This window comes from Pseudoalteromonas sp. CnMc7-15, from assembly GCF_022347925.1.
GTDB lineage: Bacteria > Pseudomonadota > Gammaproteobacteria > Enterobacterales > Alteromonadaceae > Pseudoalteromonas > Pseudoalteromonas ruthenica.
The window spans coordinates 461372-576714 of the sequence record NZ_JAKRFT010000001.1; the positions used below are offsets into that span (position 1 = coordinate 461372).

Annotated in this window: 101 protein-coding genes, 1 tRNA gene and 1 riboswitch (2 of these 103 running past the window's edge); of the genes, 42 read left to right on the plus strand and 60 right to left on the minus strand. The window is 47.5% G+C overall.

The window, feature by feature from the left end:
- Window positions 1-32 carry the 3' end of a 4'-phosphopantetheinyl transferase superfamily protein gene (locus MHM95_RS02090; protein ID WP_239384072.1) on the plus strand. The gene continues 682 nt to the left of window position 1, outside the view, so 32 of the gene's 714 nt are visible here — the last part of the coding sequence; its start codon lies beyond the left edge, outside the window; the stop codon is at window positions 30-32.
- Here the strand turns inward: MHM95_RS02090 and lysC are convergent.
- From lysC to nhaD, 7 genes are all read right to left on the minus strand, one after another.
- Entirely contained in the window at window positions 4-1353 is a 1350-nt protein-coding gene (lysC, locus tag MHM95_RS02095; protein ID WP_239384073.1) for a lysine-sensitive aspartokinase 3, read from the minus strand. The genes MHM95_RS02090 and lysC overlap by 29 nt on opposite strands.
- An 80-nt stretch (window positions 1354-1433) precedes the next feature.
- Window positions 1434-1606: riboswitch (Lysine riboswitch) on the minus strand.
- Between the two features lie 155 nt (window positions 1607-1761).
- A complete protein-coding gene (locus tag MHM95_RS02100) occupies window positions 1762-2235 on the minus strand; it encodes a hypothetical protein (protein WP_239384074.1) in 474 nt (157 codons plus the stop codon).
- Window positions 2236-2534: 299 nt separating this feature from the next.
- Entirely contained in the window at window positions 2535-2990 is a 456-nt protein-coding gene (locus MHM95_RS02105; protein WP_239384075.1) for a hypothetical protein, read from the minus strand.
- A gap of 31 nt (window positions 2991-3021) precedes the next feature.
- Window positions 3022-3366, minus strand: coding sequence for a hypothetical protein (locus tag MHM95_RS02110; protein ID WP_239384076.1), 345 nt, complete (start codon window positions 3364-3366; stop codon window positions 3022-3024).
- Between the two features lie 11 nt (window positions 3367-3377).
- Window positions 3378-3869 carry a M23 family metallopeptidase gene (locus tag MHM95_RS02115; protein ID WP_239384077.1) on the minus strand — a complete coding sequence of 164 codons (492 nt, stop codon included), beginning with the start codon at window positions 3867-3869 and terminating at the stop codon, window positions 3378-3380.
- Window positions 3870-3906: 37 nt separating this feature from the next.
- Window positions 3907-4326 (minus strand): GNAT family N-acetyltransferase, encoded by a 420-nt coding sequence (locus MHM95_RS02120; RefSeq protein WP_138547428.1) that lies wholly within the window; start codon window positions 4324-4326, stop codon window positions 3907-3909.
- A 247-nt stretch (window positions 4327-4573) separates the two neighbouring features.
- The gene (nhaD, locus tag MHM95_RS02125; protein ID WP_239384078.1) at window positions 4574-5821 is read right to left on the minus strand and encodes a sodium:proton antiporter NhaD; all 1248 of its coding nucleotides are present in this window, start codon (window positions 5819-5821) and stop codon (window positions 4574-4576) included.
- 314 nt (window positions 5822-6135) lie between these two features.
- Here nhaD and MHM95_RS02130 point away from each other — a divergent pair, with 314 nt between their 5' ends.
- The 5 genes from MHM95_RS02130 to MHM95_RS02150 all read left to right on the plus strand — a co-directional run bounded on the left by MHM95_RS02130 (window position 6136) and on the right by MHM95_RS02150 (window position 11939).
- Complete coding sequence (locus MHM95_RS02130) at window positions 6136-7410, plus strand: hypothetical protein (RefSeq protein WP_239384079.1); 1275 nt, start codon at window positions 6136-6138, stop codon at window positions 7408-7410.
- A complete protein-coding gene (locus tag MHM95_RS02135; RefSeq protein ID WP_022945119.1) occupies window positions 7407-7955 on the plus strand; it encodes a hypothetical protein in 549 nt (182 codons plus the stop codon). Before MHM95_RS02130 ends, MHM95_RS02135 begins: the two co-directional genes overlap by 4 nt.
- Complete coding sequence (locus tag MHM95_RS02140) at window positions 7956-10742, plus strand: ATPase (RefSeq protein ID WP_239384080.1); 2787 nt, start codon at window positions 7956-7958, stop codon at window positions 10740-10742. It abuts the gene before it with no gap.
- A 68-nt stretch (window positions 10743-10810) separates the two neighbouring features.
- Window positions 10811-11284, plus strand: coding sequence for a hypothetical protein (locus MHM95_RS02145; protein WP_239384081.1), 474 nt, complete (start codon window positions 10811-10813; stop codon window positions 11282-11284).
- A gap of 58 nt (window positions 11285-11342) precedes the next feature.
- Window positions 11343-11939 (plus strand): DUF998 domain-containing protein, encoded by a 597-nt coding sequence (locus MHM95_RS02150; RefSeq protein WP_239384082.1) that lies wholly within the window; start codon window positions 11343-11345, stop codon window positions 11937-11939.
- A 17-nt stretch (window positions 11940-11956) separates the two neighbouring features.
- Here MHM95_RS02150 and MHM95_RS02155 read toward each other — a convergent pair whose 3' ends face one another.
- The 11 genes from MHM95_RS02155 to glk all read right to left on the minus strand — a co-directional run bounded on the left by MHM95_RS02155 (window position 11957) and on the right by glk (window position 24006).
- A complete protein-coding gene (locus tag MHM95_RS02155; protein WP_239384083.1) occupies window positions 11957-12649 on the minus strand; it encodes an aspartate/glutamate racemase family protein in 693 nt (230 codons plus the stop codon).
- 3 nt (window positions 12650-12652) lie between these two features.
- Complete coding sequence (gene lepB / locus MHM95_RS02160) at window positions 12653-13339, minus strand: signal peptidase I (RefSeq protein ID WP_239384084.1); 687 nt, start codon at window positions 13337-13339, stop codon at window positions 12653-12655.
- Between the two features lie 160 nt (window positions 13340-13499).
- Complete coding sequence (gene arsJ, locus MHM95_RS02165) at window positions 13500-14693, minus strand: organoarsenical effux MFS transporter ArsJ (RefSeq protein WP_239384085.1); 1194 nt, start codon at window positions 14691-14693, stop codon at window positions 13500-13502.
- 9 nt (window positions 14694-14702) lie between these two features.
- Window positions 14703-15707: an ArsJ-associated glyceraldehyde-3-phosphate dehydrogenase gene (locus MHM95_RS02170; protein ID WP_239384086.1), complete on the minus strand. Its 1005-nt coding sequence runs from the start codon at window positions 15705-15707 to the stop codon at window positions 14703-14705.
- An 11-nt stretch (window positions 15708-15718) separates the two neighbouring features.
- Window positions 15719-16051: a metalloregulator ArsR/SmtB family transcription factor gene (locus MHM95_RS02175; RefSeq protein WP_045978378.1), complete on the minus strand. Its 333-nt coding sequence runs from the start codon at window positions 16049-16051 to the stop codon at window positions 15719-15721.
- A gap of 89 nt (window positions 16052-16140) precedes the next feature.
- Window positions 16141-17934, minus strand: a complete 1794-nt coding sequence (locus tag MHM95_RS02180) for a HAMP domain-containing sensor histidine kinase (RefSeq protein ID WP_239384087.1) — start codon at window positions 17932-17934, stop codon at window positions 16141-16143.
- 113 nt (window positions 17935-18047) lie between these two features.
- Window positions 18048-19052 (minus strand): type I glyceraldehyde-3-phosphate dehydrogenase, encoded by a 1005-nt coding sequence (gene gap, locus MHM95_RS02185; RefSeq protein WP_239384088.1) that lies wholly within the window; start codon window positions 19050-19052, stop codon window positions 18048-18050.
- A 16-nt stretch (window positions 19053-19068) separates the two neighbouring features.
- Window positions 19069-19689: a bifunctional 4-hydroxy-2-oxoglutarate aldolase/2-dehydro-3-deoxy-phosphogluconate aldolase gene (locus tag MHM95_RS02190; protein WP_022945107.1), complete on the minus strand. Its 621-nt coding sequence runs from the start codon at window positions 19687-19689 to the stop codon at window positions 19069-19071.
- A gap of 24 nt (window positions 19690-19713) precedes the next feature.
- A complete protein-coding gene (gene edd / locus MHM95_RS02195) occupies window positions 19714-21576 on the minus strand; it encodes a phosphogluconate dehydratase (RefSeq protein WP_239384089.1) in 1863 nt (620 codons plus the stop codon).
- 360 nt (window positions 21577-21936) lie between these two features.
- The gene (locus MHM95_RS02200; RefSeq protein WP_138547440.1) at window positions 21937-22977 is read right to left on the minus strand and encodes a LacI family DNA-binding transcriptional regulator; all 1041 of its coding nucleotides are present in this window, start codon (window positions 22975-22977) and stop codon (window positions 21937-21939) included.
- 12 nt (window positions 22978-22989) lie between these two features.
- The gene (gene glk / locus MHM95_RS02205) at window positions 22990-24006 is read right to left on the minus strand and encodes a glucokinase (RefSeq protein WP_239384090.1); all 1017 of its coding nucleotides are present in this window, start codon (window positions 24004-24006) and stop codon (window positions 22990-22992) included.
- A gap of 347 nt (window positions 24007-24353) precedes the next feature.
- Between glk and MHM95_RS02210 the strand changes: the two genes are divergently transcribed.
- Window positions 24354-25379 (plus strand): LacI family DNA-binding transcriptional regulator, encoded by a 1026-nt coding sequence (locus MHM95_RS02210; RefSeq protein ID WP_239384091.1) that lies wholly within the window; start codon window positions 24354-24356, stop codon window positions 25377-25379.
- Window positions 25380-25465: 86 nt separating this feature from the next.
- Here MHM95_RS02210 and MHM95_RS02215 read toward each other — a convergent pair whose 3' ends face one another.
- The 6 genes from MHM95_RS02215 to MHM95_RS02240 all read right to left on the minus strand — a co-directional run bounded on the left by MHM95_RS02215 (window position 25466) and on the right by MHM95_RS02240 (window position 37466).
- Window positions 25466-27820: a glycoside hydrolase family 15 protein gene (locus MHM95_RS02215; protein ID WP_239384279.1), complete on the minus strand. Its 2355-nt coding sequence runs from the start codon at window positions 27818-27820 to the stop codon at window positions 25466-25468.
- A 45-nt stretch (window positions 27821-27865) separates the two neighbouring features.
- The gene (locus MHM95_RS02220; RefSeq protein ID WP_239384092.1) at window positions 27866-29353 is read right to left on the minus strand and encodes an MFS transporter; all 1488 of its coding nucleotides are present in this window, start codon (window positions 29351-29353) and stop codon (window positions 27866-27868) included.
- Entirely contained in the window at window positions 29353-31185 is a 1833-nt protein-coding gene (locus MHM95_RS02225) for an alpha-amylase family glycosyl hydrolase (RefSeq protein WP_239384093.1), read from the minus strand. Before MHM95_RS02225 ends, MHM95_RS02220 begins: the two co-directional genes overlap by 1 nt.
- Window positions 31186-31267: 82 nt before the next feature.
- Complete coding sequence (locus MHM95_RS02230) at window positions 31268-33082, minus strand: glycoside hydrolase family 13 protein (RefSeq protein ID WP_239384094.1); 1815 nt, start codon at window positions 33080-33082, stop codon at window positions 31268-31270.
- Complete coding sequence (locus MHM95_RS02235; RefSeq protein WP_239384095.1) at window positions 33082-34575, minus strand: tryptophan halogenase family protein; 1494 nt, start codon at window positions 34573-34575, stop codon at window positions 33082-33084. Before MHM95_RS02235 ends, MHM95_RS02230 begins: the two co-directional genes overlap by 1 nt.
- An 86-nt stretch (window positions 34576-34661) precedes the next feature.
- Entirely contained in the window at window positions 34662-37466 is a 2805-nt protein-coding gene (locus MHM95_RS02240; RefSeq protein ID WP_239384096.1) for a TonB-dependent receptor, read from the minus strand.
- A 652-nt stretch (window positions 37467-38118) separates the two neighbouring features.
- Between MHM95_RS02240 and MHM95_RS02245 the strand changes: the two genes are divergently transcribed.
- Together MHM95_RS02245 and MHM95_RS02250 are read left to right on the plus strand one after the other, a co-directional pair.
- Window positions 38119-39738 carry an alpha-glucosidase family protein gene (locus MHM95_RS02245; RefSeq protein ID WP_138547446.1) on the plus strand — a complete coding sequence of 540 codons (1620 nt, stop codon included), beginning with the start codon at window positions 38119-38121 and terminating at the stop codon, window positions 39736-39738.
- A 187-nt stretch (window positions 39739-39925) separates the two neighbouring features.
- Window positions 39926-40162, plus strand: coding sequence for a hypothetical protein (locus tag MHM95_RS02250; protein ID WP_022945095.1), 237 nt, complete (start codon window positions 39926-39928; stop codon window positions 40160-40162).
- A gap of 77 nt (window positions 40163-40239) precedes the next feature.
- Here the strand turns inward: MHM95_RS02250 and topA are convergent, their stop codons facing one another.
- The gene (topA, locus tag MHM95_RS02255) at window positions 40240-42885 is read right to left on the minus strand and encodes a type I DNA topoisomerase (protein WP_138507853.1); all 2646 of its coding nucleotides are present in this window, start codon (window positions 42883-42885) and stop codon (window positions 40240-40242) included.
- Window positions 42886-43151: 266 nt separating this feature from the next.
- Window positions 43152-46043, minus strand: coding sequence for an Ig-like domain-containing protein (locus MHM95_RS02260; protein ID WP_239384097.1), 2892 nt, complete (start codon window positions 46041-46043; stop codon window positions 43152-43154).
- A gap of 165 nt (window positions 46044-46208) precedes the next feature.
- Here MHM95_RS02260 and MHM95_RS02265 point away from each other — a divergent pair, with 165 nt between their 5' ends.
- Window positions 46209-47543 carry a dicarboxylate/amino acid:cation symporter gene (locus tag MHM95_RS02265; protein WP_045978389.1) on the plus strand — a complete coding sequence of 445 codons (1335 nt, stop codon included), beginning with the start codon at window positions 46209-46211 and terminating at the stop codon, window positions 47541-47543.
- 54 nt (window positions 47544-47597) lie between these two features.
- Here the strand turns inward: MHM95_RS02265 and sohB are convergent, their stop codons facing one another.
- A complete protein-coding gene (gene sohB, locus MHM95_RS02270; protein WP_022943557.1) occupies window positions 47598-48614 on the minus strand; it encodes a protease SohB in 1017 nt (338 codons plus the stop codon).
- Between the two features lie 100 nt (window positions 48615-48714).
- Window positions 48715-51120 (minus strand): VolA/Pla-1 family phospholipase, encoded by a 2406-nt coding sequence (locus tag MHM95_RS02275; protein WP_239384098.1) that lies wholly within the window; start codon window positions 51118-51120, stop codon window positions 48715-48717.
- 198 nt (window positions 51121-51318) lie between these two features.
- Between MHM95_RS02275 and MHM95_RS02280 the strand changes: the two genes are divergently transcribed.
- Window positions 51319-52068: a YciK family oxidoreductase gene (locus tag MHM95_RS02280; RefSeq protein WP_022943559.1), complete on the plus strand. Its 750-nt coding sequence runs from the start codon at window positions 51319-51321 to the stop codon at window positions 52066-52068.
- Window positions 52069-52126: 58 nt separating this feature from the next.
- On the opposite strand, the gene rluB is transcribed toward MHM95_RS02280, so the two are convergent.
- Genes rluB through MHM95_RS02305 form a run of 5 tightly spaced genes read right to left on the minus strand, consistent with a single transcriptional unit; the run spans window position 52127 to window position 55933 of the window.
- Entirely contained in the window at window positions 52127-52990 is an 864-nt protein-coding gene (rluB, locus tag MHM95_RS02285) for a 23S rRNA pseudouridine(2605) synthase RluB (protein ID WP_239384099.1), read from the minus strand.
- The gene (gene scpB, locus MHM95_RS02290) at window positions 52987-53577 is read right to left on the minus strand and encodes an SMC-Scp complex subunit ScpB (protein WP_239384100.1); all 591 of its coding nucleotides are present in this window, start codon (window positions 53575-53577) and stop codon (window positions 52987-52989) included. The genes rluB and scpB overlap by 4 nt, the downstream gene beginning before the upstream one ends.
- A gap of 58 nt (window positions 53578-53635) precedes the next feature.
- Window positions 53636-54454 carry a ScpA family protein gene (locus MHM95_RS02295; protein WP_022943562.1) on the minus strand — a complete coding sequence of 273 codons (819 nt, stop codon included), beginning with the start codon at window positions 54452-54454 and terminating at the stop codon, window positions 53636-53638.
- Window positions 54454-55074 carry an L-threonylcarbamoyladenylate synthase gene (locus MHM95_RS02300; protein ID WP_022943563.1) on the minus strand — a complete coding sequence of 207 codons (621 nt, stop codon included), beginning with the start codon at window positions 55072-55074 and terminating at the stop codon, window positions 54454-54456. Before MHM95_RS02300 ends, MHM95_RS02295 begins: the two co-directional genes overlap by 1 nt.
- Window positions 55075-55099: 25 nt before the next feature.
- Complete coding sequence (locus MHM95_RS02305; protein ID WP_022943564.1) at window positions 55100-55933, minus strand: PHP domain-containing protein; 834 nt, start codon at window positions 55931-55933, stop codon at window positions 55100-55102.
- A gap of 483 nt (window positions 55934-56416) precedes the next feature.
- Between MHM95_RS02305 and MHM95_RS02310 the strand changes: the two genes are divergently transcribed.
- The 6 genes from MHM95_RS02310 to trpA are packed head-to-tail and all read left to right on the plus strand — an operon-like array spanning window position 56417 to window position 62944.
- The gene (locus MHM95_RS02310; protein ID WP_239384101.1) at window positions 56417-57994 is read left to right on the plus strand and encodes an anthranilate synthase component 1; all 1578 of its coding nucleotides are present in this window, start codon (window positions 56417-56419) and stop codon (window positions 57992-57994) included.
- Window positions 57991-58581, plus strand: a complete 591-nt coding sequence (locus MHM95_RS02315) for an aminodeoxychorismate/anthranilate synthase component II (RefSeq protein ID WP_045978396.1) — start codon at window positions 57991-57993, stop codon at window positions 58579-58581. The genes MHM95_RS02310 and MHM95_RS02315 overlap by 4 nt, the downstream gene beginning before the upstream one ends.
- Before the next feature lie 3 nt (window positions 58582-58584).
- The gene (trpD, locus tag MHM95_RS02320) at window positions 58585-59589 is read left to right on the plus strand and encodes an anthranilate phosphoribosyltransferase (RefSeq protein ID WP_239384102.1); all 1005 of its coding nucleotides are present in this window, start codon (window positions 58585-58587) and stop codon (window positions 59587-59589) included.
- Complete coding sequence (trpCF, locus tag MHM95_RS02325; protein WP_239384103.1) at window positions 59582-60946, plus strand: bifunctional indole-3-glycerol-phosphate synthase TrpC/phosphoribosylanthranilate isomerase TrpF; 1365 nt, start codon at window positions 59582-59584, stop codon at window positions 60944-60946. Before trpD ends, trpCF begins: the two co-directional genes overlap by 8 nt.
- Before the next feature lie 7 nt (window positions 60947-60953).
- The gene (gene trpB, locus MHM95_RS02330) at window positions 60954-62141 is read left to right on the plus strand and encodes a tryptophan synthase subunit beta (RefSeq protein ID WP_239384104.1); all 1188 of its coding nucleotides are present in this window, start codon (window positions 60954-60956) and stop codon (window positions 62139-62141) included.
- Window positions 62138-62944 (plus strand): tryptophan synthase subunit alpha, encoded by an 807-nt coding sequence (trpA, locus tag MHM95_RS02335; RefSeq protein WP_045978399.1) that lies wholly within the window; start codon window positions 62138-62140, stop codon window positions 62942-62944. The genes trpB and trpA overlap by 4 nt, the downstream gene beginning before the upstream one ends.
- Here trpA and MHM95_RS02340 read toward each other — a convergent pair.
- On the minus strand, window positions 62941-63219 hold the full coding sequence (locus MHM95_RS02340; RefSeq protein WP_022943797.1) for an HU family DNA-binding protein: 279 nt from the start codon (window positions 63217-63219) through the stop codon (window positions 62941-62943). The two genes, trpA and MHM95_RS02340, sit on opposite strands and share 4 nt — an antisense overlap.
- 133 nt (window positions 63220-63352) lie before the next feature.
- On the opposite strand from MHM95_RS02340, the gene MHM95_RS02345 reads away from it, so the two are divergent.
- Together MHM95_RS02345 and MHM95_RS02350 are read left to right on the plus strand one after the other, a co-directional pair.
- Entirely contained in the window at window positions 63353-63934 is a 582-nt protein-coding gene (locus tag MHM95_RS02345; RefSeq protein WP_239384105.1) for an inner membrane-spanning protein YciB, read from the plus strand.
- A gap of 59 nt (window positions 63935-63993) precedes the next feature.
- Window positions 63994-64632, plus strand: a complete 639-nt coding sequence (locus MHM95_RS02350) for a CPBP family intramembrane glutamic endopeptidase (protein WP_022943799.1) — start codon at window positions 63994-63996, stop codon at window positions 64630-64632.
- A gap of 20 nt (window positions 64633-64652) precedes the next feature.
- Here MHM95_RS02350 and MHM95_RS02355 read toward each other — a convergent pair whose 3' ends face one another.
- Entirely contained in the window at window positions 64653-66077 is a 1425-nt protein-coding gene (locus MHM95_RS02355; protein ID WP_239384106.1) for a sodium-dependent transporter, read from the minus strand.
- Window positions 66078-66248: 171 nt separating this feature from the next.
- On the opposite strand from MHM95_RS02355, the gene MHM95_RS02360 reads away from it, so the two are divergent.
- The 5 genes from MHM95_RS02360 (at window position 66249) to MHM95_RS02380 (ending at window position 69329) form a co-directional block, all read left to right on the plus strand.
- Window positions 66249-66551: a YciI family protein gene (locus tag MHM95_RS02360; protein WP_239384107.1), complete on the plus strand. Its 303-nt coding sequence runs from the start codon at window positions 66249-66251 to the stop codon at window positions 66549-66551.
- A 100-nt stretch (window positions 66552-66651) separates the two neighbouring features.
- Window positions 66652-66906 carry a PepSY domain-containing protein gene (locus tag MHM95_RS02365; RefSeq protein WP_022943802.1) on the plus strand — a complete coding sequence of 85 codons (255 nt, stop codon included), beginning with the start codon at window positions 66652-66654 and terminating at the stop codon, window positions 66904-66906.
- Window positions 66906-67580, plus strand: coding sequence for a response regulator transcription factor (locus MHM95_RS02370; protein WP_022943803.1), 675 nt, complete (start codon window positions 66906-66908; stop codon window positions 67578-67580). Before MHM95_RS02365 ends, MHM95_RS02370 begins: the two co-directional genes overlap by 1 nt.
- A complete protein-coding gene (locus MHM95_RS02375) occupies window positions 67574-68911 on the plus strand; it encodes an ATP-binding protein (protein ID WP_026110951.1) in 1338 nt (445 codons plus the stop codon). The genes MHM95_RS02370 and MHM95_RS02375 overlap by 7 nt, the downstream gene beginning before the upstream one ends.
- A gap of 7 nt (window positions 68912-68918) precedes the next feature.
- The gene (locus MHM95_RS02380) at window positions 68919-69329 is read left to right on the plus strand and encodes a lysozyme inhibitor LprI family protein (RefSeq protein WP_022943805.1); all 411 of its coding nucleotides are present in this window, start codon (window positions 68919-68921) and stop codon (window positions 69327-69329) included.
- On the opposite strand, the gene MHM95_RS02385 is transcribed toward MHM95_RS02380, so the two are convergent.
- Window positions 69326-70372, minus strand: a complete 1047-nt coding sequence (locus tag MHM95_RS02385; protein WP_045978403.1) for an AI-2E family transporter — start codon at window positions 70370-70372, stop codon at window positions 69326-69328. The two genes, MHM95_RS02380 and MHM95_RS02385, sit on opposite strands and share 4 nt — an antisense overlap.
- A gap of 157 nt (window positions 70373-70529) precedes the next feature.
- On the opposite strand from MHM95_RS02385, the gene MHM95_RS02390 reads away from it, so the two are divergent.
- Window positions 70530-71420: a TIGR01777 family oxidoreductase gene (locus MHM95_RS02390; protein WP_152441483.1), complete on the plus strand. Its 891-nt coding sequence runs from the start codon at window positions 70530-70532 to the stop codon at window positions 71418-71420.
- 30 nt (window positions 71421-71450) lie between these two features.
- On the opposite strand, the gene MHM95_RS02395 is transcribed toward MHM95_RS02390, so the two are convergent.
- Together MHM95_RS02395 and MHM95_RS02400 are read right to left on the minus strand one after the other, a co-directional pair.
- On the minus strand, window positions 71451-73952 hold the full coding sequence (locus MHM95_RS02395; protein WP_239384108.1) for an FtsX-like permease family protein: 2502 nt from the start codon (window positions 73950-73952) through the stop codon (window positions 71451-71453).
- Window positions 73942-74658, minus strand: coding sequence for an ABC transporter ATP-binding protein (locus MHM95_RS02400; protein WP_022943809.1), 717 nt, complete (start codon window positions 74656-74658; stop codon window positions 73942-73944). The genes MHM95_RS02395 and MHM95_RS02400 overlap by 11 nt, the downstream gene beginning before the upstream one ends.
- Between MHM95_RS02400 and MHM95_RS02405 the strand changes: the two genes are divergently transcribed.
- On the plus strand, window positions 74659-75279 hold the full coding sequence (locus tag MHM95_RS02405) for an arylesterase (protein WP_239384109.1): 621 nt from the start codon (window positions 74659-74661) through the stop codon (window positions 75277-75279). It begins immediately after the preceding gene.
- A gap of 153 nt (window positions 75280-75432) precedes the next feature.
- Window positions 75433-75509, plus strand: a tRNA-Pro gene (locus MHM95_RS02410).
- A 165-nt stretch (window positions 75510-75674) separates the two neighbouring features.
- Here MHM95_RS02410 and MHM95_RS02415 read toward each other — a convergent pair.
- Together MHM95_RS02415 and MHM95_RS02420 are read right to left on the minus strand one after the other, a co-directional pair.
- Complete coding sequence (locus tag MHM95_RS02415) at window positions 75675-76811, minus strand: replication initiation protein (RefSeq protein WP_239384110.1); 1137 nt, start codon at window positions 76809-76811, stop codon at window positions 75675-75677.
- Window positions 76812-76855: 44 nt separating this feature from the next.
- Entirely contained in the window at window positions 76856-77074 is a 219-nt protein-coding gene (locus MHM95_RS02420; RefSeq protein WP_105174280.1) for a helix-turn-helix domain-containing protein, read from the minus strand.
- Between the two features lie 205 nt (window positions 77075-77279).
- Here MHM95_RS02420 and MHM95_RS02425 point away from each other — a divergent pair, with 205 nt between their 5' ends.
- Entirely contained in the window at window positions 77280-78125 is an 846-nt protein-coding gene (locus MHM95_RS02425) for a TIGR02391 family protein (protein WP_239384111.1), read from the plus strand.
- 180 nt (window positions 78126-78305) lie between these two features.
- Here the strand turns inward: MHM95_RS02425 and MHM95_RS02430 are convergent, their stop codons facing one another.
- On the minus strand, window positions 78306-81917 hold the full coding sequence (locus tag MHM95_RS02430) for a P-loop NTPase fold protein (RefSeq protein ID WP_239384112.1): 3612 nt from the start codon (window positions 81915-81917) through the stop codon (window positions 78306-78308).
- Between the two features lie 719 nt (window positions 81918-82636).
- Here MHM95_RS02430 and MHM95_RS02435 point away from each other — a divergent pair.
- From MHM95_RS02435 to MHM95_RS02450, 4 genes are all read left to right on the plus strand, one after another.
- Window positions 82637-82903 (plus strand): helix-turn-helix transcriptional regulator, encoded by a 267-nt coding sequence (locus MHM95_RS02435; RefSeq protein WP_239384113.1) that lies wholly within the window; start codon window positions 82637-82639, stop codon window positions 82901-82903.
- A gap of 93 nt (window positions 82904-82996) precedes the next feature.
- On the plus strand, window positions 82997-83602 hold the full coding sequence (locus MHM95_RS02440; RefSeq protein ID WP_239384114.1) for a hypothetical protein: 606 nt from the start codon (window positions 82997-82999) through the stop codon (window positions 83600-83602).
- 649 nt (window positions 83603-84251) lie between these two features.
- Window positions 84252-84473, plus strand: a complete 222-nt coding sequence (locus MHM95_RS02445) for a hypothetical protein (RefSeq protein ID WP_239384115.1) — start codon at window positions 84252-84254, stop codon at window positions 84471-84473.
- A complete protein-coding gene (locus MHM95_RS02450; RefSeq protein ID WP_239384116.1) occupies window positions 84466-85347 on the plus strand; it encodes a site-specific integrase in 882 nt (293 codons plus the stop codon). The genes MHM95_RS02445 and MHM95_RS02450 overlap by 8 nt, the downstream gene beginning before the upstream one ends.
- 182 nt (window positions 85348-85529) lie before the next feature.
- Here MHM95_RS02450 and MHM95_RS02455 read toward each other — a convergent pair whose 3' ends face one another.
- Window positions 85530-86564, minus strand: a complete 1035-nt coding sequence (locus MHM95_RS02455; RefSeq protein ID WP_239384117.1) for a hypothetical protein — start codon at window positions 86562-86564, stop codon at window positions 85530-85532.
- 19 nt (window positions 86565-86583) lie between these two features.
- Window positions 86584-86985 carry a tyrosine-type recombinase/integrase gene (locus MHM95_RS02460; RefSeq protein WP_343224290.1) on the minus strand — a complete coding sequence of 134 codons (402 nt, stop codon included), beginning with the start codon at window positions 86983-86985 and terminating at the stop codon, window positions 86584-86586.
- A 336-nt stretch (window positions 86986-87321) separates the two neighbouring features.
- On the opposite strand from MHM95_RS02460, the gene MHM95_RS02465 reads away from it, so the two are divergent.
- Window positions 87322-87777, plus strand: coding sequence for an MBOAT family O-acyltransferase (locus MHM95_RS02465; protein WP_152441484.1), 456 nt, complete (start codon window positions 87322-87324; stop codon window positions 87775-87777).
- A 29-nt stretch (window positions 87778-87806) separates the two neighbouring features.
- Here the strand turns inward: MHM95_RS02465 and MHM95_RS02470 are convergent, their stop codons facing one another.
- Window positions 87807-88055: a hypothetical protein gene (locus MHM95_RS02470; protein WP_045978406.1), complete on the minus strand. Its 249-nt coding sequence runs from the start codon at window positions 88053-88055 to the stop codon at window positions 87807-87809.
- Window positions 88056-88228: 173 nt separating this feature from the next.
- Between MHM95_RS02470 and MHM95_RS02475 the strand changes: the two genes are divergently transcribed.
- On the plus strand, window positions 88229-88813 hold the full coding sequence (locus MHM95_RS02475) for a hypothetical protein (protein ID WP_045978407.1): 585 nt from the start codon (window positions 88229-88231) through the stop codon (window positions 88811-88813).
- A gap of 41 nt (window positions 88814-88854) precedes the next feature.
- Here MHM95_RS02475 and MHM95_RS02480 read toward each other — a convergent pair whose 3' ends face one another.
- Entirely contained in the window at window positions 88855-90177 is a 1323-nt protein-coding gene (locus MHM95_RS02480; RefSeq protein WP_239384119.1) for an AarF/ABC1/UbiB kinase family protein, read from the minus strand.
- A 249-nt stretch (window positions 90178-90426) separates the two neighbouring features.
- Between MHM95_RS02480 and MHM95_RS02485 the strand changes: the two genes are divergently transcribed.
- The 4 genes from MHM95_RS02485 (at window position 90427) to MHM95_RS02500 (ending at window position 94179) form a co-directional block, all read left to right on the plus strand.
- Window positions 90427-90915 (plus strand): helix-turn-helix domain-containing protein, encoded by a 489-nt coding sequence (locus MHM95_RS02485; protein WP_239384121.1) that lies wholly within the window; start codon window positions 90427-90429, stop codon window positions 90913-90915.
- Between the two features lie 54 nt (window positions 90916-90969).
- Window positions 90970-91386 carry a hypothetical protein gene (locus tag MHM95_RS02490; RefSeq protein ID WP_239384122.1) on the plus strand — a complete coding sequence of 139 codons (417 nt, stop codon included), beginning with the start codon at window positions 90970-90972 and terminating at the stop codon, window positions 91384-91386.
- A 153-nt stretch (window positions 91387-91539) separates the two neighbouring features.
- Window positions 91540-92574: a CNNM domain-containing protein gene (locus MHM95_RS02495; protein WP_022943816.1), complete on the plus strand. Its 1035-nt coding sequence runs from the start codon at window positions 91540-91542 to the stop codon at window positions 92572-92574.
- 93 nt (window positions 92575-92667) lie between these two features.
- Complete coding sequence (locus tag MHM95_RS02500) at window positions 92668-94179, plus strand: leucyl aminopeptidase (RefSeq protein ID WP_239384129.1); 1512 nt, start codon at window positions 92668-92670, stop codon at window positions 94177-94179.
- Window positions 94180-94368: 189 nt separating this feature from the next.
- On the opposite strand, the gene MHM95_RS02505 is transcribed toward MHM95_RS02500, so the two are convergent.
- Together MHM95_RS02505 and MHM95_RS02510 are read right to left on the minus strand one after the other, a co-directional pair.
- Window positions 94369-95733, minus strand: a complete 1365-nt coding sequence (locus MHM95_RS02505; protein WP_239384130.1) for a hypothetical protein — start codon at window positions 95731-95733, stop codon at window positions 94369-94371.
- A gap of 563 nt (window positions 95734-96296) precedes the next feature.
- Window positions 96297-97817 carry an aldehyde dehydrogenase family protein gene (locus MHM95_RS02510; protein ID WP_239384131.1) on the minus strand — a complete coding sequence of 507 codons (1521 nt, stop codon included), beginning with the start codon at window positions 97815-97817 and terminating at the stop codon, window positions 96297-96299.
- Window positions 97818-97955: 138 nt separating this feature from the next.
- On the opposite strand from MHM95_RS02510, the gene MHM95_RS02515 reads away from it, so the two are divergent.
- Window positions 97956-98858, plus strand: a complete 903-nt coding sequence (locus MHM95_RS02515; protein WP_239384132.1) for an AraC family transcriptional regulator — start codon at window positions 97956-97958, stop codon at window positions 98856-98858.
- Window positions 98859-98905: 47 nt separating this feature from the next.
- Here MHM95_RS02515 and azu read toward each other — a convergent pair whose 3' ends face one another.
- From azu to MHM95_RS02545, 6 genes are all read right to left on the minus strand, one after another.
- Window positions 98906-99346: an azurin gene (gene azu / locus MHM95_RS02520; RefSeq protein WP_022943820.1), complete on the minus strand. Its 441-nt coding sequence runs from the start codon at window positions 99344-99346 to the stop codon at window positions 98906-98908.
- 192 nt (window positions 99347-99538) lie between these two features.
- Window positions 99539-100708: a 2-methylaconitate cis-trans isomerase PrpF gene (gene prpF, locus MHM95_RS02525; RefSeq protein ID WP_239384133.1), complete on the minus strand. Its 1170-nt coding sequence runs from the start codon at window positions 100706-100708 to the stop codon at window positions 99539-99541.
- Window positions 100709-100751: 43 nt separating this feature from the next.
- Window positions 100752-103340: a Fe/S-dependent 2-methylisocitrate dehydratase AcnD gene (gene acnD, locus MHM95_RS02530; protein ID WP_045978415.1), complete on the minus strand. Its 2589-nt coding sequence runs from the start codon at window positions 103338-103340 to the stop codon at window positions 100752-100754.
- A gap of 57 nt (window positions 103341-103397) precedes the next feature.
- Window positions 103398-104522, minus strand: coding sequence for a 2-methylcitrate synthase (gene prpC, locus MHM95_RS02535; RefSeq protein ID WP_138507879.1), 1125 nt, complete (start codon window positions 104520-104522; stop codon window positions 103398-103400).
- A 42-nt stretch (window positions 104523-104564) separates the two neighbouring features.
- Complete coding sequence (prpB, locus tag MHM95_RS02540) at window positions 104565-105443, minus strand: methylisocitrate lyase (protein WP_239384134.1); 879 nt, start codon at window positions 105441-105443, stop codon at window positions 104565-104567.
- Between the two features lie 24 nt (window positions 105444-105467).
- Entirely contained in the window at window positions 105468-106154 is a 687-nt protein-coding gene (locus MHM95_RS02545) for a GntR family transcriptional regulator (RefSeq protein WP_022945943.1), read from the minus strand.
- A gap of 229 nt (window positions 106155-106383) precedes the next feature.
- On the opposite strand from MHM95_RS02545, the gene rsmF reads away from it, so the two are divergent.
- The gene (gene rsmF / locus MHM95_RS02550; protein WP_239384135.1) at window positions 106384-107826 is read left to right on the plus strand and encodes a 16S rRNA (cytosine(1407)-C(5))-methyltransferase RsmF; all 1443 of its coding nucleotides are present in this window, start codon (window positions 106384-106386) and stop codon (window positions 107824-107826) included.
- Between the two features lie 539 nt (window positions 107827-108365).
- On the plus strand, window positions 108366-109175 hold the full coding sequence (locus tag MHM95_RS02555) for a polysaccharide deacetylase family protein (protein WP_239384137.1): 810 nt from the start codon (window positions 108366-108368) through the stop codon (window positions 109173-109175).
- A 146-nt stretch (window positions 109176-109321) separates the two neighbouring features.
- On the opposite strand, the gene MHM95_RS02560 is transcribed toward MHM95_RS02555, so the two are convergent.
- Window positions 109322-109471, minus strand: coding sequence for a hypothetical protein (locus MHM95_RS02560; protein WP_235418888.1), 150 nt, complete (start codon window positions 109469-109471; stop codon window positions 109322-109324).
- A gap of 305 nt (window positions 109472-109776) precedes the next feature.
- Between MHM95_RS02560 and MHM95_RS02565 the strand changes: the two genes are divergently transcribed.
- The gene (locus MHM95_RS02565; RefSeq protein WP_045978420.1) at window positions 109777-110094 is read left to right on the plus strand and encodes a hypothetical protein; all 318 of its coding nucleotides are present in this window, start codon (window positions 109777-109779) and stop codon (window positions 110092-110094) included.
- A gap of 3 nt (window positions 110095-110097) precedes the next feature.
- Here the strand turns inward: MHM95_RS02565 and MHM95_RS02570 are convergent, their stop codons facing one another.
- The 6 genes in view from MHM95_RS02570 to mltG are tightly spaced (at most 34 nt apart) and all read right to left on the minus strand, a layout consistent with a single transcriptional unit that may run on beyond the window.
- Window positions 110098-111933 carry a metallophosphatase gene (locus MHM95_RS02570; protein ID WP_239384138.1) on the minus strand — a complete coding sequence of 612 codons (1836 nt, stop codon included), beginning with the start codon at window positions 111931-111933 and terminating at the stop codon, window positions 110098-110100.
- Window positions 111934-111952: 19 nt separating this feature from the next.
- Window positions 111953-112732, minus strand: a complete 780-nt coding sequence (locus MHM95_RS02575; RefSeq protein WP_045978422.1) for a YchF/TatD family DNA exonuclease — start codon at window positions 112730-112732, stop codon at window positions 111953-111955.
- Between the two features lie 34 nt (window positions 112733-112766).
- Window positions 112767-113093 carry a PilZ domain-containing protein gene (locus MHM95_RS02580; protein ID WP_022945950.1) on the minus strand — a complete coding sequence of 109 codons (327 nt, stop codon included), beginning with the start codon at window positions 113091-113093 and terminating at the stop codon, window positions 112767-112769.
- Between the two features lie 13 nt (window positions 113094-113106).
- The gene (holB, locus tag MHM95_RS02585; RefSeq protein ID WP_022945951.1) at window positions 113107-114006 is read right to left on the minus strand and encodes a DNA polymerase III subunit delta'; all 900 of its coding nucleotides are present in this window, start codon (window positions 114004-114006) and stop codon (window positions 113107-113109) included.
- On the minus strand, window positions 114006-114629 hold the full coding sequence (tmk, locus tag MHM95_RS02590; protein ID WP_130147591.1) for a dTMP kinase: 624 nt from the start codon (window positions 114627-114629) through the stop codon (window positions 114006-114008). Before tmk ends, holB begins: the two co-directional genes overlap by 1 nt.
- Window positions 114619-115343, minus strand: the 3' portion of a protein-coding gene (gene mltG / locus MHM95_RS02595) for an endolytic transglycosylase MltG (protein WP_239384140.1). 265 nt of this gene lie beyond the right edge of the window; 725 of the gene's 990 nt are visible here — the last part of the coding sequence; its start codon lies off the right edge, out of view; its stop codon occupies window positions 114619-114621. Before mltG ends, tmk begins: the two co-directional genes overlap by 11 nt.

Genomic DNA, 115343 nt, shown 5'->3' on the forward strand with positions numbered 1-115343 from the left:
CTGTTAACCTTCCAGCAGCCGTTGATGAATAGTTTGCACCACCGCATCAGACTGGCTTTGCTCAACCAAGAAGCACAGGTTATGTTTCGATGCGCCGTGACAAATGAGGCGAATATCAAACTCACTGAGCACCTGCATTAAATTCAACTCGCTCTGACGCAGGACAATCTCCGAGCCAATTAACGCCACCAATGTGAGGTTATTCTCAACTGACACATGACAAAACTCGCTTAAACGCTCGAGGGCTTGCTGATCAAGCTCCGGACGACTGGCATTAGGGGCATTATCAAGCGTCAATGCGACACTTATCTCCGAAGTTGTGACCAAATCAACGGAGATTTTATGCTCACTCAAAATAGTGAACACCCGCGCTAAAAAGCCGCTCGCTAATAGCATTTCCGGGCTTTTCAGGGTCAAGAGAATTTGGTTTTTACGCTGAGTCACAGCGCGAACTCCAGCTAAAGTGTCTCCTTGTGGCGTTTTTTGTATCCAGGTTCCACCCCCTTGTGGTTCGCGACTGGAGCCGACAAACACACTGATGCCACTGCGTGCAGCGGGTAAAATGGTCGCCGGGTGTAAGACTTTAGCGCCAAAGGTTGCCATTTCGGCGGCTTCGTCAAAGCTTAAGTGGGCGATGGGTGCGGCTTTGGTACAGACTCTGGGATCGGTGCTGAAAATACCGACCACATCGGTCCAAATATATACGCTGTTCGCGCCAATCGCCTCAGCTAATAAGGCCGCACTGTAATCCGACCCCCCGCGCCCTAAGGTGGTGGTATCGCCATAGTCATCACTGCCCATAAAGCCCTGAGTGACAACCACTTGATCTTTAAGCAACGGCAGCAATTGGGCATGGGCTTGCTGTGCCGTAGCTTTAATATTGGGCTGGGCTTTACCAAACTGACTATCTGTTTTGAGCACCGAACGCACATCAAAGCGCGTTGCCGCCACGCCGTGTTCCCGTAATACCTGAGTAAACAAATAAGAGGAGAAGCGCTCGCCAAAACTCAGTAGCTCATCGCTGTGAGCGCTCGATTGTGGCGCTTGCTCAGCGCTGCTTCGAAAAGCGCTCAAGGTGACATCAAAGCCGTGGGCTAAATCGGCATCAAGGCTGACATATTCGAGAATATTAAGCTGGATAGCGATCACCCCATCGATGTGCGCTTGGCGCTGCTGTGGCGTCAATGCACTTTGGCATAACGCTACCAGGTGATTGGTGACCCCGGCACTGGCGCTGACAACTACTACACGCACGTTGTTATTAGCAGCGATGATTTGTGCACACCGGTTCATAGCGCCATGATCGGCCACTGAAGTGCCGCCAAACTTGGCGACAGAATATTCCTGATTCATTATCTCTCCGAGATGAAAAACGAGTTATTTTTCAAATACAATCAGGAGAACTTGGCAAGACTAAAAAGGTAAGAATGTCCATTGCCAGAAGCCCTCCACCCCTACAGGTGACAGTTCCGAGGATTCAGCCTCAAGAACCGAAAGCCATTGCGACGCACAATGCACTTCCTCGGCGATAGTCTCCCTCATAAACGATCAAAGGCTGTCGTCGGCCTCACGTTTACTACCTAGCTATCGCACCTCTTCTGCGACACATTCGATCTTGCGACCGAAGTGAATCAGCAATGTACCTAGCAGACGGCTAGAAGTCAATATCACACTTCACTGGAGGTGTTCTGGCGGTGAATGATTGCTTGGATACACAAGTTGGCCGCAGCCAGCCTGTGTATTGCCGATTATGGAATCTAATTAAGGTTGTATGGGGCAATGCTCACCATCAACTGGCACCCAAACAGTTCGCGTTTCCATACGACAATTATATTCGACGGTTTGCTCTTCTTGTTGAGTGAAATAGGAGTTGTGTTGATGCATATATACGCCACCGGGAGCCTGGCCAGAAGGTCCGGCAATTGTCCAGTTTGCTGGGCAACTTTGTGTTGATAATACAACGCGAGTTTGCCACTCTGGCGCATCGCTATTAGGAGCCGGTGCACTGAGCCTGTAGTGACAACGTTTGTAAGAAACGTCTACTAACTCGGTTCTATAATCACAGACTCTCACTAATCGCTCGTCCCAATACCCTCCGCAATTTACACTGTTTACTTGGGTATCATAGAAGGTATTGTAGTCTGTTACTTTTATTTGTGAGCTAGATGCCAATACATTATTGGCCACGAAAAAGAGCAACGCCAACACACAGGCTGATAAAATTTTTTGTCTCATTTCTATTTCCTTAACAATAGTTTGGAAACAAAAATGCTACATAAACTTATCATTTATATAAACAGAAACTAAGTTGATTATTTTTCAATCAAACCACTATTAACCTATCAACAATAAATAAATCTAAACACCTCTTTTTCATTAAAAAGCCAACGTTATAATTCCTTAATTACGCAACAATCAATTTATAAAAATTTTCTTATAAAGAATAAATGCTCGATATTGTGTGAAAAATAAAGTTACCTTTCCTGTGAATAAAATCGTCATGAGATAAGCTAATAGTGAGTGCTCGCCAATATCTAAGAAAACTGACTACTATCTTCAGTCATGCGCACCACCAAACCTTGGGCCACTAAAAAATGATAAAGCTGTAAATCGGCTATCAGGTCACTCGAGGAGAGCTCAAAGTCTTGAAAAGTTCTATTGTGATAGCGAAAACGAACAATATGTTCATAACGCTGGTGCTGGCAGTAAATGACCTCTTTGACATCAGCGAGCTTTATCGGCGTATCAAGTAAGTTCAGTACCCCATGCTCAACAAATATGGCACTACAGCGTATGGGCTCGATGCTCCATTGATACTGGGCACTGAGCATAAAACTAAATATCAACACCGATATCGCTTGCGCCCAAAAGCTCTGCTCCATCATAAAATTAATAAAAAACAGTACATAGATAAATAATGCACCGGTGTATAAAGCGCGGGTGATCACCGCACGCATGGCAAATTGCTTTTTGCGGGTAAGTTGACTCACTGGGGTCTTCCTTGTTTGATGAAAACTGAATTTAGTGGCTGTAGGCAGACGGTTGTTTTATTAGCCGTTCATTGTCAACAACCATAGTCCACTGACCGTCGTTGTTGTTGGGTGGCTCGTTGACGATGAAGGTGGTGCTGAAAAAACCAATGCCAACACTGAAGTTGTCACCCTCAAATGATTGCAGCGGCCCTTCCACTGAGGTGGAGCCCCCGTTTTTATAGCGTTTATAGGCAACTGAGCCATCTTCAAGAATCAATAGACTCATGCTGGGACTTTGCCAGTGCCCGACATAATCGCGCTTTTGTGCAGGGACGGGTTCTGCGCAACTGCATAGCAGTAAAATAAACGCCAAAGCCAGTAATACTAATCGCATCCGTTGCTCCGTTAGTTGCCGAAATAAGTTATAGGGTTGAGGTAGAAGGCTTTCTTGACGCCTTGGGGGGCGCTATCAATAAGCCAAAAGTAAGGAATTAAAGTCACCAATGAGTAGTGTAAATGAGCGGCTTTACCTTGGGCATTGCCGCTGGTGCCAACACTGCCTATTTGCTCACCGCCACTAAACCAACGACGTTCGCTATCACTGAAGCTGTCTAGATGAGCATAATAGTGTAATCGCCATTTTGGTCCGAGGGCAATCATCACATTGCCGCCCTTGGGCCACTGTCCACGATAAATCACCAAGTGATGTGAAGCGGCCACCACGTCAGTGCCTTTATTGGCAAAAATATCTACCCCTTTATGCATCCCAGAGCTTCCCCAAGGTTCATACCAAAAGGTATCTTGATGCCAATCAGCGCTACTTGCCCCATGCACGGGAATGGTCACCGGCTCGGGCACTAGAAACGCGAATATAAAACCAAACAGTAATGCCGCCAAAACTAACCTCCTTGTTCTTTTTAAGTACCGTCTCGGCTTACTCATGAAGCTGTTTGCTCATAAAATATTTTTTGCCGTTAAGCGGATACTGCTGTTGCACCCATTGCGTTTCATAGCCATGGCGCTCATAAAACGGTTGCGCCTGAAAATCCAAGGTATCGAGCAGCACATAGGTGCACCCGCGCGCCTTTGCAGCTTGTTCTATGGCAGTGAGACACTGTGAGCCGATGCCTTGCCCACGCAATGTGTCACTCACCCAAAGATAATCCAATAGCAACCAATGACCAAAGGTGCGACCACTGGCACCGGCTTTTACTTCGCCTTGTTCATCGCGCCAGCTAACCGCTAAAGGTTTGCGTTCTACATTTTGCCAATGGGCCCAATTATATTGGCTGATTTGCTGAGCAATAAAGTCGAGTAAGTCTTGTTCTGGATTCTGTATTACTTCTAACGTCATATGGCCTCTGAATACATAGATGCAGCTAATTAAACACCGATATAAAAAGCGAAGCTTACAGAGAAAGGAAATGTTTTGCAGCGATCAACGACCAGTTCTAAGAACCAAGGTGCACATCACTGCTAATAACTAAAAAATCGGCGCCAATCCTTTTTACCGTGTAATCGCAATCCATGCCTATATGTGTGCATTTTGAGGGCCAAAATAATGGCCCTCATACTGTCAATGATATACCACTTTGCAGTACTTAAACAAACGCACCCATCAAGTAGGCTCCGCTGTAACCTACTGAATAAGCAATTAATAAGTACACCGTATTGCGCAGATAGCTCATAAAGGTAAGGTCACGCACCTTACTCATGGCAATGATACCTGCGGCCGAGCCGATAACTAGCATCGACCCACCCACGCCGGTGGCATAGGTAAACGCGAGCCAGTCACGGGTTTGCATGTGAATATCTGCTTTTAATAACGCTGCGGTCAGTGGCACATTATCCACCGCTGCCGAGAGTATGCCCATCAAGTAGTTGGCTTGATTCGGTGCCAATACTTCATACAAGTGGGTAAATTGCGCCAGCACTCCAACCTCTTTTAGCGCACCGACCAACAGCAACACACCAACAAAGAACAGTAAGGTGTCGTATTCAATTTCACGAATGTAGTCGATGATTTTTTTATTCACGTCTTTTTTACGCATCAAGAACTGGGCGCTTAGGAACATCACCGAAAGCCCGAACAAAAAGGTCAGCAAAGGCGGAATGGAATACAGCACACTCATTGTTAGAGTACCGACAATGGTGGAGATAAAAATAGCCGCAATGGTAATATCGGTCTTTTCTATCGCTTTGGGCTCGCCCAAGGCGAAGCTCACTCGACCATTCATTTTCATCGATAACAAAGCAGCGAGCACAATAACGCTCAGTGCTGCTGGGGCCACTAGCAGCAGAAGATTAGCTATGGTGACTTTATCAGCAAGGAAGATCATTAGCGTGGTGACATCACCGGTAATAAGCGACACCCCCCCTGAGTTAACCGCGAAGATGATTAACGTAGCGTACTTGACCAGCTTGCGTCCGTCTAACTTCAACGACATCACCACCGCCAACGACACTAAGGTTGCGGTGATATTGTCGGAAATCGACGAAAACAAAAAGGCAAAACCAGCAATCAGGAACATTAATTTACGCTCACTAATTTCGCTGGGCAATACGCGTTGCACTAAGTTTTGAATGAACCCTTTCGAATTGAGATAGGCAACAAAGGTCATTGCCGCCATTAAAAATAGCCAAAGGGTGGCAATTTCTAAAATATTCTCATTGAGTTCATGCTTAATGTGGTCGAGGGAGTGACCGTTTAGTGGGGAGATAAAGAGGATGATCCAGCACAGGGTGCCGAAAAACAGCGTGGTTTTAGCCTTATTCACGTGGATGACATCTTCCACGACAATAAGCACAAAGGCCACGGCAATGAGCGTCAAGATGAGCGCACTGACCATTTTTGGTATTTTTCCTTGCTATAGGCGAATAGAACAATACTGCTAAGTTTACTGCCCGTATGCACACACCCGCGCTACAAAAAACAAACTTAGGAGTACCCTGGGTTAATTGTCAGACCAATAACAGGTTTTTGGTCTGCAAGCGGCGCGAATTCTAACACCGCTTATGTCCCGGGGCTATTACCAAATACGCTAATATGACAATTTTTTTACTCCCCTCGTGTAAAGCTTGCGCAACGGCGCAAAAGCTGTTTTACCCTTAGTTCGCTTTCGTTATAATCGCTCCCCATTGCCAAGCACAAAGAATACATAACATGATACTAGCCAAGCGCGTTCTCAATACGCTGATAGAGCTATGGCCGGTGCTGGAAACTCTGATTAAACGCTACAAGATGGGCGATTTCAGTATTAAAGAAGTGCAGAGTATAGTGAAGCAGCACTTTCCCCATTATTCCGGCGCGCAAATATACAAAGAAACCAACCGCCTACTCAATCAAGATATCTTGGTGCCCTTGGCCAAGTCTTCGCAGTTGGAGATTAACCGCGCCATTAGTGATTTTGCCGCTTACTTGCTGCAAGATGAAAGTCTTGGTGTGGCCGCAGAGATTCACGTTTTGGTGGAAGACCTGCAACGCTTAAGCACTAAATTGGCACAAGCGGTAGATGATGCTGATTACATGGATATTAGTCGTTACAGCCGGATTATGGATGAACGGGTTCGCAAAATCGTTAAGCTCTATCGACATAACGAAAATGCCATTTACAACTTGGTTGAGCAAGCCAAGTCTGACGCCTCGCACTTGTCGCTGGCAAAACGCTACAAAGCCGTTATTGAAGCGTTCGATGAGTACATCGAGCCGATGTTAGCCATGCTCGATATCAACGGCCCATTTCAGCTGTGCTTTGATGCCATTGAGCAAGGCCTCAGCGCGCACTTGTATACACTCAAGCAAAGTGGTCGTGACAGCGCCAGTATTCGCATGCTTGAGCAGCTGCGCACCCGCATCCTCGATATGCATCAAGTGGGTCAGCAAAGCTTGCGTCACAGCGCCGATATTCTTATGCCACTGCGTGAGGAATTACGACAAAACACATTGATCACCCGTCAGGCAGCAAAAGTGCTGGCACACATAAGAAAGCGCGGGTTAGACACGGTTATGAGTGCCCATCAGCCATTTTTCGCCTCCGATCCGATGCGCCACCAGCTCGGCAGCAATGCTCAGCTAACAGCCTATATGGCAGGGCTGGCTGAATTTGAAGAGCACGACTTTGAGCTGCCCGATGGCGACCAAGCTGCGCCCTATACACCGCCAGCGATCCCCGCTTATGGCGATGTACGCGCACTGTTTAAAGGCAACAATAAAAAGCGCGCAGGCAAACAACAGGTTATCGATGTACTCAGTGGCTCCTACCCAGAACTAGAAGCCGATGAGCTACTTTATCTGTATCAAAAGCTTATTAACGACGCGAGCTTAGCACTCGAGCAAGATACCCACCCCGAACAAAAGACCTTCGCTGGCAAGCGCTTTACCTTGTATCCCTTCGTTGCCGCCAGCGAGCCCACTAATGAGAGTAATGACCCGGTATGAGTCAGATTGATTTATCGCAGCTAACGCAACTGCATTACATTAACAAAAAACTAGTCAGTGGCTACCACATCAGCGAGCAAGACAACTTGGCCTGGCAAGAGCTAGACCAACAGCGAGACCAATACGAGCTGTTATTTACGGCCTTAGGCCACACCCTTGTGCATGATGCGCGAGGCTTTTATTACTTCGCTATGGATGAAGGCACCGCCAATATGGGCAAAATATCGCGGGCCATCGCGCTTTTTATCTACACCTTAATCGAACACTACGCCAATGCCGGTAAAGATCCAATGCGTGCGCTATTCGACAGTGAGGTGGATTTAGAGCTATGCCAAGAGTTGGTATTGCACAACAAGGTGCTGTTTGACCAACTGGAGATTTTCTCCGGCACCGACCTGCGCAAAGACGTGTTAATGCGCATGGTGCGCTTGGGGCTATGCAAAGAAAAAGACCATGCCTTTCGCCTGCTCGCGCCCATCCATCGCTATTTAGATGCCCTATTAGAAGTAAACAGTGATGCGCTAGAAAGCGCCGAGGAGCTATAAATGCAGCAGTTACATGGATTAAGCAAACTCGCGTTGTTAAATACTGCCGGCTATGCCAAGTGCGTTATCCCCTTGCATAAAAGTAGCTCTATATGTGCTCCTAACAACACCGGAAAAAGCTCGGTCATTAATGCCTTACAGTTTCCTTTGATTAACGATTTGCGGCTCACCGAGTGGGATGGCCATGACTTAGAGGAAACTCGTAAGTTTTATTTTGCCTCCGACCAATCTTACATTTTATTGGAGGCCGATCTTCCCCATGGCAAAGTGGTCATCGGCGTCGCTGGGTTGGGTAAAATAGCGGGCTTCGCTCATCAGTATTTTTGCTATAACGGCGCTTTAAATTTAGAGGATTTTACCGACAATAAACGCATCGTTAAGTACACCCGGTTATTTAAGCATTTACAAGACAAAGGCTACCAGCCGCTCGAGCTTAAGGCGCAAGAGCTCAATGCCTTGCTGATTGGCGGTGCTACACCCTTTGACGGCGATATCAACTTACGCATGATCCCGCTTAATAATGTCAGCGACGCACCTACTTACAAAGAAATTTTTCGCCGTATGCTTAACCTTCATAAGCTCGGGGCCGGCGATGTTAAACGCTTTATGCTGCGTGTGTTTGAACGCCATATGTCCAACGCCCATGTAGACTTCTACGAAGTGTGGCAACGCGCCTTTGATAAGGTTAACCGAGCCCGCCGCGAGCTCAATGCCTTAGAGACCATGCAAGAGCCCATTGCCGCCTTGGAAAATATGCTGGAACATCAAAGCGCACTCAAGGGGAAGCTGGGTGCCTATGGGCCGAAAATAGATGTTGCCTTGGGCGAGTATGCTGAGTACTTCGAGGCGCAAAATGACGAGCTCAATGAGCAACTCTCGGCCATTGAATCGCAAAAGCACGAGTTTGAGCAAAAACAGCGTTTATATGTGCAACAATCTCGGGATATTGAGCGCAAAATGACCGAACTCAACGCCTGGTTTAGTGATTTTGATGCTCTGCATCATGAGTTTGAACTCGCTAATAGTGATACCTTACACAGCGAGCTCAAAGCACTGAAAGGTGAATATGAAACCCTTAGTCACTCGCTGAAAAGCGCCGAAGGACAAAGCTTACACACCTTAGATTTCCGTATTAAGGAAACGCAAAAGCAAATTAAAAGCCTGAAATTGCAACTCAAAAACCTTGAGTACAACCTGTTTACTCGCATGCGCGAAGATTTATCGCTTAAAGAGGTTGAAGAAATTTCGCGCATTTTAAACCCAGACCTGCTCTCTTTTGCCACCACCAGCGGCGGCGAAATTAGCATTGACGATGAGCACGCCTTTGGCGACTTCTTAAGCCTGTTGAGCGAGGCGATACGCGGCGGCGAATTAGTGCTGCCCGGTGCCACCATCAAGCTTAAAAAGCTGCCTGTGGTGCAAATGCAAAGTGGCGCCGATAAAGCACAGCTCACCGAGCAATTGCAGTCATTGGAGCATTCATTAACCGATTTAAAAGCGCAGCGTGACGTAGCCGCCGATGTCGCCGGCAAACAAGCTGAGCGTGACGCCCTTTATGAACAGTTGATGGCCCAAGAGGCGGCATTAAAGCGCTATGAGCAATACCAGGTGATGCAGCGCTCGCAGCAAGCGCAGCAGGCACTGATGGAGACCCTGAACGCCGAGCAGGAAGAGGTGGATGGTTATCTCAGCGAGGTACAGCAAAGTGCAGCGGGGATTGCCGATAGCCGCGCAATAGTGAACTCCAAGATTGAAGCCCTGGCACGACAAAAGGCACGCTTAGAGCAGGTTAAAAGCGAGCGTATCGACCACATGCTAGATGTTGTAGGCGGTAAGGTGACGCCGTACTTAATCGACATTAACTTTGATTTTGATTCACTGGCTGACACCATTCATACCTTTAACAAAGATTGTCAGGAGCTGCGCAACTTCGATATTAATATTCGCAACACCTACTTACACATCTACAATGCCGGGATTACCAAGTTCGACAACGAAAGCGATGAGCTGAGTAAATACCAAAAGCTCATCAGTGCCTATCACAACATTGATAACGAACGCGAAGCCGTCAACCGCCAAGCCCGTGTGGCCCTCACCGAGGTAGCGGCAACGATCAAAGGGTTACGCCAAGACCTGGATAGGTTAACGGCAGAGATGCGGTTGTTTAACGATGGCATCAGTGAGCAGCAAATCTCTAACCTGCAAGGCTTTAAAATTGATGTACTGCCTAGGCAGATGCTAGTGCAAAGCATTGATACCATTTTGGCGACCTCTGATCTGTATGAACAAGGTGACAGCCTTGATTTGCTCTCAGAGCAGCATATCAACGAGTCGCAGGTGAATGAGGCGAAAGATCAGTTAATTAAGCTCGCCTCGGAAAAGGCTGGGCTAACATTGAGCGATTTATTCGATATTCGCTTTCAGGTGATTAATCGCGCTGGCGAAACCGAGTACTTCGATAAAATAGATTCCGCTGGCTCCAATGGCACCCGTATCACCATTAAACTGCTGTGTGGCATGCTATTTATACGCCATTTGCTATCCGACAAAGAAAAAAGCCTGTATCGCGTGCCTTTATATATTGATGAAGCGGCCGATATTGACCCACAAAATCAACAGGCGATCATTGAAACCGCACTGAGCTTTGGCTTTGTACCTATTTTTGCTTCGGTGAAGCCGCAAATAAGCTGCGACTATATCGTCCCGATTCGCACCCTGGGTGATGGTAAACAGAACTGGGTTGACGAGCGTGACTGGATTAAAGTAGAGCAAGGCCAAGCTAGCTAAAAAATGACTGCGATGGAAGGTACTTATTTCTGTCGCCTTTAAATTAGCTACCACGCTGGGAGCATAGAATGAGAAAAGGATTTTTGTGTTTGTTAGTCGCGGCGTTTTTGCCGCTTAATTGCAGTTATGCTGGGCAAGCCCCAAGCCCGAGTATGCTTGATGCCCAGCAAGATTTTTTGCAAAGAAGTATACAACAAACCCCCTTTAGCGCAGTGGTGCGCGTGCACAGCGTCAGCAGTATTACCGATGATAAGGCTTTAGTGTGGCATATCTACCGTGGCGAGATTATCACCCCAATACGAGGACAGCAAAGTGGTGATATTAGCTACGCGATGTTGGTGGAAAAAGGCGAAGAAGCGTTACTCCCCGCAGCGCCGGTGTTACTGACACTGTGCTTAAATGAGAACGCTGCCATCCCGAGTGACTTCTATTGGCCAGGCACGGGGGCCGAATTTGCAATAACCCCTGAGCTACTCCAAGTTGCTCAACTAGCTGGTGCTCGCAGTGACCAGACTCAAAAAGCGTTTATCATGTGTGATTAAGTAAAAAGTGGTACTTTGATAGCTACACGTTAATAGCAATAAATCAGGGAAGAAAACGATGCAAAGCATGTTGCAATATTCGGGGATCGCTGCCTCTATCTGGCTCATCACTGGGGTCTATGTTGCGTCACTGTTCTATCCTCAATACAGCCATACTCGCCAGTTTTGTAGTGAGCTTGGCGCCACTGGCAGCCCGACATATACCCTCTCACCGCTGATAAATAATTATCCATTAGGGCTGCTCTTTACTCTGTTTGGCGCTTATGTCATCAGCGTCAGCGACGGTTCACTGGCCTATCTGAGTATCGGCATCTTAGTCATTGTGCATGGGGTATCAACCTGGGGGTGCGGGCTGTTTGCGATGGATAGCGACCCCTATACTGAGCACCCCACCCTGAGCTGCACCATTCACTCCTATTGTGGGGCGCTGATGTTGCTTTCCTTGCTCATTGCCCCGAGCATAGTCGCGTTATCATCGAAGTTCACATCGCTTATGCGGGGATTCTCGCTACTGTGTGTCTGCGCCTGCTTATATTTTTGCTATCGGCTTCATCTAGCTTTTAAAGCACGCACTTACCCAGGCCTATATCAACGTTTGAGTTACGGCTGGCAAATCTTATGGTTGGTGGTGTTCTCATTTTATATAATTGACTAGACACACTGCTGTGTCATTTAGCGCAAGGCAAAATTGACCGCCGCTTGCGCATGCAGTGCCGTGGTGTCAAATAATGCCATGGCAGTGTCGTGTTGCTTTAGCAACAGCCCGATTTCTGTACACCCTAAGATGACGCCTTGGGCTCCTTGGTGGCCGAGCTCAGTGACAATGTTTAGGTAATCAGACTTAGCCTGCTGACATATATGCCCTTTACACAATTGCTGGTAAATCACCTCGTGAACGCGCTGGCGCTGCTGAGCATTCGGCACTAGGACACTGATATTAAACTGCTCATACAAGCGCTGGCGGTAAAAAGGCTGCTCCATGGTAAACGCCGTGCCCAACAGACCTACGGTGGTAATTCCCTGTTGTTGCAGCGCTTCACCGACCGCATCAACGATATGCAAAAGTGGTATATCAATATGGGCGCTTACCTCATCGGCGACTTTATGCATGGTGTTGGTGGCGATAAGCACACAGTCAGCACCTGCACGCTGTAACTGTGTTGCAGCATAGCCGAGGCGATCTGCCAGTTGCGGCCACTGATTGTCGTGCTGTAGCTGCGCAATAGTGGCAAAGTCGACACTATTGAGAATTAATTGAGCACTGTGCAGCCCCCCTAATCGCTGCGCCACGCCTTGATTTATAAGTTGATAGTAGCTTTGTGTACTTTGCCAGCTCATGCCGCCAATAATGCCTAGGGTGTTCATCGCTTACTCACTATAGCTGTATAAGGATTCACCAAAGCGCTCTCGCTTAGGCAGGTAATAATGGTCATAGTCCAAAGAAAAGGCCACGTGATGAGCTTTCCCTTTTAACTCCCCCCGTGGCACTAAGCCATAGTAGCGAGAGTCGGCACTGTTACGGCGGTTATCGCCCATCATTAAATAGTGATCGTTAGGGATGAGTATCGGCGCAAAGTTACCTGCATGCATGGCACGGGTTTTATCTATACGAATGGCATGGGCGAGTTCACCGAGCAACTCGGTGGCAAATAACGCCTTAGCGTTCTCCTTTGTCACCTTATAACGCTGCGCCTGGCCATTGATAATTAACACCTCATCGCGCATGGCGATGGTATCGCCTGGCACTCCCACAACACGCTTAATGAGTCGGTTATCAGCTGCCTTGGAATCAAACACCACAATATCGCCACGCTCTGGCTCGCCCATTCGTAACAGCGAAACATCACTAAAAGGGACGCGCAAATCATAGGCCATCTTATTTACGGTAATACGGTCACCCACTTCTATTGTTGGCAGCATAGAGCCCGTCGGCACGGTATACCAATCAGCAAAAGCGCTGCGAAATACCGACATGCCGATAATAAAACAGATAAATCCACGGTTGTTTCTAATTAATTGCGCAGCCCAATGGCGGCGTTTAGCTGGTTGAGACATTGTTCACTCCTTTTTGCCTTAGGTGGGCGCGAGCACAAAAAGTTCGGCGAAAAATGTAAAAGAGTGTATGCGGTTGCCCTTGATGGAAAAACAAAACGGCCGTACTGACAGCAAAAAAAAGAATATCAAAGCGGCCACAAGCGTTTGCTTGGCCGCGTATTTAAGCTATTTTTCGGGTCACCCACCAGGTGGCTATTTGCATCAATAACGCGCTGACTAAACACGCCAGTAGGCCGCTTTGTTGGTATAACCAACCCGATAACACGGTGCCAATAAGCCTTCCCATGGCGTTGGCCATGTAATAAAAGCCCACATCCAAAGATACTGCATCTCTGTCTGCGAGTTTGACGACCAGGTAACTATGCAGCGATGAGTTAACCGCAAACACCGCACCAAAACACAATAACCCGACCACCAAGACAATATTTTGCACACTCTGGGTGGTGGCAAACAGCAACCACACCGCTATTAACAGCGCCGTTGTTAGCGTCAACAATGCACTAAATGCGGTTGCTTGGTGAAATACCGACACACGGGCATAACGGCTAAAGCGCGGCGCGATACTTTGCACTACGCCATAGCCAATAATCCACAGCGCCATAAAACTGCCAACCTCGGTGTGTTGCCAACCTAGCTCGCTAATAAAAAACACCGGTAAGGCCACCACAAACCAGACATCGCGAGAAGCAAAAAGCAACATACGCGCAGCTGCCAGGCGATTCAGTGCCGCGTTTTTAGAAAACAATTGCCGAAATTTAGGTTTAAACTTACTACGACCTAAATCCTCGCCGAGCAACAGGGCACTGAGGATAAAGCCGGCACCCACCACCGCCATTAACGCAATCACCGCACCGCTAAAACCGAGTAACGACAGCAGCGCACCACCGGCAAAGTAGCCCGCCCCTTTTAAGGCATTTTTAGACCCTGTAAGTAGCGCTATCCAACGGTATAAACGCCCTTGTTGTGCGTCACTGACCACGGTTTTAATGGCACTTTTCGCGCTCATTTTATTGAGATCTTTGGCTATGCCACTGAGTGCCTGCGCTGCCATTACCCAAGGAACACTGAGCCAGCTTTTATCCACTAACAACATGGCCAGAGCAATCAGTTGCAATGCCATGCCTATTTGCATGGTGCGATTAAGACCGATACGGGCCCCAAGCCAACCTCCCACAAGGTTGGTTACCACGCCAAAAAACTCGTAAAACAAAAACAGCATGGCAATGGCCAAGGGCGCATAGCCGAGCTGGTAGAAGTACAGAACCACCAGCATGCGCAGGGCGCCATCACTGAGCGTAAAGGCCCAATAATTTGCGGTGATCACGCCATACTGCTGAATTGGCGATGTATTCATAGCAGGTCCCTACAGGCTATTGGCGACTTTGCGCATCAGCTCGGCGGTACGATTGGCATAACCCCACTCGTTGTCATACCACAGGTACAGCTTCGCCTGGGTGCCATTGACCACCATGGTCGACAGGGCATCAACGATGCTTGAACGCGGATCGGTGCGGTAGTCTATTGATACCAGAGGCTTTTCTTCATAACCTAGGATGCCCTTGAGCTCGCCCTGAGCTGCCTCTTTAAACCAGGCATTTAACTCTTGTTCTGTGGTTTCACGGTTAAGCTCAAACACACAGTCGGTGATCGATGCATTCGCTAGGGGCACTCGCACTGCGTGACCGTTGAGCTTGCCTTTAAGTTCAGGAAATATATGGGTGATAGCCGTGGCCGAGCCGGTGGTGGTGGGGATCAGGCTCATACCGCAGGCACGCGCTCGGCGTAAGTCCTTATGAGGGGCATCCAAAATCGTTTGCGTATTGGTGATATCGTGGATGGTTGTCATGGAGCCATGCTTAATACCAATTTTATCTTGCAACACTTTAACCACCGGCGCGAGACAGTTAGTGGTGCATGAAGCCGCAGTGACAATATCATGGCTATCTGGGCAATAAAGCGCATCATTCACGCCCATCACCACATTAAGGGCGCCTTGCTCTTTAACCGGAGCGGTGACCACCACTTTACGCACCCCTTGGGCGAGATACTCGCGCAGCAGCTCGGTACTTTTCATCTTTCCGGATGCTTCTATAACAATATCGCACTGCGACCAGTCGGTATCAGCAATCGCCTTATTAGCGCTGCATTGGATTCGCTGCTCATTGATGCACAGAGCCTCATCATCAGCGCTAACTGGGTATTGCCAACGTCCGTGCACCGAATCAAATTCCAATAAGTGCGCGAGCGTAGCAGCATCACCTGCGGGGTCGTTGATATGAACAAACTCTATTTCCGGCCAGTCATAGGCCGCGCGCAACACCAACCGGCCCATGCGGCCAAAGCCATTAATGCCTACTTTCAATGTCATGGTTTTCTCCATCAATCGCAGCACGAAGGGCGATTATCCATTGCCTGTAATCGCGCCAGTGCATCTTCTATTAATTCTGCTTGGTTATTTAGCGTGGTGGCTATAATCTGCTGCCGCCACTGGGGTTGGGTGTCGTCGATACGATAATACACCCATTGGCGGTCTCGGCGTGTCGCCAACACCCCCGCCTCTTTTAGCAGCGCCAAATGGCGAGATATCTTCGGCTGGCTCAGTGCCAAGGCGCAAACCAACTCACACACACACAGCTCTTTTTGCTCGGCAATAAGTAAACACGTCTGTAGACGGGTATCATCACTGAGCGCTTTAAAAAAATGTACAGCCATAAACCACATATACGAAATATCGAATATACCTAGCTTACCCTTAAGGTTGTATATATGCAATAACGTATATATGGAAAGTTACATATAAGCTATCCGCGCTGGATAGACTTAGGCGTGAAGGTCACATGCACGCTTAAACCTCGTTGCGGTAGGTTGTGCAAGGTGATTTGGCCATCTAAATTACTACGGACTAGGTTGTAGACAATCGCCAAACCCAACCCTGTGCCACCTTCATGACGCTTGGTGGTAATGAAAGGCTCAAATGCTTTGCTCAATAACGACTCCTCAATGCCGGGCCCATTGTCTTCTATAAACAAGTGCAACGCGCTATTTTGCTCTTTCACTCTGATACCGACTTCCAGCGTGCGACCGCTTGTCTTGCCATGCATCAAGCAATTGCGCACACAGCAGGTTATAATATGGGTCAGCGCTGCGGGTGAAGAAATTATCTCAAGCTGCTCATCAATATCAATGTGGTAGATAGCCACAGCCGAATCAAACTCAGACTGCAAACTAGTCATGATATGACTCACAGTTGTGCGCACATTAAATAGGCCTTCTTTGTCATACTGGTTTTGTGCCGCCATCATTTTAAATGTATCAATCAAACTGGCGCTGCGATTGAGGTTATTTTCCAACAGCGCTAACGATTGCTCGGCGTTATCAATAAGTGCGCTGAGAGTATGTTTTTTCAACTTTCCGGTGGAAAAATCTGTTTTCAGTAAGGAAAATTGGTCTTTCAACAATGACTGGCTAGTAATGGCAACGCCAATTGGCGTATTAAGTTCATGGGCAAAGCCACTGACCATACTGCCTAAACTGGCGAGCTTAGCCTCCTCTACCAGCTTATTTTGTGCATTCGCTAAGCGTTCAAGAAGTTCTTCAATAAAGGCAAAGAGTTGATCGATATCCTGGCCCAACCGTCCTATTTCATCGCGCCCATCTAGGCCTGTGCGTGAGGAGAAGTCCTCTTCATCCATGACTTGCCTGATTTGCCGGTGTAAGCGCGTGAGTGAATCATTGACGCGCATACTCAGAAGCTGCAAGAACGCTAACAGCACCACGGCAACAAGAACTACAACCACCAAGGTGGCAGTGATCGCAAGTAACGCATCATCGATTTGCGTTTGCGTATATTGAATATCGAGTCGCTGCAATAAGTCCTCGATGCGGCTTTCCTGCTGCCTCAACGTCTGCCTTACCCCCTCATCACCATGCACACCAATGCGGTTAAACAGCGCCACCACTTCTGCAAAGTTTTGCCCATAACTTTTAAGTATACGAGACGCACTATTGCCTAGTTGCTGGCGCTCTATGAGGGTGAGGATAGCGTCATAATGCTGGCGATGCTGCGCCAGGTACTGGTCATCAAAGCGCATTAAGTAATCCTTTTCACGCCTTCTTAGCTCTAATACTTCGTTGTTTAGAGTGAGGCTGTTTTGCTCTTCGGCTAACTCTTGCAGTTTATGTGCTTGGGCACGAAAGTGCTGGCGTAGACCTTTATCCTCATTGAGTCCCATACGCGTTAACAAACTCACCAAGGTATTGAGGTGTGTTATGTATTCCTCTAGGGCTTGCTGAGTTTCAGTGATAAGTGCAGATTGGGCATGCGTTTGGGCATTAAAAGGATTACTTAATTGCGCGGCAATATGACTGTCTATTTGCCGATGTAGTGCCTGCACGCTGGCTTCGTCGCGATTCAGTAGCAGCTCGTTTTTTAATATCACTAATCGGTCTACAGAATACTGATATTGCTGCACCTGACGCTGCACGTCAGTTAAGGTGTGCAAACTAAAGTAGACATAAGTTGTGGCGGCAATTAAGGAGCCAATAATGAGGACAGCTGAGCCCAAAAGCCAGGTTGCAAAACGTTGTAATTTCAATGTATTGATTTATAGATTTGGCGTAGTTAAGAGCATAGTTGGCTTCAACTACAAGTCAAAATGCCAAGCATAAAAAAAGCCGCTCTAGGCGGCTTCACTTAACAACAATGGAACTATAAAAACTGTGCTAAGTTTTTCACTTGATCTAACATCCGATTTGAGAAACCCCATTCGTTGTCGTACCAAGCCATTACTTTAACCAATTTACCATCGACCTTGGTTTGCGTTGAATCAAACACTGATGATGCAGGGTTATGATTAAAATCGATAGAAACCAGCGGTAGCTCGTTATAATCAAGCACTTGGCTCATCGCACCTTCGGCTGCGGCTTTGACGATTTCATTGACTTCGCTTGCACTCGTGTCGCGTTTGGCAACAAAGGTCAAATCGACCAAAGACACGTTGATGGTCGGTACTCGTACCGCCATGCCATCAAGTTTGCCTGCCAGCTCTGGAAGTACCAAACCAACGGCCTTAGCAGCGCCAGTTTTGGTAGGGATCATCGACTGCGTGGCGCTACGGGCACGGTAAAGGTCGGGGTGATATACATCAGATAAATTTTGGTCATTGGTGTAAGCATGAATCGTCGTCATGCTGCCTTGCTCTATACCGATGCTGTCATTGAGTGCTTTGGCCACGGGTGCTAAACAGTTGGTGGTGCAAGAGGCATTAGAAATAATCGTGCTGCTGGCATCGAGAACATCATCGTTAACACCATGAACGACGGTGGCGTCCATATCAGTACCTGGTGCTGAGACAATCACCTTCTTGGCACCCGCCTCAATGTGCTTAGCGGCGCCTTCACGTTTGGTAAATAAGCCTGTGCATTCGAGGACAATATCGACGCCCAGCTCTGCCCACGGCAAGTTCGCTGGGTCACGCTCTTGTACCAGCTTAATTTCATCACTGCCAATCACCATCACATCATCTTGCAAGGTTACTTTTTGCGAAAACTGGCCGTGCACGGAATCGAACTGTGTTAGGTGTGCATTGACGTTCGCCGGCGCCAAGTCATTAATGGCAACAATTTGAATATCAGTATTTAAACCAGACTCGTACAGTGCACGCAAAGTGTTGCGACCAATACGGCCATATCCGTTAATAGCAACTTTAATCATCTTACTCTCCCCTCGACTATTTCAGTTGGCTGGCTTGACGTGCGAGCTGCTCAATTGCGTGCCAGTCCTGTTTTTCAATAAGTGTTTTATCTAGCATCCAAGTTCCGCCCACACAGACTACGTTGTTAAGGGCCAAATACTGGGGTGCGGTATCTAAACTAATGCCACCTGTAGGGCAAAACTTCACTCCAGGTAATGGCCCACCAATAGACTTAAGCATCGCTGGACCTCCTGCTGCCTGGGCAGGGAAAAACTTCAAAAAAGAGAAGCCACGCTCAGCGAGCCTCATTACTTCGCTTGGCGTGGCCGCTCCGGGCAAGAAAGGGGTATCGCACTGGCTAGCAAGCTCTAGCAGTTGGTCATTAACACCGGGGCTAACCATAAAGTCAGCTCCGGCTGCAATAGAGGCATCAAATGTGGCTTTATCAATCACCGTACCGGTGCCCACATACGCATCAGGAACGGCTTGTTTCATCACCTTCACTGCTTCTGCAGCAACGGGTGTACGCAAGGTGATCTCCAGTGCTTTAAGACCGCCGTTATATAAAGCTTTCGCTAGCGGCTCGGCATCTTCTAAGCGGTCAATAACGACCACTGGCACGACCGGTGCCGATGTTAAAATCTGTTCAATTGACATAGTTTGTCCTCATTCCCAGCGCAATTATTGTTGTTCGTAAGCTGGCGCAAAGGCGCTCGCGCCTAAATCTGCGCTGCTGACAATATTTCTAAAACCAGCGAAAAGCTCACGACCAGTGCCAAAGGTTGGCCCTGTGTGCACCAGCTCCACTTCACGCTGGGCAAGCTCTTCATCGCTGACGTGTACTTTTAGCTCGCCGCTTGGCGCATCTAAGGTAATTAAATCGCCTTCGCGAATTTTTGCGATTAGGCCACCTTCAACTGCCTCGGGCGCCAAGTGAATCGCCGCAGGCACTTTGCCTGAGGCACCGGACATGCGCCCGTCAGTGACAATCGCCACTTTATAACCTTGGTCTTGCAGGCTGGCCATAACAGGTGTCAGCTTATGTAGCTCCGGCATACCTTTGGCTTTTGGACCTTGCTCTTTGATAACTGCGATAAAGTCTTGGTTCAATTCGCCACGACCAAAGGCGGCTTGAAGCTCGGCCTGATCTGAGAACACCTTGGCTGGCGCACTCACTACTTGGTGCTGCTCTTGGACCGCAGACACTTTAATGACTGCTTTACCTAAATTACCGCTTAATAGCTGCAAACCACCGCTACGATGGAAAGGATTGTCCGCTGGACGTAACACGTCCTCATCATGTGAATTGTCAGGGCATGGTACCCACTTCACTTTGCTTGGGCCGCTGGCGTCAGAAACGATCAGGTTACTATCTTTATCTAAGCGAGGCTCAGTGGTGTAAGGGTCGAGCCCTTCTCCGAGAATGGTTTTGACATCGTTATGCAACAGGCCTTTGTCTCGTAGTTGCTTCATTAAAAAGCCCATGCCGCCTGCGGCTTGGAAATGGTTTACATCGGCATGGCCGTTGGGGTAAATACGCGTCAACAGTGGCACGATTTCAGATAGGTCCGACATGTCTTTCCACGTCAATTCCACCCCTGCAGCCTTGGCAATAGCCACAAGGTGAATGGCGTGGTTGGTTGAGCCACCCGTAGCCAGTAGACCAACTAGACCATTGATGATGGTTTTCTCGCTCATCACCTCGGCCATGGGCACTGCGTCTTTACTCTCTACGAGTTGCTTAAGCATGGTTTCTACCGCATTGGCAGTGAGACCATCGCGTAACTCTGTATAAGGATTAATGAAGGAGCTTCCAGGTAAATGTAAGCCCATGATTTCCATTAGCATTTGGTTGGAGTTTGCGGTTCCATAGAAGGTACATGTACCGGCACTATGATAAGACTCACTCTCGGCCTTAAGGAGCTCTTCACGGCTCACTAATCCTTGTGCGAATTTTTGACGAATACGGGCTTTCTCTTTGTTTGGAATACCTGAAGGCATCGGCCCTGCAGGTAAAAAGTAAACCGGTAAATGACCGAATGATAAGGCACCAATCACTAGGCCTGGAACGATTTTGTCACACACCCCGAGGCAAAACACGCCATCAAATACATCATGAGACAATGCCACTGCCGTGGACATAGCGATAACATCACGGGAGAATAACGAAAGGTCCATGCCATCACGGCCTTGGGTGACACCATCACACATCGCAGGTACGCCACCAGCGACTTGAGCAGTGGCATCAAATTTTTTCGCTACTTGTTTAATAAAGTCAGGGTATTCTTTATAAGGTACATGCGCAGAAAGCATGTCATTGTAGGCGTTAATGACAGCGAGGTTTGGTTTTTCGTCGCCACTTAAGCGGGCTTTATCGTCGCTGCTACAGGCGGCCATCACGTGGGCCAAATTGCCACACCCGATACCGGCTCGAACGCGCTCTTGAGATTTGGCTTCGTTCATACGAGCTAGATACGCTTGGCGTGTCGCCTTGCTGCGCTCTATAACTCGTTCGGTGACTTCTTTAATACGCGGATGCAACATAATTCTGCTCTTCTTGCCGTTGGTGGATAAAAGGCTCAGTACTTCAATACCGACTCCAAGGCAATGAAGTACTGAGCAGCTTTGATTTACCCGTTCAAAGGTACGCTGCCAACTCGTCTCTCACAACCAAGCTGACACCGGTGTCAGGGTTATTAACTCACACCTTTGACACCGGTGTCAACCCTGTCTATAAATTTAGTTTAAAATTTCTATGTTGCGAGTTATTTACCAAATAAAAACGAAAAAATAACAGCGCTAGTCAGGGTGTAATGTGACTCAAAGTATAGTTGGTTAGATCACAAAAAGGCCCATATCAGCGAGCTGAATATGGGCCAGTTGCAATTGGGATTTGGTTGCTGTTTAGGCTTTCGGTGCCGCCGTAGACTCACGAGTAATCAATTCAGCTTCGAGGGTCAGCTGCAGAGGTTGACGCTGCTCGCCCTCTTGCTGCTCATCGGTGGCATGATTGATTTGCTCTATCAGGTGGTCAACCGCAAGACGCGTCATTTCCTCAACCGGTTGCGCGATGGTCGTCAAACCGGGCCAAATATGACGGGCTATCGGCGCGTTATCGAAACCTGCAATGGAAATATCATCCGGTACTTTCAAGTTCATTTGCGTTGCTAACTTGAGCGCCGCTGCGGCCATGTAATCGTTCGAGGCAAAAACCGCCGTAGGCCGAGGGTCTAAATGTAAAATCGTGCGTGCACTGTCGGCACCAGAATGGTAGGAGAAGTTACCCTCTTCCACTAGCCGCTCTTGATATTCAATACCGTGTTGCTTGAGCGCTCGTCGATAACCATTAAAGCGCTGCTCGGTAGCACTGTGATCGGGGTGACCTTTGATAAAGGCGATATCTTTGTGCCCCATATTAATCAATAGCTCGGTGATCTCAAAAGCGCCCTGCTCGTCATTACTGCGCACAGAAATAGAGTCGTCATCAAGTTTCACCGAGGCGACACGGGCAAATGGCACGCCTTTTTTGCGCAAAAACGCCACCAACTCCGCGTGATCTGAAAATGGCGGAGTCAATACCAAACCATCTAGACGCGAGGTTTGCAGCAGCTGTTCTATATTTTCAAGTAACGCCTCTGCGCGCAACTCACAAGGATGGATCAACAAATTAAAGCCGTGCTCATGGCACGCTGCCAGTGCACCGCTTTGCAAACGCGTGATATAACTTTTTGACGGATTATCGTAAAGACAACCAATAATAAAGCTGCGATTGCGCGCTAGACCCCGGGCAATGGGATTCGGCGTATAATCCAGCTCTTTAAAGGCTTTAAGCACCTTTTCTCGAGTCGCATCGCTGACATTAGGCTCGTTATTTAATACCCGAGACACAGTTTTTTTGGATACGCCGGCGTAACTGGCAACACTATTAATCGTTATCTTTTTCATAATCCGCGCAACTTAGTCCTTACTCTGCCCTTGGTGGATACACGCCGCAGCGCCAATAAAAGGAATATTCTCTTGGCACACCAAGGTCACCGGAATTTGACTATTGTACTGTGACATCATGCCTTTGGCGATAAAACGCTCGTTAAAGCGACTATTAAGCAAGCGCTCGTGCATGCGCGGCAAAATGCCACCGCCAATATACACACCGCCCAGAGCGCCAAAGCTCAAGGCGATATCACCAGCCACACTGCCTATCCAGTCACAGAAGTGATTCAGTGTTTTGGTAGCGATATGGCATTCACCACTTTGTGCAAGCGCAGCAATTTGCGCTGCATCGAGCTCATTGACCTGCGCCCCCTCAACCTTAGCCATGGCCTGATACAGCCTTGCTATGCCTGGGCCAGCAAAGACATTCTCTACCGAAACATGCTGCAACTCATCGCGCAGCACGTTATGGAGTTGTCGGTCCAGCTCTGTCACTGGTGCAAGACTAATATGCCCTGCTTCACAGCTCATCACCGCTTGATTACCTTGAGAGCGCACTAAACAAGCAGCACCGAAACCGGTGCCGGGACCAAACACAGCAATATTAGCCTGTGCCTGTGCTTGGCCTTGTTTAACAACAATGTTATCGCTGGCATTAAGATAAGGCGCGGCATAGGCAAACGCCGCGAAGTCATTGATGACCTGTAAATTGCTAAAGTCGAAGCGCGCCTTTAACTGGGTGACGTTGAAGTGCCAGCCAAGATTAGTCAGCATCACTTCTTCACCCTTAACTGGCCCTGCAACGGCAAGGCATGCACGGCTTATAGTGATTTCTGATAATTGCGCTAGGTATTCATTAATCGCATCTTCAAAGGTGATGAAATCGCTGCTAGGAAAAGTATGGCGATGGCTAATGACAAACTCGTTGTCGTTGGGGAGGTAGTCGGTGATCAGCGCAAAACGCGCATTAGTGCCGCCAATATCAGCGACCAAAATGGGTGCGAATGGCACCTTGCTCTCTGCCTGTGTACTCGCTGGACTCATAATGTATTCTCTTGTTATTTATCCAGCGTCATGGTGTGGGTGTGTAGGCCGCGCTTTTCTTCACCATTGACTTAACTGGTATAAACTTATTAACTTTATGTTAGCTGTACTTTTTTCGCGCTACTGAAAAAAGTGCTGCCCGGGCAGCGGGCAGCCAAACCGTTTTGTGACAACAAAATGATAAAACGCCGACATTATGACACCGGTGTCAGCTATGAATCAATAAAAATTTTCAGTTTGCGGCAAAAATGTAGCAAAATGCCCGTTTTTTGCAGACACTTCGCTTCTCTTTAATGGTACTTGGCTGTATTGTCGTGGACTATTGCGAGCGCTCTATGAGGAAATACATGAAAGGTAAAGCCACCTCTTTCGACATTGCCCATTATGCTGGGGTTTCTCAGTCCACGGTTTCCCGTGCCCTACGAGGGAGCCCATTGGTAAATGAGGAGACACGGCGTAAAGTGGTTGAAGTCGCGCGCAAGCTAAATTACAAGGTGGATAAAAACGCCAGTAATTTACGGGCGCAACAAAGCTCGACTTTGGCGGTACTCTTATTTGAAGACCCTACTTCAGACGAGTCGCAAATTAACCCTTTCTTTTTATCCATGCTGGGATCTATTACCCGCGCTTGCGCCAAAGAAGGCTATGACCTGTTAGTGTCCTTTCAATCCAGTAGTAATGACTGGCACGCCGATTACGCTGAAAGTCATCGTGCCGATGGCATTATTTTGCTTGGCTACGGGGATTACATTGACTACCAAGCCAAATTCGCCCGCTTATTAGATACCAATACTAAGTTCGTTTGCTGGGGCGCTAATGTGGATGGCCGTCCAGAGCTCACCGTAAGCTGTGATAATCAGTATGGGGGGCGCTTAGTAGCAGAGCACTTTATTGAATTGGGTCGCACTGATTGTGCGTTTATTGGAGACGCCTCACACCACAGCCCAGAATTTAGCGCTCGCTTTAAGGGCTTCGAGCAACGCTTACAAGATCACGGCAAACATGTAAGCGAGCGTAAAATGGCCACCGCTATTTCTACCGAAGAATCCGGTTATCAAGCGACCAAATCCTTACTGGCCAACAACATTACCTTTAACGCTCTATTCGGTGCTAGCGACTTAATCGCCATAGGCGCCATTCGTGCTTTGCAAGAGGCGGGACTTCGGGTCCCCCATGATGTGTCAGTCGTTGGTTTCGATGACTTAGCTGTGGCGCGCTTTTGTACGCCCCCGCTGTCTACCGTCCAACAAAATACCACTTTGGCCGGACAGATGTTGGTGGCTAACTTACTCAGCCTGATCGGTGAGCAAGAAGTCGACTTAGCGAATAGCATTTTGCCTCCGCAGCTTATCGTGCGCCAATCCAGCCGTTAGTCCCATTGCGCGCAGCCTGTTGCCGATAATTTGCTCATAAAAAAGCCGCTGCGATAACGCCAGCGGCTTGTATTTCTCAAGGTCGTTTACTGCAACGCTTGCTCAACAATGGGGTAATGGTCCCATACTGTCTTATCAGTCAATGAGCGCAGCAGCTTCACGTATTCGGCGTGGGTCCACGCCAGTGGCGTGGCTGAGTTTGTGCCCTCGCCAAGCTCATAGCCGAACGGGTTGACACCGACACCATCCCACACCTGCTCTGGCAGCATCATGCCCTTATTAGCAAAGGCTTCCATACCGAACACATAGGTGTGCTGAATACGCTGATAGTCTTTCGCTGTGAGCCCACCACGTACGGCATTGGCTGCGGCAATTTCATAGTGACCCCGCTCACCGGTGAAAAAGGGCCATACCCGACCGCGCTGACCATCGGTATTGTTGCCGCCCTCGGCATAGTTGCTGCCCCGTTTTTCATCTTCGCCGTAACCGTCATTACCATAGCGACGCCAACCGGGATAGGCGCGCCCCTGCTCATCGGTAAAGGTATATTTGACTCTCAGATTATCGACGAGACTTTGGTCGTCGTACTCAGGCAGAGACGCCATCACCGACTCGCTGTCTGCACCACGCACGCCATAGCGCACCAGTTCTAAAAAGCCGCCATCTAAAATCTGCTTTTTATCCATACCGGCACGACCATTGTTTGCGGCCAGCCGGGTATCGCCATTGGTATTTTCATCCTGGGCGATACGCACAAAATAGCGGCCATCGCTGGCTTCACCCGTTAATGTGCCTTTACTGGTAAACATCAAGGCTTCAATGTCTTGCTCATACTGCTTCGCCGTTGCCAAATAACGCTGGGCACTGTCGGTATCACCGCTTAGCTTGGCAATTTCCCCGGCACTGATCAATCCAGCCACTACGGCGGCGGTAGTAGAAGGCGAGTAGCCTGCTTGCTCTTCCCAACGCTCCTGCTGCGTATAAGGCGGGGTGATCTGGGTGTCATTCCACAGGATTTTTGCCAGTCCCCCTTCGACCAAGAAGTCTGCAGCCGGCTGCAGCATGGTACGATACCACTGAGTGAGTTCGTTTTTCGACAGCACCCCGCCTTTGTATAGTTTCCAGGCGAGCATGATAGGCATTGCGGTTTGATCCAGTTGCACCCCCACCCACTCTAATTCACCGTCAACATGGGTCTTTTGTAAAAACCAGCCGGTATCGCCTTGGTTGCCTGGGGTATCTTCTCGTACCTGGACCTTAGGTAAATAGTTAAACGCCGCTTTTGCCGTTTGCGTATCCCCCATAGCTAGAAAAGCCATAGCAACTTGATAAAAGTCGCGTACCCATACCGCCTTATAGCCAGTATGGCCTTGCTCTGCGGCCACGGTATCACCCCATGGGTTTGATAAAGAGGCAATCAATGCCCCGGCATGGGTTTTGTCTTCCTGCGCTTTGAGCACTAAGGCACTGGTATTGAGTAATTTGCCGCCATCGGTGCTGGCATCATAAAGACGCTCAAGCTGCAAGCTCTGCAAATAATCCTGCCAGCCAATGGCATCGCCATCCCCATTATAGTGCGCAAGCACCTTGTCATAGCCACGCTTCAGCGTTTTTTGACCCTGAGCAAGCGCGTCTTGTTCACTGTTGCCATAACTTAACACCAGATCAAACTGGCTGTTTTCGCTTATCTCGCCGAGTGTGGCACTCATGGCGACATTCCCCGCTTGCTCGCCAGTGCTTTGATAGCGCGTGAACTCACCGCGCGCTTTAAGCTGCGAGTAGCGATCCGATTGACCAACAAAACCAACGGAGCCGTCATTAAGACCCTTGGCGCTTTGCAAGCTCAGGTAATGGGCACCGGAATAAGCAATAAGGGCATCGTCGGCAACTTTGGCCCGGTCGTCAACGCCATCATTATTCACATAAGGGTTCACCTGCACATGTGCTCGCAACCCTGGCTCATTGGCCTGAAAACGTACGCGCACCATCAGTGACTGCGCATTCGGGTCGGTAAAGATATCTTTAATAATGCGAAAACGCCCTTGGCTATCCTCACTGGTTACCCGGTATGCCAATGATGTCGGTCGCCCTTGGGGGTCGACATCAAGGTATTCCACGCTATTGCTAAGACCATCGCTTTCAGCGACAACGAAGTCCGCACCACTGACAATAAATTGCATATCACGAATTTGCGCTTGGTGAATCAACCCAAACATGGTTTCGGTGATCATCCCTTTTGCCAGGGAAAACCACACTTTTGATACCGTGCCTGTGGCACTGCTATCATCGTAACGGCCTTGTTGATAAGCCTCATAAGAGGTACCAATACCGGTTTTCCCCGAATACGCCCAAAACGGTTTATCGCCAGGAGCCCCCGGCGCGCTGTCGCTGTTCGCTGTGGGGGCAGCACTGTTACATCCCGCCACCGTTGCCAGTACCATGGCACTGGCAATTGCGTTTAATACTTTCACTGTATCACCCTTAGATTAATGATTAAGTTTCACCCGCGTAAGTGCAAGCGCTGCCAACACAAAAGACACGCCACCAATGATGAGCGCGTAAATAGGTTGATTGGCAAAGCCATGCTTTAAAACAAGCCCGAGAATACTGGCTGCAAGCAACTGCGGAATAACGATAAAGAAATTGAAAATACCCATGTACACGCCCATTTTTGAGCTCGGTAGCGCGCTCGAGAGCATGGCATAAGGCAACGAAAGAATAGACGCCCACGCAAAGCCAATTCCCACCATGGGCAGCATCAGCCAGGCTGGGTCACTAATAACCAAAAAGCTGGCCAGCGACAGTGCGCCTAAGAGCAAATTAAGGGCATGAGCGATGCGAATACCGACGCGCTTCACCATCACCGGGATCACCAGTGCGGCCAGCGCAGCAAAGCCGTTATAAGCGGCAAACAGCACGCCAACCCAGTCAGCACCGTCATTATAAGCTTTAGAAGTGACATCGACACTGCCATAGTGGTGGCTGGTCACCGCAGCCGTGGTGTAAATCCACATCGCAAAGAGCGAAAACCAACTGAAAAACTGCACCCAGGCAAGTTGACGCATGGCCTTGGGCATAGTGAAAACATCGTGTACCACCGTGAAGAAGCCGTTACCTGTGTAGCCTTGGCGCTGTTGCCAAGCGGCGATGCCTTGTAACATGGCAAAGGCTAGCAGTAAGCCCCCGAGCAAGTACAATTCTTTCTCTAAGTCCATCACCCCAACGGCTGCGATAATCGCCGCCCCGGATAGGCCGCTGACCACTAAAGTGCGAGCAAAGTTAATGACCTGCGTGGTATCGATAGTGGCATTGGCCTGTGCGTCGTCATTAAACGCCGCGAGCTGCTCTGGGCTGTATTCCTTGGTGGTAAACACTGTCCACATAACACATCCCAACAAAAACGCACCGCCGACGTAAAAGGCATACTGCACTGAAGGAGGAATCACCCCGGCGGCAGCGGTATTACTGACATCAAACCAATTGCTTAAGATCCACGGTAAACTGGAGGCGACCACCGCCCCCACGCCAATGAAAAAGCTTTGTAGTGAGTAGCCGAGCGCACGTTGCTTGTTCGGCAAGTTATCACCGACTAATGCACGAAAGGGTTCCATGGTGACGTTAATTGACGCATCCATAATCCATAACATGCCCGCCGCAACCCACAGTGTTGGTGAGTTAGGCATTACCACTAAGGCCGCCGTGGTGACGATCGCACCGTAAAAGAAATACGGACGGCGACGTCCTAAGCGCCCCCAGGTTTTATCACTCATATAACCAATAATCGGTTGCACGATAAGCCCGGTAAGCGGCGCCGCCACCCATAAAATGGGGATGTCATCGATTTTTGCTCCGAGCGTTTGGAAAATGCGGCTGACATTGGCGTTTTGCAACGCAAAGCCAAACTGGATCCCCATGAATCCGAGGCACATGTTCCATATTTGCCAAAAGCTTAAGCTGGGTCTTTCATTTTGCATTATTGTTTACTTCCTAATTGCACCACACTGACACCCTGATATGGCAATGTTAAGCTGATGCCTTGGGCATCGAATTGTGGCTCTGTGCCTAGTAAGGTTTCCCCCTCGCCACTGGCGATATCAATACGCACAGACTGTGGCTGCTGCGCGAAGTTAGCCACCACGAGAATGCGCTGCTGCGCGAGTTGGCGCACAAAGCTAACCACCTGCTTTGGTTGTGAGTTGGCAACGCTCTGCAGCTCACCGCCGACAATGGCAGGCAACGAATTAAGGGCCATAAGTTGGACATAAAACTGCCGTAATTGGCGCTGCTCTGGGCTCAGCAGTGCACCGTCAAAGGCGCCATTATTCATCCACTGTTGATGAGCAGGCACCCCAATGTAGTCAAAAATACTGGTGCGCGTTGGGTCGCCAAACCCGGGCTCTTCGGAGCCATCCTCGCCCACCGTTTGGCCAAAATAGAGCATGCTTGGCGAGCGTCCGATTAAGGTCGATACCGTCATCGCGGGCTTGCCCCAGTTCATGTCGCCGGCGAAATCGCTGCTGGCGATACGCTGCTCGTCGTGGTTTTCTAAAAAGTGCAACATGTGCTGCTCAATATCCGCCACCTCTTGGTGCTTAGCAAGCAAAGTATCCGCACCTTGCTGGCCCTGAATAATGGCTTTTAAGGTGTCATAAAAACCCACCTTGTCGTACAGGTAATCCATTTTCCCTTGGTGAATATAAGGGCGATATAGGCTTGGGTTATACACTTCGGCAAGTAAGAAGGCATCGGGGTTGGTTATTTTAATAGCGGAGTTTAGGAAGCTCCAAAACTCTACCGGCACCATTTCTGCCATATCATAGCGAAAGCCATCCACGCCTTTGGCCAGCCAGTACTGAGTGATATCACGGAATTTATACCAGCTATCCGGTAGGGATTTATCTTGCCAAAACTGGTAGTGAGCTCGGTAATCTTTGTTCGCATAGTCCTCAGGCAAACGCGGGAAGTCATAGCTGCCATCGGGTTTGACACCATAATTGATCTTTACCGTCTCGTACCAATCGTTGATATCAGGCTGCGCCTTGCGCGCGCCATTGCCGGTCCATTTCGCTGGGGTTTCCGCAAAGTGGCCATCGGCCTTGGGGTGGCTCATCCCCCCGAGCACTTGATAATGCGGCGACTGCGGTACTTTAAATGACTCACCGACCACGTAATAAAAGTTGTTATCGCGGCGATAGCTGACGCTGGTATCGTCATTGGCGCCGAAATCCGCTACTCCCTCGGGCTTAGATACCGAGTGATAATCACGCGCGACATGATTAGGCACAATGTCGATGAGCACTTTCATGCCCTGCTCATGAGTACGGGCAATCAAGGCCTCAAACTCTTGTAAGCGATCGCTTGGTTTCGCCGCTAGATCGGGGTTAACGTTATAATAATCTTTAATGGCATAGGGTGAGCCCGCCCGCCCCTTAACCACATCAGGATCATCACCTGGTAGTCCGAAGTCACTGTAGTCGGTGACCGTAGCGTGGTGTAACACCCCGGTATACCAAATATGGGTCACTCCCAACTCTTTAATCCCCGCGAGGGCTTTGTCATCAAAATCGGCAAATTTGCCTACGCCATTTTCGCTGAGCGTGCCCCATGGTTTATTAGTTTGCTTGGTGTTACCAAATAAGCGCGTAAACACTTGGTAGACCACCGGCTTTTGTACTTGCTCGGCATCTTGTTGCAGCTCTTTTTCAGCGTCTTTGCTGTGCGAGGAACTGGTGTTTTCAGAACAGCCTAGCAGGGCTACAGCCAATGACCCAGCCAGTAGCGTGGTTGTTAACTTGTTGTCTTTCATGGGTACACTTTGTTATTTCTTTTATGACAAAAATACTACGTTCTCCACGGCCCCTTTGATATGCCGTGCATACGTATTCACTCTATTGCAGTGCTAAAATCATGGCTTGTTCAGCGCCGATTGCCAGCGTTTGATTTAACCGTAACATCTCACCACTTAGCAGGTTTTTGGCCTGCTTTGCGCCTTGTAAAATCTCGGTATAAGGCGCCAGCTCTAGGTGCTGTTTACCGCCTTTGTTCAATATCACCACAATGCGCTGCTCATTATCAATACGGGCATACAGGTAGACATTGTCCTTGGGAGCAAAGTGCACCATCCGACCTTGACGCAGCGCGCTATGTTGTTTGCGCAACTGCAATAAGGTGCGCAGATAGCCTTGCATCTGTGTTTGCTCTGCGCTCAAGCCTTGCCCAGTGATGGCATCGGCTTGATGGCCACTGAAACCGCCGGGGAACTCAATACGAATATCCCCATGGGCATCCGAAGGGGTGTTATCAAGTAACACCTCGGTACCATAATAGACTTGGGGAATGCCACGAATAGTAAGCATCAGTGTCATTGCCAACTTGGTTTTGTTAACGCTTTGCCCGAGCTGGGTGTATATGCGGCTCATGTCATGGTTATCGGCAAACACCAGCAGGTCATCGGCGTTGGCATACATAAAATCATTACCGAGACTTTGATACACCCGTACCCAGCCGGTGTGCCAACCGGGCTCTTCATTGAGGGCTTTGACCAGAGCCGCTTGCAACGGAAAGTCCATCATTGAATTGATGCCGGTGCTAAAACCGTCTTGGTTGTGTTTGCCGCGCTGCCAATAAGCAATAATTCCTGGATTGGTGGTCCACTCTTCACCAACAATGCTGAAGTTGGGATACTCGGCCATAATGGCCTGACTCCAACGGGCCATAAAGGCTTTATCGGAATAGGAATTGGTATCGACGCGAATACCGCTAAGCCCGGCCTGCTCAATCCACCATATACTGTGCTGAATCAAATAAGTGCTCAGCTCGTCTACACGCTGATTCAGGTCGGGCATTGCTGGTACAAACCACGCATCGTTAAAGCGAGTGCGATCGTATACGCTGCTGTGAGGGTCCATCACCGTTTGTCGGCGATGATTATTAGCCAAAAACTCACCGCCATTGTTAATCCAATCTCGACTCGGTTTGTCGGCTACCCATGGGTGATTGGCGCCAATGTGATTGGGCACCATATCCATGATCACCCCGATGCCCCGCTCAGCGGCTTGCGCCACCATATCAAAATAGGCCTCATTGCCGCCCATGCGCGGGTCGATGGCATACAGGTTGGTCATCGCATACCCATGGTATGACCCTGTGGCCATATTATTTTCTCGCGCTGGAGTGAGCCATAGTTGCGTAAAGCCCATGCGCTTTAGGTAATCGAGACGCTCGGTTATCCCTTGTAAATCACCGCCACGGCGGCCGTCGCGCGCCTGGCGCTCGACTTTTTCTACCATACTGGGGTGGTTATCGTTATGCACGTTGCCGTTAGCAAAGCGATCGGGGTTAATAAGGTAGATCACATCATCACTGCTAAACCCTTGACGTTGCTTTGAATCGTGCGCCCGCGCCTTGAGCTGATAGTCAAATTGAGTGCCATCGTCGGCGACAAACTGCAGTGTGCCTGGACGCGCCTGGGCACCGATATGCACGCTGAGAAACTGATAGTTGTCGGAGTCAAGATGATGCTGACGCGTTAGTTTAACGCCGTCGTATGGGCGTAACTGCCACTGCCGCTGGGCAGTATTTGGTGCATGCAGCAGTAATTGCACATCGGGGTTTTGCATTCCTACCCACCAATGTTTTGGCGCTACTTCGAGGCCCTGACAGGGTAGTGCCAATAAGGCTAATAACACCATAAATACACGCATTAGCTTAGATTCCTTTGAATAAATTGTTGGTGGCTCGGCATATTTTGCACTGCCTGATTAATCAGTGTGCGCAAACTTTGCAGTAATTCATCAAGTTGCTCATTTGATAATTGCTCAGCCAGCAGGTGGTGCTGTTGGGGCCAACAGTTTTGACCGATCAATACCTGCTGCCAGGCCACTTCGGCAAAGAGTTCATCTTGATAACGATACACTTGCCCGCTTTGTTGGAACTGGGCGATACGCTCGCTGAGAGATGGCGGCAGTTCCATATCGGCGCAGTAACGCCAAAAACGACTATCTTGGCGCTGATTGAGGGCATAATGGAGAATAATAAAGTCGCGAATTTGCGCCATTTCGGTGCTAAATAAGCGGTTAAATGCACGCACCGAGGCGGGGGCAATGCCTTGGTGTGGAAAATGTTTCAATAAGCGGATCACCGCAGTTTGAATCAAATGGATACTGGTGGACTCAAGGGGCTCAAGGAAGCCACTGCTTAAACCGATGGCGACCACATTTTTGTGCCATTGCTGGCGCCTAGCACCAGTGCGAAATGGGATCACCCGGGGCTCATGCAATGCCTCACCGGGAAGGTTTGCTAGTAACTGCGCCTTGGCTTGGTCGTCATCGAGGTAGCGAGAGCAGTAAACTAAGCCATTACCAACGCGATGCTGCAACGGGATTTGCCACTGCCAACCGCTATCATGAGCGATGGAGCGGGTATAAGGTAACGGGTCTTTATCGTCGCCGTGATGCGATTGCACAGCGATGGCGCGGTCGCACGGTAACCAGTGTGACCAATCCTCAAAACCGCCCCCTAAGGTTTGCGCTATCAACAGTGCTCGTTGACCACTGCAATCAATGAATAAGTCCCCTTCTACGCGCTCGCCTGATTGCAACACCAACGCCTGCACATCGCCGTTATCACGTTGCTCAACCTTATCAACCTTAGCGTCTATACGCTGAACGCCAAAGTGTTCGGCGCGCTCGCGCAACAGTTGCGCATACAAGCTGGCGTCAAAATGATACGCATGCTCAGTACCGGCTAACTGGGTATTGGGTAAATGCCGCAGTGGTGCAAAGCGCCCTGCTTTTGCTGCTTGGAAATTAAGTGAGTAATCCCACAACGAATGGCCAAGACCTTGCTCTTTTGCATGGTGAAAAAGGTGATGAAAATCACAAAAGGGCAGCGCTTTACCTAAATGACCAAACGCATGCATGTAGCTGTCGCCCTTGCGGCCCCAGTTTTCAAACTGGATCCCTAATTTGATCGTCGCCCCGGTGCGCTTTATCAGCGTTTTTTCATCAATCCCCAAGGCGTTGTTAAAAGCGACAATCGGCGGTATGGTCGCTTCGCCGACACCGACAGTTCCAATATCACTGGACTCCACTAAGGTGATACTCAGCTGTTTACCCAGCATTTTTGCCAGCAACGCGGCACTTAACCACCCTGCTGTGCCGCCTCCTAAGATCACCACCCGATTAATATTTGCCATCTCTGTGTGCCCCGCTATTAGCTGTTAACTTCAAAAAAGCCCTTGAAAATTCAAGGGCTTTTTAAACAAGTTACGACAGTTAAGAGTTATAGCTCATACTTGAAACCGAGCAAGTAGGTACGACCATAATCTTGGTAATCACGTACTTGCAGGGCATTGTCACCTTGTAGCGAGATAAACGGCTCTTCGGTGATGTTTTGCACTTGGAAAGTAATCTCTAGACTCTCTAGGCCTTGAATACCGGAATCAGCAAAGTCATACCCAAGCTGTGCATCCCAGATGGTTTCACCTTGGATATCGACTTGGTCAGTTGAGAAACCCACACCGTAGATATCGCCTTTAAAGTCACTACGCTTACGCATGCTCGTACGTGCGGTGAAGCCATAGCGCTCATAGTACACGGTTAAGCTTTGAATGCTGTCAGACAAACCCGGTAGTTCATAATCGTTACCATTGGGGTCTTCCATATCCTGCTCAACACCGGTATGGCTGGCCAGTAGGCCAAAACCTTCTAGCTCATCGGCGAATAAGTTAAACGGTAATGCCACAGAGAGCTCGTAACCCCACAGGTCACCGCCACCGCCATTGATTTTACCTGAGCCGGTACCGGTGCTATTTGGTGGAATTTCACCAGTAGCCGGGTCCGCCACGCCGCTCATGTCAATCTCATAGTTACCGTCAAAAATCCATTGGTTCAGGTCTTTATAGAACACCGCTGCCGAGAAGTAACCTTCTTCACTAAAGTAGTTCTCATAGCTTAAGTCGAAGCCCGTCGCTTCTTTGGGTTCAAGCTCCGGGTTGCCGCCGGATACCGACCAATAATTGCCGTTTTCATCTGGCTGCTGGGCATTGTACGAGGCGCTGATTGAGGCATTCATTTCATCTAAGCGCGCACGAGAGATGGTTTTCGCCGCACCAAAACGCAGCGTTTGCTGCTCATTTAGAGCAAAGTTAAGGTTTAGGCTCGGCAGCACATTGCTGTAGTCGTGGCTAATATCGGTGGGTTCGGCCACAACGAGGCCATCAACGACATTAAAGGCATTACCCTGTGACGACTGTTTGGTATACACATAACGCACACCGACATTACCCGTTACTGGAATATCACCTAGCTCTGCATTAATATTGGCTTGTACAAAAGCGGCGGTGACTTCTTCTTGCACTGTCCATGAACGTGTTAAGTGCTTAGAGTCGGTTAAGCTTTCACGCAGCAGATTATAGTAACCGTCATCCACGAGTGCACGGGTATCGTAAGCGACCATTGGGCCCATGCCAATAAAGCTTAAATCGGCGCTGCCAAGACGATACTGCTCAGGCACTTCGAGCATGCCGACGTTCTCTGGGTAAGAGAAATCAGCCAAAGTCATAAAGTAGCCTTCAGAGACCTTGGTTTTCTCACGGTCACGATAAGACACGCCAAATTCCACACCGCTGATGTAGGCGTTATCCATTGCCTTGCTAGCGGCCAATTTCAACGTAGTTAATTCGTCTTCCACTTCTGGGGCATTAATAAAGCCATCTTGCGCGGTATTCTCATATGGCGTGCCGGTTAAGCCATATTGATTATTTAATGCCGCACTGGAGCCCCAAGATAAAGGCCCACCTAATTGAATAAGGTTGAAGTCGCTGTAATCAAGCTGGTGCGAGAATTGGGCGCCGGTGTTGCCATCATCAAAGGCATAACCGATATTATCGGAAATACCGTTATTATCACCACGACCTGTACCTGAGTAGCTTTCGATACTCCATACTTGCCGCTCTACTTCGGAGCGACTGGCGTCAAATTCCAGCTCCCAGTCGTTACTAAGGAGGTATTCTACATTAAAGCCAAACTGACTCAGATCCGCTTTACGCTCTTCAAAGTCGTTACGAACGACAACGCGTTGACCTTCTGTTAAGGCGCTGGTGATAAAGCCGCTGTCTGCATCAACCGTTGCGCTCTCAGGAGAGATTGAGCCTTGACCCCATGCAAACGGGACTTCAATACCACGAAGAATTTTTTCGTCAGTAAAATCAACATAAAGCGCGTCAAAGGTCATGCTCAAGTCGCTGGTAGGCGCGTATTCAAGCACTAACATCGCAGAGTCACGCTCGAGCGTTGATGAGCGCACAAAAGGTTTCGCCCCACCCAAGATTGAATAAGTTTCCCCTGAGTCTGTGGTAAATTCAGGGTAGCCCCATGAGTTCCAACGCTTCTCTTGGTTGGGTGAACTCATCGTTGTATAAGCAAAAGCAACGCCAAAGGTATCTTCAGCGAACTGATCAATGTAAGAAACCGTACCACGGAAGCCTTTGTCATCGCCGTCTGGATTTAGTTTATCGAAACTAGTTTGCTCAAGCTGACCGTTAAACTGAATGACCTGCTCGCCCTTGCTTAGTGGGCGGACTGTTTGCATATCGATAACACCGGCAATGCCTTCAGCATCAAGTGACGCACTCGGTGTTTTATAGACCGTTACACCGCTCATAATTTCTGACGGGTAAAGGTCGAACTCTACGCCACGGTTGTCGCTGATAGAGACTTGTTCACGACCATTAAAGGTGGTGGCGCTCTCGTTTTCGCTAAAACCACGTACGCTGACACGTGATGCGCGACCGTCTAGGCGCTGTGCAGTCAAACCAGGTAAGCGAGCAATAGATTCAGCAATAGACGAATCTGGTAATTTACCAATGTCTTCCGCAGACACTGACTCTACCACTTCTGTTGCAAAACGCTTGGTATTGATTGACTCGACGACACTGCGGCGAAAGCCACGTACTTCAATCACTTCAACATCTTGCTGCTCATCGGCTTGCGCCTGCGCTTCGTTGCCTTGAGCATACGCGACTTGGCTACCTAAACCGGCACTCAACAGTGCAAGCGTTAGCATACTTGGTTTGAACATAGACATAGTGTTTTATCCCGATTAACCATTTTATTAGGACCAATTGGTGGTAGTTAGCGCTGCACCAATTTGGCTCGTGTTGTTGTCGCAAAAAATACTAACGCTCGTCTTAAATTATTAACAAACTTATGCATACGTATTCAATGTAATTGCAGCTGCAATATTTTACATTTTAGTTACATCAAAATTAGCAACAATCCAGTAAATATGCGAGCTTGCTAGCCTTTACAGCACAGTTACAATTTAACCCCCCCATCAATACGCTGCCCTAGCCTACGCCAGCCCCCTGAACCCATAAATAAGCCCACATCCCTTACTAGTAGGGCTATTGAGAACATGATAGTAAGAGCCCATATTGTGATGTGGCAATTGGTCTTACCATTTATTTTCGCACTACTTTAGTGCACTGGTGGGCTGAATCGCCTTAAATAAGTGCAAGACCCGATTACCGGAACCAGCCAACTCAATGGCACCGTTTCCATTGGTAAACAGCCTTTTGGTACCAATTTGGTAGCAAAGCCAAGCAAACACTAAAGCCACCTAATGCGCTTTTGCATACGAATACATCATGCATACGTATGCAGATTTTTTACAAGCGTTCTGAGGTTGCCGTATTCTTTGCCAAGCAAAAAAATTAACCGATGTTCTGGAGCGAAACATGGCGAACCCTCTTTGGTGGAAAGGTGCGGTAATTTATCAGATTTACCCCCGCAGCTTTCAAGATACAAACGGCGATGGAATTGGCGACCTCCGAGGTATTATTAACCGCCTTGATTACATAAAAAGCTTGGGTGTGGATGCGGTGTGGATCTCACCGTTCTTCAAATCGCCAATGAAGGATTTCGGTTATGACATCAGCGACTATCGTGATATTGACCCTATTTTTGGCGATCTTAGCGACTTCGATGAACTGATCGCCGAAGCACATCAGCGCGATATTAAAATCATTATTGATCAGGTATTGAGCCACACCTCTGATCAGCATCCCTGGTTCTTGCAAAGCCGCGAATCAAACAATAATGACTATGCTGATTGGTACGTGTGGGCAGACGCTAAAGAAGATGGCACGCAGCCTAACAATTGGCTATCCATTTTCGGCGGCCCGGCATGGCAATGGGAACCTCGTCGCGAACAGTATTATTTGCATAACTTCCTCACCGAGCAGCCAGACCTTAATTTTCATAACCCGCAAGTGCGCCAAGCGGTGCTGGATAACGTGGAGTTTTGGCTTAAAAAAGGCGTTGATGGCTTCCGCTTAGATGCCATTAACTTTTGCTATCACGACGCTCAATTACGTGATAACCCGGCAAAGCCAAAAGAAAAGCGTCAAGGCCGTGGTTTTAGCGAAGATAACCCGTACGCTTTTCAATACCACTACTACAACAACACGCAACCTGAAAACCTCGACTTTATGCGCGATATTCGTGCCTTACTCGACAAATACCCAGGCACGGTAGCACTTGGGGAGATTTCGTCTGAGGATTCCCTTGCGACCATGGCCGAATACACCAGCGGCGGCGACAAGCTGCATATGGGATATAGTTTCGAGCTACTAACCGATGATTACAGCAGCGCCTATATTCGTAAAACGGTTGAGACCTTAGAGGCGAATATGCTCGAGGGCTGGCCTTGCTGGGCGTTTAGTAATCATGATGTGGAGCGTGTTGCCAGCCGTTGGGCAAAAAACGGCGAAGTTAACCCTGAACAAGTAAAAATGTTGACCGCACTGCTTGGCTCCCTACGTGGCAGTGTATGCATGTATCAAGGCGAAGAACTGGCATTAGGCGAAGCGGATGTTGCATTCGAAGATTTGCAAGACCCCTATGGCATCACTTTTTGGCCCAATTTTAAAGGCCGTGATGGCTGTCGCACGCCGATGCCTTGGCAAGACGGTGAGCACGCCGGGTTTAGCACGGTAAAACCATGGCTGCCGGTAAGTCATGCTCACAGCCTACAACATGTTGCCAAACAACAACAGGATGCTCATTCAACGCTCAATGCCTACAGCGAATTTATGGCTTGGCGGCGTCAGCATCGTGCGTTAGTTGAAGGTGACATTCACTTTATTGATACTCATGAGCCCGTTCTTGCCTTTATCCGCAACCACGGTGATGAGTCCATATGTTGTTATTTTAACCTATCGGAGCAACCCGTGAGTGTCGAAGTAACGCACGCGCCCAGTCATCAATATCAAGATTCGTTGCGCCATCACACTGGGCGATTGCAAGGCCAAACACTGCATTTACCTGCATTTGGCTGTTGGTTTGCTCGTCTTTAACCCCTTCCCTTGTGTCATAAAACGTGACATTTTTTAGCACCCTACGGGGTGCTTTTTTTGTGCTTGTTCAAAAGTCATGTTGCTCACCCAAGGACAACGTCGGTTATCTTGACGATAAAAATAACTCACTTTCTAAAAACCGACGATTAAGCTAAAAATAAAGCACTTTCCAAAGAGGAACTATGCAATGAAATACCTTGTTTTAAGTGCGCTGTTTGCTATTGGCTTACAAAGTGCTTTTGCCAGCGATGACCTACCAGTCGCCCCCGAGGAGATAATCAAGGAGCACACGCAGATGTGCCTAGACTGGGCCACGGAAGATGACATTGATGCGCAAAGCCAGTATCAGTATGTGCTCGACTGTGTCAATGACGAGCTCAGTGACAATGGTTACCAGCACGTACAACAAGTGAATATCAAATAGCCACTTGCCTAATATGGGCCTAGGGGAATAAAAAAGCCGCTCAATCATTGTGAGCGGCTTTTTCTTTTTTCTGCGGGTTACTTTTTCTTTTTCGCTTTCTTTTTCTCTTCTTCAACCCATTTACCATTTTCGTAGGTTGCCTTCCAGCCAGTCGCTTTACCATCGACTTCTGTCATTACATACTGCGACTTAGTCTTTCGGCTAAAACGTACTACCGCTGGGTTACCATCAGAGTCAGTCTCTGGCGCATCGGCTAAATAGTAAAATTTAGGTGATATACGATCGCGAAAACGCTTTAATTCAGAAACCTTAGGTGCCCGAGTCTCCCGTGACTTAGGAAAAGTAGAGGCAGCCAAGAATATACCGGCTGCGCCATCACGCAGCACGAAATAGGCATCCGATTTCTCGCATTCAAGCTCTGGCAAGTGCACCGGGTCCTCTTTAGGTGGTGCCGGCTCGCCATTTTTAAGCAGTTTACGAGTATTTTTACAGTCTTCATTGGTACAGCCAAAATACTTACCGAAGCGACCGTTTTTCAGCTCCATATCGGCGCCACACTTATCGCACTCAATAATCGGACCATCATAGCCCTTGAGCTTAAACTGCCCTTGTTCAATGAGGTAGCCACTGCACGCGGGATTATTACCACAGACATGCAGTTTTCGGGTTTCATCAATTAAATATGAATCCATGGCGGTTTCACATTTAGGGCAACGCTTCATTTGCATCAGTGTTGATGTTTCAACATCTTCAACTTCATCGGCATTGACCGCTTCCTCACCAGGCGTGAGGTTCATGGTGGTGGTGCAGCGTTCCTTAGGTGGCAAGTTATACCCAGTACAACCTAAAAATACACCGGTTGATGCTGTGCGGATCCCCATTTTTCTGCCACAGCTAGGACAATCAATGTCAGTCTCGACCATTTGGTTTTGACGCATTCCGCCTTGCGCCTCATCGCCACTGGCAATGGCTAACTTTTCCGAGAAGTCAGCATAAAAGTTATCCAGCACTTGAGTCCACTGACGCTCGCCCTCGGCAATATCATCCAGGCGCTCTTCCATTTTGGCGGTAAAGTCGTAGTTCAACAGCTCGGTAAAGTTCTCAACAAGGCGATCGGTGACGATTTCACCCATTTTTTCAGCGAAGAAACGACGGTTTTCCACCCGCACATAGCCTCTGTCCTGAATAGTGCCGATGATCGAAGCATAGGTTGAGGGTCGACCGATACCGCGCTTCTCAAGCTCTTTAACCAAGCTTGCTTCACTGTATCGCGCTGGCGGCTTGGTAAAGTGCTGTTGTGGGTCCAGCTTATCTAAGCTTAATTCATCACCGACACTCAATGCTGGCAGCGCTTGCTCTTCATCGCTTTTCTTGCGCACGGCAGGTTGCACTCGGGTCCAACCATCAAAGCGCAATACGCGGCCTTTGGCTTTAAGCTCAAACTCACCCGCTGTAACCGTCACTGTGGTTAAATCGTATTGCGCTGGCACCATTTGGCAGGCAACAAATTGACGCCAAATAAGCTCATACAATTTCTTAGCGTCAGCATCAACACCCTCAACATGCCCTGAAAGAACGTTCACATCTGACGGTCGGATTGCTTCGTGCGCTTCTTGCGCGTTGCCTTTTGCGCTGTAAATATTGGCCTTTTCCGGCAAGTAATTGTCGCCAAAATTATCGGCCACATAACCGCGACACATGGCGATAGCGTCTTGTGACAAGTTAGTCGAGTCAGTACGCATATAGGTAATATAACCGGCTTCGTAAAGACGTTGCGCTAGCATCATGGTCTTTTTAACGCCATAACCTAAGCGCGTACTGGCCGCTTGTTGCATGGTGGAGGTGATAAAAGGCGCACTTGGGCGGCTTTTACTCGGTTTTTCTTCAACGTCGGTAACTTGGTACTGAGCCGATTGCAGCTGCGCCACAGCGGCCTCTGCCTGGTCTTTATTAACCGGTTTAAAGGCTTTACCTTGCTCTTTGGTTACCAGAAGACGTAACGCATCGGCTTTGGCTTGTACATCAGCATGAATATCCCAAAACTCTTGCGGGATAAAGGCCTTGATTTCGCGCTCGCGTTCCACGAGAAGACGAACGGCAACGGACTGCACGCGCCCAGCAGATAACCCGCGCGCCACCTTTTGCCACAACAAAGGCGAGACCATAAAGCCAACAACACGGTCTAGGAAGCGTCGCGCTTGCTGAGCCTGTACCATATCGGTATTCAGCTCGCCCGGGGTAGAAAAGGCCTGTTGAATGGCATTTTTGGTGATTTCGTTAAAAACCACCCGTTTGTACTTCGACTTATCACCGCCGATAATCTCTTCAAGGTGCCATGCAATGGCTTCCCCTTCTCTATCCAAATCCGTTGCGAGATAAATTTCATCTGCCGTTTCGGCGAGTTTTTTTAATTCTTGAACAACTTTTTCTTTACCGGGTAACACCTCATAGTGAGGCTCCCAGCCTTTTTCTGGGTCTATACCCATGCGTGCAACTAGGTTTTGATAGTCACGCTTCTTTTTATAGGCGGCTTTTTCCTCAGGGGCCATTTTGCGCACTTCGGCGGGGGATTTTGCCGCAGGCGCCTTTGCCTTACCTGACCCAGAGGTAGGAAGGTCGCGTACGTGACCTACGCTGGACTTAACAACATAGTCCTTGCCTAGGTATTTATTAATTGTTTTTGCTTTTGCAGGAGACTCTACAATGACTAGCGATTTGCCCATAATAGCCTAAGTTGACCTATCTCTTTTTATAATGATTGCCCTTGTTCGTGGGCACGAATAAATATAGGTATATCTACAAACACCTATTGTTACAAGCTTTGACGCTAAACTTTTATCTAATCAGCGATTTTTTGACCAGCTATTGCTGTGATTTTGTCCGTTATGGTGATTAATCACCGGTGCACAGGCTAACGCCGGGCAATATATAGGAATAGAAACAAAAATGCCAACCGAGTGGTTGGCATTTTGTTTAATAACACGAGCTATTATTGGTTATCAACAACAGTCATTGATGCAGATACTACCGTGGCATCACCACCATCAAATCCTGATGGAATGGTAAAGGTAATTACCAAAGCACCTGTATCTTTTTGGTTGCCTTGTGCTTCTCTAGATACTTTAACAATAGAATGTGAAGGTTTATCACTGTTCGTATTGCCTAGGGTTGCGGTGTGCCTGATAAGGTCCAAGTCACCATTGCTCGAAGTGATTTCTACTTCAGTCCCGGCAGGTAAAGGATTACCAAACTCGTCACTGTAGTAAATATGGATATCTTGAAAAGCGAGTCCGCCTTCGTCTTCCGTACTTACATTGACTTCTCTAATATCACATTTACCATCAACGTTAGTAGACTCCAATTCGCGCTGCGCATCGGTTGTACAGCTGTTCGAATCAATCGCAAAGCGTACAAAAGGCTTATCGCCAGACATCACTAGCTCTACACTGCTACGCACTTCAATCAGCTCACGAGTACATTCACCGGCCGCTTCAGCCTCTTGTGAGCACAATAGACCATTGTATTTGCCGTCCGCTTCATCAAAGATGCCATCGTTATCAAGGTCACGCCAAGTTTCGTTATGACCGCCTCGCGAGAGTAACTCTGAACAAGGGTCAGTCGGTCCAGGTGTTGGATCGCAGTTGGCTTTGTCGAAGGTGCCATTTTCGTTATGGTCGATAAAGGCTTCGCTTAAGTCATACTCTTGATAATACTCACCAATATCGAACAGGCCGTTACGGCGAGTGACACCACCGCTCGACTCTTCATCAACAAAGTTTTCTTGGCCTTTGGCTACCGCCATTACCGTAACACGCCCGCCCATAACAATACCGTTGGGATCGTTTTTAGCGCGTATCATACCGTTGATACAAGGCGCAGCTGCACCAAAATATGGGTCACAGTTTTGTTCGCCAGTTTTTGGATTAATGCCCTCGGTAGTAGATGGATTGCCGTCGATATCGCCTATACGGTTACCCCATTTATAGTCTTCAAATGGTCTATCACCTTGGCTACGCCATTGAATGGTACAGGCTGCATCAGTCGTTTGACATTTAAAGGTTGGGTTAAACTGCGTGCCATCGATCACTCCTGTAGCGCCTGCCTCAGCAAGTACCGTTGCTTCAACGCCATCGCCACTTAGTTGGTTAAATTGGTCACCAAAAAATACCGTAAGATTAGATACCACACCGTTGTAATAAAGCGAGTTGGAGTTAATAACGTCGGCGCTTAAATCAAAGCTGTTCTGATCGGTCACGCCTGAGCTTAAAGTGAGCAAACTCGATACTGAGCTGATTTGCTCACTTAGCGGAATAAGTCGAAGTTCGCCTTCAGGACAAGAGCTTGGGGCATCGGCTGCTTGGCAGGCTTCATATTCATCAACCCAACAGGTTAAATCATCACCTTCAGGCAATGCCGCTACGTCTGCTTTTGGCACATAGCAGGCTTTTACAACTAGGGCACCAGGCACCACACCTGATGTCACTGTAGTTTGTACCACACCGTTGTTATCGGTATTACCTGTTACCTGAGTCAGTGCCGCTTCACCGGTGCCGTCAGTCAAACGAAAGTCGATGCGGTCTTGAGCGACTGGGTTGCCATCTTCATCAAGAAGTTTAAAGCGCACCACAGATTGGGTAGGTACACCGCCTTCACCCGGAGGAAGAGCGATAAACGCCTCACTTACATCCATAAATTGAATAGATTGTACAGGTGACGCTTCAACCGGAATAATAGTTGTCGCGGTGTAGTTTTTACCGCCAGTCTCTACTGTTACAGTGACGTTATCTTCAATGTTACAACCGTTCGCGCGGTACGTTGCTGTAGCAATACCGGCACGCGATTTTACTTTGTCATCCAAAGTAGACTGACCACTGGCCGCACAAGTAGAGCTAAATTCCACATCGGTCGGAGTTTGGAATAGGTTGCCTTCCTCGTCGCGAAGCTGCACTTCGATAACCGTACTGCCACCGGCTTTAAGAGGAATAACATTATTGTTGTTATCCGTTGCCAAGCCGTTATCAACTGTCAGCTCTAAATCTACCACACCCACAGCAAAGTTGGTGGTGTCGGTAACGCCCAATGCTTCGGCGGTAATCGTGCCTGCGCCACCTTGGTTGCCTGGCTGTAAACGCAATAAAGCGCGGCCAAACGAGTCGGTTAATGCAGTACCAGATGATGGTAATACCGTTCCCACTGAGGTCTGGGCATTAACGATTGCCGAGCCTACGCCATCGCCACTTTGAATGCTGGTTACTTCAACGTAAATCTCGCCCACTTCGTTAGAAGAAATGCTATTGACGATATTACAACCGGTATTTGGGTCACGAGGGTCAAGCATCACGTTGTCACGATCATCATCCCAACCAGCGTTACAACCAGTGAGCAGTAACACGTCAACATCGGCGGTTTCCTCGGTCACAACAACGTCATCACCTTGAGTAGTAAAATCCGCTTGCGCTGTTACCTCGTTACCAGCAGCCGGAATGTAAGTTGCGGTTACACGACCCGCGCCTTTCACTTGACCTGGACCAATAGTGACCTGTGCGACACCATCTGCGTTCGTTTGTGCAGAAGCAGGTTTTAGCTCACCTAAGGTATTGCCACTTACTTGCTGCAGGCTAAACTCAATGGCCTTACCAGACACAGAGCCTGAAGTTGCGCTGAGCGTTGCTACTGCTTGCGCCGGGTTATCATTAGAAATAGGATTTTCGGCAGATATTGCATTGCCTTCACTGTCCACCACGGTTACGGTAATGGAATAACTACCGGAAGAACTACCATCTCCCCCCGTGTCACCACCTTCTTCTAAACTGCCGCCGCCACCGCAGGCGACTAGAAGTAAACTCAGTAAAGAGGCACTGAGCAATCGCACAAAACGCATTGACTTCTCCCTAACGTTTTATTGTTTAAATTATTTACTTAATATTAACCCAGGATGAGTGAATTACGCATTCCTTTTTTGAAAAAAGTTGTCGTTTTTCGCTGCATTGAGTGATTTTCGCTGATAGGCTATAGCGAATTACAATAACGAAGATGAATCATACCTATGTCTGAAAAAGGTTCAATGTCTCTCACCACGCGTATTATGATTGGTATGGCGCTAGGTGTTGTTGTCGGCTTTTTGTTCAAGTTGATTTTGGCCGGTGAAGACGAATTATTACTTGATTTAGGCTTGTTTGCCTTTCCTGTTAAAGGCTTTTTTGTTGACGGTTTATTCAATATTGGCGGGCAAATCTTCATTGCCAGCTTAAAAATGTTGGTGGTGCCACTGGTATTTGTGTCCCTCGTTTGTGGTACTTGTAGCCTCAGTGACCCGAAAACCTTAGGTCGTTTAGGTGGTAAGTCCATCGCCATGTATGTGGGTACCACCGCCATTGCCATCACCGTCGCCATTACCTTAGCGCTGTTAGTAAGCCCTGGCGATGGCGTCACCTTGCCAAATGATGCGACCTTTGATGCTAAAGAAGCGCCGACGCTGGCTCAGGTCATCATCAATATGTTCCCCACGAATCCTATTGATGCCATGGCCAGTGGTAACATGTTGCAGGTCATTGTTTTTGCGCTACTATTCGGCATTGCAATGGCTCTCAGTGGCGAAGCGGGCCAGCGCCTAAGCGCCGTTTTTGAGGACCTTAATAACGTCATTCTTAAACTGGTTACCTTACTTATGAACATTGCTCCTTACGGGGTCTTTTGTTTGATGGCAAAACTGTTTACGACCATTGAGCTGGGGCTTATTTGGAGCCTGATGAAGTATTTCGGTGTGGTGGTCGCAGCGCTGCTGATCCATGGGTTAATTAACTACTCTATCCTATTGAAAGTGCTGACTGGCTTAAATCCTGTCACCTTTTTATCGCAAATGAAGCACACTTGTTTGTTTGCGTTTAGCACCTCAAGTTCCAGTGCAACCATGCCTATTACACTTGAGACCGCGACTAAAAAGCTCGGTGCCAGTAACTCCGTTGCCTCATTCACTGTGCCACTGGGAGCCACTATTAATATGGATGGCACCGCCATCATGCAAGGCTGTGCAACCGTGTTTATCGCTCAAGTGTTTGGTGTCGATTTAAGTATTTCAGATTACCTAATGGTTATTCTTACCGCCACATTGGCATCCGTTGGAACCGCTGGAGTGCCAGGAGTAGGCCTGATTATGCTGGCGATGGTACTGAATCAGGTGGGGCTCCCCGTCGAAGGTATCGCGATTATTATCGGCGTCGATAGATTGTTAGATATGACGCGTACAGCGGTAAATGTGACCGGTGATTGTATGGTTACCTGTGTTGTCGCCAAATCTGAAGGGCAGCTTGATGAGACCGTCTTTAACGATCTCGAGTCGGCTAAAGAACTGGAAGAATATAAGCCCAAAGCAAGAAGCTAATCTTACTTGTATAAAAAAACCTCGCCGTTGTGGCGGGGTTTTTTTATATCTAAATTAAGGTCTCAGGCGCTGACCCTTAGACCATATCTTTAAACCTGCTTTTTCCACCGCGAGGCTTAGGCTATGCGCGACTTTATCCGCCAAGCCTTGTTTTTTCTTATAGCTCACTTTGTAAGCTTGTCGCTCTTTACTCAGTGCCAGTAATTCATCATCACTGGTCGTGATTCTATCCACTAACCCTTTTTCTTTGGCATCAATCGCAAACCAGTGTTCCCCGGTAGCGACGGTGCCTAAGTCTAATTCAGGGCGATGCTCGCTGACAAAGTGTTTGAACAATTGGTGCGTTTGCTCAATTTCTTGGCGGAACTTTTCTCGCCCTTCATCAGTGTTTTCACCAAACAAAGTGAGGGTGCGCTTATACTGCCCTGCAGTAATGAGCTCTAGATCAATATCGTTCTTTTTTAGCACCTTATTAAAGTTTGGTATTTGCGCAACCACACCAATAGAGCCGACAATAGCAAAAGGCGCAGCAATGATTTCATCGCCAACACATGCCATCATATATCCACCACTGGCGGCGACTTTATCAATGGCAATGGTCAGTGGTATGTGCGCCGCTTTCAAACGGGCTAGTTGCGACGCTGCTAAGCCATACCCATGAACAACACCTCCGCCGCTTTCCAAGCGCACTAATACCTTATCTTTTTGCTTATCGGCCAATGTTAAAATCGCCGTGACTTCCTCACGCAGGCTCTCGACTTCATGAGCATCCATGGAGCCAACAAAATCAATCACGTATAGGCGCCCTTGCTCTGCGTCACCGCTGTCACTTTTAGCTGCCTTTTTCTGTTCTTTCTTCAGCGCTTTTAAAGCTTTTTTATCTAAGGTGTTTGCTAAAAAATCATCTTTCAACTGTTTTAACTTTGCTGAGAGATCGTCAACCTGAAGTGATCCTTCTTTACTTTTAGGTTTATTTGCCGCTCCTGCAATCATTGCGATGATAATGACGATTGCCACTAAAAAAGTCAGGGTTTTTGCAAAAAATAACCCGTATTCATAAATATACTCCACCTAGAGTCCCTCTTTCATTGTTGATGCACGGCAATGTAGCACAGCCATTAGCCACAAAAAAGCCGCGCAATTGCGCGGCTGATAGTCGAAACCAGTGTGCTTACTGGGCTATCACATCTTCATTAGTGATAGGCAATATCGTACCTTTGGATTTCAGATAGGTCGCTACTTGCTGTTGCATTTCAGCATTCGCTGCAGCGCTATCTGCTGCACTTGCTCCTGCTTGCGGGTTCGCAGCTGGCGTCAAAAGGGTACCATGGTGGCCTTTACTAAAGCGTACAAGGTAGCTTTGTGGGCTATCTGCTAACTGCGTTTGTGCTGCATTGTCAGCGCCCATCATCATTGCAAGTGGAATAGTGCCGGCAATGGGGTTGCTTTCAACCATAGGTGGGATCACCGTATCCGGCTTGTTTTCCATGCCATCACCCACAACCACGCTGGTGTAAACTGGGGTTTGCTGTGCGTTTACACGCATTGCGTAGTTGGTTGGGTCTCCAGCATCAAGCAATGTTTGTGCAGCGTAGGTAAACTGCGTTAACAACCCTTGAATATTAGCCAAGCTGGCAGTGTCACCTTGAGCTGTTAACTGCGCTAAAAACGCTTGGTAACCACAGCCAACATAAGCCTCTTGGTTATCAATAAATTGTGCACAGCTAGAGACTGCGCCCTCTTGTAGGAATGCGCCGAACGCCGCTGACTCATCGGTTCCTGCGCCAGCTAATACTGAACCTTGGATAAATGGCCCAAATGAATCTGAAGCAAGTAAGAAATTGGCGATACCGCCGCCGCCACTGCCAAGTGCCACAGTGTTCACTTTAAACAATGGATCAACCTGAGGGTCAAGCTCCGCATTCGTCATAGATAAGAAAGCCGGGGCCACAACCGCACCTAAGGAGTGACCGACGAAGCCCACATCCATCGTGTTGAGCATGGGGTCGTTGGCAAAATTAAGACCTAGGCGCAAACCCAATAAATCCGCAGCTGATTGGCGTAAGTTATCACGCGCGACCAGCAATGAATTCAAATTCATATACGCAAGCACAGAGCCTGTGGTCGCATTAAAATCGTCAGTGCCATCATTGTCGACATCGATTCCACGCTCACCGTGAGCCGGGTGGTCGATAGCAACGGTGGCAAAACCTTGAATACTTAGCGCCGCAGTCAACGCCAGCATGTCCTCTTTGCGACTGGTAATCCCATGTTGCATGATAACAACTGGCCAACCAGCAGCAGGCATGCTCATGGCATCAAGCCCAAGCTGACTGCGGATAGCGTTTAAGGTCATTAAATCTGCCGGTTTTGTAACCTGTACAGGTATATTGCGATAGCTCTGCACTTTCGGAATGGTGTTGTATTTCGTTAGGTGACGTTTGTCATCCAAGCTTAAATCACGCAATTGACCGCCGCTGAGAGCGGCACATATCGCATCATTTTCACTCACTGGTTGCTCAGGGAATGCTTCGCCAGCCTGCTCTTTGTAACCAAGTACGGTTACAGCGCTGTCGCAGTTAGCTTGCCAGTAGGTGTTGTTTAAATCACTGAGTTCTTTGCCTTGTGGGCTTTTTAAGTAGTAAGGAAGAACAATGCTGCCTTTTTCATAGCTCACTGCGTTAAATGCAGGATTAATGTCTTGCATGCCTTGAGCCGCAAAAACCTGACCTACTGTGAGCGCGGGCTGTTGTGGGATCATCATCTCAGGCTTAGGTAAGCTATCTTGAGTGAGCGACGCAGCAAGCAAGCTTTTAATCGTGCCGAGCACTTCACCTGCACTTTGCATGGTCATCGCCGCTGAGTAAATAATGTCGTCTTTGCTTAGGTCACTGCCGCCAACAATAACGTCTTCGTAACTATTGATCACCGCTTGCAAACTCAGTTGCTGCTCAGTAACAAGTGGGTCTTCACTGCTAACGCTAGCATAGGTCGATGACGGGGCAATGGCGTTGCCGGCTGAGTCGGTCAGGCCGTTGGTCAATACCGTAATGTACGAGCGCCCTTGAGTAAATGGCTTAAGTGGTACAACAGCCACGGAATTACCACTGGCTTGGGTGATAAAGTCAACGCCAAAGTTAAGTTCTTTAACATATTCACAAGCAATGCCTGCCGGTACTTGGGCGCAGGTTTGTGAGCTTTGGTCGGCGCCCATCACAACTTCAAAAATACGCACATTACCCGGTGTTGCAGCCGATGTTGCATCAAGGCTTACACCTGGGGAAAAGTCGAAATCAATGGCATATGGCATTTGCGTCGACCACCCATCTAACGCACCGAGCGCCAGTTGGGGGTTAGTGTAATCATCGCCTTCACCAGGAATATTCAAGGTGCCATCGGTGGTGCCGCTTAAAAGCAGATCATTGGGTACGGAGATTTCCCCGGCACCGGGGTCAAACACCACTGTGGATTGCGGAACAACCGTAGGTGTTTCATTTTTAACGTCTTCGAGCGTTTCTCCGCCACCACAGCCAGCGAGCGCAGACGCTACAGCGAGAGGAAGTAGCAATTTTTTCATGTTGTTGGCTCCAAACCTTTTTTATTGTTATCTGCTTATTATGTGTGTATTAAAGATAGCAAAATGTTAATGACACATTAGACCAGTTTAACTTAACGTAAACCTATGCCTTTCGCCACTTAATTTTGTAATTAAATCGATTACTTGTTATTTGAGTATGGTAAAATTCTTAAAAAGATCATGCTCTAGGTGCAGCTTATGCAAAACTACCAAGCAAGTGCAAATGCATTAGATGAAAAAGTCATATTAATTACTGGGGCTGGCGACGGCATCGGCCGGGTTGCCGCGTTAACCTATGCCAAATACGGTGCTACAGTAATTTTATTAGGTAAAACAACTAAAAAGCTCGAAGCAGTTTACGATGAAATCGTCGCTGCAGGTGGCCCTCAACCAGCGATTGTTCCATTAGATTTAAAAGGCGCCACGCAGCAAAATTACCGTGATCTGGCCGCCACTATTGATCAGCAATTTGGTAAGCTCGATGGCTTATTAAACAATGCTGGTATCCTGGGTGCATTAGGCCCGATGGAACATTTCTGTACATCCACTTTCGAGAACATCATGAAGGTCAATGTCACTGCGCAAGCAATGCTGACCAAAGCGTTGTTTCCTGTATTAAAGAAATCAAACAATGCATCGGTTGTGTTTACGTCGTCGGGCGTTGGCCGCGAAGGCCGCGAATTTTGGGGGGCTTATGCTATTTCTAAATTTGCCACCGAAGGCATGATGCAGACATGGTCGAAAGAAGTCGATAAAACCAATATTCGCATCAATTGTATTAACCCAGGCGCCACCCGCACGAGTATGCGTGCCAGCGCTTACCCAGGGGAAGACAAAGATAAGCTGGCAACGCCTGAAGACTTGATGCCCACTTACCTTTATTTAATGAGTGATGACTCTAGTGACGTTAATGGTCAGTCGTTGGATGCGCAAATTAAAAAGAAATGATTAGCACATCATAGATGTAAAAAACGCCGCGTTGATTGCGGCGTTTTTTGTATCTGAATTAACGGCGTTTCTTTTGTTGTTGCACGCGCTGATTGTGCTTTTTAACAGCCTTTCTAATGCGGTTCACTTTAGCGCGTTTGTCTTTTCGTTTGATAGGGTCAACCGATAACTTAGTTTGTGTTTCAGGCTTTAACTTAACGGTCTTACGCAGGTAATTCACTTTACTGAGTTCAAGTTCTTCCCAGCCACCTTGTGGTAAGCGCTTATTGAGCTCCAGATCGCCATAACGTACGCGGATCAGGCGCGATACTTCCACCCCTTGAGATTGCCACATACGACGTACCTCACGGTTGCGTCCCTCGCTCAATGTAACGTTAAACCATTTATTGATCCCCTCACCGCCCATAGGCTTAACACTATGAAAACGTGCCGGCCCATCATCGAGCTCCACGCCTTTGGTGAGGTTGCGAACTGCTTCTTTGGTTACATCACCAAATACGCGCACCGAATATTCACGCTCAATTTCGTAGCTCGGGTGCATCACCCTATTGGCCAGCTCACCATCGTTGGTAAATAACAGCAACCCTGAGGTGTTAATATCTAAACGACCAATGGCAATCCAGCGGTCGCCTTCAATTCGCGGTAGTCTGTCAAATACCGTACGACGCCCTTCAGGATCTTTACGAGTGCACAGCTCACCTTCAGGTTTGTGGTACATTAATACCCGACACACTCGCTCTTGTGGCTCTTCAACTTTGACAATGTGGCCATCAACACGAATGGTTTGGTTGGGCTCAACGCGATCGCCTAAGCGCGCCACTTTGCCATCAACACTCACGCGGTTAGCTTCGATGTACTTTTCCATCTCGCGACGGGAGCCGACACCGGCTCTGGCTAGGACTTTTTGTAACTTTTCACTCATTCAGATGGTTCTCTCACAGAAGGATCATGTAATAACTTGTCTATCTGGCTTTGTTGCTGCTCAGGGAGCGGCGGCAACTTTTCTAAGCCAGACAACGAAAAATAATCTAGAAATTCATTCGTCGTCGCATATAACGCGGGGCGACCAGGGACTTCCTTATGGCCAATCACCTTCACCCAACCGCGCTCCTGCAATGTTTTCATAATATTGCTAGCAACTGTCACACCGCGCACTTGCTCTATTTCGCCTCGGGTTATAGGTTGACGATAGGCTATCAGTGACAGGGTTTCCATTAACGCCCTTGAATATTTCGGTGCCCGTTCTTGGAATAGCTTGCTGAGCCAAGGGCTTAAGCTGCTGCACGCTTGAAAGCGATAGCCTGAGCCAACGTGCACTAAGCGGATCCCTCGGGTTTGATAATGCGCGCTGATGGCCTCTAAAGCTTCATTAACGCGCTTAGAAGACACATTAATATCACTGAGTACAGTTTCTTTGAGTTGTTTTTTTGTCAGTGGTTTAGGGGCAACAAAAATAGCCGCTTCTATCAGCTCTATGAGTTGCTCATCACTAATGCGTCGCATGCTCATGCTCAGACCTCCGTAGCGGGCGCTATTATGGCAGAGCTACACCAGAAGGCAATGCAAATCACGCTGCAGCATGCTCTTTTAAACGCACATGAATGGCACTTTCGCTATTGGCTTGCTGACAGTGAATAAGCCCCTCTTTGGTCAGCTCCAAAATGGCAATAAAGGTTACCACCACGCCCGCGCGCCCCTCCTGTGGGGTAAATAGCAAGGCAAAATCAATATAACCGGAGTGGTTTTGTAATTGCGCTAAAATAGCGCTCATGCGTGCCCGGGTCGATAGCTGCTCAGGAGTGATATGATGATGCTCAAAGGTTTTGGCTCGGGCCATGACATCACTGAGTGCCAACATTAATTCTTCTAGCGCTACCTCGGGAAATAAAGGTTCAGGCATAGCCGCTTCTTCAACTAACGCATGAGCGGTAAAAATATCGCGCTCCATGCGCGGCAATTCATCGAGCTGCTCCGCCGCTTTTTTAAATTGTTCGTATTCTTGCAACCGTCTGACCAGCTCGGCGCGAGGGTCTTCTTCTTCCTCGCCCAGCTCTTCATGCACAGGTAACAGTAAACGCGATTTTATCTGCGCCAACAGCGCCGCCATCACCAAATACTCACCGGCTAGCTCCAATTGAAACTCACGCATCATTTCCACATAGCGCATATATTGCTCGGTGATGCTAAAAATAGACAGCTCAAGGACATCAAGTTTGTGCTTTTTGATAAGATAAAGCAGCAAGTCCAAAGGCCCTTCAAAAGTCTCGAGTACGACTTCTAGGGCATCCGGTGGGATATATAAATCTTCTGGCTTTTCAACCACGGCTTCGCCGCGAATAAACGCCAACGGCAGCTTTTGCTGCTCTACCAAAGTATCTTGGGTCATTATTTAAAGGGACTGGGATCACCACAACCGACACGCAAAATCTCCACTGCGTCATCGGACAAATCCACCACAGTAGTGGCCTGTTCACTCAAAAAACCACCATGGATGATCACATCGACGTGCTTCTCTAAACGATCGCGAATTTCATCGGGGTCTGACTCGGTAAATTCAGCGCCAGGCAAAATCAATGAACACGACATTAAGGGTGCGCCAAGCTCTTCAAGTAACGCCTTACTAATCGGATGATCGGTGACGCGAATACCAATGGTTTTCTTTTTATCATTTAATACTCGTCGTGGTACTTCCTTAGTGCCTTTGAAAATAAAGGTATAAGGGCCTGGCGTATTATTCTTGATCAACCGAAACATCTGGTTATCAACGCGTGCATAGGTCGCAAGCTCTGATAAATCGCGACACATCAAAGTAAAATTATGGTGCTTTTCTATACCTCGAATTCGGGTGATCCGCTCTTGCGCGGCCTTTTCCCCTAGTTGGCACCCTATGGCATACCCAGAATCAGTGGGATAGACCATTACGCCGCCTTTGCGCACAATATCCACCGCTTGTTGGATCAGCCGTGGCTGCGGGTTTTGCGGGTGAATGTGAAAAAATTGACTCATGTTTATCCTTGCTTTGTGATAACGACTACTGCCAACGCTGCCATACGCCTTCACAGTCTTTAGGTAAGTATAGGTTCTTTCCTAATTCTATGTAAGGTAAAGGAAAATGGAAATCAGAACCTTGCGAGCACAGCAGCCCATGCTCGCGCGCAAGCTGCCCTAAAAACTGCCTTTCACAGGGCGCTTGTTGGGTTTGGGCCACTTCCATTGCATCGCCACCGAGCGTGGCGAATTCGTTTACTAACTTACGCAGCCACTTATTCGACATTTTGTATCGAGCCGGATGCGCGAGCACACTTTGCCCGCCCGCTGCGGCGATGGCCTTAATGGCGGTGTGCATGTCACACCATGTACTTGGCACATACCCGGTGTTGCCGCGACTGAGGTATTTTTTGAAGATGCCTTGAAAGGTCTTCGCTGCGCCTTGCGCCATTAACACCCGGGCAAAATGGGCACGCGTTACTTGCGCCTCAGCGGCCAGCTCACAGGCTTGTTCATAGGTGTTTTCAAACCCTGCCTTTTGCAGACGTTCGCCTATTTTTATCGCTCGTTCACTGCGCTTTTGCTGCTGTTCAGCCAACAACGCTGTCAGTTCCGGAGCCTGGGTGTCAACCTGCAAGCCAACAATATGAATTTCAAAGCTGTGCCAGCGCGTGGATATTTCGACTCCGGCAACCAATTCTAGGTCGAGCGCCTGCGCAGCTATCGCGGCGCGCGCTGGAGCGATACCGGCAATGGTATCGTGATCGGTGAGCGCGAGCACATCAACTCCCTTGTCGGCGGCTCTTGATACCAACTCATCAACACTTAAGGTCCCGTCGGAAAAATTACTGTGGCAATGTAAATCGTACTTAAGCACACAGCCCTCTTAACAGCTATCAAATAATGCCATTAGCTTATCATTTTTCACCCCGCAGCGCGGCAATAACTTTTTATTTATAAAATGGTTGACACTGATGCTCAGCTAGGTTTAACTAACAGCCATCAATTAATTAGGATTATCAAGCTCATGCAGTCACAGGCTAACAACACACATATGACATGGTGGTGGCACTCGTAATCGCGGGTGGAATTAGTCGTGCGCAGTGAGTACTGCCTGATTAACAAAACCCGCAGCAAGCGGGTTTTTTTGTATCTAAACAAAGGTAACTAACATGATTTTAACGCAGTTCGTAACAGTAATTTGGTGGTGGCACTCGAGATAGCGGGTGGGCCTTGTTACGGCTGAGCATTATTGCAACCCGCAGCTTTTCGAAGTATGCGGGTTTTTTGTTTTTAGGCCATCATCATTGCTAGGAGCAATAAAACCGATGGCAATACATTTTGGGAATGAGGACTTTTTATGATTTTTAGCCACATCTCGACCGAGCCCGGTCAGGTGACCAGCATTAGCCAGCGGCGAGACTATATCCCCTCTGCGCTGAGCCTATTCGCCAAGCTCGATACCGATAATAGCCTGTTACTGGAGTCCGCAGAAATAGACTCCAAAGCCAATTTAAAAAGTATCGTATTAGTTGATAGCGCATTGCGCATAGAGTGTAACGGCAGCGAGGTCAGTGTCGTCGCGCTATCAAACAACGGTGCGCAACTGCTGCCTTATTTGCAGCGCCACATTGATGCCGGCACCACCACGCTCGATAACACCACCTTGCAAATCAGCTACCCGCCCGTGGCCGGTGATTTAGACGAGCATGCCAAGCTCAAAGCAGCCAACGCCTTCGATACCCTACGTCAGTGCATTAATCGCATCAGCGACAACTCTGACAATCCGTTTGCCATTTTCTTAGGCGGCGTAATGGGCTACGACATGGTCGCGAATGTTGAGCAACTGCCCGCCGTCGAGGCAAAAGATAACAGCTGCCCAGACTATGTTTTTTACCTTGCTGAAACCTTAGTGGTGGTTGATCACCAAGCACAGAGCACTGAAATTATCGGTAACGTGTTCAATGGCCCGCAAGTGCATGCTAATTGCTTTGAGGTAGGACAAAAAGTCGAACGCTTAAACACCCTCTGTGATGATGTGGAGGTACTACCAGCGCCGCAGGCAACGGCGCAGCCTGTAGAAGCCAGTGTCGATATCAGTGACGAAGACTTCAAGGCGCAGGTTAGCCAACTAAAGCAACATATTATCGACGGTGATATTTTTCAGGTGGTGCCTTCACGAACCTTTACTCTGCCTTGCCAACAGCCATTAGCGGCCTATGCACAGCTGAAAACACAAAACCCCAGCCCCTATATGTTCTATTTGCGCGACCAAGATTTTACGCTGTTCGGCGCTTCTCCTGAATCGGCCTTAAAATACTGCGCCCAGAGCAATCAAGTTGAGGTGTATCCGATAGCGGGCACGCGCCCGCGTGGTAAACATGCCGATGGACGTTTAAATTTAGACCTCGATTCGCGCATCGAGCTCGATTTGCGCAATGATGGCAAAGAGCGCGCCGAGCACATTATGCTCGTCGATTTAGCGCGTAACGACGTCGCTCGTATCAGCCAGGCCGGCACGCGTCACGTTAAAGAGCTACTCAAGGTCGATAGATACTCCCATGTCATGCACCTTGTTTCGCGGGTGGTAGGACAGTTAAAAGAAGACCTTGATGCACTGCACGCTTACTCGGCCTGTATGAATATGGGCACTTTAGTTGGCGCCCCCAAGGTCAGCGCCGCACGCTTAATTCGTGAGGTAGAAAAGAAACGTCGAGGCAGCTATGGCGGTGCCGTCGGCTATCTCACGGGTGATGGAGCCATGGACTCTTGCATTGTTATCCGCAGTGCTTTTGTCAAAGATGGCCTGGCCCATGTGCAAGCCGGCGCTGGGGTGGTTTATGACTCAGACCCGCAAAGTGAAGCCGATGAAACCCGCGCTAAAGCCGGCGCCGTACTGCGCGCTATCGCCACCAGCCAAGGAGCAACAAACGCATGAATTATAAGATTTACTTCTTAGATAACGAAGACTCTTTCAGTTATAACTTGGTGGATGAATTTGCGCAGTTGCGCCAAGAGTTGGTGGTGTATCGCAATACCGTGGCGGCGGAAGTCATATTCGAGCGCATGTGCGCAGAAACCCAGCCGGTGGTGCTCGTGCTCTCCCCCGGGCCTGGCGCGCCCGACAGCGCGGGATGTTTAATGGCGCTCATTGACCTGTGCCGGGGACGCTTCCCGATGCTTGGGATTTGTCTCGGGCAACAAGCCTTAACGCAGGCTTATGGGGGTGAAATCGGTCATGCTCAGCAAACGGTGCATGGTAAATCATCCACCATTAGCCTAATGCCCCACCCCGCTTTTAGCGGCTTTGGCGAGCACCTCGTGGTGGCCCGTTACCATTCCTTAGTGGCAACCAAGGTAAGCGAGCAGTTAGCGATTATCGCGCAGTACCAGGGCATGCCAATGGCTGTGTGTCAGCATCAAGATAAGGTGCTTGGCTATCAGTTTCACCCAGAGTCGATTCTAACTCCTCATGGCGCGCAACTATTGCAGCAAAGCCTTGAATACTTAACAGCACAGGGGTAACTCATGGATGTAATGAATAAGCTGTATCAGCAGCAGGACTTAACCTTTGCAGAGTCACAGCAGCTGTTCGATAGCGTAATGCGCGGCGATATTGATGATATCACCCTCTCGGCCATGCTTACCGCGCTGAAAATTAAGGGTGAATGCGCCGACGAGATTGCTGGGGCCGCCGCCGCTATGCGCGCCAATGCCCTGCCCTTTAACACCTCGGCGCAACACTTGGTCGATGCCTGTGGCACCGGTGGTGATGGTGCCAACACTATTAATATCAGCACCACGGCAGCGCTTGTAGCCGCCGCCTGTGGAATTAATATGGTCAAACATGGTAACCGCAGTGTATCGAGTAACTCAGGGTCGTCTGATTTGTTACAAAGCCTGGGTATCAATATCGATATGAGTCCAGGGCAAGCCGCCGCGATGCTTGAGCAAACCGGCTTTGCGTTTTTGTTCGCTCCGCTTTACCACCAAGGGGTCAAGCACGCGATGGCGGTGCGTACCACCCTTAAAACACGGACTCTGTTTAATATTCTCGGGCCGCTTGCTAACCCGGCAGCACCGGATTATCAATTACTCGGGGTGTACGAGCCTGCCTTATGCTTACCGATGGCAAAGACCCTGCAAACCTTAGGGTGCAAACGGGCGATGGTTGTCCATGGTGCCGGCACCGATGAAATCGCCTTACACGGTGAGACTCAAGTGGTTGAACTCAACCAAGGGCAACTGCATGAGTACACCTTAAACCCCAGTGACTTCGGACTTGCAAACTATTCACTTGCGCAACTCAGTGGTCAAGGGCCAGACTACAACGCCAATGCCACGCGGGCGATTTTAAGCGGCCAAGGAGAGCCAGCGCACACCAGTGCGGTGGTGATCAATGTCGCAGCGTTATTAGTATTGACCGGCAAAGCGGCTAATTTCAAAGAGGCCAGCGCGCAGGTTCAAGACGTTTTACAATCCCAGCAAGCACAACGCACGCTTGATACCATCATTGAGGTCAGTCATGGCTAATGTATTAGAAAAAATTGTTGCCGATAAACGCCATGAGGTAGCGCAGCGTCAACGCACGCAACCGTTAGCGAGTTTTATTGACGACATCACTGCGAGCGACCGTGATTTTTATCGTGCCCTGAAACAGAGCCCAACGAGCTTTATTCTGGAATGCAAAAAGGCATCGCCCTCAAAAGGGCTTATTCGCGATGTCTTTAACCTGGATGAAATCACTGCCGTCTATAAAAAGTACGCCAGCTGTATTAGTGTGCTGACCGACGAAAAGTACTTTCAAGGCCACTTTGACTACTTAACCCAGGTACGACAGAAAGTCAGCCAGCCACTGATTTGCAAAGATTTCTTTATCGACCCTTATCAAGTTTATTTGGCTCGTTTACACGGCGGTGATGCTATTTTGTTGATGCTCTCAGTGCTTGATGACGACACCTACACGGCGCTTAGCAAACTGGCTAAGTCACTGAATATGGATGTATTAACTGAGGTGAGCAATGAGCAGGAAGTAACTCGGGCGCTGGCGTTGAACGCCGAGATCATCGGTATCAATAACCGTGACTTACGCGACTTATCGACCGATTTAGCGACCACTGAACGGCTTCGCCAATTGATCCCCAGTGATAAAGTGGTGATTTCCGAGTCGGGCATATACAGTCATCAAGACGTGCAGCGCTTAAGCCCCTTGTGTGACGGGGTTCTGGTTGGCAGTTCTATTATGGCCCAGGCTGATATTGAAAGCGCTTGTCGCGCCTTAATTTTTGGCGAGCATAAAGTCTGTGGTCTAACGCGCTCACAGGATGCACAAGCGGTATACCAAGCTGGTGCCTATTATGGTGGCCTGATTTTCTACCCAGGCTCACCCCGCTATGTTGACATTGATTGCGCTAAGGCCATTGTTGATAGTGCACCGCTGCATTACGTAGGGGTTTTCGTTGACGCACCGATTGCGCAAGTCAGCGACTATGCCACGCGATTAAAACTGGCCGCCGTGCAACTGCATGGAGTGGAGGATGAGCATTATATTCAGTCGTTACGCCAAGCGCTGCCGTTATCGTGCCAAATTTGGAAAGCACAAGCGGTGGCTACACAGCTGCCTAAAGCGCTCGCGGGCGTCGACCGTATTCTCTATGACACGTATAGCAAACAAGCGAAAGGTGGCACCGGTGAGCAATTTAACTGGCAACTGCTGGCGCAGGCTGAGCCCCCTTTCATGCTGGCAGGCGGCTTGACCCCTGGCAATATTGCTGACGCTTTAGCACACAACGCAACCGGGCTGGATATTAATTCCGGCGTAGAAACCGCACCCGGTAAAAAATGTACACAGAAAATTAATGCTGCCTTTGCGGCAATTCGGAATTATTGAGGTGGTTATGAGTAATTCAGCCTATTTTGGCGATTTTGGCGGCATGTTTGTGCCGGAGCTTTTGGTGCCGGCGCTTAAACAGCTAGAAGTCGAGTTTAATAAATCACAACACGACCCGCTTTTTGAAAAAGAGTTTCACTCTTTGCTCAATGAATATGCCGGCCGTCCGACACCCTTAACGTTAACGCGTAACTTGGTGAAAAACCCCAAGGTCAAACTGTACCTTAAGCGTGAGGATTTACTTCACGGTGGCGCCCATAAAACCAACCAAGTGTTGGGCCAGGCCTTGCTCACCAAACGTATGGGCAAAGAGGAAGTCATCGCCGAGACCGGCGCTGGTCAGCACGGTGTGGCTACGGCTTTAGCCTGTGCGCTGTTGGGTTTAAAGTGCCGCATTTATATGGGCGCTAAAGACGTCGAGCGCCAGCAGCCTAATGTATTTCGTATGCGCTTGATGGGCGCTGAAGTGATACCTGTTACCGCCGGCTCTGGTACCTTGAAAGATGCCGTGAACGAAGCGCTGCGTGACTGGTCAGCGAATTATAAAACGGCGCACTACCTGCTCGGCACCGCTGCCGGACCACACCCTTTCCCAACGGTGGTGCGCGAGTTCCAAAAAATGATTGGTGAAGAAGCCAAACAACAGGTTCTTGAAACCGAAGGGCGTTTACCCGATGCGGTCATTGCTTGTGTCGGCGGCGGCTCTAACGCCATTGGCATGTTTACCGATTTCATTGATGAGCCAAGCGTCAAGCTGATCGGCGTTGAACCCGCAGGTAAGGGCCTTGATAGCGGTGAACATGGCGCGACCTTATGTCGTGGTAGCAAAGGAATTTTGCATGGCGCTTACACCTACATCATGCAAACCGAGCAAGGCCAAATTGAAGAGTCTTACTCGGTATCGGCAGGCTTAGACTACCCCGCAGTGGGGCCTCAGCACGCGCATCTGCATGAAAGCGGCCGCGCCCAATATGTAGGTATCACCGATGATGAGGCGCTCGATGCATTTAAGGCGCTGGCACGCCATGAGGGCATTATACCGGCACTTGAGTCGAGCCACGCACTGGCCTATGCCCTCCAGTATGCGGAGCAACAAAGTGAAGAGTGTATTATTGTTGTAAACCTCAGCGGCCGAGGTGACAAAGACTTGGCCCATGTGCATCAAGTGCTTGCTGCTAAAGGAGATATATCATGAGTCGTTATGCCACCACCTTCGCCAACCTCGCCGAGCACAATGAAGGCGCGTTTGTGCCATTTGTGACCTTGGGCGATCCAGGTAAAGCACAAAGTATTGCCATTATTAAAAGCCTGATTGATGGCGGTGCCGACGCATTAGAGTTGGGCATCCCCTACTCCGACCCAATTGCCGATGGCCCGGTGATTCAGGCCGCCAATATTCGCGCCTTAGAGGCGAACATTAGCACCGATGATTGCTTTGACATCATTCGCGAAATTCGCGCCTATAACGCAGATATTCCAATTGGTTTACTACTGTATTCTAACTTGGTATTAGCCCGTGGACCGCAGCAGTTTTACCAACAAGCGAAAGACGCTGGGGTAGACTCTATCTTGGTCGCTGATGTGCCCTTACATGAGTCGAAAATGTTCCGTCAAGCGGCCACTGAAACCGCCATTGAGCCGATTTTTATCGCCACCCCCAATGCCGATGATGACACCCTTCGACAGTGCGCCTCTTACGGGCGCGGTTACACCTACTTACTCTCCCGAGCAGGCGTCACGGGCACCGAAACCAAAGCGCAAATGCCGGCGGATTCGATGATTGCCAAGCTGAAAGAATATCATGCCGCACCCGCGTTGCTTGGCTTTGGTATCAGCACTCCGGATGATGTGAGCCAAGCCCTGAGCAGTGGTGCTGCGGGAGCTATCAGTGGCTCCGCCGTGGTAAAAATTATTGCCGCCAACCTGGACCACCCTGAGGCCATGTGTGAAGAGCTGAAAGTGTTTACTATCGCCATGAAAGAAGCGACCAAGGGTTAGCCTGGCTGTATGTGGTCTTTTAATGCCTTGGCGCATTTAAAGGCCACTTTATTTTGCCCTGCTATTTCTATTTCCTCCCCTGTTTGCGGGTTACGACCGCGTTTCGCCGGGTGATAGCTAAGCGAAAAGTTACCAAACTTAGGTATAAATACCGCATCCCCTTCGTGTAAAGACCGCGTTATCGCCTCAATGAGCGATGTTAACGCTGCCGCAGATTGTTGCTTAGTTAATCCACTGCGCCCATGCATGGCGTCAATTAGTTGCTTTTTGTTCACGGTGCTACCTACTGAAAACTCAAAGCCGCGCAGCCTAAAAGGCGACAATGAAAATGTCAATGTCGCACTGATGCTTGAGCTTGCTCTCAGATACTGGTAAAACGGCTGCTACCTAATGTAATGGACGTCGTGAATGAGTACTTTAATTGAATACATTCCGCTAATTTTATTTTTCGCTGTTTATAAACTCGTCGATATCTACTGGGCGACGGGCGTATTAATCGGCACCAGTGCCCTGCAGCTTGCTTTTGGCTATTTCAAAGAGGGCCATATTGCTAAGCGTCATTGGGTGTTTTTCGCTATCGCCCTGGTGTTAGGAACCATGACCATTCTGTTTCGAGATGAGCATTTTATCCAATGGAAGGCCACTTTCATTTATGCGCTGTTAGCGGTGGTGTTATTAGCCGCACGGCTGTTTTTCAAAAAGAACCTAGTGCAAAAGGCACTCACTGGGTTGCTCAAGTCGGTAGAAGAGAAACAAGGCGGTGAGCAAGGTCAAGAGATTGCGGTACCAGAGCGGATTTGGGAGCAGTTAAACATTTTCTGGGTTATTTTATTTGCTGTTATTGCAGTGCTCAACATTTATGTTGCCTACAATTTCTCGCTCGACTTTTGGGTAAACTTCAAGGTGTTCGGCCTTATCGGCATCACCTTTGTGGCTATTATTGCCACGATTATGCGTCTTTACCCTTACTTTCCTGAAGAAGAGTCATAAAGCTGTCGTACAGCCCTGCTACACTGAGTACATATTGAGTGTAGCAATGGGCTGAAACATTGAATAACGCGCAGTATCGCTGGCTAGAACTGTTCTGTATCTTTATCCTATTGCCGGTTGCCGGCTTGCTGATGCGCGAGTATTTGCATAACTGGCTGATCCCTGCGTTGATCACCCTGACTGCCGTATGCTGTTTTATTCTGCTTACCGATCCCCACTTTAAACGCTTTCGCATCACATCCATGGGCCAGTTCTCAGCAGTGCGTAAGCGCATTGCCACGTTTTTTCTCACCGGAGCATTATTCTCGGGTGTGCTCTATGGCATTCTCAACCAGGAAAACTGGTTTAGCTACCCGCTGCAATCACCATTGAGCTGGTTGATGCTACTGGTGTTATACCCGCTGCTCTCTGTGTTGCCACAAGAGCTGATTTTTCGCACCTATTTCTTTCACCGCTATAAGCCCATCATTCCTAGCAAAACTTGGCGTATTTGGTTAAGTGCAAGCGTATTTTCTTTGGCACACATGGTTTATGGGAATTGGGTTGCGATAGTATTGTCGTTTTGCGGTGGGCTATTGTTTTCTTATACCTATGCGCACTCACGCTCCACACTTGTGTGTGTACTGGAACATAGTTTGTGGGGGTTGTGGATGTTTACTCTGGGACTTGGCAGTTATTTAGATTCGGGGGCTATTTAGACTAGCCCCCGACCGGCAAATTAAAAGCCGAAAATACTGATGGCGAAAAACTTGGTTGCCACAGTATTGATGAAAATCAACAGCAAAATCGCTGGGATAAAGGTTGATAGTGAGAAATTCACGTACTTTTGCATAAAGCTGCCTTCGTAACTAGCGCAGCCTTGCGAAAGCTCATCATTCAAACGCGCCTTCTTCCAACGATACATAACAAACAAACACACCATCAAGCCGTTAAGTGGTAAAATGGTGTCATAAAACACGTCATAAACCACATCAAAGAAGCTCTTATCAGCATCACCGTAGTGGGTGAACTGAGTCAACCAATCGACCATGCCAAATGATACGGTACAGCCAATGGTGAGTAAGCCGATAGCGCCTGCTAAAACTAACAGTGCTTTTTTGCGACTGTAGCCCTTTTCCTCAATAAGCGTTGCTGTGGGCACCTCGACAATCGACACCAACGACGTAATGGCAGCGAAAAACACCAACAAGAAAAATACAAACGCCACCACAGACGCACCCATATAACCAATATCGGTTTGCAGTGCCAAAAGAATCTTCGGTAAATAAACAAATATCATCGACACCGACGACTCTGAGAGTTGGCTTGGATCAGTATCCGGATTAAAGCTAAAAATGGCTGGCAACACCATTAAGCCAGCGGTAAAAGCCACCAGTGAATCGGTGATGGCGACCATCTTTGCGCCACCAACAATATCATCCTTTTTCGAGATGTAGGACGCGTAGGTCATCAAAATCCCCATCCCTAACGACAGCGAGAAAAACGCTTGTGATAAGGCACCATTGAGTACGCTGGCATTCATTTTTGAGAAATCCGGGACCACATAATAGCGCACACCCGCCATGGCATTATCCAAGGTCAACACATAGGCAACCAAACCGATGAGCAGCACAAAAAGAGCTGGCATTAAAAACTTCGCAGCCTTTTCAATGCCCTCTTTGACGCCACCGACGAGGATTAAGTTAACCACAATGGCGACAACCACCATGTAACCAAAGATACTGTATTCATTAATGAAGCGGCCAAAGTTACCGGGGTCGGCAAGCGCATCGAGATTGCCCATGGCTGTTTGTGCCAGATAACCGAAAATCCACACCGTAATAACCATATAAAACACCGCAATCATAAACGGCGTCAGTACCGCAAGAATCCCTGCACTGCGCCAGCGCGGTGAATTATCCGACAGTGTTTTGTATGCACCATAAGGGTCTTTTTGCGCTTTTCGGCCCATAGCCATTTCCGCCATCATGACCGGCAAACAAATAAACGCCACAAACAGTGCATAAACCAAAAGAAAGGCACCACCGCCATTTTTGGTGGCCGAAACAGGAAACCCAACGAGGTTGCCAATACCTACCGCAGAGCCTGCAGCAGCAAGAATAAAGCCCAAGCGAGAGCTAAAATGTTCACGTTTTTCGCTCATAGAAAAACCTTGTTATTGTTTTAACCCGACTCTACCAGTGTTAAACAAAGCTTTTCAAGCTTTAACGACTGCTGGTGGGCGCGGTCCCATTTAAACAACGATATTAATTTACAACGCCTATCATTGCTGGCTATCATAAATGTAATCGATACCAAGTACTTGGTTATTATTATGTTGTACATGATTTATTCCACCGATGTGGAAAATTCGCTCGAGCAGCGTCTTCAGGCGCGTCCAGCGCATCTTGCACGCTTGCAAGAGTTACAGCACCAAGGGCGCTTACACCTTGCCGGACCACTTCCAGCGACGGACAGTAACGACCCGGGTGGAGCTGGCTTTACGGGCTCATTAGTCGTAGCTGAATTTGCATCCTTAGAAGATGCACGGGAATGGGCCGCTGATGACCCCTACATCGCCGCTGGTGTATATGAAAACTCAGTAGTCAAGCCCTTCAAAAAGGTGCTTCCAGCGTAATTCAGTAAAGGTTAATTGATTTTTTGTATGCTTGCGACATTGCCGCTGCAAGTGCAGTGTATGTTGCGCAACGAAAGATCAATTGGGAGTTCTTTGAACCATGCTTAAATATATAGCCGCTATATTTACTGCTTTTGTTTTAGCCACGTCAGTGGCCCAGGCTGGCTCAACGCCCCCCAAAGACATTGATAAAAAGCAGGCAGTGGCAATTGCCAAAGAAGCCGAAAACGGTAAAGTGTTAAAGATATCTGAACAAAGGGAAAAGTTTATTGTTCGTATATTAAAGCCCAAGGGCCGTGTGGTTGACGTCAGCGTCTCAAAACGCACCGGGCAGGTAGAGAAGGAAAATAATTAATGCGCATACTAGTAATTGAAGACGACTTACATTTGGCAGATAACCTGCGTAGTGCCCTAGAAAAAGAGCGCTACAGCGTTGATTTGTGCAATGATGGAGAAGCGGGCCTTTTCCATATTTGTGAATACCCACTGGATATGGCGGTGGTTGATTTAGGCTTACCAAAAATTGATGGTATTGAGCTTATCAGACAAGCCCGTAAAAATGGCGTCGACATCCCTATCTTAATTTTGACTGCGCGCGATCGCTGGCAAGATAAGGTCGAAGGCCTCGATGCCGGTGCCGACGATTACCTTACCAAGCCATTTCATGTGGAAGAGTTAATCGCTCGTTGTAACGCATTAATTCGTCGCAGTGCGGGTCAGGCTAACCCTGAAATTGAAAACGGCCCAATCCGTATTCATACGCGCTCGCAGCAGGTATGGGTAGAAGAGCGCGAGCTCAATCTGACCGCTTACGAATATAAAGTGTTGGAATATCTGATGGTGAATCCACAAAAAGTGATTTCTAAATCGGAATTGACCGAGCACATTTACGACCAAGACTTTGATCTCGACTCTAACGTGATAGAAGTATTTGTCCTGCGTCTGCGCAAGAAACTGGACCCAGAAGGCACCCTGAACCCCGTTGAGACCCTACGTGGGCGAGGATACAGGCTGCGCACCCAGTGGTAGGAAATCAAGTTTCACTGAAAATAAGACAAGGATTTATCCTTGTCTTTTTGTTGATCGTAGCCATGCCTATTTTATTTGCTTCGATTGGCAACGCGTATCGTGCCTCATTAGTGGAGGCCACTGAAAAAACCCTCGAAGCGCATTTATACTCATTAATATCTGAAGTTGAATACAGTGAACGTGGTGTAGAAATGCCACGCAGTATTCTTGCCCCCGAGCTGAACCGCGTCACATCAGACACCTATGCCATGATTTATAATGGCAACGAGCGAGTCTGGCAAAGCGAGTCCGCCTTAAATATTGATTACAAACCGGACTTAGTGATCACCGAAACCGGTAAAGCGGATTTTCGCCTCGTGACCGTCAATGGTCGCAAATATTGGCAACTGTCACTCACTGGGATCCTCGCGAATCTCGACCAAACCATTGAAGCCCGCTTCATTGTGGTTAAAAGTAACGATGGTTTATTAAGGCTGATGGAAGGGTTTAAGGAGACATCAATAAACTGGATGTTAATTATGGGTGTGGTGATCACCGTGTTGATGATCATCGGCTTTATCTGGAACTCTCGTCCATTACATCGCTTAGATAAAGAGATAAAAGCCATAGAATCGGGCGAAGGCACGCGTATCAAAGGCAACTACCCCGTTGAGCTGCAAAATATAAAAGCCGATTTGAACCTACTGTTGGAATCGCAACAACGGCAAAAAGAGCGTTATCGCGCATCTTTAAGTGACCTTGCCCACGCCCTGAAAACCCCCTTGGCTGTACTTAAGTCAAGCCCTATGGCCAGCGATGACGATGCCCAAGAGCAGTTGGACCGCATTAATGTGATGATCGAACACCAATTAAAGCGCGCAGCCACGGGTGCGTCCGATACATGGAAAAAACAGACGCATATTAAGCCAGTAGCGGATTCTATCTTCAATGCCATGAGTAAAGTGTATCGTGATAAAGACATCGAATTCAGTGTCGATGTGAGCGACAAGCACTTTTTCTTGGGCGATAAAACCGATTTAATGGAACTGCTTGGCAACCTCATTGATAACGCCTGTAAAGCCTGTGTCTCGCAGGTGAGTTTAAAGGTCGAGCAACGTAAGAAGCGTCTTAAACTGATGATTGAAGACGATGGTCCTGGCGTGCCTGAGGAGAAGCGTGAGTTGCTGTTGCAGCGTGGTACGCGCCTTGATAGCTATGAAAGCGGCCATGGTGTGGGTATGGCCATTGTCGCTGATCTCGTAAACGGCTATCATGGTATTTTAAGCATTGACGACAGCCCCTTGGGCGGCGCTCGCTTTATGCTTGAGTTTGATTACCAAGAGATAACCTAACGTCATTATGAAACGTCACTTTTTTGTGTTAACCATTGGCCTCGGCGCCTGTTTGTTCAATACTGTTGATGCCAATGAAATTGCGCAATGCGCGCCGGTAGGCGAAACACCCGATAGTCGTCGTGACTATATCCAGTGTCTTGACCGCCAGTTAGAGCTTTTGCGCCGAGATTTGACTGCGTGGCAGAATAAGCGTCAGCTGCAGCTCGAGAACTTCGCTAAGCAATCGGGGATCACTCAGCCATTGGATATTTATTTACGCTCGCAGCAGAGCTTTGACAGCTATCTTGAAGACAGCTGTCGGTGGCGTTATCTGCGTGTCATGCCCGACGCTGCGGCTGCGGCGATGGCGTATAAGCATTGTGAGTTACGGCTTATTGAGCAGCGCATCGACAGTTATCGCGTACCACTGGATTAACCTTGGTCACTTTGCTTAGCGTCGTCTACGTCGGCGCCAAGTAAGGTGGCAAGCCAGCGCCCTTCTTCGCTCTCTTCTAGGGCTATTTTCACCACCATAGTCAAAGGCACAGACAGCAGCATACCCACTGTGCCCAATAACCAGCCCCAAAAGATTAACGATAAAAACACGACTAAGGTCGACAAGCCTAATCCCCGACCCATGAATTTAGGCTCGACCACGTTGCCCATCACCGCATTGATGACTAAATATCCCATGCCCACAAAAGCCGCAGTCAATGGGTTTTGCGTGATCAAAGCCAACAATACCGGCGGCACAGCGGCGATAATAGAGCCGATATTGGGAATGTAGTTAAACATAAAAGCAACCACGCCCCACAAAATAAAGTAGTCGACGTCCAGCGCCCACAATAACATGGTCGCTAAAAAGCCTGTCGCTAAACTAACTAAGGTTTTAATCGCCAAATACGAGTTAATGGACTCAAGAAAACGGTCAATTTGCGCCATTTTCATATCTGGGTCATCTAACGCTAAGTGAATTTTGCGGCTAATACTGGGGCCTTCAAATAACATAAACACCACGGTAATGATGATTAAAAACAGGTTAGCCATCACCCCGCCTAGCCCAGTTAACATGTTGGTGGCTACATCAATCATTTTCCCAGGGTCAAACATTGAGATCAGTTGCTCTTTATTTAGGAAAATATTGTATTGCGCTAACGTGTTCACCGCCCACACAAACTCTTTCTTTAATTGCTCTTTATACTGCGGCAGGTTTTGCGAGAAATCATTCACCGACTGCCCTACCAAGCCGCCAATACTCAAAAGGACGGCGACCACCAGCAATATAACAATGCTCACCGCCACGCCTTTGGGAATTCGGTAGCGACCTAAAGTATCAATCAAAGGGTTGCAGATAATGGCAATGAATACCGATAGAATAAAAGGCACCACCAAGGCGCTTGCGGTTTTCACCCCTGCCAAAACCACCACCAAGGCGGCCATAACTAGGAGGCTTTTACTCGCTCCAGTGAAGCTGGGCACAGTTCGTTTCCTTAAAGCAGACAAGTGATGCTAGTTTAGGTGAGATACGTTTGAAAATAAACCATTGATTGGCCATAGGAAATGATCTTAAATTCGCCAGTTTCGTAGTATTTGAACTAAACTAGAAACAAAGTGAATTAGCAACACGATGGCACCCATGCATATCTTGATCACCGGAGCCACAGGGCTCATAGGTAGCGAACTATACAAGCATTTACTTAACCACCATAGGGTTACGGTACTCACTCGCTCCCCCTCACGGGCGTACATAAAGTTGGGTCATCGTATTGAAGCCATCCAAAGCTTGGATGAGGTTGATTTTAATAATGTCGATATCGTGATCAATCTCGCCGGTGAGCCCATCGTTAATAAGCGTTGGAGCGAGCAACAAAAAAAGCGTATCTACGACTCCCGACTCAATACCACCGAAGCTATCGTGGCCAAGATAAATGCCGCAGACAACAAACCGAAGGCACTAATATCGGGCAGCGCCATTGGCTATTACGGCCGCCAAGGAGATGTGGAGATCACCGAAGACTTCAGCCACTGCTATGATGAATTTAGCCACCAGCTTTGTCGCGACTGGGAGGCAGCTGCAAGCAAAGCACAAACCCGTGTGTGCTTACTGCGTACCGGTATTGTGCTAAGTGCCCAAGGCGGTGCCTTAGGAAAAATGCTCCCCGCATTTCGCTTTGGCCTCGGTGGCCCCATAGGAGATGGCCAACAATACATGTCCTGGATCCACCTTGATGACATGGTGCAGCTAATTATGTACCTAATAAAATACGATCATATTAGCGGCGCCATCAACGCCACCGCGCCTAAGCCCGTCAATAATGAGGAATTCTCTAAAACGCTCGCTGAAGTACTGCGCCGCCCTGCCATCGTGCGCATGCCCGCTTTTGCATTACGGCTGATGATGGGAGAAATGGCCGATTTATTGCTCTATGGGCAAAATGTTCAACCCCAGCGGCTGATAGACGAGGGCTTTCGCTTTCGCCACCCCGAACTCAAACCTGCTCTGGCTCAACTCCTTAACCGCAATTAAAAAAGCCGCTTGTTAAAGCGGCTTTTTTGTCTACATCAGTTTGCGTAGCAAACCACTGGTGTTCTTGTTGAGTGTTCGCGCTATCATAGTGTATCCCAACAGTGCCACAAACAAAGCACCCGCTACGGGCCCGATGAACCATATATCAGGGTGGAACTTTCCAGGTAGCTCAAATAACTGTCGCTGCACAATGAAAAGCGCCACATCGCTCACTAAGGCGGCAACTACGCCAGCTATCAATCCCAGTAGTAAGAATTCATACAAGGTGGCTCCTCGGATCAACTTTCCGCGTGCTCCCAAGGTGCGTAAAATAACGACCTCTTGCATCCGCTCACCCAAGCTCGCTTGGACCTGCGAAATTAATACCAAGGCACCACAGACCACTACGATTGCCAGCACAAACCCAATGGCTAACGACACCTGCTCGATAGTTGAGCGAATTTGTTCGACAAAGTTGTCGACATCGATAGCCGTAATGGTGGGATACTGCCGCAATAGCTGAGTAAAGGCTTTATTTTCACCATCATCAATACGTGCTGCCGCAATATAGGTTGCCGGAAACTCAGCGAGCAAGTCTGGGCTTAGAATCATAAAGAAGTTTGGTTTTAGGGTGGACCAATTCACCTCGCGAAAGCTGGTAACCTCGGCATCAAAGCTTTGCGAACCGATTAAAAAGGTGATGGTATCGCCCAGTTGAATCTCCAACCTCTCAGCCATTGACTGCTCAATAGAGACTTCCCCTTGGCTTTGCTCTGTAAACCACTGCCCTTTGGTTAGGGTGTTATGGCTTGGCATATCACGAACCCAGGTCAAGTTCAGCTCACGGCCCACACCAGAGCGTGCTTCTTCATCCTTTTTCTCGTTGTCCTCTAATGACACTTCTCGCGCGACTTTCTCGCCATTGACGGCATTGACGCGGCCACGAATGGTCGGATAAAAGCGCGACACCTCAATGCTATTAGCCGCGAGATAATCGGCAACGGGCTGTTTTTCTTGCTCGCTAATATTAACAAGAAACGCATTAGGCGCATCCGCTGGTAATTGCGATTGCCAGTCATTGATCATGTCATTTTTAAGCACAATGAGAAACAGTAGCAGCTTAATCGCCAGCGCAAAGCTGATTAATTGCACGGCATTGGCATTAGCCCGCTTTTGAATTGAAGCCAGCGCTAAAGACCAACTGTTACCCGGACTGAGGCCGAGCTTTCGCCCTGTGCCAAAAATCACTTTTGAGGCGACAAACAGCACCACCACCACAAGGGCCGAAGAGGCGAATAAGATTAGGGTAATTTTGATCTTACCGCTGAATAACCACATTAACCCAAAAACCGTTAATGCCGAGAGCGCGAGGTGGATTTTGCTCACCACCAACCTGTCACCAAGGTTTCGGCGCAATACCCGTAGCGGCGGAATATCAAATAAATCCAGCAGTGGCTTAATGGAGAACATCACCGCGCACACAACCCCGATGAATACCGCACTTAGCCATGGGCGCAGCGACGCGGGCGGCAGGCTAATATCCATACTTTTAGCCATATAGTCGGCGGCCACGTGCTGCAGCGAATATCCCACAGCAAGGCCAATTAGCAGTGAAAAACCACACACCAGTGACAAGTGCAGCAAATAAATGGCGCGTATTTGTGCACGGGCCCCGCCTAAGGTTTTCATCATTGCCACTGGGTCGTATTGGCGCTCGCAATAACGCTTTGCTGATACCGCGATAGCCACTGCCGCGAGAATAATTCCCAACAGACCTGCCAACAGTAAAAAACGCTCTGACCGCTCTAACGAATTAGCTATGGGCGACTGCCTGTCTTTCACCCCATACCAACGTTGGTTTTCGGCCAGCTGAGGTTTTAGCCATTGATAAAACGCTTCGACATCGTCACCGTCGCCAGCATAGAGTTGACGGTAGAACACCCGACTCCCCGGTTGGATCACCTCCGTTTTGGCGATATCAGCTTCATTAAGCAACACCCGGCGACTGCCAGAGAAAATATTGAACGGCGCATCCGGCTCTTCGCTCAAAATATGGCTAACGGTAAAGGTGGCAGCACCTAACTCAACCTCATCGCCCACTTGCAGGTCCAATGAATACATCACCGTTTCATTGAGCCAAACGTTGCCCTCTTTAGGGCCGCCCTCGGCCACTTGCTCTTGGGCATCAAAATCGCTTTTAATGAGTAGCTCACCTTTAAGAGGATAGGCCGATGACGCTGCTTTTATTGCCGCCAGTTGCATACGGTCATTGGCAAAGAGCATGGTATCGAAAAACGTGAGCTGCGCCGTCTTCAAGCCCATTTTCTGTGCTTGCTGGCGGTATTCATCTGGCAACGCATGATTACTGGCCAGTGCTCTATCGGCGGCGATAAAAGCGTTGGATTTTTGCAAAATGGCTTGACCAATACGGTCAGTTACCGAGGACAAGGTCAACACCGTCATCACTGCCAACGCAATGGCTGCACATATCACCGTGAGCTCGCCTCGGCGCAACTCTCTCAAAAACAGTCTAAATGCCAATTTAGCCCACATTTACCTGCTCCTTCGGCTCACTCAACTCGGTTAGACTGCCGCCTTCGATGTGCAAAATACGATCGCATCGCTGTGCCAGTGCTTCATCATGTGTAACCAGCACCAGCGTGGTGCCTTGCTGTTGGTTAAGCTCAAACAACAGCTCTTCAATCATTTTACCGTTTTTACTGTCTAAGTTTGCCGAAGGCTCATCAGCAAACAGAATTTGCGGCGTGCCAATAAAGGCACGAGCGATAGCAACTCGCTGCTGCTCACCACCCGAAAGCTGCGAAGGGTAATGCTCAACGCGATGACTCAAACCGACCTTCTCCAACAGCGCCAGCGCCTGGTCTTTGGCATCACTTTGGTTAGCAAGCTCAGCTGGCAACATCACATTCTCAAGTGCACTGAGGCTTTGCACCAGCATAAAGGATTGGAATACAAACCCGACTTTTTGCGCACGCAAGGCCGCGCGCCCTTCTTCGTCCAGTTGCTCCAGGGCATCACCATCTAAGGTAATGCTTCCCGAGCTTGCCACATCAAGCCCTGCTAACAAGCTCAACAGAGTGGATTTACCCGAGCCCGAGGCGCCAACAATGGCTACCGACTCGCCCGGCTTGACATTAAAGGTAATGTCGCTGAGGATCGTTAAATCGCCGTCAAGCGTATTAACGGACTTAGTTAATTCTTTGACTTGAATAATATTTAATTGAGATAACGCTGACATATGAGTGCTTCAATCCTACGTGTTTTTATCGTCTTACTGCTTGTCACTAAACCATTATTCGCTTGGGCTGACAATCAGATACTTGTCCTAGGTGACAGCTTAAGCGCAGCCTATGGGTTAAAACAACACCAAGGCTGGGTGCAATTGTTACAAGATACGTACGAGCAACAAAATACGCCCACTACCCTGATTAATGCCAGTATAAGCGGTGAAACCACAGGGGGGGCACTGCGCCGCCTTGATGCGATTCTTAAAGAGCACCCCCCTACCCATGTGCTCATTGAGCTTGGCGGCAACGACGGCTTGCGTGGTTTTCCCGTCACCAAAATGAAAGCCAACCTGCATGCACTAATAGATAAAAGCCGAGAGGCCGGTGCTGAGGTGGCGTTAATGCAAATTCGTATTCCACCCAATTATGGCCGTCGTTATACCGAGTTGTTCGAGCAAAGCTTTGTTGAAGTGGCCAAGGAAAAGCAAGTGACCTTAATGCCCTTCTTTGTAGAGCAAGTGGCAACCGACGGTGAATTAATGCAAAACGATAACATTCACCCTAATGCTGAAGCGCAGCCGATCCTACGGGATATTATGAAAACACAAATCAGTAACTGGCTGACCAAGTAGCCTCTGATACACCAAAATAACTCAACAAAAGCGCTGAAAATTAGCGCTTTTTTCTTTTTTGTAATTAAATCGGCGAATATGAATGTTTTATAAGCAAACGCACCAGCCGATGCTTGCATTTACAAAATATTTCCGTACTATTGCAATCCAAGTCGGCATATAGCGCAGCCTGGTAGCGCACTGTCATGGGGTGTCAGGGGTCGCAGGTTCAAATCCTGCTATGCCGACCATTCTTCTCTCACCCTATTCAATGAGTTAACTAAGCTTACGTAAAGCAATGTAGCAACTTAAATTAGCTAAACTTATTTAGATGTAGCATATATGTATGCTTGCTCTACTTCTACATTTAACAGCTACATACTTACTACTTTTATTCCCCCCTAAGTTTATATCCCTTAACCCCTAATACCCTGAGGGGCAGCATACTTAACATCATCAATTATTTGCTTATACTTCGCGACTGTTTGTCTCGTAAGCCCAGTTTCAAGTGCAATGTTCTTTTGAGTAAGTTTGTGGCCTGTGTCGATTAATTTACCAACAGCTTGCTTTATTAACGCTTCAGATGTTTCACGTCTTTTCCTATGGGTATAACGCGCGCCTTCACGTTGAGCGAGTGCTGTGGATTGAATGGGGATTTGATACAACCAAGTGCCTGCTACCCCTCGGTTGTGGTTAGGGAAGTAATTACTCCAAGTCCAAGACGCAACGCTTTGACTAATTGACTGTAGCTCTTTGTATTGCATCGGATATTCTTTTGCTAGTCCAAATCCCGCAAAGTTATTTAAGGTTTCTGCAACCTCAAATAGATGCTTACGCCAATCTTCAAATCGCCAATTTTCTCTGGCGTAGTTAATTCTTTTATAAGCAATGAAGCGCAGCTGATGAAATAAATAACAATTACGGGAATTAGCCACACTACTCCAGTCAAACCCATGGCTATATTCTCTTTTGGGCTTATGTAAGAAGTCATTTAGTTCATTTAAACTGTATTCATGCGAATGCAAGAAGGAAGTTTTCCAATGGGGATGAAGCGGGTTCTTACAGAGTGGTCCTGTATAGCCCTCGTCTGCACCCAGCTTTATTCGCATAGCTTGATCTACATACTTCAGAAACGCGATCGGTTTTCGCCTACCTTTAAGGCTTGTTGTAACGCCCTGAATAGCATAAAGCAGATGCGCTCCCCCTTGCGCCTCTATTTTGCCTAATTTGCTTATAGGTGGACCACTAACAATTATATTTGGGGCTGGAAGTAGGTTGTCTTCCCAAGAAAATGCTGACTCGTCATCGATATCAAAAATCAGCCAATATTGAATAACTTTTGGGTTAACTTGAACATGGAGGTATTCATCCAAAGCTATTTCACCAAAACGGTAACGTCCCTTTGTTATATCTTCATTTGTGCATAATGTTCTTGGTGGTGTAGCACTATAAAGCCTTTGAACGAGCTTTTCTCGCACACTCAAAGGCACAGCAGAAACTAGCTGTTTCGCGGTATTTGTCTTAAGATATCCGTGTTGGAATAAATTCAACACGGCAGGCGGATAGTTTGGTCGCTTACGCCTGCCGTATTCGCAAGTTAAGCAACGTCACCGTACTTTCTTAGCCACGCTTCAAGCGCAGACTCTTCAAAAAGTAATTTCCCGCCAATTTTTATCGCCTCTGGGGCAACCTTTTTAGCAAGATCAGAATCACCTTGCGTAAGCGCAGCTTTGCGTCTATTTCGGATATTGTATAAATGCTGCGGTGAGCAGTTTAAAAACTTTGCAGCTTCTTTTGTGGTAATAAATGTGGACATGAGCCCTCCTAACTAACCAAACCTGTTAAAAACGTATCAACCGTGCTTATGAAAAGCCGTTTGTTTCCTCGTTACGTGTAACAGGCAGCTTGCTAGAAGCGCCTTTTTTGGCACTGGATTTAACCAGCCCATTTAGGCTAAGGTATGATTAGCTAAAAGTAAAGCGCCTATTAATCAGGCAGCTTTAAAATGGGAATAAAGGATTATGATAACAAGATTAGCAGGCATAGATTATCGAGGGCTAGCAGGGATTTCACGACACTGTATTGATGCTGTAGTAGAAATGATTCACTTCGGTAGAGAAATCAATACAGTAAAGATATTAACCTGTGGGAGTGACCATAGCTGTCGTCATGCATTATTATTGAATGTCGATATAGATGTGGATGTTGCTATAAAATCAGGCTTCACATCAGGCTATTCAGGCGAAGGACCTAGATCTCTTTCCTATATTTTGTCAGTACTTAGCAAATATACTGATAAGATCGATGAATATTTAGTGCCCCGGAAATTCATTCAACGAATAGATAATTCTGCACTTACTTTAAAAGATCTAGATTGGCTTTTTGAGCAAACCCCTTTAAGACCTCAGAGGTGGTATGACTACATGTATGAGCGTCACACTTTACCAAATAAATTTACTTGCTACTTCCCGAAAGAAATCCCTATAGCTTTGATAGATGACAGACTACTGGATATAGCAATATCTCTGAAACAAAACCCTGATAACACTTTGATGACTGGATATAGGTTGCTTGAACAGGCAATTAAAGAAAAATCTGGTCTGACGAAAGAAACAGGCGCAAAACTATTTTCAAAAGCTTTCTCGGGCGAGAACAGTCCTTTATATTGGGAAAATTTAGATGGTAGTGAAAGTACGGGGCGCGCCAATATGTTTTCTAGTATATTTATGGCGTTTCGTAATCGTCGGGCTCACCAACAACTTGATTCCAATGCATGCGACGAACTTCGTGAGTTCATGTTATTGAATCAGTTATTTATATTAGAACGCTCAACCAAAGTTCGAGAATTAGAGCAGCAAAACGCCTAAGAAGGCATCTCAATCTAATGCTCATGATCCTCGTCAGTAATAAAAGCTACGCAGCCTAGGGCTGCGTATCCCAGTGCCATTGTAAAAACCCTGTTTAATATTGACGGTAAACTCATCACACAGCAAGGGTTTTGAGGGCTAAATTACACTAACCTTTACTTTAGTAAATCAAGAATATTGTTAGCTCCTGTAAAGGTTTATCACAATGTTGTCATTGTACCGCTCACTATCACTGATAGATGAAATGAGATTTCTTGATTTTAGCCAACCAGCTAGAGAAATATTTTCTGCTGTTTTTTTCAGTTTGGGTTGTTTGTAACCTGTTTTTATATCGCAATACGGCTTCGGTAGCTTAGTTAGTATTTCTCTAACAGTGTAATCATCCAAAAGTGATTGATACCTATTGAAAAGTGAAATTTGTATCGAAACTGGTGAACAGTTAAGTATGAGCGATTGCACGATATCTTCATTTAGTTCTATATCGTTATAACTCTCAGAATTAAGTAATATTGGACCTATTAATAAAGCTCGGTCTGGATCACTTATCACGGTTTCTAGGTTAATCAGTCTGACTATTTCAAGCTTGTATGTTTTGTCAAGCTCAGTGCGAAGGAGAAGTTCTCGGAAGTCATCGTCCAAACTATATATGTCTGGCTCCGACAAATAAGAGGTTATATTTTCTACTACCAACTGAACCTGCAAATCCTCATCTTCATAAAACGCATCAATGCTCTCTTTTGAGAGTCTGATTTTTCGCTCTCTTATCAGCACACTAAGCTTATCTGAACTTAAGCCTTCAGGCGGTTTGGTAAATGACAAAGGCAATGCTTTGGCGTAATCTTTATATGCATCAAATGAAAGAGAGTTCGCGCTTATTATAAAGTTACGTAGGGGCTTTGAAGCTTCGTCAGTTGGCATTGGGTGTATTAAAATTGATTCACGAACAGTGTCTCTATCAAGATAATTAAGTAAACTCTCCTCGTTGAATTCATCACTCTTAATAAATGACAGGCAATTCCCCCATTTAGGTTCAACTTTACCTAAATCAAATAGCATTGAGTGTAATTTTTCAGGTATTGTCTCTAAGTTTGGTAGAAGTGTATTCTGTTTCTCGAGGAATCTTTTTAGGTCGCTTTCATCAATTTCTTCTTGGCACATCACCTTTACGATAGAATCTGGAGTTTCCTGATTATTCTCAGAAAGTTCTAGCAAAATATTATTTAAGTATTTCTTAAAATCTCGCTCTATACGTAACAACAGAGTTTCATTTTTTATTGAAAGTAAAGTCGTTAAGTTTCTCTTTCGCAGCTGTTCAACGTCACTTTCACCCAATATTTCCAGGTAGATAAACTCTAAATTATCAATAGTAAGAGCGAAGAGGCCTTCTTTGAACATAGCTCTCACAATGTCTGCATGATCATTAATTGCAGAAAAGTCTAAAGCCTCTACATTTAAACACGTAATGGTTTCTGGCTCTAATTCAGGACAACGCCCAAGAATTTCAGGTAGATTATCGGAGACGAACTTAGGTAATTCCTCAAAGTTTAGAGTCAGTCTCTTAAGTCTACTTTTAGGTACATGTAAGAGAATTTGCGTTACGTGGGAAATACTATTCTCACTGCTTAAAGCTGTGGCAGTTAAATAATCCCAATGTTCTTCGAGTTGAGAAATAAGTTTATTGGTATTTCTACCGCTTGAATAATAGACTTCAAGAAACTCTTCACAACTATCGAAGGTTGAAGATACGAACTCAATGATCTTGAGAAGTTTACATTTATAACGACCTGGCTCATTGAGGATAGTGTCCACAAGCTTCACATTTAATATGAAACTTTGCCCAAAATCCTCTTTTCTCATAGCTTCGATGACTTCCTTTGGATTATCTATCGGATACTGAGGCTCTGGCGTTTTGAACGCCCTAATTTGAATCAGAAACTTATTGTCATTAGGCGAAAGGCGTCCAGAGTGAAAAAGCGAGGTGTATTGATAATAAGTATCGTCCAAGTAGCCTTCTAAGATGAGGTAACGAGCAAGTTCTCCATTTTCACCGAACTTTTCAAATAAGGCCTCACTTTTCTCTAGATCAAGACGTAATAATGCTTTTAGCTTGGTCGTGCGAAGAGCATTTATCTTTAATTTTAAATCATAAATTTGACTTAATAGCTTATTTTTACCGGCTGCCGACCTATCATCTATTTCTTTTTTACGCTGTTTATAAGATTTATAGTCGTTTACAGAGTTTTGCACACCAGAGATGTTAACCGTGTGTCTGTGCCCATTAAAGTTGATTACTTCAATTTTATTATGCTCGATAACTTGCTCAAAGTTATCGTTATCCGCTATTGTGCAAACCTCAATTGAATTACGCCCATCCAGCACAACGTAACGTACGTTATTTCCCATAAGCTCAAATAGCGCCATGGCGTATATTTGGTTTAATTCTTTAACGTCAATAGCAATCTGTTGCTCAGCAATCTCAAGGCGCTTCTCTAGTACATTGAGTTTTCTCCTTAATCTATCTTCACAATCAGTAATGATTTCACTTTTACAGTTTAGTAATTCGGCTAAGTTCCCTGTTCCTTGATGAAGTTCTTCGAAATCCTTCGGGTAGACATTTTTGTATATTAATATTGCAAGAAGCTTGTTGGCATCTAGTATCTCGTCATCATTATTTTCCAAGCTAGATATATATACTGCATATTCATTAAAGATGTTTTGAATTAACCGCAGATCGTTTAAATATCTTGATACCTCTCTCAAAAACTGCCGTTCAAGACGATTTTCAAGCTCAAGTCTGTGACCCTGTTTTAAAACCATGTCTATCGAATTAGAAGAGTTTATAATTGGGATGACAGGAATTATGAATTCAAAAAACTTAGTTCGCTCTGTGTTAGCAAACATATCGTCTCGTAATGCATAGAGAAACCTAATAGTGCGGGTCACTCCAGCATTCTCATTTACGAGGCTATTTATTTCTCTTAACGTCACAAATATGTCAGGTTTATCAAATCGATCTAAGTCTTCGATGATAACGAGGTCATATTGAGTTGATTGGAAGAAATAGACTATCTCATCTAGGTGGCGGTTTAATATTGACGTTTCGTCATTATTAGAGGGCTTTATTTCCACATCTTTTAGAGATATCCCCTTTAGTGATAGACCGAAGCTAGCGACATAAAAGCGGTGGAAAACCGCCCATAGGAATAGAGCCGAGCACGATATAACCCCAAAATTAAACCAATTACTTAGCGTCAATGGTTTAAAATAGGATCCTGATATAATGTTTTCTCGTTGATTGAAAACATACCAAATCGATAGAGTTCCTAGCACTATAGCTAGAGACTTAATTACTGACCACCCACCCGGTGACTGAATTCTTTTAAATCGCGATAAAGGCAGTCTGTTTGCGTCTGCACCATAGAGCATCTGTTGGAGGATGCTTCTCTCAATTTCTTGGCGCTCAGCCTTATTTGGTTGTTCTGTCTCTGAAACAAAGGCTGCTAAAGAAATTCGCAGTACAGGCTTACTATACTTTTTTAAGAAAGATTGGATGATACTGCTTTTTCCCGAACCATATGGACCGGTCAAGGCAATATTCATGACCTTTTCATTATCTATAGCAAACTGGATCGCTGAGGAATATATACCTTGTTCATCTGCTTCATCTGTGGGAGCTAAATCAACAAACTTAGAGTTAGTATTTTGCGATATTTCTGCATTTTCTAACCAAGAAGCTATGCATTTGAGAATTGAGGCAAACCAAAGCTTGAATTTATCAAAGTACTTTTTCATTGGAAGCAGCAATAACCTTTTAGAAACTAAAGTGCACAAAATACAGGCTAAAACCTGTATGCACTAATTACATTGACTTTGGGTTAATAAGCTTACAGCTGGGAGTGAGTGCCTAACAAACACTACATATAGGCCAAACTAAAGCACGTATTCTTTATTTCACCTTAGTGTGTTATGGACAACAAAGCTTCCACTGCTATTACATAGGATACTGATCAACCTGACTAAATTACCTTAAAGCATCCAGGCTAACTTTAAAACAGTGAAGAGAGTTTTTTTATTCATTTTCGAGGACTGATCTAATCAAATGGTGTTAATTTTGGGGGAAAGGTCAGTGAGTACTCTTAGGCTTCAGAGTTATAGAAAAAGGTCAAATATCTGACATACCACCAAACTTAATACTAAAATTTATAAATACCCTCTAAGTCATCAATAATAAAACTCTCCTCGGTCATGCGCGTCGCGAGCCTCTTGTTCTGTGTATTCATCACCATAAAAGTTTACATTCCCAGCCCCATCACCATACTCTTCGATAAACTTATCTTGGTCTGATTTTTTTCCTACTGTCTTCTTCCAACATCACTTCCAGTGCAATTAGCGCTGTAGCTTTGAGTACTTTTAAAAACATATCCACACCTTCAACAAACTAAGGATTCCTGAGTATCTAAATCACATTAAAGCTAAGAAACTCTTAGTTTTCAAGTTTGCTTTGTATTTATATGAAAACTAACGATGAATCGCCTTTTCCGAAACGACTAAAGGAAGCTCGAAAGGCAAAAAGTCTATCCCAAAAAGAACTCGGAATTCAGGCAGGAATGGAGACATTCTCAGCCTCTGCCAGAATGAACCAGTATGAAAGAGGTGTTCACACACCTGACTTTAAAACTGTTAAAGCACTCGCTAAAGTTTTAGATGTACCAACTGCCTTTTTGTTTTGTGAAGAAGATAAACTTGCAGGAGAAATACTAAAATACAAGAGAAATTAGCCCAGAATGAATATCAGTTTGTCATAACTGTTAATAAAATTTACTGTGAACTGATTACAGAGCAACAACGAACTGGACCTTCCGAGAATTAAAATGAATTTCGAAAGCCTATTCATATCTGAAGACAAGCCTTACAAAGGAAAATCCAAAAGAGACAAATTCTTATCAAGAGTCTTTGGTATATTTAACGAAGAAATTATCAGGATATGGTGTAACAATGAAAAGTCACCATTCATCGATTTGGGAAGACCAACGATTTATGATAATGACGGTCGTCACTACACGCTAGATTTTTTACTAGAGGATGAAAAAGGCCGTAAATTCATAACCGAAATGAAATGCGAAATCGAGTATCAAAAATATAAATTTTTAACTTTGTACGACCGAGACCAGCTAAAGCACCACCAAAACAAAAGAGCCTTCCAACTACTCTTAGAAGTTGCCCAAGAACCGGAGGGGTATGAAGTTAGTTGTAACAAGGAAGCAGTACAAATAGCTGGCAGCTCACTAGTTTGGGGACGAACTACTCTACAAGGAGTAAGGGATGTTAAAGACGCATTCCAACTATCACATGTTCTATCTACAGAAAGCGTAGTAGCGGATTTAGTAAAATGGGGTGATCAAAATTATTTAGAACTTATTGGCCGTTACGAGTCTTGGTCTTCATCACTGTTTCGTGGACTAACGAGGAAAGGCTAAAGTTGCAGCGACTATGCCTGTCTTCAGTCTCCTTTTTTAATCTTTGACGCACTATGAAACAACAAATAAAAAAACAGAACGACTCCCAAAATAAGTAAGTTGCCGACAATCACAGGACCCATACTTACACTCCGACGATAGATACCTATCTAAGCCTAAGTTAGTTTTTATATATCCGCAAATTTGCTAAAAACCAAGTCCTTTTAATGGAGGCATCATGAGCAACTGCCTCCTCTTTTTTAAGGGGCTACGCCCCCCGCTATGTCGAAGCGATAAATCGCTCGCTTCATAGCGGGGGGCTTGGTTTTTCATGACTTATACGCAGGTTTTTATTTGCAGATTGCACAGAGGAAATTTTAGCGCTAAATTAATACTGACATAGCCCAATGGGCATCTACAAAAAACGGCGCTGTTCAGCTGCCGACAATACGTAGTGAGGACCCTCACTCTTTTCAATTTAATAGTCATGTCTCACGCCACATTTAAGGCGTTATATCGGCGCTTTCTGCTGCCGTTTTCACGTAAAGAGGAAATCATATTAAGGCGAGATCGGTCCGAGCCTTTCGCATGTGCGAAGAACAGGGGCGAATAGGCTTCAGTGTCGCTGAGCAACCTAGTTGCCAGTTAATCTTACACTCGAGGAGCAAGCATGACTTTTAACCCAAACGCTGAAGTCGCTTTATTAAAAGCGCAAACAAAACTACGAACCCGTAAACGACATAAACCATCCAAACTAGATAAATACCGCACTCACCTTTGCAAACTTTACGAAGCGGGTGCAAGCAAAGCTGAACTACAACGCTGGCTCGCTATGAGAGGCATAAATGTTCAGTGGACAACTGTTAAAAGGTGGCTAGATAAAAATGCCTAAATTTGCCAAAGCTGAGACTCAAGCAAAGAACGTTATCAAAGGACTAACCAAAGCACAGCGCATAAAGTCTTTAGGCACAGCCAGAAACTATATGCAGTCATTAAAGGTAGTTGCCAGCTGGTCAAAAGATATCGGCATTAACGGCATTCAGGCTATGACGACTCAGCAAGCACGTATGTATCTTGATTACAGAGCTGAGATCGTTGGTCAAAAAGCCCTAGATATGGAACGCCAAGCGATACAAGCTATGATGCAATTAAACAGTAAATTACAACCGAAAGAAACACTCTACCGTGTAAAGTCATGCTTAGATGAAATAAAGCGCTCTCGTGCTTACACTACAGAGCAAGCTAAAGCTATTTCCCATAGACAAACAGAAAGGAATCAACTCGCAACACAAATAGCTCATGCGGCCGGCCTTCGAGCTCATGAGCTGCTAACGCTTGCCAAAGCTAACGAACGAAATCCTGATAAACGCCCTGCCCTAGACTCAAAATGGCAAGGCCGTGAGGGTGAGCATTACACAGTAGTTGGAAAAGGGGGTTTAATTCGTCATGTGCTTATTCCCACTAATCTTGCAGCTCAGCTCGAGCAACAACGATTAACTCAACCAATCACAGTAGTGGACAGAGAAATTAACTATTCTCAGCGTTACAATATAGCTGGCGGTAAAAAATGGTCTGACTCATTCTCTAAAGCGTCTAACCGCGCACTGCTGTTTTCTACTGGCGCACATGGCCTTAGACATAGCTATGCTCAAGAGCGGATGGTTGAACTGAAAAGCTTGGGGTATGAGTATGAAGCGGCTTTAGAGACCGTTTCACAAGAGATGGGGCATTTTAGGCCTGAAATTACTACAGAGTATCTTAGATAAGGTGAAACACTCACTAGACTATATAAATGAAGCGACTAGAAAGTCGCTTCAAAGAGGTTTAGCGTAAAAATCTGAGCTTATAAAAGCAATGACTTTCAACAACTTAGTATGTTTACATACCTTTCGATTCACTTTGTATAATCATAAATAACCTCCATTACTTGTATACCCGATTGTAGCCACTATGACTCCTCAATGCAAGGAGATATTTGAACGGAAACTTTGTCGTTAATAGCCAACATTTCTATGCTTTCTGGTAAATTAAAAGTCTCATTAATACCGACCACAGATTTATCTACCAGAACTGTAGAGTTCGAATTTCCAGTCCCTTTCTGCAGATACACTGAAATGATAAGCTTAGTTACACTTCTATTTTCAATACAAAAGTCAAACTTCTCGGTAAACCTAATAAAAGACATGTTCATCTTTTCATGTAGGTCGCTCATTAAATCATAGACGCAGTGATATTCTCTTGTATCGTTTGCCTCTAGACGTATATTGTAATCTTTTACTTTAAAGGCTTCACCAGTCAAGTTCTGAGGAGGGGATACACTTTCCCCCTCATCATCAACGAAGCATGACAGCTTTCCCCAAATAGGGTGCTTTTCTAGCACTTTTTCATCAGGAATAAGTGAAAAGTTACCAATGTTATGATTTAGAGCATGATTATGATGTAAATTTTTCAGTCTAAACCTAGTTGAAACGATACTAGAGAAAAACTCCTCATCGACATTTGTAACTGTGACAACTCTCTTATATTGCTCTGTAATACAAGATGACTTATTCATCATCGTCACAAGGTATTCCATGTAAGGGTGAGTTTCACTCAGCCTAGGGAAAAAGTGATGTATTTTTGCTCGCAAGCCATCTGACTTTGGGTGCTTCATTGTTGGGACTGAGACAGCAAGGCCTATTATTGCAAAAAACCAATAATCTTGTTCTGCAGAAGCGTAGAAGGAGATGGTATAGCTATCTTCACCTGCTGGAAAACAGTCTACTCCCTTAATCCAAGCTAACAGTTCATGGATAAAATACAAATTAGAATCTGCATTTTGAAAATAAACGCCTGCTACAGTTCCTAGATAAATGAGAAGAAATCCGTAAAAGGTAAATATAAATAAAATAAACCTTCCTAAGTTATCTCTCAAATAGATTAGCATACTCTCGTATAAATCCTGTGCGCGATTTAAAAAATCGGTATTATTCTCGCGGCTCACCACAACCTCTCAATCAGTTTTATTTTTGAGTATTGACCAAAATAGCTTTATTTATTCGAGCACTCCAAGCTTCTAAAGCTAAACGCCTTTTGACCATATACTTTTTTAGATTATACACCTTTTGCATTCCCTGTAATTGATGATTCAATATTTTCTCAATGACTATCGGGTCTGCACCAATATCATCATCACCTAAGCGTGTAGCCATAGTTCTTCGTAAATCATGAGGTACAAATTTAGGCACACCTAGCTCTTTTTGCTTACGGTTTACCGCTCTTGATAGTGAGTGCCTATCAATGGGCTGTTCACCTACTGCAGATGTAGTACAGGTTGTACTTGGGAACACGTACTTTGAGCCTAAATAGCTGAATGAAGCGCGCAGTTCATCAAGCATAATGATCATATTTTGGGTGACTGGCACTTTATGGATTCACTCCCTTACAGTACACCAGCCAGTTATTCTAAATTCCTTGTGGGATACTGAGCTCTTTAATAACTATAAACCGTTTGATACCGGTACGTGTTCACCAGTTTTCACTTAGTCTAAGGGCAATGTTGGTATGTGTGTTGAGCTGGAGATAGCAGGTGTATATCAGGTATATAGCCGAACTCGTAAAATTGACTACACCAATAGTTAAAATTGGGCACATAGCAGCACTGGTGGTAAGTTTAGTCTAGTCAGTTGTGAGCTGAGGTTAGTTCACACAAGCCCGCTTTATACGTGGCTATGTTCATCATTTCTATGATAAAGGCCTTTATGCTGTCACTTCGTCAGTATGTAAAAAGAACAAATGGCGTGCCCATGGGGGCAACGCACTCATTGAGGAATATGCTTTATCGCGCCTTTGGAGCAGGCTCGTTCGCGACCTTTTGGCACTACTGGAACCCCATCTGGGGCTATTACTTGTCGCGTTATATTATGCGCCCTCTTAATATCTACTTACCTAAGGCGTTAGCTGTGTGGATTACGTTTTTGTTCAGTGGTGCGCTGCATGATTTAGCGGTCTCCCTGATCAAATGGCAGCTAATTGTGTTTTTCACTCCATGGTTTGGCTTGATGGGTGCACTGGCATTAGTATCAACCCCCAAGAGGCTCTCCTATACAGCCGCCCCTTGGTTGGTTCGAGCAACGACAAATGCTCTTTTGCTAGGCGTATCGCTCATGGTTACTTTTGCTCTGGAAAACCTACTCGCTCAGCATTGGGCAGTCTAACGTCGAATTACCTTGAGCCTAGGGCCTCTCTAATCACCTTTCGCCGAGTGGCGCTTATCCTGCCAATACTGGTATAGATTGTAGGTAATGCCCAAAAAGCAAATGGCGCTAATGAGCCCTGCAGGGCCAAACACCAGTAGTAAATTTGCTTGATAGCCAACGACCGCCAACACGGCGCAGATGCCGCCAATTATCAACTCGATGATGAGTGTTTCCCAATCGGTACTAAAGGTACGATTGATCGTTTTTGCGGCGTAATGATTTACTTTAAAGCCCATATCATCCCTAATTTATATATTAGTCATATAGTTACATCTCAATACTTCGAGGTAGTTAATTCTTAGCCCGTACAGCTAAACGCAATAAAAATAATAATAATTTCTTATTCTTATAACATAAATACATGGTAAGTTACACGTATTAGGGACAACCAATTTGACAAGGAATTTCTATGTTAAAAACAAAACTAATCGCAGCGGCTATTACCCTAGCTTCAGGTACTGCGTTCGCTCAAACTGCTGTTTTCCCCGGAGCAGCACATTGTTTTGAAGACTCAGCGCTAAAAGCAGAGGCTGTAAACAACCTTATTGCTTCATCAGGTGAATTAAATGCGCTAACCCAAGTGGCCTTGGAAGAGGTCGGTGCTTCTGCCAATGGTTATTTCATCTTTGATCCGAAATTTTCGCGCACAGAGCGCTTCTTCCACTGTAGTGTGCCGCTGAACGAAAACATGGGGAATGTGACCCTTACCGTCCATGGTATTACTCAAGGTCTTAATGTATCAGCCGGAGGCTGTCTAATCTCTCGAATTCGTAAAACGCCTGATGGTGGCAAAGACAAATGGCTTCGTTTTGGTACTGGTAAAGGGTTTGATTGGACAGATATATCAGATGATACTATCTCGTCTAAGCAATTCGTGAATTATGTCACCACAATTGATAATAACTTTGAGCCAGACGCAATCTTGAACTTACAGTGCCGTACTACATGGCAGACAGGTTCAGTCTCTGTAGGTCAAATCGAAATAAACTACTAATCTCTTAACCCCTCCCGTTTTTGTCCCTAATTAGGTGTGAGTTAGCTCACACCACTACTTTTTCTTTGCTCATTAAAAATATCGCTGACATTGACCTTCGCCTGCAACTTAGCTGCAATTAAAAATAGCCCAGCGAGTTTGCGATGAATAAACAGTGCATCCACCGGGGGGCTGTGCCATTGCTGTTCGCGACTGCTCATCGCCAAGCCTTTTTGCTTGATTCTCGCAGCCAAATCACTGCTGGCAAAATCGTACTCACCGTCTGCCGTTAGCGGTTCACAGGCCAAAGCAAAAATATCGAGCACGTTATGCTCGTAGGCCTTATCCACATCATCACTAAAATAACCGATATCACGGGCCGCTTGCGCCATGACACCGCGCTCGCCTGTTATGGCGCCCTGAATAAGCTGCCAATATCCCCGGCTAATGGGCTCACTAATGACGCGGGTCGCACCAAAATCGAGCAGTACAATACGACCGGTGTCGCGCTGATACAGGTAATTAGCAAAGTTGGGATCGGTTTGCATTAAGCGAAAGTCAAAGAGCTCAAGCATAAACAGGGTGAGTAGATGTATCACTAAACGATTGCGCTCTTCTTGCGTACAGCTAAGCGCCTGCTCAATAGCCTCGCCCTCAACGAATTCCATGGCTAAAATCTGCGTAGTGCACAACTCGCTCTGCGCTTTTGGCACCACAAAGTGTGAACTTGGCCCCAGCTTTTCTTGGTACTGGCTCATGTAATGGGCCTCTAAGGTGTAGTCCGCTTCATTAAGCAGCTGAGCTTTCGCCTCGGCAATTAGCTCGTCAATGTCCAACCCATTTGGCAGTAAACCAGTGAGCTTAAGCAGCCTCACGACATTGTCCACATCGCTTTCAATGCTTTTGGCGACCCCAGGGTATTGCACTTTCACGGCTAACTTTGTGCCGCTATCAGTGTATGCACGGTGAACCTGGCCGATGGATGCCGCAGCGAAAGGACGCAGCTCAAAATTAGCCAGACCGTCTAGCCAATGTGCTCCCCATTGCTGCTTTAGGGTTTGGGTCAGCTGCTTATGTGGCATGGGTGTGGCTTTGTTACGTAACCGCGACAATAGCGCACTGAGCTCCGGGCTTAATAGCTCGCCGGCGTCCATCGACAATAACTGACCGAGTTTCATTGCCGCACCACGCAAATGCGCCAATTGCTGCGCCAATTGCTCAATATTTTTGCTGTTTAACACTAACTCTTTAGTGCTTTTATTTTGCCCTGTGACCATGGATTTTAAGCCGCCATAGGCAACATTGCTGGCTACTCGCCCAGCCAATGAACCAAATCGTAAGGCCCGGGAGAACTTGGAAGTGGGCACTGCTTTATCTTTACTCATTTGCGCGTTAATTGTGATCCTAAAACTGTGGCTTAGTACGAAAAAAGCCGAAAAAACGATCGAGCAACCCGTATGTTTACCGCCAAGTTGCATTTGTTTAAATTGCATGCAAGGCTTGTGTAAGCCACTAATGACAGGCGCTGGCGCTTGAGTGTCGTAAAAGTGTCGGGTAGATAACACATCGCTAACGTACAGTAGGAGCGGGTCACTTGCTAATTTAAAGGCTCAGTTAGCAAGGAGACCACAACAATGAAAATGAACGTCAATACTACAGAAATTAAAAACCAACGAGATAAACGTTGCCTATCACAAGAGCAGCTTGCCGAGATAGCCGGATTGAGCTTACGCACGGTGCAAAGAATAGAAGCCAAAGGCGTGGCCTCCGGCGAGTCCATTAAAAGCATTGCTGCCGCTCTTGATTTAGATTGCCAGCAATTACTGGCTGTGCAACCGACAACGCGCAATACCGAGGCACCTGTGCCACCATCACAGCCTACACCCTCTCAACCTTTACCTGCACCACAACACCTGCGAGTAAAATACTTGATTGGGCTACTGGCGGTGATTGTCGCAAACTGTTTTGGTTTTTGGGGGATATACTCCGCTTTTCAAAGTGGCAGCATTGACCAACAGACCATGACCCTACTTAAAGATACCGTTGCCATCACGCTGTTATTGTCTATCGCGGTTATTTGTTATCGCGGTTGGCGTAAACAGGTGTTTAAATTCGACTTATAAGTTCATGCCCTGCACTCCTTGCTAACTGATTCAATTAACAAAAAGGAGAGCACCATGTTCAACGATAAATTAGTAATAAAATCTGTAGTACTGGCTTTTTTAGCTTATCTGCTGGTTACCACAATCGCCAGTGCCGTAGCAATCCAAGTTTGGCTGCCCGAAGGAGTGGATATAGCTCAGGCGCAAAGCTTAGCGAGCCAAGATATGAGCTTAACTGCACTGACCTTAGCCATTGGCGCTAGCGCATGCATATTGACGGGGATGTTGGTGACCTACATGACTAAAAGCCAAGGTTTACGCAATGCCCTGGCCTTGGCAATGCTCATCACACTGTATGGTTTGCTAAGCGTATTCACACACCTTGAGCAGCCGCTGATAGTTCATTTTGCCAAATTAGCGCTGCCCACACTTGCAGTAATAACCGGGGCATATTGGGTTATTCACAGCACCCAAGCCAAGCTGGCAGGCTAGTCCCAAACGCGGGCTGAACATAAGTTTTAGCCCGCGTTATTTTGATTGCCATATTGTCATAAGGTCGCGCTTGATCTATTGTTTTTGACCTCAATGTACATGCTTTGCGTATAGCATTTTTCAACTAACTAAGAAGGATTGCCCAGAGCAACCATGATATTACTTATCGCTTTCGCGGTGCTATCTATCGCCGTGTCGTTTATTTGTTCTGTTCTTGAAGCAGCATTGCTATCCATTACCCCCAGCTTTATCGCCAAGCAAAAGCTTGAACACCCACAGCGTTACACCCAACTCAAGCGCTTAAAAGATCGCATCGACCAACCTTTGGCTGCCATTCTTACCTTAAACACGGTAGCCCACACCGTCGGCGCTGCGGGTGTCGGTGCGCAAGTCACCGTGGTGTTTGGGAATGGTTACTTAGGCATTGCCTCAGCGGTGATGACCATTCTTATTTTATTGCTCTCGGAGATCATCCCGAAAACCCTCGGTGCGCGGTTCTGGCCGCAAATTGCGGTGGCCATGCCTCCACTGCTCAACTTTTTAATATGGGTACTCAAGCCATTTATTTGGATATCAGACAGAATCACTCGACTGCTTGGTGGCAGCGCCACTGAGGAAGATTTGCGCGTCGAGTTAAAAGCCTTGGCATCACTGGGAGCAGAAATAAACAGTATTGATGACAGTGAGCACCGCGCTATCGCCAACATTCTTGACCTTCATACCATCAAGGTGCGCGATATTATGACGCCGCGCATTGTATGTGAAACGCTCAAACCCGATGCCCATCTTAGTGAGGTGCGTGAAAAAGTAATCAAGAGCCAATTTTCTCGCTTCCCACTGCTTGATGACGATGAAGCCCCACATGGGGTGTTATTTAAAAGTGATTTAATTGCCACCGGCGACAAAGAATACGCTATTGAGCTGGCGCGTAAGGCTAAAGTGGTTGCCAATAACATCAGCGTGGAACACTTGTTAAGCCAGTTAATTGAAGAGCAGCAACACATGTGCTTGGTGTATGATGAATACGGCTCATGGCAAGGTTTAATCACCTTAGAAGACATCATAGAAACCATTATTGGCCAAGCTATTTTGGATGAAACCGACCAAATTGCTAACATGCGCCGTTTCGCGCGCCGACGCTGGTTGCAGCGCAAGAAGCATGAGCGTCGCTCACAATCAGGGCGTTAATCGGCAGAAACCCGCGATTGAACGACAAACTGTTATCAAATGCACTGAAATAAGGTAAAAAGGCAGCGATTTAACGTATTAAAGGGAAAGTCTATGTCGTACCTTAAACTCAGTGCATTGTCGTTAGCCATGGTTGCAGCCAGCAGCCATGGGGCCGATATCCAATTCCAGAACGAATTAGCAAGTAATGGCACTTTGGTGTTGCTGCAAGAGCAAGACCAAACGCTCAATACCTCAGTATTATCACCACAAGCACAACAACAATTACAAAAAGCACTTAACACCGCCCAGTTTAACGGCGAGTATAATAAGCATGTACAGCTTCTAGCCCCTGTAGACTCAAACTATGAACGCGTCGTTGTCGTCGGCCTTGGCGCTCAAGACGAGCTTGATGCAGCGCGTACCGCCAAACTCGGTGGCAACGTGCATGGCCTGCTTGAGGGCATGAAGGTGACGACGGCAAACATCGATTTTGCCACTATCAATGGGCAGCTATCTAATACCGAATTAGCGACTCAATTTGCCCATGGCGTTAATCTGCGCGACCACAGCTTCGACACTTATAAACAGAGCGATGCAGCAAAAACGACGCTAAGCTATCACTTTGATGTCGCTGATCAAGCGCGCGCCGAGCAGGCATATCAAGCCTTAAGTCATATCGAGCAAGGTGTATTTTTAGCCCGTGACCTCACCTCCGAGGTGCCGAGCGCCTTAACCCCTGTAGAGTTTGCACAAGCAGCGCAGCAACTACGCGAGCTCGGTGTTAAAGTCGAGGTATTGGGGCCTGAGCAGATCAAAGCCCAAGGAATGGGGGCGTTGGAAGGCGTTGGCCGAGGCAGCAAGGACGGTGCTCGACTGGTGGTTGCACATTACCAAGGCAGCGATGACGCACCCATTGCTTTGGTTGGTAAAGGCATTACCTTTGATTCAGGTGGCTATAGCATTAAAACCGGCGCTTCAATCGCGCGGATGAAATCCGACATGGCCGGTGCTGCGGCGGTGCTAGGTACCGTGAAAGCCATGGCGCTGAGCAAAGCCGATGTTAATGTCGTTGCCGTAATGGGCATGGCCGCCAACATGGTGTCTGAAACCGCCATAGCGCCGGGAGACATCCTGCGCACCGCTGAAGGCTTAAGTGTCGAGGTACTCAATACCGACGCCGAGGGCCGGTTAGTGCTCAGCGATGCCATGTGGTATGCGCGCAGCCAGTTTAAGCCGCAGATTATGGTGGATGTAGCCACACTCACTGGCTCAAAAGTACGCGCCGTAGGCAATCGCTATAGCGCAATTTTCTCTGATGACGAGCAATTAGTCAGCGAATTAACGGCTGCAGGCAAAGCGGTGAACGAGCAAGTATGGCGCTTACCGTTAGGCTATAAAGACAAGTTAAAGTCAGACATTGCTGATATTCAAAACATCGGCTCAGGAGGCCCGGGAGCAACCACGGCGGCTTCATTCTTACAACACTTTGCTGGAGACACCCGCTGGGTTCACCTCGATATTGCCGGTAATGCGTTAGCGAGCAAGGCTGACGGTGAAGTGAATGTAGGCGGCACCGGCTACGGGGTCAGGCTACTAAGCGAATGGTTGCTCAAAACCAAATAAGGTGCACTGATAGCGCATTATGAGTCAGTTATGGGCAGGGATTACCTGCCCTTTCACCAACTAAAATGGGTATATGTGGATTAACCCTAACCTTGGATTGATTCCCGTAATATCCCTGATATTTTTATAGAAACCAATGAAGATTACACAAGAAAATTAACCACTCTTTTAAATAGTGCTCAAATCTATTTAACTAACAAACTTTTGTCGCACCGCGTTAAAAACCCTTAAAAAAGAAAATAAAGCAGGATTGGAAGTTGGTTTTATACCAGACTCTGTTGGTACGTCAGTGAAATTTTGTGAAGCACCCGCCCACAATAGCTTAAGGCTTCTGTATCTTACAACATCAGTAAAATCCTGATTTATAAGGATATTAAAGACTTCTGTGTGCGCGAAAGGACTAACGACAGTAAAAAATTGCCCAGCTTGTATGTTACCTCCGTTTACGATGAGCCGCCCGCCACGACCATGTAAAGCCTCGAAGTATATAACTTTTTGATAGTCATTCAAGTTTAAGTCTTTAGTTAGCTCTCGGAATGTATTCAAAAGCAAGCTTAATGAACTTTTATCGAGCTTTTTATATCTTCGTTTTAAGATAAATTCTACACTTAGAGGGAGTTTATATAAGGATGGTATGAGCAAAAATATTACTCCGATCACTCCCCCTAGCTTTAAATAACTTCCACGTTGAAGAGCATCTCCGAGGTGTCCATCAAAGATAGTAAAATTATCACTACTCGCCTTTTTATCTAAAAGCCCTCGAGCATGGGAGTATATACCGACCTGATTTGCGACATCGCCATCAAACATGTACTGATTAAATTCTACTTCACTTTTATCATTATCAGGAGCTAAGAATTGAAAGTAATCATCACAAGTGAATGAAATTTTTTGTCCTATACGACAATCATCACTATCTCGTTCGCCATAAGTGTAACCATATTTGAACTCTCCACAACTCGCTATCAGCCTAGAGTCAAACCCGCTGCTTAGAGGAATAACCCGCTCGGAATAGGGCCACGCCTGGATACTTTGGCTAAATACCTCTCTCACATCACCGCAACTATGAGCAGAGCAATGACCTAAACCAGAATAGTAACTCAAGCTTCCGTCGCAACTTAATACACTACCAGGAGGAACCCGAAATATATCTTTATATCTAGTGAAGTTACCTATTAAATGCCCTTGCTGTCGTTCAAAACTAACTAAGCTTTCATCTATAATCTTATTTGAAAAAGCCGATGTAGTCGGTGATAATTCTAAGGTACCTTCTTTAAACCTATAATAGTGGCTTGAGATCCCGAAAGGATCATTGATGATTTGAATCGAGTTGTTACTTTTGACGTGGACTACAGCAATAAATGTACCTGCCTGTAACTTTGATAGCTTCCTCTCCTCAAAGAGCGATAAAAAAGATTCAGGTTTAACTGTCGCTCCATCAATGGTAGCCCATCCCCAAAAAGCGAGTTCGTAGTGGTCGTTTGACACATATTGAGCTTTATTAACGCCATCAACCAGCGTGGTTGAATTTCCACCAAAGAAGAAGCTATTCACGCTAATAATTGTCTTGGACAAACGATTTGAAAAATCCGCCCTCTTATGAGGAACGTTTAGAAAAACCCCTTTGATAATCTTATCCTCAGAAGGCTAACTGTTGATAATTTCATAAAAACATAAACAGTTAGCTTAAAATAATTAAAACTAAATATTATAGCAAATACCTAATTAAGGAAAGATATAGGTTAGAGAAATTCAATAAATAAATAGACCAAAGACAATTGCAAAAAACAAAATCATACCGCAAATCTAACGGCAAAAATAAACAACAAAGAAACAAACAAGCAACAAACACTATCGCTAGTAAATTCATTAACGTTTGAAGTAGGGTAGATAAAACTATGTATTAGCATAGGACAGCAAGCTTATATATTCGTTGCGTATAGTTTGCAAGCAAGAAATTCACAATTTAATGGTGGCCAATTAAAACTTGAATGTAACTACACAACTTTGAGGCTCATTATATGGTTATGAGTACGGCTAACGTTGTTCATTAGCCGTATTGAACTAATTAGGTTACTACCACTTTAGCGATGCTTACCCTCATTTCTTATTGTAAGCTAGAAAAACCCTAAGGCATTATCACTATAGCTAACCAGTAGGTTTTTGGTTTGCTGATAATGCTCAAGCATCATCTTATGCGTTTCGCGGCCAACACCCGATTTTTTATAACCGCCAAACGCGGCATGGGCAGGATAATGATGATAACAATTGGTCCACACCCGACCCGCTTCAATGGCTCGGCCAACCCGATAGGCACGATTCATATCCCGCGTCCAAAGCCCTGCGCCCAACCCAAATTCGGTATCGTTGGCAATGGCAATCGCTTCCTGTTCGTCCTTAAAGGTAGTGACACTGACCACAGGACCAAAGATTTCCTCGCGGAACACCCGCATTTGATTGTGCCCTTTGAGTAAGGTCGGCTGAATATAAAAACCATTATTAAGCTCATTGTCGAAGCGTTCGGCGTCACCGCCGATAAGCACTTCGGCACCTTCCTCTTTGCCGATGCTAAAGTAACTCATGATTTTATCGAATTGCTGCTGGGAGGCTTGAGCGCCAACCATAGTGTCGGTATCGAGCGGATTACCGCGTTTAATTTGCTTGGTGCGGGCAATCACCCGGGCGATAAATTCGTCGTACATACTCTCTTGTACTAATAACCGCGATGGACAAGTACACACTTCCCCTTGATTGAAAAAAGCCAGCACGGCGCCTTCAACGCACTTATCGATAAATTCATCACTTTGGTTCAATACATCGGCAAAATAGACATTGGGAGATTTACCGCCTAACTCCACCGTGGAGGGAATGATATTCTCGGCGGCACACTTTAGAATATGCGCTCCCACCGGGGTCGAGCCAGTAAAGGCAATTTTTGCAATGCGCGTGCTGCTGGCCAATGCCTGACCCGCTTCGGCGCCATAGCCATTGACCACATTAAGTACCCCCGCAGGCAAAATATCGCCAATGAGTTCGATAAATTTCAAAATGGATACTGGGGTTTGCTCCGCCGGTTTGAGCACCACACTGTTCCCTGCCGCCAGTGCCGGTGCTAGTTTCCACGCCGCCATCAACAACGGAAAATTCCAGGGAATAATTTGCCCAACCACCCCTAAAGGCTCGTAAAAATGATAGGCCACGATATGCTCATCTAAATCACCAATGCTGCCCTCTTGAGCGCGAATACAGCCGGCGAAATACCGAAAGTGATCGGCCACCAGGGGAATATCGGCATTCAGCGTCTCGCGCACCGCTTTACCGTTATCCCAGGTTTCAGCAACGGCCAGCTGCTCGCTGTGCTCTTGCACCCGCTGAGCAATCGCCAGCAATAAGTTGCTGCGCTCTGTCACCGATGTTTTGCCCCATGATTGCTGTGCTTGGTGCGCCGCATCCAAGGCCAGTTCAATGTCTTTTGCACACGATTGCGGGATTTTACAAATAACCTCCCCAGTCACCGGTGTGGTGTTATCAAAATACCGACCTTGCACCGGGCTTACCCATTGACCACCAATGTAGTTCTCATATTGCGGCTTAAAATCAACCACCGCACCGGGAGTATTAGGATTTGCGTATATCATCGTTGTTGTCCTTGTTGTTGCATCACTGCAAAACTACACAACTTTGCCCGTGAAGCGGTTGTCTTTACATCCAAAGCGCTTGACTAAATGTCCATTTTTTAGCCATGCTAGAGCAAGCACAAAGCAAAGGAATTAAACATGTTATATGGCAACCCTAGCGCTTTCGACAGCGTCCACACTCTTATTGACCATCGCAGTGTCGTGAATGCGCCTGGCATTCAATTGTGCATGTATGAAACCTTTGAGCGCTGTGAACAAGTCCCCTTTCGCACCGATGAGTTGATGTTTTGTGCCATGGTCGAGGGTAAAAAGGTAATGCATCACCAAAGCTTACAGCAGGCGCGGGATTTCACCCCAGGGCAAAGCTTTGTTATCGCCGCCGATGAGCAGGTGCACATCGACTTTCCATTAGCGACCCTAGCGCGTCCAACCCGTTGCCTGACCCTTGAAGTCGACGCCGAGCGCATCGCCAATGTAGCCGAGCAAATGTCATTAAGCGCCCAGTGCAGCTATCAGGATCAGCAACCTGCGACTCTGCAGCTTACCCATAGCACCACCACCGAGGCCATCTACCAGCGCTTGGCCGGGGCATTTACGGAAAATAAAAGCGATAGAGCCTTACTGATTGAGCTGGCAACCACCGAGCTGATTGTGCGGCTACTGCGCGAACAAGATCATCACGCGTTATTGCGCTGCGCTTTACACGACCCGCAGGCAACCGCTCTTCATCAAGTCTTAAGCCACATTGAGCAGCATATTGCCGCCCCACTCGATGTGGATACCCTTGCTCGCCTCGCCTGTATGAGCCGCAGCAAATTCTTTAGTGAGTTTCGCCGCCATTTGGGCATGACTCCCCATGCTTACATTCTTAAGCGCCGTTTAGAACATGCAGGTTTAATGCTAGAGCGCTCTAAAGCCGTCACCGAAACTTGCTTTGCCTGTGGGTTTAATAGTATTAGTCATTTCAGCCGCAGCTTTAAGCAGTACTACGGACAAGCGCCGAGCGCTTATATTGCGCAAAATCACAACAGCGAAAAGTAAAGGTGGGAAAGAGAGCAAAGCCGAGCGGACGCTCGGCTTGTTTGGCGTTAGATAAGCTTGAAAGTGCCTTTCATTAACGCTGAGTGACCCGGGAACGAGCAGAAAAACATATACTCGCCGTCAGCACTCATATCTTTGGTAGAAAATTCCACTGTGGTTTGCTCACCGCCGCCAATGATGTCGGTAGCAGCAATAATGCGCTCATCACCTGCAGGCAGGTAGTTGTTATCTAAGCCCGCGCCCATACCGGCACTGGCTACAGCCTGCATGTCACCTTTAGTGGTTAGCACCCAGTTATGGCCCATAGATTTCTTAGGGATCTTACCTGTGTGCTTGAGCGTGACTTTAACTGTTTCACAGCTTTTAGGGACTTCCATTGATTTTTTGTTGAATTGCATTGCGTCGTTACCTTCGATGGTAAACTCGCAATTGGCAAAGGTCATTGACGAAAAGAACAAAGCCGCAATGGCAGTGAGAGATTTAAACATACCTTTCTCCGTAATGTTAATAGCTATCATTCAGATTATTAAATAAAACCCAAAAAAGCAACAGAATTAGCCTTAATCGCTTGATAGCAAAGCTTTATTGACTGTTTTTCAGTACGGCAGTTACGGTAACAGAGATCAGCTCTGGGTACAAAAAAACCGAGCAACCCTCAAGGTGCTCGGTTTAGTTGAGTGTCACGATTGCGGTTCAGGAACGTAAACCCAGCCTGCCATCAATCGTCGCGCGCTGCGGCTCATGCTGACGCTGTGCACGTCACAATCTTGGGATTGCATCGTCACCTTCGCTCCCACCTGCAAAGTCCCTGAGGGGTGTCCGAAGGTCACGCCGTTGCGCGTTTGCCCACCGGCGGCAATATTCACTAAGGTGCCGGGTATCGCAGCGGCAGTAGCAATGGCTACGGCGGCGGTGCCCATCATCGCATGGTGTAATTTGCCCATTGATAAAGCGCGTACTTGCACATCAATGTCATCGCCCTTGATTGCTTTACCGCTGGAAGCGGTATAATCGCTCGGCGGTGCCACCATGGCAATTTTCGGTGTATGCTGACGCGCTTGCGCTTCGTCGATATTCTTGATGAGCCCCATTTTTAAGGCGCCATAGGCACGGATACGCTCAAAACGAGCCAGCGCCTCAGGGTCGCCATTAATATGCTCTTGCAACTCATTGCCACGATAGCCCAATGCCTCGGCATTAACGAAAATGGTGGGGATCCCGGCATTGATAAAGCTGGCTTTAAGCTCCCCTTCGCCCGGCACCGCTAGGCTATCCACTGCATTACCCGTTGGTAGCACTGCGCCTTCACCCACCGGCGAGATAAAATCAATTTTGACCTCTGCGGCGGGAAAAGTAACGCCATCGAGCTCAAAATCACCCAACTCTTGCACTAATCCGTCTTGCATGGGTACATGGGCAATAATGGTTTTTTCAATATTGGCCTGCCAAATACGCACCTCGGCGATGCCGTTTTCAGGAATTCGGTGGTTATCGACTAGGCCATTATTGATGGCAAACGCGCCCACCGCTGCGGTTAAATTGCCACAGTTACCGCTCCAATCGATGAATGCTTTATCTATGGCCACTTGACCAAACAAATAGTCAACATCGTGCTCGGCTTGCGTGCTTTTTGAGAGGATCACCGTTTTACTGGTGCTGGATGTCGCCCCACCCATGCCATCGGTGTGCTTGCCATAGGGGTCGGGACTGCCAATAACACGGAGCAACAAGGCATCACGATAAGGTCCGGGTTGTTGCGCTGGCTCAGGTAAGTCATTGAGTGCGAAAAACACCCCTTTGCTGGTGCCGCCGCGCATGTATGTGGCCGGTATTTTTATTTGTTGTAACATTTATCTACCTCAGTCAAGGTGGGCCGCAGCCCACCTATTTTTGCTAGGTGGTGGCCTCGAGGAAGTCCTTCGCAAAGCGCTGCAATACCCCGCCGGCGCTGTAAATCGACAGCTCTTCCTGGGTATCGAGACGGCATTTGCTGGTAATTGTGAGCTCGTCGCCATTGGCACGGGTAATACGCACTTCAAGACTGGCTCCTGGTGCTGGCTCACCCACCACACTGTAGGTTTCGCTGCCATCAAGGGCCAAGGTCTTGCGATTTTCACCAGCACTGAACTCCAGCGGCAACACACCCATACCAATCAGGTTGGTGCGGTGAATGCGCTCAAAGCCTTCGGCTAAGATCACTTCCACACCCGCTAAGCGTACACCTTTGGCGGCCCAGTCTCGTGATGAGCCCTGACCATAATCAGCACCAGCGACGATAATCAGCGGCTGTTTGCGCTGCATGTAGGTTTCTATTGCTTCCCACATACGCATGACTTCGCCTTGCGGCTCTAAACGCGTCAGTGAGCCCTCTTGCACTTCCCCGTCAACCACGGCCATTTCGTTGCGTAGTCTTGGGTTAGCAAAGGTGGCCCGTTGAGCGGTTAGGTGGTCACCACGGTGCGTGGCATAAGAGTTAAAGTCTTCCTCCGGCACCCCCATCGACGCTAAGTATTCCCCCGCCGCACTGCTGGCGAGGATGGCGTTTGATGGCGACAGGTGATCGGTGGTGATATTATCCCCCAATACCGCTAAAGGGCGCAGATCCGTGAGCGTACGCTCTGCTGCCAACGCGCCTTCCCAGTAGGGCGGACGACGAATGTAGGTGCTTTTTTCTCGCCACTGATAGAGCGGGTCGTTTTTCTCGCCATAGTCGACACTTAAATCGAACATCGGCTCATAGACCTGACGGAAATGCTCCGGCTTAACGCTCTTGGCAATCACCGCATCGATTTCTTCATCGCTTGGCCATAGGTCTTTTAAGGTAATAGCATTGCCATCGCTATCGTGACCTAGAATATCCTTTTCAATATCAAAACGAATGGTACCGGCAATGGCGTAGGCGACCACCAAAGGCGGGGATGCTAAAAACGCTTGCTTAGCGTAGGGATGGATACGACCATCAAAGTTACGATTCCCTGAGAGCACCGCAGTGGCGTATAGATCTCGCTCCACCACTTCTTTTTGAATTTGCGGGTCGAGTGCGCCACTCATACCGTTACAGGATGTACAGGCAAAACCGACCACACCAAAACCTAACTGCTCCAACTCGGGTAGTAGATTGGCTTCTTCAAGATAGAGTTTTACCGCTTTAGAGCCCGGCGCCAGTGAGGTTTTCACCCAAGGCTTACGCATTAAACCGTGTTTATTGGCGTTACGCGCTAACAAGCCGGCAGCTATCACATTACGTGGGTTTGAGGTATTGGTACAACTAGTGATGGCGGCAATGATCACCGCTCCATCGGGCATTAGCCCAGGCTGTTGCTCAACTTCTTTGGCTATGCCTCGTGCTTGCAAATCGGCGGTCGCAAGGCGAGCATGAGGGTTCGATGGCCCAGCTAAATTGCGACCCACGGCACTTAAATCAAAACGCAATACCCGCTCATACTGAGCTTGGGTCATCGCATCTGCCCACAAACCTGTGTGTTTCGCGTACTGCTCAACTAACTGTACCTGCTCGTCATCGCGACCGGTGAGTTTAAGGTAATCAATGGTTTGCTCATCGATATAGAACATGGCCGCAGTGGCACCATATTCAGGTGTCATATTGGAAATGGTGGCGCGATCGCCCAAAGTAAGGTGGCTTGCGCCCTCGCCGAAAAACTCTAAGTAGCTTGAAACAACACGCTGCTGACGTAAAAACTCGGTTAGCGCCAGAACAATGTCGGTTGCGGTAATGCCCGGTTGGGGCTTACCGGTTAGCTCCACACCAACAATATCAGGCAAGCGCATATAAGAAGCTCGCCCGAGCATCACACTTTCGGCTTCTAGGCCGCCAACGCCCACGGCAATAACGCCTAACGCGTCCACATGCGGGGTATGGCTATCGGTGCCCACTAGAGTATCTGGAAAGGCAACGCCATCACGGGCTTGGATCACCGGCGACATCTTCTCGAGATTAATCTGGTGCATAATGCCGTTGCCCGGAGGGATCACATCGACGTTTTTGAACGCTGTTTTGGTCCAGTTAATAAAGTGGAAGCGATCTTCGTTGCGACGGTCTTCAATGGCGCGGTTTTTCTCAAAGGCATCTTCTTCAAACCCTGCATGTTCCACCGCCAGTGAATGGTCAACGATCAGCTGGGTTGGCACCACAGGGTTAACCTTGGCCGGATCGCCGCCTTTCGCGGCGATAGCGTCACGCAAACCAGCTAAATCCACCAGCGCGGTTTGCCCCAAAATATCGTGACACACCACCCGAGCTGGGTACCAAGGAAAATCCAAATCGCGTTTACGGTAAATAAGTTGCTCTAAGCTTGCGGTTAACTGCGCTGGTTCGCAGCGGCGCACAAGGTTCTCAGCCAGAACTTTAGAGGTGTAAGGGAGCTTGGCATAAGCCCCCGGCTCAATGGCATCCACCGCCTCTTGGGTATCGTAGTAAATCAGATCCGAGTTGGGCAGCGGCTTACGGTATAAAGAATTCATAATTCGCTCTACATTGCAGAAAAAGGCAGCCCAAGGGCTGCCATAAAGAAACGGTGCTTAGCGCTCGCTCATCGCGGGCACGGGACGAGAATCCGGGCCAGTATATTCGGCGCTTGGACGGATAATACGGTTATTGGCACGCTGCTCTTTAACATGAGCAGTCCAGCCAGTAACGCGACTCATCACGAAAATAGGCGTGAATAGCTTCGTGGGGATGCCCATAAAGTGATACGCCGAGGCATGGAAGAAATCGGCATTACAGAACAGCTTTTTCTCGCGCCACATTACTTCTTCACAGCGCACCGACACGGGGTAAAGCACCTCATCGCCCACCTCTTTCGCCAAGCGCTCTGAGTATTTTTTAATGATCACATTACGTGGGTCACTCTCACGATAAATGGCGTGGCCAAAGCCCATGATTTTGTCTTTTCGTGCCAGCATGCCCATTAACTCTTGCTCGGCATGTTCGGCGTCTTTAAAGCCTTCAATCATATCCATCGCCGCTTCATTGGCACCGCCATGCAGTGGACCACGCAATGAGCCTATAGCGCCGGTTACGCATGAATGAATGTCTGACAAGGTTGAAGCACACACACGAGCGGTAAAGGTTGAGGCGTTAAATTCATGCTCAGCATAAAGGATCAACGACACATTCATTACGTCGGCAAACAGTTGTGACGGCGCTTTGTCATGTAACAAGTGTAAGAAGTGCGCCCCCACAGTGTCATCATCGGTTTCTACGTCAATACGCACACCGTCATGGGTAAAGCGATACCAATAACAGATAATGCTTGGGAAAATAGCCACCATGCGGTCGATAGCATCATCGGCATTGGCGAAATCAGTTTCGGTTTCTAGGTTACCAAGCATAGAACAGCCGGTACGCATTACGTCCATCGGGTGTGCATCTTTAGGGATGGTCTCTAATACGCTTTTCAGTGCTTGCGGTAGGCCCCGTAGCGACTTTAGTTTGGCTTTGTATTCAACCAGCTGGCCTTGGTTAGGCAACTCGCCGCGTGATAATAAATACGCCACTTCTTCAAATTGCACCTTATCAGCCAGCTCACTGATATCGTAACCACGATAGGTCAGCCCTGAGCCACTTTTACCTACTGTACACAACGCCGTTTCGCCGGCCACTTGTCCGCGCAAGCCTGCGCCACCTAATGCTTTATCTACCATTTTCTTGCTCCTGAATTTTTTCCTGTTGAAACTGTCAATGCGTTACTTGTTTTTGCCTTCGGCAAACAAGGCGTCGAGCTTTTTCTCGTATTCGTGATAGCCCAAATAACCGTACAGATCCATGCGTGTTTGCATCTCATCTAGTACCGCTTTTTGGTCGCCATTTTCAAGAATTGATTTATACACATTCTCCGCCGCTTTATTCATAGCACGGAACGCCGACAGCGGGTAAAGCACCATATCCACGCCCCACTCGCCTAGCTCTTTGCGATTCCAAAGCTCGGTTTTACCAAACTCGGTAATATTGGCGAGAATCGGCACATCAAGGGCCTCAGCAAAGGCGCGATAGTGCTCCTCGGTTTGCACCGCTTCTGCGAATATGCCATCGGCACCGGCGGCCACGTAGGCTTTTGCCCGTTCAATGGCGGCCTCTAGACCTTCTTGAGCAAACGAGTCGGTGCGCGCCATAATGAAAAAGTCAGGGTCGGTGCGCGCATCAACGGCGGCTTTAATGCGATCAACCATCTCGTCAACTGAGACGATTTCTTTATTCGGGCGGTGACCACAGCGCTTTTGCGCCACCTGATCTTCCATATGCACCGCTGCGGCCCCAGCTTTTTCCATATCGCGAATGGTTTTAGCGATATTGAATGCGCCGCCCCAACCGGTATCGATATCGACCAACAGAGGTAAGTCACAGGCCGAAGTAATACGTTGCACATCGGCAATTACGTCGTTCAATGAGGTCATGCCCAAATCGGGCAACCCATAAGAGGCGTTGGCTACGCCACCACCTGAGAGGTAAATTGCCTGATGACCCAGTTGTTTGGCCATAATGGCGCAGTAAGCATTGATGGTGCCCACTACTTGCAACGGCTTGTTTGCCGCCAATGCTTGTCTAAATTTCTTTCCTGCGGACATGGGGTTCTCCTGTTAGATGCGCGGTTACCCTGAGTGGGCCGCGTTAAACTTATTTTCAATATTATTCATGGAGTAGCTGATATGACGTTTCATCAGCAACTCGGCAAGCTCGCCATCGCGATTGTCAATGGCATTAATAATGGCAAGGTGTTCGTCAAAGGCTTTAGATACCCTTGGCCCTGTCATTCCCATTTGCACCCGATACATGCGGATCAACTGGTATAGGTCGTTGTATAACAAGTTGAATAAATGCTCGTTTTTAGAGCCTTTAATAATGCGATAATGGAAATCCAAGTCACCCGCTTCTTGGTAATAGGATTCGCCTTCTTTAACACGTTGCTCGTTAAGGTGTTTATTCAATAAGCCTTTCAGCGAGGCAATTTCTTCATCAGCCATGTTTTCGGCGGCAAGGCGACAGGCTAGCCCCTCGAGTGCGGCGCGTACCTGATAGACTTCAATTAACCGCTCCGGCGTAAGCGCCACCACGCGACAACCGACGTTGGCTTTGCGCTCGACCAGATTACAGGCCTCTAGGCGATTAAGAGCATCGCGCAGGGTGGCACGTGACACCCCAAAGCGTTTGGCCAGCTCGGGCTCGGATATTTTTGAGCCCTGCTCAATATCGCCCTCGACAATAGCGCGGCGCAGATCAACAAACACTTGATCGGCAGCAGTAGTAATAGGTTGATGTGAATGCAGCTGTTCGCTCACGGCTTTTCTCGAAATTGTCGACAATCTAGGCCTGTACTATGGGATCGATGCCGGTAATTGTCAATAACCTCTACCTTTAATTGTCGACATAAACACAGTTTATAGCGTTATACACACTGTAAACTCGCTTTATTACATAAAAGTGTCGACAGCTTAAAAAGCAAAGCAATGCCAAAGCGGATGCGATAAACTATAGCTCACCGTCACAGCCGCTGTAGTTAAAATCGCGATGGATAAGCATACTTATATTCCCGATGCCTTTTTGGACGACGTTGCGTCCTACCTCCCCGAACACTTGCAATTACAAGACTTCGTTGCTGCCTGCCAGCGCCCGCTGAAACGTGCGGTACGGGTGAATACATTAAAAATGTCGGTGGCAGCATTTCGCGATTATTGCGCCGACAAACAGTGGCACATTACTGCTATTCCATGGTGCCCTGAGGGGTTTTGGCTCACTCGCCCGCAAGAGGAAGAACAGGCATTGCCCATTGGCCGCACCGACATTCACTTAAGTGGCTGTATTTATGTGCAAGAGGCCAGCTCCATGTTGCCGCCGATGGCCCTAGCCGACGCTCTTGAAGGCGCTGAAACGGTGCTCGATATGGCGGCGGCACCAGGCAGTAAAACCTCGCAGCTAGTGGCGCTATTAGATAACCAAGGCTTGCTGGTGGCCAACGAACTGTCATCATCACGGCTAAAAACACTCAGTGCCACACTCAAACGAGTGGGCGCTCGCAATGTTGGCTTATCGCACTTTGATGGTGCCGTTTTTGGCGATTATATGCAGGAAAGCTTTGATGCCATTTTGCTCGATGCACCATGCTCCGGTGAAGGCACCGTGCGCAAAGACCCAGATGCATTAAAGAACTGGTCACTGCAATCCAATATTGATATTAGCGACGTGCAAAAAACGCTGATCAAAAGCGCATTTCATGCTTTAAAACCCGGCGGTACACTAGTTTATTCTACCTGTACACTGACCCCGGTAGAAAATCATGCGGTATGCGCGTATTTGCTCGCCCAATTTCCAGGGCTTATCGAGATTGACCCCTTGCATGGGCTGTTCCCTGATGCCGACAAAGCCTGCACTGAGCATGGCTATTTACATGTGTGGCCACAGCTTTTCGATAGTGAAGGCTTCTTTATCGCCCGCTTTAAAAAGTTGGGTAGCCAAAGTAGCAGTACGCCGAAAACCAAAAAAGGTCGCTTTCCTTTTACGGCAATGGAGAAAAAGGCCCAACAGCAACTGCAGCAACATGTGCAGCAACAGTTTGCCATGGGTAAATTAGCTGGCCGACTGATGCAACGCGATAAGGAAGTATGGTTGTTCCCCGACATCGACGATGAGCAATTATTTACAGCCATTAAATACTCGCGCATTGGTATTCAAATAGGCACCACTCACAGAAATGGGGTGCGGCTAGAGCATGAGTTCGCAACCTGTTTAGGCCAGTATGCAACGCGCAATACCATGGCGCTAAACCCACAGCAAGCTCAGCAGTACTTTCACGGTCAGGATATCCGCTTAGATGAGCCGAGCAAGCACAAAGGTGAGGTGATCCTCAAGCTTAACGGCGCGCCCGTAGGCTTAGGTAAATGGCAAGGGCAGAAAATTAAGAATGCGCTGGCCCGCGATTTAGTGATGGATGGGCAGTTAATAACTTGGGTATAACTTGGTAATAAACGGTTAAGAAACACTGGCCAGTTTTTTACAATTATTTACAGAGTTTAGTTAATAAGTTGTTTTTTATAGTAATTTAATACTAGGTTTTTATTTCCATTTTCGCCCGGCGTTAACTACAATTATAAGAACTTTCGCTTCTCCCGTATGAATGTGTAAAGTTTATTAGTTAGCGCACGGCTCATCATGAGCCATTCCCCTGGGCCCAGGACAATGCGGATTCGTCCTGGGCATTTTTTCGCCTCATGTTTCTTTGAAAGCCGACTCTAATATTTTAAAGCATTGAAAGTTAAAGCAGCTTCCCTCAACCTTCGGTTGATTGGACACGTCTAGCCGCCCATAGCAGTCTACTCCTTACCTGAGCAATAACACAGTGCGCCCGTTCCCCCAAATAAGGCACTACGAACATGAAATTTTTTGCTTTTACCCTTTTTCTCTAGCCGCGCCCACACTCCGTTAATATAGTGGCATAAGGTTCTGATGGGGAGTGAGTTATTATGGTTGTGCGAAAAGTTTTGTTGGTAACTGCTATGCTGAGTGCTGCGCTGGGAATGAGTGACGCAAAAGCAAAGGCCCAAGATCAACAAAGCGGTCTTTATAGCGGGTTTAGCTACCCCAATGGGAAGCCCAATGCCATCAGTCTAAGTTTTGATGATGGTCGCCACTCTCAAGTTGATGTGGGCATGGCCATTTTAGACAAATACCAAGTAAAAGCGACTTTCTATGCCCAACCTGAGCCCATTGCTGAGCGCTTAGCGCAGTGGCAAGCGGCGATTAACAATGGCCATGAATTGGGCAATCACACAAGCCACCATTTGTGCTCAGGTAACTTTGAATGGCTGCGTAAAAAAGGCCTGTCTCTAGAGCAGACCACCCTAGCCTGGTTAGAGAACGACATTAAAGAGGCTAACCACTATTTTAAGAAACATTTAGGTGTGACCCCTCACGCGTTTGCCTACCCCTGTGGTCATACTTTTGTTGGCCGGGGTAAAGGCACACAAAGCTATGTGCCCTTGGTAGCGACCCTGTTTGACACCGGCCGCACTTGGAATGATGAAACTGCCAACAATCCCAACTTTACCGACTTTGCCCAGCTCACTGGTATACGTATTGATGGTCTGCGTTTTGCGCAAATCAAAAAGTTACTGGAGCGCTATCGCGAGAATAACAGCTGGATTATCTTAGCAGGCCACGATATTGGCAAACGGGGCCCTTATACCGTCGACACACAAGCGTTGGAGCAACTGCTCGCGTATATTAACGACCCCGACAATGGCTTTTGGGTAGGCACTGTTAGCGAGGTCGCCGACTATGTACGCAGTAATCGTACGGCTCCATAACTTCGGTTGGACTTCAGGTTAACAAGGCGTCCAACCTGAACTTAGTCAGTTATGACCATATCCTCAGCTAGCTCAGATAGTTATATTGTCTTATCGCTCGCACTAATGCTGCGAGCATGCGTACACCTTAGTCAAGGCGTTGCCAATCACTTAAAGTTAACCGCCACTTTATCTGCTTTTGCAATCAAACCACTCTTTGACGATATGTAAGTTACTTTATCTGCTAACGCCACGGCATTGTTGAGCACAATAGTCACATCTCCCTGCATCACTGTTTCACCATTTTCAAAGCGCATCACTTGTGCTTTAGCCTCTGGTTGATCATCTTTAGCGAATGAAATGCGTACATCACCAATCTATGTTTGCACTTTGCTGGCCTTTTCACCAGCACATTGGGGGGAAGTCGAGCTTTTGCCACTTTATCCAGGTCGCCAACAGGAGCTTTCACACTATTATCAGCGCGAATAGAACACGTTGAACTAAGTTGGCACTGTTTTTGATACTTAACCGTGCAAAGGCGAAAAATGTCGCTATTTAGCGACATTTATTGATAAAAATTTCAATGTCCGCGAAAACTTTACAAACACAGAGGAAAACAGCGATGAAGGATAAAATAATAAACACAGTGTACGCATTTGGTCTATTTGGTCTTATCGGTGTGATCCCTCCAATTTTGGTTGAGCGCAGTATTGATGCACAAATGCACGCGCAAGTGGCGCCCAAATACAGCAAAGACTCAGACAGTTACGCATTTTTACAGCAGCGCAGCTATTCTGCTGCAGCGCCCAAGCTCACTCTTCTAGATACCTGTAATAACAGCGACGAAAACTATCAACCGCTAGCAAACTCTCTTAGCACTTTACCGCAAACCAGCTTAGTTTTGGCGCAAAGCATTATTCAGTGCCTACAGCGTAGCTAAGGGCTAATCTAGCTCATATTCGGTGACACTGCCGTCACTGTGTAACAGTCGATAACGACACAATTTGCCGTGCTCTAGCTCCACAAGACTAATCGCTGCATGACTGACCAAATGCTTTTGTGGTCCCGAGGTGGTGTCGTGTTTATCAACTTTCATTTGCCAGCGTTTAGTGAATAAATTCAGTGGGCTTCGTGGTGAGTACAAAATCGAATCAAGCTTGTCGAGCACGTTAATAAGCTTTCGTGGAAATTCGTTTTTAATGCCGCTGGCGGTTAGTTGCCAAATGCGGTTTTCTCGTTCGGAGAAACGCGCCCGCACCGAAAAACAAAACGAATAATGAACGTCGCCAGAGAGAATGATGGTTTCCTGGGGCGTATCCAAACGGCGGAAAATATTCAGCAGCTTTTTAGCTGATCCCTCATGTGCCATCCAGTTTTCACAATCCACCACCAGCGGCTGATTACACAGAGTAAACACAGCTTGAATAGCTTCAATGGACTTAACCCCAAATACCGGCGCAGGCGATACCAGTAATACTTGCTCCGAGCCCTGAAGACTGTTCTCCAACTCCAGTAGTCGCTGCCAATCCAGTAGCCCTGAAGGCTCGTTAAAATCTTGTTCGTTACGCCAGCGGTGGGTACGCGTGTCAAGTACCACAACCTTAGGGCTAGTTGGCAGTTCATAGTGCCAATAGTCGTAGTTTAATAATGGCTTATACAGTGGCGCTAAATGCCAAAAGCCATCCCCTCGGGCTTTTTTCAATGCCTCAAAGAACGGCCATGGCGTGTCACTGGCGCAGTTCCCCCAACCCTGAAACAACGCATAGCTGAGCATGGCGTTGCCGATAATCGCACGGCTAGCCGGGTGGGTATACACCGCTTGCTCCCAATTTGCGGTAAGGTTCCAATCATCAGTCACATCATGGTCGTCAAAAATCATCAAACTCGACACATGAGCAAATAGCCGCGCCGCATAAGGCTGCGAGGCAGCAAAATCAAGCACGTGGGTGCGCTCTTGTTGGAAGGTTTGGTAATGGGGGTGACTGTCACTGAGTTGGAGTTGCTCGGTGTCGATTAGTTGCCAACACGGTGCTCCCAAACTCAATAGGTAAAGCGCTATGAATTCTTCAAAATGCACTAAGTGGTTGGCACTTTTGACACTACTAAAGTGCGGCTCGTCGCGGCGCAACCAATAGCCTAATTGCCACTTCGAGCGCTTTTGCCATGGCGTATGAGGCAATTTACAAGCACGGTTATACAAGTCATCTTGTACTTGTTGGCTGAGCGCTATCAGCTGCTCACCCTCGCGATAAATGCCGAGACGCTCAATCAGCTGGTGGATAGCCAGCAGCATCGGCCCAGCCACGTCGTCAGCATAAATTTGATCGCCGCTAAGGAGCAACAGCTGGGGTCTTTTCTCGGCATTACTATGACTTTGCTGCATTAGCTTATCGCCCTGCATGAGGGCATCTTCACTGTAGTGATGAGGGTTGCGGCAGGAGCCGTGAAGCACAGAGCGCAGTTGCTCCGGGATCAATAGACTTGGCAGTGTTGCATCAGCGTAGCAATAGTCACCCAAGTCATGGGCTTCGGAGCCAAAATACAGCTTATAGGCTATGGATATCTCGGTACTAAATGCGCCATTCACTGGCGTAAGGGTGCAGTTATGGAGGTATAAATGCTCTCCCAGGCGCAGTGTTTCGGTGTGTTGCTCACTGGGGTGCTGATGAAGCTTAAACACTGGCTCTAACGCCTGGGACGTCGCTAGTTGGATACGTATCTGTTGTTTTTCAGCGCGGCGTACTACAGGGCCTAAAAGCAACACAGGTAACGATGTCATTGCGCCGGCCCTACCCTAATTAACGCCGAGGAATACGGTTGAACAAGCGATAAAAGTTGTCTGTAGTGGCCGTTGCCAGCTCTTTATAACTGATGCCTTTAAGCTCAGCAATAAAGTAAGCTACATCCTGCACATACGCAGGCTGATTGGTTTTTCCACGATGCGGCACCGGTGCCAAATAAGGCGAGTCGGTCTCAATCAGTAACCTGTCGAGCGGAATTTGCTTAACGACATCACGTAACTGCTCAGCATTGCGAAATGTCACAATTCCGGAGATAGAGATATAAAAGCCCAAATCCATGGCTTTTTTTGCCATGTCGTAATCTTCAGTAAAGCAATGCAACACGCCACCACAGCGTTCAGCGTGGTGTTCGCGCATGAGGTTGATGGTATCCTCGCGCGCATCTCGGGTGTGAATAATAAGCGGTTTATCCAACTCGTTGGCGACATCAATGTGGCCGACAAAACTCTCTAGTTGTACTGGCTTGGTTTCAGCACTGTAGTAGTAATCAAGACCGGTTTCACCAACGGCAACGACCTTATCACTGGCAGCCAATTGTCGGAGCTGGTCAATATTGAGCGCGTCTTTTTGGTCCAATGGATGCACCCCACAAGATGCCGATACATCGCTGTAAGGAGCAATCGTCTCAAGCATTTGTGGAAATTTATCCAAGGTCACGTTAACACACAAAAAGTGTTCAACATCACGCTCTCGCGCCTGTTGTAAAACACCGTCTAAGTCAGTGTCTAGCTTATCAAAGTCAAGTTTATCGAGGTGGCAATGCGAATCTACAATCATGGAATACTGCTTGGTTGATGTAAGGCCTTGGGCCTTACATGGTGTACGTTGGATTGCCGGAGTTTAACATAGTGCCGAGCATTTTTTCGATCTTGTCGCGCACATGCGTCTTATCGTCGATAAAACCGATGCCGATACCCGGGGGGTTAGAGCTCTGCGCGCCAATAGGCGTCACCCATACGACTTTCCCGGTGACCACATCGTCTTCGAGCGAGTCTGGCAAGGTAACGCGTAGCGCCAGCGATTGGCCCATTTCGTAATTCATGTTGGTACGCACGAACAAGCCGCCACTTTTTATATAAGGCATATAACAACGATACAACTCATCCAAATCGTCTAATTCTACAAGTAGCTCTTGCACATTGGCTCCTTTATTATTGGAATTCTCGTCTTAGGGTGCGCAGCAACTGCGACACCGCCAAAGTAATATTCAGCCCTGAGGTCTGTGTTAACGTTTCACTAAAGCGTTGTAATTGCTGTTCACAACGTTGCAGCGACGCAAAACTGGCCCCTTTTTGAGACTGTTGCAATAAAAATTGGCTGACAAACAGCCTAAAGATAGCAATATATTGTGAGTTTTGCGTCAAAATATCAACTAACTTGTGCCCATCTGTGCCATTTTGTAGCTGGCTAACTGCCTGATACAAGGTTTGAATTTGCTCTAGCTCATCATTATCTTGCCAGTGCTTTAGTAACAAAGGTTGCGAGATAAAGTGCTTTGCAAAGGCGCTTGCCATTGCCATCGCCGCATGGTGAGTTAGCCACTGCTGCACTGCATGCTCATCATCCACATATACGTGTTGCTTAGCACAGCGGCTTAGTATAGTTGCCGGCAACGTGGCACTGTCTGAACTTAATAGCCACAGGTAACAGTGCGCGTTAGGCTCTTCCAAGGTTTTCAACAAAGCATTACTGGCCGCCACCGTCATGCGTTGAGCCTCAGGGACAATGATACACTTAGCCCCGCCTTGTTGCGCACTGTGATGCACGAAATCACTAATGGCGCGGACACTGTCGACCCCGATAGAGGCCCCCTCATCGCTCAACACTAAGCTATCTGGGTGTGTGCCTGCTTGGTTGAGCTGACAGCTTTTGCATTGTCCACAGGGGTGCATGCCCTCATTATGGTGACATAACAGCGCCTCACTTAAATACTCAGCAAGTGCCCTCTTGCCAACGCCCTGTGGACCATAGAGTAGATGTGCGTGATGCAAACGCCCTTGCGCAAACTGGCGGGCATACTGTTGCCCAATAGCACTTAACCATGGGTACATTATCGTCTCGCTATAAACTCACAGAGCGTTTGCTCAATATCCTGATGCACTTTTTCAATTGCTTGAGAGGCATCAATAACAACAATGCGTTCATCCTGTTCAGCAAGTTCAAGATAGCGCGCGCGTGTTCGTTCAAAAAAACTTAAGTCTTCACGCTCGATGCGATCTAACTCACCTCGGCCTCGAGCACGAGCCAGACCTAAAGCAGGTTCGATGTCTAAATACACAGTAAGATCAGGGCGAGTATCGGCCAGTACATACTGGCTAAGGAAGTTCATCACTTCACAAGAAATTTGTCGACCGCCACCTTGATAAGCCTGTGATGATAAATCGTGACGATCGCCAAGCACCCATTGGCCACTGGCAAGCGCCGGGCGAATCACATTTTCCAATAGCTGCGAGCGTGCAGCGTACATCAATAGTAACTCGGTTTGCGTACTAATGGATTCTTTCTCTGCATGTTTAACAATAGTGCGCAGCTGCTCAGCCACGGGCGTGCCACCGGGCTCGCGGGTAGTAATATAGTCAATGTTGGCGCGCGCCAACGTGTCGGCGCAAATTTTCATTGCCGTCGACTTTCCCGACCCCTCAAGGCCTTCAATTACAATAAACTTAGCTGTCATTTCGACTCTTTAACTGATACTGACGTACGGCTCGGTTATGATCTTCAAGCCGTTTAGAAAACTGATGACTGCCATCGCCCTTGGCGACAAAATAATAATAGTCTGATTGTTGCGGTTGCACCGCAGCCACTAAGGCCGCTTTTGACGGCATGGCAATGGGGGTAGGCGGCAAGCCATCAATACGATAGGTATTATATGGCGTTTTTTCACGTAGATGGGCGCGGGTAATATTGCCATCGAATTCAGGGCCAATACCATAGATAACCGTAGGATCAGTCTGCAAGCGCATGCCTTTGTTAAGACGGTTAACAAACACCGATGCAATTAACGGCCGCTCCCCAGCAACACCGGTTTCTTTCTCTATAATTGAGGCTAAAATTAATGCCTCATCAGCACTATTGAGTGGCGAACTGCTACTACGTTGCTGCCACGCTTGGTCTAATTCAATTTCCATTTTACGATAGGCGCGAGTCAGCAACTGCACGGCATGGTCTCCGCCATGATAATGATACGTATCGGGAAAAAAGCGCCCTTCCAACTGCTCATCCAGTGGCTTTCCAAGAAATTCGTCGCCCCAATGCAACGGCTTTTCTATATAGGGAGCGCGCTGAAGTCGACTTAGCACCTGGCGCAGGTTGTCGCCTTCAATAATGGTGAAGCTAAACTGGTGCTCTTTGCCTTGGCTAATTTGTCTAAATGCGGCAAGTGCAGTGC

Coding starts and splice junctions, on each gene's coding strand:
- lysC (WP_239384073.1), bottom strand. CDS start 1,353: ATGAATCAGGAATATTCTGTCGCCAAGTTTGGCGGCACTTCAGTGGCC.
- MHM95_RS02100 (WP_239384074.1), bottom strand. CDS start 2,235: ATGAGACAAAAAATTTTATCAGCCTGTGTGTTGGCGTTGCTCTTTTTC.
- MHM95_RS02110 (WP_239384076.1), bottom strand. CDS start 3,366: ATGCGATTAGTATTACTGGCTTTGGCGTTTATTTTACTGCTATGCAGT.
- MHM95_RS02120 (WP_138547428.1), bottom strand. CDS start 4,326: ATGACGTTAGAAGTAATACAGAATCCAGAACAAGACTTACTCGACTTT.
- nhaD (WP_239384078.1), bottom strand. CDS start 5,821: ATGGTCAGTGCGCTCATCTTGACGCTCATTGCCGTGGCCTTTGTGCTT.
- MHM95_RS02130 (WP_239384079.1), top strand. CDS start 6,136: ATGATACTAGCCAAGCGCGTTCTCAATACGCTGATAGAGCTATGGCCG.
- MHM95_RS02135 (WP_022945119.1), top strand. CDS start 7,407: ATGAGTCAGATTGATTTATCGCAGCTAACGCAACTGCATTACATTAAC.
- MHM95_RS02140 (WP_239384080.1), top strand. CDS start 7,956: ATGCAGCAGTTACATGGATTAAGCAAACTCGCGTTGTTAAATACTGCC.
- MHM95_RS02145 (WP_239384081.1), top strand. CDS start 10,811: ATGAGAAAAGGATTTTTGTGTTTGTTAGTCGCGGCGTTTTTGCCGCTT.
- MHM95_RS02150 (WP_239384082.1), top strand. CDS start 11,343: ATGCAAAGCATGTTGCAATATTCGGGGATCGCTGCCTCTATCTGGCTC.
- MHM95_RS02155 (WP_239384083.1), bottom strand. CDS start 12,649: ATGAACACCCTAGGCATTATTGGCGGCATGAGCTGGCAAAGTACACAA.
- lepB (WP_239384084.1), bottom strand. CDS start 13,339: ATGTCTCAACCAGCTAAACGCCGCCATTGGGCTGCGCAATTAATTAGA.
- arsJ (WP_239384085.1), bottom strand. CDS start 14,693: ATGAATACATCGCCAATTCAGCAGTATGGCGTGATCACCGCAAATTAT.
- MHM95_RS02170 (WP_239384086.1), bottom strand. CDS start 15,707: ATGACATTGAAAGTAGGCATTAATGGCTTTGGCCGCATGGGCCGGTTG.
- MHM95_RS02175 (WP_045978378.1), bottom strand. CDS start 16,051: ATGGCTGTACATTTTTTTAAAGCGCTCAGTGATGATACCCGTCTACAG.
- gap (WP_239384088.1), bottom strand. CDS start 19,052: ATGATTAAAGTTGCTATTAACGGATATGGCCGTATTGGTCGCAACACT.
- MHM95_RS02190 (WP_022945107.1), bottom strand. CDS start 19,689: ATGTCAATTGAACAGATTTTAACATCGGCACCGGTCGTGCCAGTGGTC.
- edd (WP_239384089.1), bottom strand. CDS start 21,576: ATGTTGCATCCGCGTATTAAAGAAGTCACCGAACGAGTTATAGAGCGC.
- MHM95_RS02200 (WP_138547440.1), bottom strand. CDS start 22,977: ATGAAAAAGATAACGATTAATAGTGTTGCCAGTTACGCCGGCGTATCC.
- glk (WP_239384090.1), bottom strand. CDS start 24,006: ATGAGTCCAGCGAGTACACAGGCAGAGAGCAAGGTGCCATTCGCACCC.
- MHM95_RS02210 (WP_239384091.1), top strand. CDS start 24,354: ATGAAAGGTAAAGCCACCTCTTTCGACATTGCCCATTATGCTGGGGTT.
- MHM95_RS02215 (WP_239384279.1), bottom strand. CDS start 27,820: ATGGTACTGGCAACGGTGGCGGGATGTAACAGTGCTGCCCCCACAGCG.
- MHM95_RS02220 (WP_239384092.1), bottom strand. CDS start 29,353: ATGCAAAATGAAAGACCCAGCTTAAGCTTTTGGCAAATATGGAACATG.
- MHM95_RS02225 (WP_239384093.1), bottom strand. CDS start 31,185: ATGAAAGACAACAAGTTAACAACCACGCTACTGGCTGGGTCATTGGCT.
- MHM95_RS02230 (WP_239384094.1), bottom strand. CDS start 33,082: ATGCGTGTATTTATGGTGTTATTAGCCTTATTGGCACTACCCTGTCAG.
- MHM95_RS02235 (WP_239384095.1), bottom strand. CDS start 34,575: ATGGCAAATATTAATCGGGTGGTGATCTTAGGAGGCGGCACAGCAGGG.
- MHM95_RS02240 (WP_239384096.1), bottom strand. CDS start 37,466: ATGTCTATGTTCAAACCAAGTATGCTAACGCTTGCACTGTTGAGTGCC.
- MHM95_RS02245 (WP_138547446.1), top strand. CDS start 38,119: ATGGCGAACCCTCTTTGGTGGAAAGGTGCGGTAATTTATCAGATTTAC.
- MHM95_RS02250 (WP_022945095.1), top strand. CDS start 39,926: ATGAAATACCTTGTTTTAAGTGCGCTGTTTGCTATTGGCTTACAAAGT.
- topA (WP_138507853.1), bottom strand. CDS start 42,885: ATGGGCAAATCGCTAGTCATTGTAGAGTCTCCTGCAAAAGCAAAAACA.
- MHM95_RS02260 (WP_239384097.1), bottom strand. CDS start 46,043: ATGCGTTTTGTGCGATTGCTCAGTGCCTCTTTACTGAGTTTACTTCTA.
- MHM95_RS02265 (WP_045978389.1), top strand. CDS start 46,209: ATGTCTGAAAAAGGTTCAATGTCTCTCACCACGCGTATTATGATTGGT.
- MHM95_RS02275 (WP_239384098.1), bottom strand. CDS start 51,120: ATGAAAAAATTGCTACTTCCTCTCGCTGTAGCGTCTGCGCTCGCTGGC.
- MHM95_RS02280 (WP_022943559.1), top strand. CDS start 51,319: ATGCAAAACTACCAAGCAAGTGCAAATGCATTAGATGAAAAAGTCATA.
- rluB (WP_239384099.1), bottom strand. CDS start 52,990: ATGAGTGAAAAGTTACAAAAAGTCCTAGCCAGAGCCGGTGTCGGCTCC.
- scpB (WP_239384100.1), bottom strand. CDS start 53,577: ATGAGCATGCGACGCATTAGTGATGAGCAACTCATAGAGCTGATAGAA.
- MHM95_RS02295 (WP_022943562.1), bottom strand. CDS start 54,454: ATGACCCAAGATACTTTGGTAGAGCAGCAAAAGCTGCCGTTGGCGTTT.
- MHM95_RS02300 (WP_022943563.1), bottom strand. CDS start 55,074: ATGAGTCAATTTTTTCACATTCACCCGCAAAACCCGCAGCCACGGCTG.
- MHM95_RS02310 (WP_239384101.1), top strand. CDS start 56,417: ATGATTTTTAGCCACATCTCGACCGAGCCCGGTCAGGTGACCAGCATT.
- MHM95_RS02315 (WP_045978396.1), top strand. CDS start 57,991: ATGAATTATAAGATTTACTTCTTAGATAACGAAGACTCTTTCAGTTAT.
- trpD (WP_239384102.1), top strand. CDS start 58,585: ATGGATGTAATGAATAAGCTGTATCAGCAGCAGGACTTAACCTTTGCA.
- trpCF (WP_239384103.1), top strand. CDS start 59,582: ATGGCTAATGTATTAGAAAAAATTGTTGCCGATAAACGCCATGAGGTA.
- trpB (WP_239384104.1), top strand. CDS start 60,954: ATGAGTAATTCAGCCTATTTTGGCGATTTTGGCGGCATGTTTGTGCCG.
- trpA (WP_045978399.1), top strand. CDS start 62,138: ATGAGTCGTTATGCCACCACCTTCGCCAACCTCGCCGAGCACAATGAA.
- MHM95_RS02345 (WP_239384105.1), top strand. CDS start 63,353: ATGAGTACTTTAATTGAATACATTCCGCTAATTTTATTTTTCGCTGTT.
- MHM95_RS02355 (WP_239384106.1), bottom strand. CDS start 66,077: ATGAGCGAAAAACGTGAACATTTTAGCTCTCGCTTGGGCTTTATTCTT.
- MHM95_RS02360 (WP_239384107.1), top strand. CDS start 66,249: ATGTTGTACATGATTTATTCCACCGATGTGGAAAATTCGCTCGAGCAG.
- MHM95_RS02365 (WP_022943802.1), top strand. CDS start 66,652: ATGCTTAAATATATAGCCGCTATATTTACTGCTTTTGTTTTAGCCACG.
- MHM95_RS02370 (WP_022943803.1), top strand. CDS start 66,906: ATGCGCATACTAGTAATTGAAGACGACTTACATTTGGCAGATAACCTG.
- MHM95_RS02380 (WP_022943805.1), top strand. CDS start 68,919: ATGAAACGTCACTTTTTTGTGTTAACCATTGGCCTCGGCGCCTGTTTG.
- MHM95_RS02390 (WP_152441483.1), top strand. CDS start 70,530: ATGCATATCTTGATCACCGGAGCCACAGGGCTCATAGGTAGCGAACTA.
- MHM95_RS02395 (WP_239384108.1), bottom strand. CDS start 73,952: ATGTGGGCTAAATTGGCATTTAGACTGTTTTTGAGAGAGTTGCGCCGA.
- MHM95_RS02400 (WP_022943809.1), bottom strand. CDS start 74,658: ATGTCAGCGTTATCTCAATTAAATATTATTCAAGTCAAAGAATTAACT.
- MHM95_RS02405 (WP_239384109.1), top strand. CDS start 74,659: ATGAGTGCTTCAATCCTACGTGTTTTTATCGTCTTACTGCTTGTCACT.
- MHM95_RS02420 (WP_105174280.1), bottom strand. CDS start 77,074: ATGTCCACATTTATTACCACAAAAGAAGCTGCAAAGTTTTTAAACTGC.
- MHM95_RS02425 (WP_239384111.1), top strand. CDS start 77,280: ATGATAACAAGATTAGCAGGCATAGATTATCGAGGGCTAGCAGGGATT.
- MHM95_RS02430 (WP_239384112.1), bottom strand. CDS start 81,917: ATGAAAAAGTACTTTGATAAATTCAAGCTTTGGTTTGCCTCAATTCTC.
- MHM95_RS02435 (WP_239384113.1), top strand. CDS start 82,637: ATGAAAACTAACGATGAATCGCCTTTTCCGAAACGACTAAAGGAAGCT.
- MHM95_RS02440 (WP_239384114.1), top strand. CDS start 82,997: ATGAATTTCGAAAGCCTATTCATATCTGAAGACAAGCCTTACAAAGGA.
- MHM95_RS02445 (WP_239384115.1), top strand. CDS start 84,252: ATGACTTTTAACCCAAACGCTGAAGTCGCTTTATTAAAAGCGCAAACA.
- MHM95_RS02450 (WP_239384116.1), top strand. CDS start 84,466: ATGCCTAAATTTGCCAAAGCTGAGACTCAAGCAAAGAACGTTATCAAA.
- MHM95_RS02465 (WP_152441484.1), top strand. CDS start 87,322: ATGCTGTCACTTCGTCAGTATGTAAAAAGAACAAATGGCGTGCCCATG.
- MHM95_RS02470 (WP_045978406.1), bottom strand. CDS start 88,055: ATGGGCTTTAAAGTAAATCATTACGCCGCAAAAACGATCAATCGTACC.
- MHM95_RS02475 (WP_045978407.1), top strand. CDS start 88,229: ATGTTAAAAACAAAACTAATCGCAGCGGCTATTACCCTAGCTTCAGGT.
- MHM95_RS02480 (WP_239384119.1), bottom strand. CDS start 90,177: ATGAGTAAAGATAAAGCAGTGCCCACTTCCAAGTTCTCCCGGGCCTTA.
- MHM95_RS02485 (WP_239384121.1), top strand. CDS start 90,427: ATGAAAATGAACGTCAATACTACAGAAATTAAAAACCAACGAGATAAA.
- MHM95_RS02490 (WP_239384122.1), top strand. CDS start 90,970: ATGTTCAACGATAAATTAGTAATAAAATCTGTAGTACTGGCTTTTTTA.
- MHM95_RS02495 (WP_022943816.1), top strand. CDS start 91,540: ATGATATTACTTATCGCTTTCGCGGTGCTATCTATCGCCGTGTCGTTT.
- MHM95_RS02500 (WP_239384129.1), top strand. CDS start 92,668: ATGTCGTACCTTAAACTCAGTGCATTGTCGTTAGCCATGGTTGCAGCC.
- MHM95_RS02510 (WP_239384131.1), bottom strand. CDS start 97,817: ATGATATACGCAAATCCTAATACTCCCGGTGCGGTGGTTGATTTTAAG.
- MHM95_RS02515 (WP_239384132.1), top strand. CDS start 97,956: ATGTTATATGGCAACCCTAGCGCTTTCGACAGCGTCCACACTCTTATT.
- azu (WP_022943820.1), bottom strand. CDS start 99,346: ATGTTTAAATCTCTCACTGCCATTGCGGCTTTGTTCTTTTCGTCAATG.
- prpF (WP_239384133.1), bottom strand. CDS start 100,708: ATGTTACAACAAATAAAAATACCGGCCACATACATGCGCGGCGGCACC.
- acnD (WP_045978415.1), bottom strand. CDS start 103,340: ATGAATTCTTTATACCGTAAGCCGCTGCCCAACTCGGATCTGATTTAC.
- prpC (WP_138507879.1), bottom strand. CDS start 104,522: ATGGTAGATAAAGCATTAGGTGGCGCAGGCTTGCGCGGACAAGTGGCC.
- prpB (WP_239384134.1), bottom strand. CDS start 105,443: ATGTCCGCAGGAAAGAAATTTAGACAAGCATTGGCGGCAAACAAGCCG.
- rsmF (WP_239384135.1), top strand. CDS start 106,384: ATGGATAAGCATACTTATATTCCCGATGCCTTTTTGGACGACGTTGCG.
- MHM95_RS02555 (WP_239384137.1), top strand. CDS start 108,366: ATGCTGAGTGCTGCGCTGGGAATGAGTGACGCAAAAGCAAAGGCCCAA.
- MHM95_RS02560 (WP_235418888.1), bottom strand. CDS start 109,471: ATGCGCTTTGAAAATGGTGAAACAGTGATGCAGGGAGATGTGACTATT.
- MHM95_RS02565 (WP_045978420.1), top strand. CDS start 109,777: ATGAAGGATAAAATAATAAACACAGTGTACGCATTTGGTCTATTTGGT.
- MHM95_RS02570 (WP_239384138.1), bottom strand. CDS start 111,933: ATGACATCGTTACCTGTGTTGCTTTTAGGCCCTGTAGTACGCCGCGCT.
- MHM95_RS02575 (WP_045978422.1), bottom strand. CDS start 112,732: ATGATTGTAGATTCGCATTGCCACCTCGATAAACTTGACTTTGATAAG.
- holB (WP_022945951.1), bottom strand. CDS start 114,006: ATGTACCCATGGTTAAGTGCTATTGGGCAACAGTATGCCCGCCAGTTT.
- tmk (WP_130147591.1), bottom strand. CDS start 114,629: ATGACAGCTAAGTTTATTGTAATTGAAGGCCTTGAGGGGTCGGGAAAG.